Genomic DNA, 115343 nt, shown 5'->3' on the forward strand with positions numbered 1-115343 from the left:
GCAGCTCCTGCATCGGCACCCACGCCACCTCGGCGACTTCGAGGTCCTCATCGGACAGCTCGCCACCGGAGAAGCGCATCAAATAGTGGTGCACGGTCTTGTGCACCCGACGGCCGTCGGTGACGAACCAGTAGTCGATGCGCCCCAGCGCGGCCAGCACGCTGCCGCGAATGCCGGTCTCCTCGGCGACCTCGCGAATGGCGGTCTGCTCGGCGGTCTCGCCGAGTTCGATGTGGCCCTTGGGCAGCGACCACAGCATGCGGCCGCGCCGGTCGATGCGACCGATCAAGGCCGCGACCTGGGCGTCGAGCGGGCCGTCGATGCCGTCGATGACCAGGCCGCCCGCGGAAGTTTCGTGCACGGTCCGCAATCGGTCCGGCACCCGGCGGGGTGCGCGCGGCCGGCGCCGGTTGCCCGCGGTCGAGTCGGCGGTCACTTTGGCTTCGGCGTCGTTTTCGGACGCGCCGCCACCGCCACGACCGCGACGGCGCCCCCGACGTCGACGTGGTTTGGCTTGTTCGCCATCCGACACCCAAGCGATAGTAGCTGGCACGACCTGTTCTTTCGGACACACTCGCCGCTGGTGCGGGCGCGACGACGGCCCGACGCGATTTGAAGGCCGCGCTTCTCAGCGGGCCGTCCCGGCCCGCATCGTCACGCGACTAGGCTGATCGAACGTGTCCGAAGCCGCGAATGATGTGGAGCTGCTGGCGTCAGCTCTCGTCTCTCTCAGAGAGCACCACGAGGTGCTGAGCGGACTGGGCTCCTTGTTCGAGACCGCTGGGCACGACTTGTATCTGGTCGGCGGATCGGTGCGCGACGCGCTGTTGGGCCGGTTGAGTCCCGATCTCGACTTCACCACCGACGCCCGGCCCGAACAGGTGCAGCAGATGGTGCGGGGGTGGGCCGACGCGGTCTGGGAGACCGGGATCGAATTCGGCACCGTGGGCGTCGGCAAGGACGAGCACCGCCTCGAGATCACCACGTTCCGCGCCGACAGCTACGACCAGGTGTCGCGTAATCCCGAGGTGAAGTTCGGCGAGCGCCTCGAAGACGACTTGGTGCGCCGGGATTTCACCGCGAACGCGATGGCGGTGCGCATCACGTCGGCCGGGCCCGGCGAATTCCTTGATCCCCTAGGCGGTTTGGCGGCGTTGCGGGCCCGCGTGCTGGACACCCCGGCGGCGCCGTCGGTGTCCTTCGGCGACGACCCGCTGCGGATGTTGCGCGCCGCGCGGTTCGTCTCGCAGCTCGGGTTCACCGTCGCCCCGCGGGTGCGGACGGCGATCGAGGAGATGGCCCCGCAGCTGGCCCGGATCAGCGCCGAACGGGTGGCGGCCGAGCTGGACAAGTTGCTGCTCGGCGCGGACCCGGTCGCCGGGATCGACTTGCTGGTGCAGACCGGAATGGGTGAGGTCGTGCTGCCCGAAGTCGGCGGCATGCAGATGGCCATCGACGAACACCACCAGCACAAGGACGTGTATCAGCACTCGCTGACGGTGCTGCGCCAAGCCGTCGCGCTGGAAGATGACGGGCCCGATCTGGTGCTGCGCTGGGCGGCGCTGCTGCACGACATCGGCAAGCCCGCCACCAGGCGCCACGAGGACAACGGCGGCGTGAGTTTTCACCACCATGAGGTTGTGGGCGCCAAGATGACACGCAAGCGACTGCGGGCGCTGAAGTACTCCAAGCAGATGGTCGACGACATTTCGCAGTTGGTGTATCTGCACCTGCGGTTCCACGGCTACGGCGACGGGAAGTGGACCGACTCCGCGGTGCGCCGCTACGTCACCGACGCCGGGCCGCTGCTGCCGCGGCTGCACAAGCTGGTGCGCGCCGACTGCACCACCCGCAACAAACGCCGGGCCGCCCGGCTGCAGGCCAACTACGACCGCCTCGAGACGCGTATTGCCGAGTTGGCGGCCCAGGAGGATCTGGCGCGGGTGCGTCCCGATCTGGACGGCAACCGGATCATGGAGCTGCTCGATATCCCGGCCGGCCCGCAGGTCGGTGAGGCGTGGCGGTTCTTGAAAGAGCTACGGCTGGACCGCGGTCCGATGTCCGACGAGGAGGCCACCGCGGAGCTGCTGGCGTGGTGGAAGACGCGTGGGAACGCTTAACCGTTTGCGATATCCGGGCGCCGAGGGGTTCTAGGATTTGCCCATGCCGTTGGGCGAGGGGGCGCAGTTCGCTGGCTATACCGTGGTGCGGCTCGTGTCGTGAAGAGCCACGTCGACCTGACCAAGGATCCACCGGTGTGGGTTCGCAAGCCCGGGAGCTGACCCCGGCACGAGGAACCACTGAGGGTCGACCCGCGTCGGAAAGGCTATGGATTACTGCCTTTCTGGGGACGGTGGCACAGCGGCGATGTTCCACGGTCAGCCCGACCTCGATCTCGACCACGATGGCCGGTTCGAATCGATCGGGCTGGACTTCGACCACGACGGCATGCACGACGACGCGCTCGGGGATTTCGACGGCGATGGGCTCGCCGATCATGCCGTGCTCGACCTCGACAACGACGGCACGCCCGAGGCGTACTTCACCGACGACGGGTCGGGAACCTGGGCGGTAGCGGCGGACCGGGGCGGGGGATTGCACTGGTACGGACTCGACGGCGTCGAGCACACCGGCGGTCCGCTGGTCGATTTCGACGGTCACGGCCGCCCGGACGATCGGCTCGTCGACATCGACGGCAATGGCGTGGCCGACCGGGTGCTGTGCGCGGATCAGAACGGCGTGACCGGCTATGTGGACACCGACGGCGACGGCCGCTGGGACGTCCGGTTATCCGATACCGACGGTGACGGCTCGGCCGATGGCGCTACCAGCCTTTGACGTGGTGTTTTGCGCCTACCACGAGTGGGTAAATCAACGCCTGTGCAGCAGGCAAAAGAACTGAAGTGACAGACCCCGATGCCTGTCTACACTCTTATCAATATCCAGGTCGGGGAGGCCTAGGGAAATCGAAGGGGAGAAACACATGCCAAGCTCAACCGTTGTCACACCGGAACTGCTGCGCGCTTCGAAGCAAAAGATCGAAGCGCGACTGCAAGAGGCGGCCGCAATCGCCAATCAGTACTTGAGCGGCCACGAGAACATCGTCAGCGCCACCGGGTGGGCCGGGCAGGCCGGATCCACATCGCTGAACACAGCGGGCCAGATTGCGCATGACCTGCAGCAGATCATGACCGGCGGTAACCGATTGGCTCACGGCCTCGGTCAGACGGCCACCCTGATGGAGCACCACGAGGCCGATTCAGCCCACAGCCTCAATGGCGTGTTCGGCGGAGTTCAGTCCACCTAAGCCCGCAATCCCAACAGCTTATTTACCGTAAGGAATAACGAACATGTCAGACCACATTGTTTACAACCACGCAGCGGTCAGCGGCCTCACCGGCGACATCGCGTCGCAGGCGGCGCAGCTGATGGAAATCCACGACGACGTTCTCCACATCACGCAGTCGTTGGCCGATTTCTTTCAGGGTCACGGCGCCACAACCTTTTTCGACGCGCAACAGCAGATGCTGCACGGGCTGCAGGACATGATCCAGACCGTCAGCCTGCACGGGCACACCGTGGGCAATGTGCACGAGGCTGCGATCATTGCGGACCAGAACACATCTCTCTTTTTCGCGTAGACCCGGCTTGGCGGGGCGCACCTAGCGTGCGCCCCGCACTTGGCTCTAAGGGAAGACCGTGCTTACCACCTCTCTAGAAGGCCTCTGGGTCCTTCAGGTACTTACGGGCATCGAGGTCCTGGCTCCCGAGATGGGGCTGCGGCCGCATTTGCCCAGCGTCGAGCCCAAGCACAAGGCGCTGGCCCACCCGGTGACCGCGGAACTGCGGGCCGCGGGGGCCATCGACGAAACCGACTCCGTCGACGGCGCGATCGTCGAATGGCTGACCGTGCTGTCGCGCCGCGACATCGGGCTGCTGGTGCACTTCCGCCTGGCTGACGACGGCGAACCGGCGCGCGCCCTGCTCGCGAGGTTCGCGCACTGGTGGGTCGCCATCGAGCGATCGGGAGAGTTGGTCCGGATCAGCGGCGCGGGCATCGCGGACAACGAGGGCACGGCCAGCGCGGCGCTCAACGCGCAGATCGAACGTCTTTGTGGCGCAAACGATCCCGCACCCTTGCGTCCGGTCACGCTGGACGCCGATGCCATGCGTGCCGCCGCCACCGACCAGGCAGCGCTGCACGAGTTTCTGGGCAATCAAGGGCTCGACGCCGATCAGGTGCACATGCTGAAACTGGCTACCGATCCCGGTCGCTCGGCCCAGGCGTCGATCGTCGCGCTCCAGTCCGGCGTGGAAACCGGGTCGCCCACCCGGACCCATTTCGAACCGGGCGCGGTAACGATCATCGATACGCCGGAAGGTCGTGTAGTCGCCGAGCAGGTTTCGTCCGGCGGCACGAAGTGGATGATCGTCGCGCCGGGGACCAAGAGCAACATCGGTACCGCAATCAACCATATGGTGCGGCGGTTACCGGCAGAGCGGGAATGGCATTCGTACCGAAAAGTCGTGTAGTCGAAAGGCAGTGTCAAAATGATAGCATCGGCATCGTGACGAGCCCGTGGACGGGCTCATCCAATTCTCCGGAACAGGGCGGACCGACTCGCCGAGAAGCGCCCGCCGCGCAGTACCAAAATCAAGACTCAGTATCCGGAACATTACGCATTTCCGATATGGTCGCCCCGCGCAAAATTCCGCCGGGCGGCGGCTGGCGCAAATTCCTTTATCAGGTGTCGGGCCACGTCATCAACTTCGGCGAATCGCCGTCGGAGAGACACTATCGCGAATTGCAGGAGCGCATCCGACGGCATATCCGCAAGCAGTACGTGGTCGGAGTCGTCTCGGGAAAGGGCGGCGTCGGTAAGACCACGATGACCGCCTGCATCGGTGCGGTATTCCGGGAGTGCCGGCCCGAGAACGTCGTCGCGATCGACGCCGCCCCAGGCTTCGGCACGCTGGCCGGCCGGATCGACGAATCCCCGCCGGGTGACTACGCGGCCGTCCTCAATGACACCGATGTGCAGGGCTACGCGGACATCCGAGAACACTTGGGGCAGAACAGCCTTGGACTCGACGTGCTGGCCGGCAACCGCGCGTCGGATCAGCCGCGGCCGCTGGTGGCCTCGATGTTCTCCGGAGTGCTGGCGCGGCTGCGGCGCACCCACACCGTGATCGTGGTGGATACCTCCGACGACCTCGAGCACCCCGTGATGAAGGCGGTGCTCGACGCGTGCGACACCCTGGTGTTCGTTTCCGGTCTCACCGCCGACACCTCGTTGCCGGTGACCCGTGCGATCGACTTGCTGCGCTCAATGGGCTACCACGAGCTGGTGTCTCGCAGCATGGTCATCCTGAACGATAGTCGCGACAAGTACGACGGGGAGTCGCGCACTTATCTCACCGAGCGCTTCGCACAATCGGGCGCAACGGTCGAATTCATGCCGTATGACCCATTCCTCGCAAAAGGCGGGATTATCGATACCCGGCATGAGCTGAAGAATAAAACCCGCCTGCGCATATTCGAAATCACCGCGGCATTGGCCGACAAATACATTCCAGATGCGGACAGGCCGCGTTAATGACCCCGTACGTGGGTAAGGTTTCGTTTCCAGCCCGATGTGCGGTCGCGGTGGTGTGTGGAGAACACCTGGTTTCGCAGGTGTACCCGGCCTCGGTGCCCATCGAGGCGTTCATCGACAACGTCGTCGAGCTGCTCAACGAGGAACTCAAACGCCGGGGCTTCACCGGACTCGAGCCCGGCGTCGGATACGAACTCCAGAAGGCCAACGGCGTCCGGCTCGACGTCACCAAGACGTTCGACGAACTCGGCGTCGAAGACGGCGCCACACTCACCCTGGTTCCCGCGGTGGCGGGCGAATCGTTCGAGCCGCAATACGAGTCGTTGTCCACCGGTCTGGCCCGGGTCGGGAAGGGCCTGTTCGAGCCGGTGACGCTGCAAACCGCGGCGCACACCGCGTTGGTGATCCTGGCGATGGTCTCCCTAACCCTGATGGGACTGGCTGTGCGCCAACGCTTCTCGACTGACTCCCTGACGCCCACCATCGTGACCGGCGTGGCCGGCCTGCTGATCGCCGGTGGTGTGACCACGGTGTGGCGTTGGTGGCCGGGTCGCGTCGACATGGTCGACGGGCTCGGCTGGATTGCGGTACCGCTGCTCACGGTCAGCCTCGCGTCCGGCGCGCCCGGGCATGTCGGGGCCGCGCACGCGTTCATCGCGGCCCTGACCGGTGCGGTATTGACCTGCGGAATCACCTCCGCGACAGGGCGTCACGCCAATGTGGCGGCGACAGTGGTGACCGTGCTGGGACTGGGTGGCGCGGCCGCCGCGGCCCGGATGTGGTGGCCGGTGCCGGCGCAATGGCTGGGAATGTGCACCCTTGTCGCCCTGCTACTGCTGCTGACCATGGCCCCGACGATCGCGTTGTGGGTCGCGCGGATCCGCCCGCCGTACTTCGGGTCGATCACCGGCCGCGATTTGTTCCGGCGCAGCGCGGGTCTGCCGGCCGACGCGGTGTCGCCCGTCGAGGAGGGCGCCGACGAGGAAGCCAATTCCGATACCACTGCGCGCGGTGCCCAGATCGCGCTCGCGGCGGTCCACGCCAACAACGTCCTGACCGGGATCTGTGCGGGCGCTGGCCTGGCCCTTCCCCTCGCGGTGTGGGCCACGCTGATGCCGGGCCAGGACCGCGGCATGCCGGCCGCCGCGCTGGCCGGACTGTTCGTGGTGATCTTCATCAGCCGGGGGCGGGCATTCGCCGACAAGCGGCAGGCGATCGCCCTGGTGTGCGGCGCGGCGGCGGCGTTGTGTGTCGGGGTCCTGAAATACGTTGTGCACGAGCCGACTTCATCGGGCTACGGCGTGCTATGGGGAGCATTGGTACTGGCCGTCTTCGGCGGGGCCGGTCTGCTGGCCGCCCTGCTGGTGCCGATCACCCGGTTCACCCCGCTGGTGCGGATGACCGCCGAATGGGTGGAGATAGCGGCGATCATCGCGGCCCTGCCGCTGGCCGCATGGATCGGCGGATTGTTCACCTGGGTGCGCATGCGATGACGCAGACGGCGTTCACCGCTCGCGCACTGACCCGGCGGGTAGCCGCCTTGGCGCTGACGAGCCTGCTGGTCGTCTTGATAGCGGGTCTTCCCGCAGCACAAGCGATTCCGCCGCCGGTTGTCGATCCCGGCCGGGTACCGGCCGACGGCAAGCCGGCGGCCGACCAGCCGATGCGCCAGGCCTTCGCGTGCGCACGAACGATCACCGTGGCCGATCCGAACGTGGCCCTGCCCGCGCCCGGGTTCACGATGCTCAATGTCAGCAAGGCCTGGCAGTACTCGACCGGGAACGGGGTGCCGGTCGCGGTCATCGACACCGGCATCAATCCCAGTCGGCGGCTGCCGGTGGTCGCGGGCGGCGACTACATCATGGGCGGGGACGGACTGAGCGACTGCGACGCGCACGGAACCGTCGTGGCGTCGTTGATCGCCGCTGCGCCGCAAGGAACTCCGATGCCCGCCCCGATGCCGAGCGCCCCGGCCTTCCCGCCACCGGCGGGCCCACCGCCGACCGATGCGGGTGCGCCGCCGCCCGGCGGACCACCGCCGCCGCCTGCGCCTGCGCCGCCGCCGTCGCCGGTGACGATCACCCAAACGGTGGCCCCGCCGCCGCCACCGCCCCCACCCGACGCTCCCGCGAACGGGCCTGGGGACCCGGCGCCCGGCCAGCCCGACGATCCCGAGGTGCCACCGCCGCCGCCGGGCGCTCCCGACGGCGTCGCCGGCGTCGCCCCGCACGCGACCGTCATCTCCATCCGGCAGTCCTCGCGCGCGTTCGAGCCGGTGAATCCCGGCGGCGGCGACTTCGAGGGACGCAAGAAGGCCGGCACCATCGCGACACTGGCCAGCGCCATCGTGCATGCCGCGAACATGGGCGCCAAGGTGATCAATATCAGTGTGACAGCGTGTGTTTCGGCCGCCGACCCGCTGGATCAGGGCGCCATCGGCGCCGCCGTCTGGTACGCGGCCACGGTCAAGGACGCGGTGATCGTCGCCGCGGCCGGCAATGACAGCGAAGACGGCTGCGCCCAGAACCCGACGTTCGACCCGCTCAACGCTTCCGATCCGCGCGACTGGCATCAGGTCAAGACGGTGTCGTCGCCGTCCTGGTTCTCCGATTACGTGCTGTCGGTGGGTGCGGTCGACAACACCGGCGCACCGATCAACAAGAGCCTGGCCGGGCCTTGGGTGGCCGCGGCGGCACCGGGCGTCGGCGTCATGGGGTTGTCCCCGGAAACCGGCGGACCGGCGAATGCCTACCCGCCGATCCGCCCGGGCGAGAAGAACATGCCGTTCTGGGGAACCAGCTTTTCCGCGGCATACGTCAGCGGGGTGGCCGCCTTGGTGCGGGCCAAGTATCCGGGACTGTCCGCACACCAGATCATCAACAGGATTCTGCAGACCGCACACAATCCACCCCGCGGAGTCGACAACCAGGTTGGTTACGGCGTGGTCGATCCGGTGGCCGCACTGACATTCGATGTGCCTCCGGGAGAACGGCTTTCACCGTCGGCCGCGAGCCGCATCGTCCATCCCGCACCGCCGCCGGCGCCACCCGACCACCGCGCCCGCAACGTGGCATTGGTCTTTGCCGGCGTGGTGGCGGCGGCCATCGCGGTGGTCTCGTTGATCGTTCGAGCGCGGCGGGAGCGATGACGGCCGCCACGAAGCTGACGATCATCGTCGCGATCTTCCTCGCCGCCCTCGTCGGATGGGCAGCGGGTGGATACCCCGGTGCGGCAGCGGGTTTGGTGATCGGAATCGCCGTCGGCGTGATTCGGTGGCGGGGCCAGCCGATCTGGTCCTGGCTGATTCTGTGGTTGCGGCGGCGGCGGCCGATCGCGTGGACCGAGCCGCTCACGGTGGCCAATGACCGGGCCGGCGGTGGTATCCGCTACCAGGACGGCGTCGCGGTAGCGGCGGTCCAGGTGCTCGGAAAGGCCCATACCCCAACGTTGTTCACCGGGTCGACCGCAACCTACACCGACAACTCGTTCGACATCACCGAGCTGATGCCGCTGCTGCACCAGTCCCTCGGCCTCACCCTGGATTCGCTCAGCGTCGTCACCGCGGGAGCCCGCCGGCGCAACACCGGTGACTACCCGCGCGTGTACGACACGTTGATCGGTACGCCGCCGTATGCAGGCCGGCGTGAAACCTGGCTCATCGTGCGCATCTCGGCCCTCGACAATGTCGAGGCGCTGCGCGGGCGCACCTCGGTGGGCACCGCGACGCTGGCCGCCGCCCAGCGGATCAGTGCGGCACTGCGCCAGCACGGCATACGCGCCAAGGTCGCGACGGCCACCGACATCGTCGAGATGGAACGGCGGCTGGGCCGCTCCGCGCTGGACGCCTCGAATCGGCGCTGGCGCTCGGTGCGCGGCGACAGCGGTTGGTTGACCACCTATTGGTACCGGCCCGGGGACATCACGTCGGAGAAACTGGCGGAGGCGTGGTCGGCGCGCGTCGACGGGATCGTGCAGAACGTCACGCTTTTCAGCGACGGCTCCGCGACCGCCACCGTGACCGTGCGCAGCGCCCAACCACCGACGGCGTCGTTGAGCATGCGGCTGCGGACCCTGCGGGGTGAGCAGGCCCAAGCCGTCGCCGCCAGCCTGTGCGGTCCGTTGCCGCGGCTGCGCGGCATCCGTCGCGGCGCACTGCGCGGCCCGCTGGTCGTGCCGATCGGACCGTCGGGTGTGCTGCTCGGCAAGGTCGCCGGGGGCAACCGCATGCTGCTGCCGCTCGACGACGCCGGGGAGTTCAGCCGGGTGCACGTCGCCGCGGAGGACGCGCTGGCCAAGCGGTTCATCATCCGCCTGGCCGGTGCCGGCGAACGGATCACCGTGCACACTCGAAACATGCAGCGGTGGGCCAGTGTTCGGATGCCGGACATCGCCGTGACCGATCAGCCGAAGCCGGTGTCGGGCACCACGGTCAGCATCGTCGACGGCAGCATGTCGCCGGCGCCGCGACCGAACACCCTCATTTCGATCGGAGGGCCGGGCGAGCCCTACCGGGGGACCGCGAATGTGCTGATCACCCAGACGGGTCCCGCGACGGTCGACGTGATCGCGGCGGAGGGTCACCTGCACACGGTCGAAGTCGAGCTGTTCCGCGCCGAGAATCGATACGTATCGTCGGAACCGATGGCATTGCGAACCCCTGATCTCGAAGCGGCGGATACCCCATGACCAGCAGCACGACGCCGGCCGCCGCGCGTAAATATTTCGACGCGGCGATGGCGTTGCTCGACAGCGACGTCACCGCGGCCGCGGCCCGGTTCCGGGAGGCAACCGAAGTCGACCCGTCGATGGCCGACGCCTGGCTCGGCCGGATCGCCGCCGGTGACGAGGCGTTGTCGACCGTCGAACAGCTTTACAACTACGGCAGCCGGCTGCACCGGGAGACCAACCGGATCGGGGCGCGCCTGTCGGCACCGATCAAAGCCGGTCCGTATCTGTCGATTTCGGTGACCGAGGCCTCGCACGCCGGCCTGGCGCTGGCAAGCGCCCTCATCGACGATCGGCAATACGAGAAAGCCGAAGCGCTGCTCGGGGATTCGACGCTGCTGGATACCTGGGAAAACCACCAGTGGAAGCAGTACATCGAGTCCTACCTGATGTTCGCGACGCAACGGTGGCCGGACGTGATCGCGGTGGCCGCGGCCATCTTGCCGCCGCAGGCCATCATCATGTCGGCCGTCACCGCGGCCACTTGCACGCTGGCCGCGCACGCCGCCGCGCATCTCGGCCAGGCGCGGGTCGCGCTGGAATGGACCGACCGCGTCGAGCTGCGCTCCGGGTTCGGTGGGCCGACCGAGACGCGGCGTCAACACCTCGAAACCGTAGTCACCGCAGTCGATCCCACCGACTTCCCGTTGATCGCGGCCGACCTTGCTTACGTGCGGGGAATGGCGCATCGCCAGCTCGGCGAGGAGCCCAAGGCGCAGATCTGGTTGTCCAAAGCCACGATCAACGGAGCATTGATCGAGCCCGCCAAGCAAGCGCTGGCCGATCCCGCGCTGCAACTGGTCGTCACCGATGAGGACGCGATCAGTTCTCGTAGCAACAAATGGGATGTGACCACCGAGCTGTCGGAGCAGCAGCGACAGGAGGAGGAGCACCAAGAGCGGCGCACCGAACTCCTGCAGGAGGGTCGCGCGCTGCTCGACAACCAGGTCGGATTGGCCGACGTCAAACGCGCGGTCGCCGAACTGGAAGATCAGATCGAGGTGCGGGCGCTGCGACTGGCGGCGGGGCTGCCGGTGGCCAACCAGACCAACCACATGCTGTTGGTCGGTCCGCCCGGCACCGGTAAGACCACCACCGCCGAGGCGCTGGGCAAGATCTACGCCGGGCTGGGCATCGTGCGGCATCCGGAGATCGTCGAAGTCAAGCGGGCCGATTTCTGCGGAGAGCACATCGGCGCATCGGGACCGAAGACCAACGAGCTGATCAACCGGTCGCTGGGCCGCATCCTGTTCATGGACGAGTTCTATTCGCTGGTCGAACGCCACCAGGACGGTCGGCCGGACATGATCGGCATGGAGGCGGTCAACCAGCTGCTGGTCGCGCTCGAGGTGCACCGGTTCGACTTCTGCTTCATCGGCGCGGGATACGAGAAGGAAGTCGACGAATTCCTCACCGTGAACCCGGGTCTGGCGGGCCGGTTCAACCGCAAACTGCGATTCGAGTCCTATACGCCCGACGAGTTGGTGGAAATCGCCGTCCGCTACGGCAAACCGCGTGCCACGGTTCTCGATCCCGCGACCGCCGAGGCGCTGAAAGCCGCGTGCGCGACGCTGCGCGGCTATCGTGCGCCCGATGGCCAGCACGGCATCGACGCCATGCATAACGGTCGGTTCGCGCGCAATGTCGTTGAGCGCGCGGAGCGGCTCCGGGACTCGCGGGTGGCCGCACAGCATCGCGTCGACAAAGGGTCGGTGACGGTGGAGGATCTGCAAACGCTACGTACCCAGGACGTCGTTGCGGCGGTGAAGGACGCGTGTGCGGAAAAGCATGTGCCGATAGTGCTTTGATCAGGCACTAACCGCTCGCGAATTTGCTCGGGCCCCCGGTGGCCAGCGTTGCGGGAAACGCGTTGTCCCCGCGGCCGAAAAGCTTAAGATGCACGCAGGCCCGCGACCGGGACAGTGCGGTCACGAAACCAGGCTGACGAATGGAGCGTCCGGCGGTGCACCGTATCTTCCTGATCACGGTGGCATTGACGCTAGCCATGGTCAGTGCACCTCCCGCCGTAGCGGTTGCGCCGCCCTTGATTGACTCGACGGCGGTACCACCCGATGTGACGGGTCCCGATCAGCCGCTCGAACAGAAGCGCGTCTGTAAGGCGCCGTTGTCGCTGCCCGGCACCAATTTCCACGATGCGCCATGGCCGAATACCTACCTCGGTGTCACGCAGGCCCAGAAGTTCGCGACCGGCGCGGGAGTCACGGTCGCCGTGATCGATACCGGGGTGGACGCCTCACCACGGGTCCCCGCGGAGCCGGGTGGCGACTTCGTCGTCAAGGACGGCAACGGGCTCTCCGACTGCGATTCGCACGGGACGCTCACCGCGTCCATCATCGGCGGGCGTCCCTCGCTGACGGACGGCTTCGTCGGTGTCGCGCCCGATGCGCGGTTGGTCTCGGTGCGCCAGACGTCGGAGGCGTTCGAGCCGAAGGATTCCCAGCCCGATACAGGCGACCCGAACGCCACGCCGGCCGCGGGCTCCGTCCGCAGCCTGGCCCGCGCGGTGGTGCACGCCGCGAATCTGGGCGCCGGCGTGATCAATATCAGCGAGGCCGCCTGTTTCAAGGCCAAGAAGCAGGTCGACGAGACGACCTTGGGCGGAGCGCTCAACTACGCGGTCAACGTCAAGGGCGCGGTCGTCGTCGTCGCGGCCGGCAACGTGGGTGGGGATTGCCAGCAGAATCCGCCGCCCGACGCGTCCATTCCCTCCGATCCCCGCGGTTGGCAAGGGGTTCAGACGATCGTCACCCCCGCGTGGTACGCGCCGCTGGTGCTCACCGTCGGGGGCGTCGGGCAAAACGGAGCGCCGAGCGAGTTCTCGATGCACGGACCATGGGTGAGCGTGGCGGCGGCCGCCGACAACGTGATTGCGCTCGGCCCCGGCGGCGACCCGGTGGATGCGTTGTCGGGCAAGGAGGGTCCGGTGCCGATCGCCGGGACCTCGTTCGCCGCGGCGTACGTGTCCGGTCTGGCGGCGCTGGTGCGACAGAAATTTCCCGACCTGACGCCGGCTCAGGTCATGCACCGGATCATCGCGACCGCGCGCCACCCCGGCGGCGGGGTCGACGACTCCGTCGGCGCGGGCATCATCGATGCGGTCGCCGCGCTCACCTGGGACATCCCACCCGGTCCGCCGGCGCCGGTGGATCCGGTCAAAGCGATTCAAGCCCCGGTGCCCGTGCCGGGCCCCGATCACGGGCCGATCGATGCTGTCACGATGGGGGTCATGAGTTTGATCGTCGCGCTGGGATTGGCCGCGTTGGTCGGGCGAGCCCTGAAACGGCGCTGACGAAGCTCATGCGATCACTACGACTCCGGTTCAGCAGCGGTCACGTGATGTGGACGGCTGCCCTCGCGCCGCTGTGCATCCTGCTGTTCATGGGCACCCGATACCACTGGGCCGGCCCGACGCTGGTGGCGATCGGCGCTGTGGTCGCGACCGTCACCTTCCGCGGCCGGCGTCTCACCGGCTGGGTGGTGGCGATGTTCGCCTGGCTGTTGCGACACCGCAGGTCTCCCGAACTCCCCTCGGAGGCCGAGGTCGGTGCCACCGTCCTGCCCGGCGACCACGTGGCCGTGCGCTGGCAAGGCGACGATCTGGTCGCGGTCATCGAGCTCATTCCGCGGCCGTTCACCCCGACGGTCGTAGTCGACGGGAAGGCCAACACCGACGACGTGGTCGACACTCGGCTGCTGGAGCAGTTGCTTGCGGTGCACTGTCCCGATCTGGAGGCCGATGTCGTGTCGGCCGGCTTCCGGGTCGGCAACACGGCATCCGCGGAGGCGCGCAGCCTGTATCAGGAAGTGATCGGCCGTGATCCGGCGCCGGCCTACCGCCGGACCTGGATTGTGATGCGCGCCGATCCACGGCGCGCTCAGGCGTCGGCCCGGCGTCGCGATGAGGGGGCCAAAGGGATCGCCCGCTACCTGGTGGCGTCGACGACACGGATCGCCGACCGGCTGGCCAGCCATGGTGTGGATGCCGAATGTGCGCGCAGTTTCGACGATTTCGACCACGCCACCGAGATCAGCTTCGTGCGGGAGAAGTGGTCGAAGATCAAGGGGCAGGACAACTTCACCGCCGCCTACATCGCACCCGGCGGCCCGGATGTGTGGTGGTCGGCGCCCGCCGATCACACCATCACCCGGGTCCGCATCGCCGCGGGGCAGGCGCCCCGGTCCACGGTGCTGCTGACCACCGCCGACAAGCCGAAACGGCCGCGCGGGTTTTCGCGGGTATCCGGTGGCCAGCGTGCCGCGCTGCAGGGCCAGACCGTCGTCTCCGGCCGTCACTGGCAGCTGCCGATCGGGTCGGCGGGCGTACTGGTGGGCGAAACGGCGAGCAAGTATCCGGTCTACATGCCGTTCGACGATGTCGACGCGAGCATCAACCTGGGTGATGCCCGCGCCTTCATGCAATTCGCCGTCCGTGCGGCGGCCGCGGGCGGAACCGTAACGCTCGCAGCGCATTTCCAGGAATTCGCCGACCTGATCGGTGCGGAGGTCGGGCCGGAGTCGAAGGTGGCGTGGCCGCACGCGACGACCTATCTGGGCCGGCATTCCGGCGTGGACCGGGTAATCCTGCGCAACAACGTCATCAGTACGCCACGACACCGCCAACTGCCGATCCAGCCGGTTACCCAGCCCGACGAAAGCCGCTACCTGGCCGCGCTTCCGGGTCGCCGGGACCGCTCCTGACGGTCCCGGCCCAGCGAGCCTGGATGCCAAGATGAACAGGGATTTAACTGCATTCGTGGTGCGGCGCGCCGCCTTACACTAAGAGTCTGCGTGGCCGAGGCACTCGCCCAGGCAGGCCAGCGATCCCCGACGCAAAGGATGATCTGACGTGCAACCACACGAGCATCCGCAGGCCACTGCGGTGATGGGCGAATTCAAGAAATTCAGCGACGTCCTCGAGGGCGCCTTGAAGCAGAGGGGCACCGGCTCCTTCACCGCCAAGGACGAAACCGAGACGGTCGAGGTGGTCATCAACGGTGACATGTGTGTGACGCAGGTAAACATCGAGGACGGCCTGTTGCGGCGGGGCGCCGAGACGGTGCAGGAGCGCATCAACGAGGCGCTGATGAGGGCGAACGCCGAAGCGTCGGCGAGCATCGAGGCCAGCCAGCTGGCGACCTTCGAAAAGCTGACCGAAATCGTCGACTCGCTGCAGAAGATCACCGGGGAGGACTAGGCGAGACGACGTTCGGCTGCGGGCTAGCGTTCAGGGGATACGGTCAACCGGTGCAGCTGTTCGTCGTGGGGCCGCCGAGGTGCGGGCTGACCACCGGCACCGAGCGCAGGAAATGGCCGACCCGGCCGGCCCGCAGGCGGTCATGAGCGAAATCGCCGGCCCCTGCGCGATCTGGGGCGAGAAGAACCCGAGGTATGCGATGAAGCTGGACATCCCGCGGCGATGCTTACCCGACGCAATCGTGGCATTCGTTCTGCGCGATCCGCGTGAGGTCGTCAACTCCTGCACCATGCGCTTGCGCCCCGGGACCGCATCGACTCCGACGATCCAGCCTGGCCGCAGGTCGACGAGCTCGCACAGCGCTTCGGTTCCAACTGAACGGGTTTGAGAAGCGTGCTCAACGATTTGTTGCAGGCGGAAAACCCCGCGGTCTGTTTCGTCACCAATGTCGGCGACGCCGTAATGGCGCTGCCAACGTTGCGCGCGCTGGGCGAAATGTTCAGCTCCCCAATCACATTGATCTGTCCCAAGGCCGCATTCGACCTGTGCTTCCGGGAGGTAAGCCGTCGGCTGGTGGATGTCACCGGGCTTCCCCTGACGGGTCCGCCCCCACTGCCGGGACGACCGGAGCGGCCTCTCGATTACGAGGCACTGGCCTCAGAGATCGGTCCCGTCGACGTCTTCATCGACACATTGCCGTGGAGTTCGTTGTCGAGCGTGCTTATTCGTCCGCTGCTGCAACGCCTGGCACCCGCGACGAGTATCGGGTTCTCCGCCGGTGTTTACGACGTCGTCGTCCCCAAGGGGGAGTGTCACGCCGCGGACCTGACGTTCAAGCTGGCACAGCTATTCGACCCGTCGCTGCGCATCGAGAACTACGCGCAGCCGCTCCCCATACCCGCGACCGTGCAGGAGCAAGCCCGATCGGCCCGGGCCGCGGCTCCCGCCGGGGCCAAGGTGCTCGTCGTGCACGCGGACAGCAATTGGACGGAGAAGTGCTGGCCGGTAACCAGATTCATCGATCTGCTGGACCGGTTCTTGTCGCGCCACCCCGAGTTCGTGGTCTGGGTGGTCGGGATGGGCTACGAGGAGCTCAACGTGGGACGCCACGGTGATCGCGTCTTCGCGCAGCTCGGGCTGCCGCTCGACCTCACCATGGGCCTGGTCGCAACCGCAGACCTTTTCGTCGGGATAGATTCCAGCATGCTGCACGCCGCCGATCTGGCGCGGGTGCCGGGCGTCGGGCTTTTCGGCCCCACGCGCGCCGCGACATGGGGGTTCAGGTTTGCGCCGCATCGTCACGTCGAAATGAGCACCATGGCCGATATCACCGTGGAGGCGGCCCTGGATGCGATGGAAGAGCTCGTCGATCGGCGTGATGGCGATGTGCTGCGACGCCACGGCCCGGCCGTTTAAGCTCTCGCTGGAGGTTGGTCGGGTTTGAGCGAGATCACTGTTCTACAAGGTGGGCGCAGGTCAAGCGTCGAGCCCGACATGCTTGCCGGCCTGCTGCGGGCACGCACCCCGGCGGTGTATTTCTCCACGCTGATCGGGGACGCGCTGCTGACGCTGCCGACGCTGCGGGCGCTGGCCGAAATGTTCACCGCCCCAATCACGTTGATCTGCCCCAAGATCGCCTTCGACCTTTGCTTCCACGCGGTCAGCCCCCGCCTGATCGACATCACCGGTATCGCCCCCGGCGGACCTCCGATCGGGCGGGAAGCAAGTCAAACCCTCGACTACGACGCCCTGGTGGCCGACATCGGCGCCGTAGACGTCTTCATCAACGCTGTCCCGTGGGACGTCCCGTCGAACCTTTTCATTCAGCCCCTGTGGCGCCGCCTGGCTCCCACCACGAGCATCGGTTTCCCGACCGACGACGACTACGACATCATCATCCCGAGAGATCTGCCGCACGCGGCCGACCTGACCTTCAAATTGGCCCGGCTGTTCGATCCGTCGCTGCGGCTCGAAAGCTACGACCAGCCAGTGCCTCTCGCGCCGTCCGTGCAACACGCGGCACGCTCCATGCGCGCCGCCGTGCCCGCCGGGGTCAAGGTGCTGGTGGTGCATGCCGACGCGGGCTGGACGGAGAAACGATGGCCGGCAACCAGATTCATCGACGTGCTGGACCGCTTTTTGTCGCGCCACCGCGACTTCGTGGCCTGGGTGGTGGGGATGGGCGACGAGGAACTCAATGTCGGGCGTGAGCGCGATCGCGTCTTTCCCCATCTCGGGCTGCCGCTCGACCTCGCGATGGGCTTGGTCGCGCACGCGGATCTGTTCCTGGGTGTCGACTCGGCGATGCTGCACGCCGCCGATCTGGCGAAGGTGCCCGGCGTCGGCCTTTTCGGGCCGACCCGCCCTGAACTGTGGGGTTTCAGATTCGGGCCGCACCGGCACGTCGATAGGAGCTCCATGACGGAGATCACCGTGGAAGACGTGCTCGACGCGATGGAAAGCCTTGTCGCAGAGCATGTCTAACCGAAGCGACGGGCCGCGGCGCCCGTATGACGGCGTCGACCTCGGCGCGCTCGGTGGTTCGACGAATGAAGATCTTGTCGCCGCGGTGCGCCAGTTCTACGACATCGCCATGTTGTGGCACCGGGAGGAGCCGCCAGATTCCCCGGATCGCGGGGACATTGCGGCGAAGGCACTGCACCTGCATGCGCTGAACTTTGCGCTGTGGCATCACGAAGACGCCGTCCGCCGACCGGGCGCCGACGACCATGAGGTGGCTCTCCAGAAGCGGCGCATCGACAATGTCAACGCGCTGCGAAACGCGGCCATCGAAGACATCGACGCCGGCCTGCTTGATGGCGTGGAGCTGAATCCAACCGCACCGCTGCACACCGAAACTCCCGGCACCATCGTCGACCGGCTATCCGTTCTTGCGCTGCGGATTGTGCACACGAATCGTGCGGACCGGCCCGGTGCCCGCCTGGCGGTGCTCGACGAGCAGTACGCCGATCTGTTCGGCGGGCTTGAGCAGTTTCTCGCGCGCCTGCTGGCCGGAGAGGTCCGCTTCAAGGTGTACCGGCAATTCAAGTCGCCGGCCCAACGTAACTACTGCGATTTGTTCGAGGAGCGCGATCAATAGGCCGCGGCCGCCCACCATCGCGTCCAGTCGAGGTACGGGTCCTTGTGTCCTTCGTACTGAAGATGAAGTGCCAGTGACGGTATCGGGGTGAAGAGGGCAACCTGCTCGCGCCAGATCGTATTGATGGTCGATGCCTCGAAGATGTGGTGCTCTTGGCCGTAGGGCGTGCTCGAGTGTCGGGCAAGCAACTCGAAGAGCTCCCAATTTCGTCCCAGCGTCTCGAGCTCTATCCAGCATGTGTTGGTGGTGTGCGTGTTCGTCCGCCAGTGCCGCTCGGTGCCGTATACGACTCGGCAGTCCTCCCGGCTGAATATCGGGTGCCGATAGTTATCCGGGTCGTCATAGGGGTGCAGTGCTACTTCCCGGCCGCCCAGTTTGTCCCGGAGAAGCTTGTGTACGTCGAACATCTCCTGGATCGCCGACGGGGTGTGCAAGTAGTCGTCCTCGACGAGATAGACGAGCTCGCGCGCATCGTCGCGCGCCCTGGAGAATGAGGCTAGGCAGGACGCGTTGTATCCCCGGTCATCGAGCGCGATGAATTCGACCGGGTGGTCGCAGGTTTCGAGTATCCGGTGCAGGGTCGGCAGCACCTCGGGGGACGAGTGATCGTCGAAGACCCGCAAGATGATGTCGCCCTCCGCGCGATTGATCGACGTGACGAGCGATTGCGTACAGCGAAGCATGACTTCGCTCTTCGGTGCATCGACATAGCGCTGCCCACCGTGCACGTTGATCTCGGAGTGGGTCTGAAGGTGAATGTCGAGTTTCATATCGTCACCTGTCGCAGGACCGGAGCAGCATCGTGCGAAAGACCGCGGACCAATCCGAGTCCGAGCCGCGGATACCCGAGGTTATCTCCATGAGCAGCAACCGTTCTAGGTTCGTGGACGTGGTGAGTCACCCTGAGCTGCAGCAGCGCTGCGCGCAGCCGATCCACCACGCTCGGGTCGAGATCGCCGCCGAGGCGCACGCCATCGATGCGCGCGCCAATGTGGGTGCCCAATTGGGTGACGGTGAGGGCGATTTCCGCCGGCCTTACCATCGCGGTGGTCCCTCCTGAATACGGGCGTCTCCGGTGGCGCGTGATGCGGGTGCTGCATTGACGCACATGCGCGTGGCGATGCGAAATATACCCATCCGTACCTCTTCGGGCGGCATATCGCGATTCGCCAGACAACCGTGGCCATTGCGGATGGCGTTCGTGCTGACCACATAGTTCGCTAGCCGACCCAATGTTAGTGTTACGCAATGGGTTTGTATTGGATCGCGAACCGCGCCGAAAAGGAGGTGGAGAACTACCGTTCCGAGTCGGAGTGGCGGCGCAAATTCGTGAGCGAACTCAAATCCCGCCGAGTCGATGTCGTGCTCGATGTCGGCGCTAATTCAGGGCAATACGCCGGCCGCCTTCGCGAGGCGGATTTCGACGCCCGCATCGTCTCGTTCGAACCCCTCTCCGAGCCATTCGCCCGGCTGCGGCGCAGCGCCACGAAGCTCCCGCCCTGGGATTGCCGGCAGTGTGCCCTCGGCGATTTCGACGGGGCGGTCTCGATGAATGTCGCGGGCAACGCCGGCGAGAGCAGCTCCATCCTGCCGATGCTGCAACGACATCGGGACGCGTTCCCCAGGGCAAATTACATCGGCACCGAAGACGTGACCGTGTCCCGGCTCGACTCGATTGCCGCCGAGGTCCTGGTGCCGAGCGAGGTGGCGTTCCTCAAAATCGATGTGCAGGGGTTCGAGAAGCAGGTGATCGACGGTGGCCTAGCGACGATCGGCGAGCGTTGCGTCGGCGTGGAATTGGAGCTGTCCTTCGAACCCTTGTATGACGGCGGAATGCTGATTCAGGAGGCGCTCGACCGCATGGATTCTTTGAGTTTCATGTTAAAGGGATTGGTGCCCGGCTTCGTGGATATGCGCACCGGCCAAGTGCTGCAGGCCGATGGCGTGTTTTTCCGCGGCGACGATTGACGTCGGGTCGAACCGCACCGACATCGGGACAACTCACCCCCGCCGAAATCGCGGTCTTACCGAATGGACCGCGGGTGAATGACCGGGGATCGGAGTTTAACCGCCGATGTCGGCGAGCTGAATCGGATACCGCTCGGCTCAGAGTGTCTCGTCATCTCGGAAAATTGCTCTGTGAAACCGCAAGAGCCGCAACGATCGGGTGCAAAAATCGGTGCACGGCGGCCCTGTTTGGTGGATTACGATTGCACTCGATCGTGGTCGGAGCGCCCATCGCACCGTCCGCATGTCCTCGCAAGACGAAAGAGGTGGTCAGTGATGACACCGCATCTTGCTGCCAGGCGGGACGGTCACCCGGTCCGGTCGCCTGGGATCGCGACGTCCGGCGATGTACCCGCCGGGCGAGCAAGCGATCTTGCGGCACAACACAATCGGCATTCCGCGAGTTCGTCGGTTGCCGATCGGGCCGGCGCCGGCAGGAAATGAACTCCCGAATACAGGGCCTTGGGCACAAGGAGAATGAGCCGAAATGACGCAGACGGTAAACGTCGAATACCAAGAACTCATGGCGCGAGCCGACGAAATCGAGGCGGCGCTCCCGAAGATGCCCGTGGGCAACCCGCAGGCGCCGTGCGCTCTCTCATTTGTCCGCGATGCCGCCGTACAAATCGCGATCAACGCCGACTCGTTGCGGCTGTACGTCCAAGCGTGCCAGCGGGAGTGGAGTTCGCTGGCGAAGTCCCTGCGGAACGCGGCCAAGGCGTATGAGGAAGCCGACGAGGGTGCGGCCGAGGACATCAACGCCATCAACATGGACGGGACGTCCGGCTCCTCGGCGAAGGTGTCCGCCAACGACAAGGTCTCGCTGATGTGCGACCCGGACTACATCCCGGCTCCGCCACCGCCGCCGCCGCCACCACCGCCGTTTCAATACCCCTACTACGAGGTGAGACAGGCGGCGACAGACATCGAATCTCCCGACCAGGGGACGGCGTTTCGGGCGTTTGCCGCGGAGTGGAACAGCTACCAGCTGAAATTCCAGCAGCTGGCCTATCGGTTCCGGCCGTTCGTGAACTGGGAGGGTGACGCGAGGGCACAGGTCGAGTCGAATTTCACGTCACAGAAGCAGTGGATATTCGGCATGGTCACGCAGTTCACGACGCTGGCCAGACAGGCCCAATTGGTCGCTGACGCGCACAAAAAGGTCAAGGCCACCACCCCCGTCTACGACTCGGAGACCTACTCGCAAGACGGCGAGCATCCGACGTCTTACGAAGTACGGCAGTGTGACTATTGGTACAAGTACTACGTCGAACACAAGAGTCCGTATACGTACATGGCTCTGGACTGGTACAAGACTTTGCAGACAAAGTCGGAGACCGCGTTGGCGACCTATATGTCGGCCGCTCAAATTCCCCTGGCGCCGGCAAATCCGACCGCACCATACGGCGCGTATGTCATACCCGATCCGGCCGATGTTCCGGACGTTCCGGACCTTCCTGACGGATCCCTGCCCACCGATCCGTCGGCCAACATGCCGATGATGCCCACCATGCCGACGCTGCCGTCCGGGATGGGCGGTACACCGCAAACACCGCCGACCCCGGATGCCCAGGCGCTGGTGGACAAGGCGATGCAGAAGCAAGGCCTGGGCAAGGGCGGCGCCGGCGGAATGAAGCCGGCCTCGGTCGGCGGAATGGGCGGAATGCCCAAGATGCCACTGCAAGGCGCCACCGGAGACGGCGAAGCGTCGTCACGCCCGGCCGCGGCAGCGGGCCCGGGGCCGGCGACAGCGGGCCTGGGCAAAGGGCTTCCCGGCGTCGGCGGAGCGGGCGGCGGTATGGGCGGCATGCCGATGGGCGGGCAGGGCGACAAAGGCGGCGGGAAGGGCAAGCGCATACCGGGAGCCGACGAGGACGCGCTCTACACCGAGGAGCGGGCGTGGACCGAGGGCGTCATCGGTAATCGTCCGCGCAAGGGCCCGGCCGAAAAACAATGACTCAAAGCGACCGGTCGTCCGCAGTCGATGCGTACGTTTTGGTCGCCTACGTTCGCGAATTTTGCCGCAGTTAGCCTGTCCCGACCTCGATTACGCTTATTAACCATGATGTCTGGCATGCAGCACGTCCCGCGTTGCGAGAGGAGTAGCTGATGGGCCTCGCAAAGCCGACGGGGGGATATGCCGCGCAGATGATCGATCCGGGCGGTTGGCCGGATGTCGATGAGCAGGCCTTTTACGACCGGGCCCAGCAGTACACGCAGGTGCTGCGACAGGTCACCGACGTTTTGGAGGCCTGCCAGTCTCAGCGGTCGGAAATCTTCGACGCGGGTATCTGGTCGGGCAGCGCCGCGGGTGCCGCCAACACGCAGCTCGGGACGCTGATCGACGGTTTGGTGACGCTGCAGAACGGGCTGGCCACCGTGATTACCTGGCACAAGTATGTGGCCCGGACGATCGTGCAGGCCAAGTCGGACGTCACCGACAACGTTGTCGAGGCTCATCGGACGATCGCGACGCTGGAGAAGGACACCAGCATGGACGACGCCGAACGCATCCAGCAGATCAACACCGTGGTGACCACGACGCACGGGGCCAATGTCAGCATCGTCGACGGCACCGCCGCCCAGATCTTGGTGAGCAAGGCCTGGAAGCCGCCGGCCAACGCGCTGCAGGAGCTGCTCGACCAGAAGGCGCCACCGCCGGTCACCATCCCGGACGGTCCCGTCGCGCCGCCATCCCCGGGTCCGAGGCCCACGCCGCCGGGCGGTGGAGGATTCAAACCACCCGTCACCCCGGGCGGTGGGGGAGTCACACCTCCGACCCCAGGTGGTGGTGGGCTCACACCGGTGACGCCTCCGCTCGATGGCGGCGGTCTGCAGCCGCCGTCCCCGCTTGGGCCGCGGCCGACGCCTGCGCCGCCCAGCCCGGCGGTGCCGGGCGGCGGATCGCCGGCGCCCCTGGGCCCGGCGGCTCCGGCAGTGCCGTTGACTCCGGCGGCCGGGCTGCCACAGGCCGGTGCCGGTCCGTCCGGCGGCCCCAAGGGAGTGACACCCGCGGCCGCGTCGGGGCCCGGGGTGATGCCGGCATCTGTGGCGCCGAGCGAGGAATCGGCAGCCGCGCATGCCGGCGGGGCCGGCGTGCCGACCGGGCCGATGGGGGCCGGCGGATCGAGTGGTGGCAGCGGCGGACCGGGCGGAAGGTCGGCCGCACCAGTCGGGGAGAAGTCCGGCGACAAATCGGCCAGTGCGCGACCGGCATCCAGCAGCCGTCGCACGAACCAGAGCAAGCCCCGTGCGCAATCGATGCATCCAGGCGCGGAGGTCGCGGAAGCCATTGTGTCGACGGCAGCGGTGATCCCGGTTTCGGCCGCACGGCTCGAACGCGACGCGCGCGCCGATGCCGCGAAGGCTGACGCGGCGCGCCGCGCCGGGCCCGATGCGCTGCAATTGGCGCGCCGCATCGGTGCCGCGCTGAACGCACCAGACGTTGCCGGCGGAACCGACCTCGGCTTCTTCTGGGTGACCGGGGTGACCGCCGAGGGCGCGATCGTGGTGGCCAACAGCTATGGGCTGGCCTACATTCCGGACGGGGTGGAGTTACCGGAGAAGGTCTATCTGGCCAGCGCCGACGAAACGATCCCCGCCGGCGAGCGGGCACGCTGGGCCACGTACCCGGTGCTGGCGGTGCAGGGCTGGGCGGCCCACCACGAAATGGAACTGCGGGCCGTGATCGGCACCGAGGCGCAGTTGGCCAATTCCGACGCCGGGGTGGCGACGATTGTTCTGCAGCCGGACGACATTCCGGAAACGGGCGACATGATCGGCCGGCCCCGGCTGGCGGTTGTGGATTCCGAGGCGGCGGAAAGGTTGGCGGCGACGCCCGACACACGCCTGGCCGACCTGCTGCCGCCTCCCCCGGAGGGCGCCGGGCCGGCACCGGAGCCGCAGCTCGCGCCCGAGCCCGAGCGTGCGCCCGAGCCCGCCGAAGTGGTGGATCCCCAGGCGGCGGCCGTGCTTCTACCGCCGGGCGTGGGGTCGAAGCAAATGGCGGAGTTGCTCGCCCAGATGCCGGTTCCGGGAGCCGATGCCGGTGCACCGGCTGCCGCTGGACCGTCCGACGATCGGTTCATGCTGTGGTTCGAGTTGATGAAGCCGATGGCCAGCGACGCGAGCGGCCGCCAGGCCGCGCACCTGCAGGCCTTCCGGGCCTACGCCGCGCACGCCGAAGAGGTCCTGCTACGGGAAGCGCACACCACGGTCGACCCGGCGGATCAGCGCAGCGCGGTCGCCGACTGGATGTACTGGAAGTACGTCGCCGAGCTGCTCAACGCGGCGCTGGCGCAAGCGCCCGTCTTGGCCCCGGCGTAGTAGCGCGGTACGGGTCAGCGGTACGAGCCGACGCCGGGCGAAAGCCCGACGCTCAAGGGCGCCCAGGCGGTTACAGGCCGATCTCTGACTGAGTCGTTCCCGGGCGCGCGCCGGCCGCTGGCTCGACGGGAGCGCTGCCGGAGCCCGGTGTGCCCGACGCGGCGCCCTCCTTCGTCGTGGCGTCGACCAATCGCGACTCGGCGGCCGGTGCGTCGTCCGGGTTCGTGGTGTCGTCCTTTTTGGTGTCGTCGGCAAGCTTCGCCGGCGCCGCGCCCGCGTTTCCCATGCCGCTGCCGGCCTGCTGGGCGGTCGACATGACGGTCTGCAGGCCCTGGGTGAGAGGTTGCACCGCCTGTGACATGGCAGAGAGCTGATTGAGATTGCTCGGTACCGCCGGCTGCGGCTTTTTGTCGGGCTTCTTGCCGTCGTCGGGCTTCTTGTCAGCGGTCTCGGCACCCAGCAGGTTGGGCGCCGCGCCGGCCGGCTGGTCCGTCGCACCGGGTTCGGAAGCCGCCAGGAACTGGACCTTGCCGACGTTCTCGCCAAGCCGTTGGTCGGTCTGGGCGTACATGTCGGCGGCGGTGACCATTTTCGATCCCGTATTGGTAAGGGCGGCTTGCGCTTCCGGCAACCCCTTAACCACGGGCGACTCGATTATCGGCAACGTCTCGTTGATCGCCGCCGACACGGAATCCGCTCCGGTCGCCGACATCGGCGGCGGAGCGGCAGGCAACTGCTGGTCGCGAACGGCCACTCCCGCAGCTTTGAGACGAGCAGGATCAACCACCAGTGATTCAGTCATCGTTGCAGTCCCTTTGCGTGCGCGGCCATCAGACAGATTTTACCGAAGGCGCCGCATGCCCAAGTGCAGCAATATTTCTCGGCATCCGGCATGCACTGTCCATCTTTCTCAGAATTGGATATTGCGAACTGTGTCGTAAACACCGGTTATCCAGAGCAGCAAGGGAACGATCGCCGCGACCACCGCGCCGTCGAACAATTCCAATGACCGCTTCATCACCGGCGTAATACGTCGAACCCCGGCGGCCGCCGCGACCACCGCTAGTGCAACCAGGGCCGCGACCAACAGAACGACCACGAACCAGCGAGCGCTCTGCGGATACCAGATGCTCAACCGGATGGTCACCCCGATCGGGATGGCGACCGTGGCCGCCAGCAACGACCACGCACACCAGGGCTCGGCGTACAGACGCGACCTGAACGCGCACATCATCGTCACCAGTCCCGCCACCACCAGGCTGTGCACGAAGAAGTGTCCCCGTACCAAGATCCCGATGACACCGGCAACCAGAACCAGGGTGCCCGCCGTGATGAAACCGATCAGCAGCTGTTTGGCCACCTGGCTGCGCTCGGTGAGCCGCGCGGCCGAATCGGGCACCGACGCGATGATGGCCTGCCAGGTCCGCGTTTCTTTGTCTTCGGGCGCCTCTTCGCCGGCAATGGGATCGAGTAATTCCTCGTGTTCGACGGTCTCGCCGGGAGCCGGAATGGGCGGCAGGGCGATCCGCGCGAAGACGACGGTCAACTTGGCGGCGTTCGTCACGGTGAACAAGCCGAACACGATCGCCAGGGCCGGAACCCATTGCTGCCAACCGTATCCGTACGCGAAGGCCGCCGCGGTGAGCGTGAGAGACGTGACCGCGGCAAACGACGCAAGCTCGGTACGGTGGCGAGGGCCGCCGCGCGTGATCAGCGTCAGGAACAAAACGGCCGCAGCGCCGGCGGCGAGCTGTGGCGGCCCAAACGAACTCGTCATTCCGCGTGGCCGCGGGATGGCCATCGCCACGGCCACCACGATCAACGGGAACGCGGTCGCCAGCAGGCTCTCCGACAAGTTCGGATTCCGGTAGAACTTGTTGGCGGCCCAGCTGCCCATCAGGACAAGCAATCCCGCAGCGCCCAACCCGATCGGCCACCACATGTGGTGGCCGTTGGCCACCCACGCCACGGCCCCGATTCCGGTCATTGCCATCGTCACGACCGGAATTGCCACCCCGACAAAACGATTCAGTGCCGCCCGGTCGAACTCCGGCGATTCGTCAAGCACCGCGATCGCGTCGATGACGTCCTCGACGAGCGGGCGGTACCGTTCGGTGCGGCTCACCGACACCAGGGTGAGCAGCGACCCGTCGACGACGACCGCGTCATCGAGGGATTGGTCGGCTTGCAGCGGCGGGGCGCCCGGGCGGGCAAACGTCCACGCGCCTTGCGCGGCGAAGTCGAAACCGGCGAGAACGTCCGCGGGTGTTTCGCCCAGGATTTCCGCCACCACCGCGACCGTGTCGTCGATATAGGTTTCGATCGGTGCCGTCGACGGCAGCACGACATCGGTCATCCGTCGGCCGGTGAGGATCGTTACCCGCGTGGTCGAGGGCTTGGCGGGGGCAGCGCCCGGGGCGGCCGGAGCGGCCGCGGCTCCGGCACCGGCAGCAGAATCAGTGGCGGTGGGCGCGCTCAACGACGTTCACTCCTGTCGAAATCGTCGGACAGTGCGGCGGCTAGTTCCAGGATCTTACGCTTGTAGATGGGGTCGAGCAGGCCTAACTGGATCTCCGTACCGGCCGCGATGTGCTTGTCCCAGGGCAACACGATGACCCGTCCGGCTCGAACGTACTGCTCGAATTGCTGGGATAGTTCGGCGACAGCGATGTCGGTATCTCCCGGCGACACATGGTTGATCACCACGCACGCGCGGCTCAGTAGCGCCTGGTGGCCGTGATTGCGCAACCAGTCGATCGCGACCGCGGCTTGCCGGGCGGCGTCGATCGACGCGCTGGTCACGATCACCGCGGCGGACGCCGTCGAGAGCACCCCACGCGTCACCGGGTCGAACAGGCCTGCCCCGCAGTCGGCCAGGACGAGGTTGTAGAACTTCGACACCGCATCGGACGCGTAGTGCCAATCAGCTTCGCTGAATGCACGCCGTGCCGTGCTGTAGTCCTCTGCCGGAAGTACTTCCAGATTGACCGCATTCGCACTGGTATGCGCACGGACATCGTTGTAATGCGTTAAGTCCTTGTCGGCCAACAGGTCTGCGATGGTTGCATCAGACTGGCGCCCGGCCCGGTCGGCGAGGTTTCCGCAACTCGCATCGGCATCGAAAGCCAGAATCCGATCGCGCCGGACCTGGGCGTAGACCGAGCCCAGGGAGACCGTCACGGTCGTCTTCCCGACTCCGCCCTTCAGACCCAACACCGCGATCTGATACGAACCGCGGGGGCTACGGCGGATTCGATCCCGTAGGTCCAGGTCGTATTTCTCGTCGCGAGACAGGCCCACGTTGATGCGCGTCAGCTTGTGGACCCAGCGCCGCCAACCCCGGCGCGAAACCATCCGGGTCGCAGACTTCTTCGCGGGCTTGACCGCGATGCGGGAAGTCGCATCCGCGACGGGCTGCTCACCGGGCGGGTGGGCGGGGCCGAATCCGGTTGCACCGCAACGCGTTGAGTGGGCGGTAATTGCGGTGCGCGGCCGGTTGGCCCCGGGGGAGTCGGACGCGGGCGTGGCGGCGGAGCGGGTTTCCCTCGGCGCTTGTCCGGGTTGGGCCCATGGCCGTGCGCAGGGTTGCCGGTGGGGGCGCGTCGGGTCTCGGCGACATCGCGCGGGCGCGCGCGGCGCGCGGGTGGGGGAGGGGCCGCCGGCGGGACGGGTTCGATCGGCGGTGGTTTGGGCCGGGTCGGTGGTGGCTGGTTGTTCCAGTCGACCGGCATGGGCGGCCGTGGGGGTTCGGGCCGGGCCGGTGATGGTTCGGCCCGGGCCGGTGGTGGTTGGTCCTCCCAGTCGACGGGCATGGGTGGCCGCGCGTGGCCATTGGGCACCGGTGGGCTCACCGGCATCGGTGCGGCACTCGTGTCGAAGCCGGAATCCAGATCGAAGTCCGGTCCCGCCTCCGGAATTTCGGTTCCGTCAGGGTGCGCGAAGAGCTCGTCGTAGCTGACCGGCATCGGGGGTCGCGGTGGGCCGGGCGGCGCCGGTGGTGGTTGGGTCGCGTCGACCGGCATTGGGGGGCGGTGGGTTTCGGGCCCGGCCGACGGCGGGTCACCCGGGTGCACCGGCATGGGTGGCCGCTGGGGTTCAGGCCGGGCCGGCGCAGGCGGTTCGGTCCAGTCGACGGGCATCGGAGGGGGCGCCTCGGCGTTGGGCTTGGGCATTCCCACCGGCATAGGCGGTGCAGCAGCGGGCGCATCGACGTCGAACCCGGCATCGATATCGAAACCCGAATCCGCCGTCGCATCCGGTATTTCGCCCCCCGCGGGCGGCTGAAAGAGCCGGTCGTAGTCGGCCCCCATGAGAACCTCTCAGAAAATCAATTCAGATGCCGAAACACGAGAAGAGGCGAGTTCTCCCGTCAGGTTGAACTCGCCCGATCCCGTGTTTCGGCGTTGTTTGCGTTCTAACCGCCGAACATGCCGCTGACACCGTGCTCGGTGCTGGCCATCGCCGCACTGGCCTCGGTGATGGTGTGCGACAGGGACTGCAACGAGTTGTTGAGTTCGTCCGACTTAGTCTGCCAGTCGTTCTGCACGGCCTGGTAGGCCTCCGAACCGCTGCCGCCCCACGCCTCGGCGAGCTTGGCGAGCGACTGCTTTCCTTCGTCGAGAAGACCTTGAACGGTCTGCACCGATGCCGCGATGGAGCTCGCACCGGCCTCGATGCCGCTGAAATTCCATGACTGAGCTTCCGACATGATTTTTCTCCGTTTCTTTCTAAAGCTGAGGGGATGGGTGGGCTCAGAAGCCCATGTTGCCGGCGGTCGACTGCAGGTTGGAAGCCTGCTCTTCGTTCGCGCGCTGGTACTGGACGCCGGCCTGGCTGATCTTCTCGTGAATGTCGGTGAGCGCCTTGATCTGCGCGTTGCCCGCCTCTTGGAAGCGTTGCAGCGCAGACTGCGCCGCCGAGCCGGCCTGACCGGTCCAGTGGCTCGCCAATTCGCTGCCGGTGTGCTCTACGCCCTTGATGACACCCTGAAGCTCGCCACCGATCCGGTCGAAGTTCCCGGCCTCGGCGCTGAGGGTACTGGCATCAGTTTTCATCTCTGCCATGTTGAACTACTTTCTGTGTGCTCTGTCCTCGCCAAGTGATGGCAAGTCTTCCGGCCCGGGCGGCCGGGAAGTCTGTTGTGGTGGACGGTCACCAGTCGTCTCCGTCGTCGATGCCGTGTAGCTCGTCGTAGTGAAGGTTGGTGCCTTCTTCCTCTTCGCGCGCAAGCGCCACCGGAGCTGCCAGACCCGGCTTGGCGACGGCGCCGGAGTGCGCACCGGCGCCGGCGCCGAGCGGCGCGGAGCCAGCTCCCGCCGACGAGCCTGCCCCGGCGCCAGCTGGCGCGAGGGCCGCCCCGGGCTTGTCGAGCAACTCGCTGATCATCGAAGTGCGGGGCCCGCTCAGACCGGAACCCGGAAGTGTCTCCGCGTGCATCAGTCCCATGCCGACGCTCGGGCCCGAGCCACCCAGCAGCGGATGCGACGACAAGGGCGGTGCCCCGATCAGGCCGAGCTGTGCTCCGTCCTTACCGAGTCCGCTGCCGAGACTGCCGCCGCCCACCGTGAGGCCGTCGCCCAAGGTGGAACCGCCCATACCGCCGGACTGACCGGCCATGGATGTCAGTTGCTCCAGTGGCTGCATGAGCTGCTGCATGGGTCCGCTCAGCTGCCCGAGCCCGCCCATGAACTGCGAAACCTGTTCCAGCCCAGAGGGTGTGGGAGTGAGGTCGCCCGCGTCGTCGGCGGCGTCCTTGGCCGCCGCGAGCAGTGTCGTCGGCGCACTCGTGAGCCCGGCGTCGGACTCGGAGGCCACCTGGGACAGCATGCTCACTGCCCCGGCCGTCTCCGCCTCAGCAGCCGCGTCCATTCCGGGGGCGAGGATCGGCGTCATCTCGGGAAGCGGCTCGAAGACGGTGTTGGCGGCGGTTTCGGCGGCGTAGATGTCCATGGCGCCACCGGCCTGGTTCCACATTCGGACGAAATAGTCCGTTTCGTGGAATCCGATCGGCATCGTGTTGATACCAAAGAAATTGGTGGCCATCAGGACGGTAGTGGTGATCCTGTTCGTCGCGATCTCCGGCAGCGACGGCGTCATTCCCAACGCCTTCATGTACGCGGCGGCCTGGGCCCCGGCCTGCATGCCGCGCTTGCGCGCGGCCAGTGCGGCAGTCTGCAGCCACGACACCATCCGCGCGGATGCGGCCGTAGCACGCTCGCTGCCGGTCCCGGTCCACGCTCCCGAGAGAGCGGTCATGCTCGCGGCCAACTCGGCGGCCTCGGTCTCGAGACTGGTGGCCAGCGCCTCCCACCCCGCGGCGGCCTGGAGCATCGGCGCAGGACCCGCGCCGGCCATCAGCCGTGCGGTGTTCAGCTCCGGTGGCATAGCGTGCCACAGCATGCTCTGTCTCCCTTGGTCGCGAGGTATGTAGTGGGTTAGCTCTTGCGGTCTGCTGTTACGAAAAAGTTTCGCTCGCGAAGACAATGTCGGGTGGGTTGCATTTTGCGTGACCCTTCTCGAATCGCACGTGAACGAGTATCAAATCCTGAGTGAACGCAAACCATTTCTGTCGCAGTAAAAATCCTAATCGCACAGAGCAGTCCCCGGCGCGGTTTATCGCGTTTCGCTTCCGGCTCCTGTAATGAGCGTTGGGATAATCCTAACCGCCCGCCCCAGGTGGTCAGTGCACCTCTTCTGGAGGGTCGATGTAGGCGGCCTGGATGACGTCCTTGCCGTCCGGCGAGACGAGAATACCCTGGCCAGGGGGCCTACGCTTGACCTGAAATTCCCTCGAGGGGAAGTCGGCCTTGTCGCCGGAGAGGAGCAGGGTGGGAGATCCCGCACCGTAGGCGGCGCCGACGAACTTGTCCATGGTCGACTTATACGCGTGGCTCATTTGGCAGGTCACGATGATGTGCAATCCGATATCCGAAGCGGCCGGTAACAATGGAGCCAACGGCATCATTGGCGGCATCCCTCCGGAAGCACCGACGATCATGTGCCAATCGTCGACCAAAAGCACCAGATCGAATCCCGTCCACCATGACCGCGACCGTAACTGAGAGGCGGTCAGATCGGCCGGCGGTAACCGCTTTTGTAGGTTAATCGCGAGCGCTTTGATCGAATCGTCCAGCGACTGGGCATTGCGGTTGATCGCGCCCGCGGCGAGCAGGTGCGTCTCCGGCACCGCGTCCAGTAGTCCGGACCGATAGTCGGCCAGCATGAAGCGCACTTGGTCGGGGCTGTTGCGGGCGCAGATCGCGCGGGCGATTGCGTGGGCAATGGTTGTCTTGCCCGACTTGGCCGCACCGAAAATCAGGATGTGGTTCGCCGCGTACAAGTGGGCGTAGGCCGGCGTGAGGTCGGTCTCGCGGATGCCGACCGGAATCGTCCAGCGCGTGCGGTAGTCGGATTCCGGCCCGGGCGGGTTCGGGTCGAGTTCGTACAGATGGATGCGCTCCGGCAGCACCCTGACCCGGGGTGCTTCCTCGGTGGTGTGCGACGCAATGTGGTTGACCGCGACCGTGATTGCCTCGACCAGGCCCTCGGTGCTGTGCACGCCGTCGAGGCGGGGCGCACCCATCATCAGGTGGTGCTTCTCGATCGACATTCCCCGGCCCGGTCGGTTCGCCGGGATATCCCGGGTGGCGCGGTCCAGTTGGGTGTCGTTGACGTCACCGAGCCGGAACTCGATCTTGGTACCGAGGTAGTCGCGGACTCGCGACTTCAGTTCCGTCCATCGCGGCGTGGTGATGATGGTGTGGATGCCGAACGACAGGCCCTGCGCCGCCAGCGTTTGGACGTTTGCTTCGAGGTCGGGAAACTCACCGACGAAGGCCGGCCATCCATCGATGACCAGAAAGACATCGCCGAACGGGTCGGCGGCCACGGGCTGGTTCGGATCCGCGCGCAACTGTCGGTACATCGCGATCGAGCCCACCCGATGCTCCTTGAAGGTGGCCTCTCGTTGCCGCAGAACGGCTTGCACCTCCGCGATCACGCGCATGACCCGGTCGGGCTCCGATCGGGTTGCCACCCCGCCGACGTGCGGCAGACCGTCGAGATACATCAACCCGCCGCCGCCGAGGTCGATGCAGTAGAACTGGACCTGCCGCGGTGTGTGGGTGACAGCGGCCGACAGCATCAGGGTCTGCAGCAGCGTCGACTTTCCGGTCTGCGGCGCACCGCCAATGCCGATGTTGCCGCCGCCGCCGGAAACGTCTACGCCCCAAGGCTCTTGGAGATGCCGGCGTGGCTCGTCCATGATCCCCAGCGGGAAGTACAACGGTTGCAGGTTGGCGCGCTGGACGAGTTCGTCGACCGGAGTCGGATTGGTCAACGGCGGCAGCCACATTTTGTACGCACGCGACTCCGTGGTGCTGAGTTGGTCCAGCACCACCTCGCTGAGCGGTTTGCCCTTCGACTCCACACTCATGCCGGTATCTCGTCCTCAAGATCGTCGAGGATCGGCGCCGCGGTGAACGGCCGGATTTGCACACCCCGGGGACCAGGGCGCGCGCCGTCCACGCTTTCGGCCTCGCCGTTGGTTTCGGCGTGTACCGGGGGGACGTAGGTGGCGCCGGTGTACAGCGTGCTGAACTTGATCGGGTCCTCCATGCCGACCCGCAAGAACCCGACACCACTTTCCTTGTTGGTGATGTACTGCGCCTCCGGCGTTCCGATCACCGACTTAGATTCATGAGAGCTGGTGGTGCGCAGCGCGATCCGGTAGGTGAGGTTGGGCTCCAATTTGTCGATGCGCGCCCCACCGGTCTGCAGCGACTGTGTGGCGAGCAACAGATGCACCCGCAGCGAACGCCCCACTCGGCAGATCCGGTCGAAAAGCCCGACGAAGTCCGGATGGCTCTGCAGCAACTCGGCGAACTCGTCGACGACAACGAAAAGCGTTGGCAGCGGCTTGAGATCGGCGCCGCGCTCGCGGTATTTCTCGTACTCGGCCACACCGGAGAGCGCCCCCGTTGCACCGACTTGCAAACCGGCCTGGCGCAACAGATTCTGCCGACGGTCGAGCTCGCCCGTCAGCACCTCACCCATGCGGCCGACCAGTTCGGCTTCCTCGGCCATGTTCGTGATGACCGCGGCGGTATGCGGGAGGTTCTCCATGCCCAGGAACGTCGAACCACCCTTGAAGTCGGTCAGCAGGAGGTTCACCTGATCCGGATGGTGCAGTGAAACCAGCGACAAGATGAGGGTGCGCAAGAACTCGGACTTCCCCGACCCGGTGGTCCCGATGAGCATGCCGTGGGGCCCGGCGCCGAACTCGGCACCCTCTTTGATGTCCAGAGTCATGATCTCGCCGGTCTTGAGTTGGTGACCAAACGGGATCTTGAGCCGATCAAGGTCTTTGTCGGCGAACATCTTCCAGCGTGCCGGTGTGATGTCCTCGACGCTCTTGGCGCCGACCAGCTGATAAAACTCGGTCGCCACTTTCTTCTTGGGGCCGCCGGTGCTGGCCTTCTTGTCGAGGATGGTTCCGGTGATCGACCACCCCGCCAGCTTTCTCGCGACGCGCGCGGCCTGCCGGGCTGTCATGTGGTCGGTGCTCGCCGTCACCTGCCGGAATTGCTGGCCGGGCAGTCGGTCGTCGGCCGTCCCGTCCGCGGCCACCCGGATCCGGTAGTTCGATCCGCGGTGGTTGCCCAGCGTGAATACCGTGACTCCGGCCCTGCCGTCGGGCGGGACCCCCGCCTTGCCGCCGGTCAGATCCACGACGACGACGTAGGGTCCGCCCGGCGTCGAATCGGGTGAGTGCGGACCGCGCGCGGCGAGATCGGACAGGCTTTCCGGGTGGGCGGAAATCATCCGAACCGGCCCGGCCGCGTCGGTGTCGGTCGGATGCTGTACGTGCGGTAGCCATTTCAGCCAGGACCACTCCGGATCGTCCGGGGTTTCGGTGAGCACCCGGATCGCCAGCAGGTCCGGCGGATGGAACACCGCCAGGTGACAGATCATCGCCGTCAACAATCCGGCGGCCCCCGCCGGATCGCCACCAATGGCGATTGTCGGAAATGTCCTCAGCTGCAGCAGTTTCGGGCAATCGTGGATAAGGCCATGGGTGCGCAAGAACTTGACCGCCCACATGTTGGCGACCGGCTCCAGATAGGGCTGAGGTGCGGCGGTCGGACCCGCCAGCTCACCGCCGACCGACGGCTTCATCAGCCGGTCGACCGCCGGCTGGTCGCCGATCCCGATGCGGGTGGCGGCGTAGAAGTCGGCATTGGCCGGGCGTGACCACTGCCGGGGGGTGCCGATGATCGACAGCAGATCGTCGGGATGGGGTGCGTGATAGCTGAAGAAAGCCACCTGCGCTGTGGCGGACGACGTCACCCGCGGGCGAAGTCCGGCCAGATACCGCAGGTACTCCTTGCGGTCCGCGTTGATCTCGGGCACCTTCTTGCCGCCGCCGCCACCACTGGCGCCCACCATGCTCAACGACATCATGATCATCATCAGCGGCGTCATCATCATGTACGGGGACAGCGCCTTGGTGCCGGTGAACACCATGATGCCGATCATGCCGAGCATGCACACACCCATGACGTAGGGCATGACCCGCTGGATGAAGCTGGGTGGGACGTCGACACCGAGGTCCTCGGGTGGTACGACGGCGATCTCGCCCGGGGTCAAGCGAGGGCCGCGGGTGACCGATGGGGTGAACTTTCTCGTAGACATCAACCTGCTCCGGGCGCTGCGGGCATTTTTCGCGGGCTCGGGTCGGCGGGCAGGGTGTCGTGTTCCAGCAGGGCGGCCTCTTTCGACAGCACCGGTCCATCGACCAGTAATCGAATGATCTCCCACGGAGCGGGTTTTGGCGACTGCAGGCCCAGCGAGGCGGCGGCCTTCGGGTCGGATATCCCGTATCGCACCCCTTGCGGGTCGACGTAGTACAACGATTCGCCATACCGGGGATCCGGGGACTGCAACTGCACGTACTTTCCACCGTCGATGTAAACCGTTGCCGGGCCCTGGATCTGCTTGATGCCCTGGCTCATCATCGTGGTCGGGATCGGTAGGTGCCGACCGGTCACCACCGCGGTCCTGGGTGTCTGCTCACCGGGCTTGCGTTCCCACGTCCAGCACAACACCGGTTCGTTCGGCCGGTTGACGATCTTGATCGATTGGTCGGGCAGGGGCGAGTTGTACACCCGTTCGGGGATTCTGACGACCAGGCTCGATACCACCGACGGCGGCTCGACCAGCCCGTGCGACTGAATCGCGCGCAGCGCCACCGCGGTGTTGGCGTTGATCGGTGCGACGCCGTCGGGCAGCACCACAAAGTACTGCGGCCCGGATTGCGCATGGATCTGGAATACCGACCCGATCACCAGAAAGTCAGGCAGCCCAAGGGTATTGGGGGCGCCGTCGTCCGGGATCGGGCTCAGCTGCCAGGATCCGCCGTCGGGCAGTGCGTTGAACACGGCGGTCGACAGCGGGCTCGGCTTGGCGTTCACGGGTATGCCCACCGCCGAGGTGAGAGTTCGGTCGGACAGATCGGTGGCGTGCCGCCCGGTCGACGTGATGATCCAGTCTTTGCCTTGGTAGTAGGCCAGCAGCGCCTCGTTGGGTTGCAGCGCATCGACCGAGGAGTCCAGCGACAGCGGCATCGCGATCACCGAAGTCTGCACGGTGGGATTGATGGTCTCGGCCTTGGTGACGGTGTCGCACAGCGCCCAGACCGACGACGAATCCGACGAGACCGGGGTGGCGTACGGGGCGCCCGGGATGCCGACCGTCTGGCCCCGGGGGAACTTGGCCAGCTCGGCGGATTTCACGACGGTCGGCTCGGCCGGATTGCCGAGCATCAGCCGCGCCGAAGTCAGGTTGTAGACCGGGTGCAATTGGCCGGACACCATCAGATACAGCTGGTTGGTGGAGCGGTCGACGAACAAGTTGCCGCCGGCGAGTTTGCCCTGTGGCTTGAAGTACGCCATCGCCAAGGCGCCCACCAATATCACCACCGAGATCACAATGCCCAGCGCGGCCGACCGCCCGTAGAAGGACAACGGATCGTCGAACATCCGGGTGTCGCGGCGAACGATGGCATGCTCCAACCGCCGGAGCAGAAAGCGCCAGCCACTCACCTGGACTTTGGTGGTAAGCCGGATGCCCGCCATGCGTTACTCGGTAATGGCGAGCCGTGCGTGCACCGAGGCCACCGCTTCCGCCATGTCCTCGCCGTTGATCTCGCGCAGGAAGTCGGCGTCGAGCTCTTCGAAGTCGACCGCCTGGGTCAGCCGCATATCGCGGTATTGTTCTGCGGCCTCGACCATTTGCCGTGCGTAGCGTCCGTTGCCCGCGATGTCGATGCCGGCCTTGCCGCGCACCGTCCGCTGGCTCAGCAGCTTCGCCGCCTCCAGCAGGTTCTCGGCCGCTTCCACGCTCAGCACCGAGTCGTTGTTCTTTGCGATGACTTTTGCGATTTCGAGAATCTCCTCGGGGGAGTAGGAGTCGAATTCGATACGGGTGGCGAACCGGGACCGCAGTCCTTCGTTGGTCTCCAGCAGTCTATCGATGTCGTTGCTGTAGCCGGCGATGATCACCACAAGACGGTCACGGTCGTTTTCCATCCGGGCCAGCAGCGTGTCAAGCGCCTCTTGCCCGAACGGGTCGGACCGACCTTCTCGTTCCTGAACGAGCGTGTAGGCCTCGTCGATGAACAGCACACCGCCCAGGGCGCGGTCGATCGTCTTGGCGGACTTGACCGCGGACTGCCCTTCGTATTCGGCGACGAAATCCTTACGTGCCGTCTCGATGAGTTTCGGTTCCTGGATGACGCCCAAACCCGCCAGGATGTTGGCGACCACGCGCGCGATCGTCGTCTTACCGGTACCCGGCGGCCCGGTGAAGATCATGTGCTTGCTCGCCTGCGCGACTTTCATGCCGCGCGCGGCACGAACCCGCGCCATCTGGGTCGCGGCGCGGTATCGCTCGACTTGGTCCTTGACCCGGGTGAGCCCGATCTGCCGGCGCAGCTCGGTTTCCGCTTCGGCGAGCAGCTTTTCGCGACCCGAGGTGTCGGCCACGACGCTGCCCGCATCCCAGGGGTCGGTTCGGGCTGCGATCTGCTCGGAGCTGGTCGTTGCCAGGCGGTAGGACGGATCCTTCAGTGCCGCAGTCACTTTGGGGCTGGGGTGGGTGGTCTGCAGCCACTCCAGCAGGGCTAACGCAGCTTCCTCGTTCCCCTGGCTGCGGCGGGTCATCGCCAAAAACCAGGCGATGGCCTGTGCACACGCTTCACCGGCGGGTGAGGAGTTCGCCTCGGTCAGGCGGCGCTCGGCTTCCGTGAACAAACCGAGGTTGGCCGCGGCGACCCCATGCGCGACGCCGGCCGCAGCGGCCAGAAAGGCGTCCGGCCACTTGCCGGCGGCCCGGACTTCGTCGATGACCTCGGTCCAGCGCTGCCCTTCCCCGTAGATCACGGCCTTGGTCCACGACAACAGGTGTTCGGCACCGGCGCTCGGACTGGCCTCGACGGCTTCCATGGCATCCGCGTAGTTGCCCTGTGCCGCTTCGTTCACCGCGAAGCCGATGGTGATCGCCAACGGCGAGTTGACCGGATACGTGATGTCGCCGTAGAGGCCGCCGATCGGAACCCGGGCGCCCAGGGCGTTCATCGAGATCTGGGCAGATCCCGACAGCTGCCCGAAGTGCTTGCGCGAGTACCAGGCCCGGAACAGGGTCACCCGGTCGTTGTCACCGCACCGGATGCGGCCGACCCATGCGTCGCAAACGGTCTCGTCGCAATTCGTGATCTCGGTGAACAGGTCCAGCGCCCGCGACTCCGAGACCGGCAGCATGCCGACCGCACTTTCGAACAGGCCGGCCAGATGATCGCTCATTTATCGGCGCTGTAACGCGCGGCAAAGACCTCGGCCTGTGCCGTCTCGGCCTGTTCCTCCGTCGGTAACCGCATCCCGGTCTCCACGAAGTCACGCAGCAACTGCGCGCTGTCCAATCCCATGTCACCGAGTTGCTGCAGCCCGGCGTTATCGGCCGCGCTGTCCATGACGTAGGTGCGCTGTCCGGCCAGCCCTTTTTGCCGGGCGAGCTCGGCCAGGACGATGATCTCGTCCGCGAGCTCGGCTTCGGTCAGGTTGGTCGCGGTCGGCGACAGCGTGACCCGGTGAGTCCGGCCGTCGATGAGCGCCGACACCGAGACCGTCTCGGGAGGGTTGGTCACGGTGAACTGCTGGACGCCGTCCTCTTCGTCCCCTTCGTCGTCGGAGGGCTCGGTCGTGGCGGCGATGGCCTCGAGCTCGGTGTCGGCCTGTTCGGGCTCGGTCGGTGTGAACGCGTCCAATGCCTCGACGTGCGACTCCTCGTCGACATCGGCGGCGGAGAAGTCGAGGGCGTCCGCGTGTTCGCGCCCGTCGTCGTCGGATCCGGACTGGTGGGAGGAGAAGTCCAAGGCGGAGAGATCGTCGTGCTCATCATGCTGGGACATGGGATCCATCTTTCTGAATTGGGTTACGGCAGAAATCAGCCTCGGTGCGAGGCATTGGTGTGGTCGGCGTGCTCGGACTCGTCATCAGAAGTCTGATCCAGCCAGGCGCGCGACGGGAGGAATTCCAGCAAACCGTCCAGTGTCCGCTGCAGGTTTTCTTGGCTGCCGGATAGAAAACTTCCGTATAGCTCGCCGTGGACGCGGCGGGGCAGCGACACCAACCTGCCCAGCGGCGAGTCGAGGACGCCCGCCGCGACCTGGGTCTGGGTGTAAGTGCCGCCGGGGTGGCGCTCACCGGCGATGATCTCCACCCAGCTATCCGGGTTGCCGACGATCTCGGCGTAGACGCGGGCCGTGGCCGGCGCGACGCCGAGACCGGCCAGCTGCGCCGCCGTGGTGCATTCGGCCAGTTCGCTTGCGACAGCGGTCAGCGGTTCGACGTTGGCCGGCGTCGCCGGGCCCAGCACGGCGGTCACCATGCCCGCCAGACCGACTTGCGCCGCCACCAGTTGCAGCGCGATCAGCTCGCCGTGCCGCGCGGCTATGACATGACGATCGCCCTTGCGGCACACCGCAAAACGCACCATCACGCCGCCGGCCACGTCGTTTCGCCACCACCGGCCTTCCAGGGTCCGGTCCGGCCTGCTGAGTGTGTCGACGATTGCCGCCACCGTCGGGTGGACCTGGCCCAATTCGTTCAGCACGCTTTGCGCGGTGAGGTCGCGCTCCACCTGCTCCCAGACGAGTTTGCGTAAGTCGTCCTGCGGGATGTTCTGCCGGATCCCCAGTGCCGCGGGGAATTCGATCAGGTGCAGCCGGTCGGCGATCACCAGCATGCCGTCGATAGTCACCTCGACGCCGACGACGTCATCGACAAGACCGGCGCGGCCGGCACCGAGGGGACCGGACATCATTATTTGTCGAGCAGTTGCTTGTTGAGGTTGCCAGCCAGTTCGCTGTCGACGCCCTCGTACGCCGCCTTGGCGCTACGCAGCTTCGCGGCCATCAGGAGGCTGGCGTCTCCCAGGGCCTTGCCCGCGGTCTTGCGGATGCCCTCGATGGTGTCGAAGGCCCCATTGGAGCACCCGCTGATGACGCCGTGGTTAAGCCAGCAGTTGCTTCCGGTGCCGTTCAATGCGTCGGCGGCAGCCTGGGCATCCTTCTGCGCCGCTTCCTGTTTGGTCGCCAGCGTCTCGAGGATCGCCGGTGAGACGAGTAGGTTATTTGCCATTGGTCGGTTCTCCTTAACGTTTGATTTGTGCGTTATGGCGTTGGCCCGCTGCGTATTTCACGGACGGGTGATATCAGACGACGCGCTCGCGGCCAGCTCCGGCCGGGGCCGCGGCGGGGGCCGCGGCGTCGACGGGTGCACGCTCGGTGCCGCCGTCTTTACCGGCTGCGGCGCCGGCCGCGGCTCCTGTTTCACCGTCCTTTTTCGCGTCGTCTTCCTTATTCTTGTCCTCGTCGTCCTTGACGTCGCTGACGTCGTGCGCCGCGACCGGGGCAGCGGCGGGAGCCGAGCCCTTTGCGGATTGGGCGAGCGACTGAATCTGTTGCATTCCCTGGCCGAGGGTCTGGCCGACCTGGTTCAGGCCCTGGGACGCCTGCCCGATCTGAGCCAGGCTGGGCGGCGTGAACGCCGCCGGGGCGGGCGTCTTGTCGCCCGTCTTGGTCGTGGTGTCCTTCTTGGTGTCGGTGGTCTTCGCGGCGGCGGCTTTGTCGCTCGAAGATTCCAGCAGCGCCTTCTGCTCCGGCGCAACCTTGTCGCCCGCCGCGGCGGCCAACTTGTTGACACTCGGCGTAGCGGACGCGAAGGAGTAGTCCGTCAGACCGTCGGAGACGGCGCGGAAGCCGGACAGCTTGGACGAGGTGTCCGAGGCAACCTTGCCCTGGATCCTGCCGAAACTCCCCGCCAGTTGCGCCGTGACATCCTTGCCCAGCTGGACGTATTGCTGGCCCAGGGTCGCGCACTGGTTGGAGATGCCCATCGAACTCGACAGCGTGAGCATCTCGACGACGAAGACCGCCGCGCAGCACGCGAAGGCAGCAATGATCTGCCACGCCTGCGAGATGCCCGGGCCCGCGATCGGGATCAGGTACATCGCCAGGGCAATACCCGCGGCGGCGGTCAGCACGGCCACGTTGACCGTGCAGCACAGGTGCGCCTGCTTGACCTCGCCGGCCTGCTTGCTGAGGTAGCCCTTCAGGGTCTGGTCGTACGTCTTGAACTTGTCGACGAAACCCTTGAGCGTGTTGACCTGGCCGATGTAGGCCGTCGCCGCGTCGCCGCTCCAGTCCCGCGGATCCGGAATGCTCGCGGGGTCCAAATCTTTGAGGAACAGGTTGAGTTTGTCCGCGGCGGTGGAAACGGCCGAACCCGAGTTGGGCGTTCCGAATCCGTTAAGCAGGTCCACGATCGTGACGGCCAGCGCGGCAGCGTCGACAATGGCCGTCGGCGTCGGCAGCGCCTTTGTTCCGCTATCCTTCAACGCCTTTGCTAGAACGGCGTTCTGCTTACCCGCGTAGATCATCCCTTTACCGAGGATCGTGGCGGCGCTCGCACCAAGGTTGGCCCAGTCGCCAGCCGAGGCGGCCGTAACACCAGATCCAAAACTCTTCACACACGTCGCTAAATCTGTTGCACCGTTTAGCCAAGCCACGTCGGTGTTTCCCTTCAAGCTCGCAGATCCTGTGCACCGATCCTGTGCACGGTAGAACGAGCCTAACAGCGCTCAGAACAGGTCCAGTGCACGAGTTTTTCGGTTAGGCAACAGCTTCCACCACCCAGCGCTGGGGCGCCACGGTAAACATTGCGGCAAAGTTGCCGAAAAGCAAACAATGGAATTGACGGTGGCCCGGGACTCGCCGAAATCAGTCGATGTGGCCTATCAGCGTTTCGATCGCGGCCGTTACGTACGCGGGCAAAGGCTCCTCATCCTCCGCGCGCACGATCATTTCTTCGTCGACGCCGGCAGCTTGCGCAATTTCCAGCGGGGAAAGGTTAGCCCGGCGCCGGGCGGCGTACAACCGCTGCGCCAGCGGTGCATCCGGTGCGTTCGCTCCGAGCGTCATCAATTCGTCGCGGTGCCGGCGAACGGCGCTGAGTGCGTTGATTAACTCCGGGGTAATTTGACTGATCCTGGTCGCCCGGACGGCAATCGCTTCGAGTTGGCGCAAATCGGCGAGGATGGGCGCCGCGCGCTCGGTGAACTCGGGGTCCCCGGCCGGCGGCAATGCGGAGATGGCCAGGCTGCACCCGTCCACGGCGGCGACGACCGCCTGCGCGATCAGCGACGCCGCGCCGTCAGCCGCCGGATTGTCGGCCGCCGCGGGACCGTCGACCGCCGCGGCCTGCGGGTTGGGGTCATCGGCGACCGCTTCCCCGTGACGGATCCGATCGATGGTTCCGGCGGGCCACTGCAGGACTTCCTCGAGCTTGGCGCGGGTCCGTTCGCGCGGCCAACTGCGGCCCTTTTCGAAGGCGATCAGCGCGCCGGCGTTGATGATCCCGTCCGCGGCGAGGCTGCGCTGGCTGATGTCGAGCTCTCGGCGGCGGGCGGCGGCTGCGGCTCCGGCGCGAACCACGCCCGGATCCAGATCGTTTGGTGCGATGTTGTCCCCCTGCTCATCGGAATCGTCAACCTGTTGTCGGTCAACGGATTTCGGCGGCCTGACGACTTCAAACGTCAGGACTTTCCCCGCGGTGGGGTCCCCGAATCGGACGATTGTCTTGTCGGTGACCGTCACGGAGGTCGTTCGCAGTCCGTCGACGAACATGCCAGTCGGGCTGCTGTCGACGATGCGCCACTGCCCATCGGTGGCTTCGGCGCGCAAGTGCTCCTGCGAGATCTGCGGATCATCGATCCGCACACCGGCCTGAGGTTCTCGGCCGATGCTCACCACGCCGCGCCCGGGCTCGATCGCGTGCGATGTGTCGCCGCTGTGCACGACCAGCAGAGCCGGAGGGGCAGTTGACGCGGCGCTGGACATCGTCGGTGATTCCTCGCTCGATTTTCATGTGGCGGCGGGCTATCCGCCATCAGGATTCTAACTGCTGCACACGTCAAAATCTATCGCGCCGCTACAGTTCTACATCAAGTTGTTACGGAACCAACCCGGCCACGGCCCCTCGAGGCAACCGGGCCGCAACCGCATCACCGCTACAGTTTGTCGTCGACCGTCGCGCAGGCGGACGGGACTCGCCGCGGGTGCGCGCATATGGCCAGTTCAGCCCCAACATTGAGGCATCGTTCCGCCGCTGTTCTCCACCAGTTAAACCCGGTGAAGCCTCCGGCGCGTGGAATAGCCACCGAAGCGCCTGCGTACGGCCGCGATCGATAAGTAGAGCATCAAACTGTTGCATTGCGACAGTTATTGCGATACCCTTTCGAGTCATAGGACGCAGAACTGCAACGCTTTCTGGAGGAACGTAGCGATGACCGCAACTCTGTACAACATCCCGTTGGGCGCGTGCACCCAGGACCCCGACCGCTGGACGACGGCCCCCGACGCCGAGGCCAAAGCCCTGTGCCGGGCTTGCCCTCGCCGGTGGCTGTGCGCCCGCGATGCCGTCGAGTCAGCCGGTGCGGAAGGACTGTGGGCCGGCGTCGTCATCCCCGAGTCGGGCCGCCCGCGCGCGTTCGCGCTGAACCAGTTGCGCTCGCTGGCCGAGCGCAACGGATACCCGGTGCGCGAGACGGCCAAATCGGCCTAGCCCCGATCTTCCTGAGGCGTCCGCAGTAGAGCAACGTCCGGGATCCGGTGTGGAAGCAGTTGCGCAGCTCCGTCTTTGGAGCGCTTCAATCGGATAGTCCGGACCGGCGACAGACAGCGCGAGAACCATCCAAGGTTCTCGCGCTGTCTTGCGTTGCGGGGTGCTACGGCGAAACGGCCGGGTCGAATCGGAAAACGGCGAGCCGGCCCGCCAGCGCCTCGAATTCGTCGGAAGTTCCGTCGCGCACCATTCCCGAGCGCTTCGCGAACGACACCCCAACCGGGACCTTTTTGGGGAACTCCCGCAACACCGGGCGCGCCTGCTCGGCGGTCAGCTCGATGATGCTGACCTCCCTGGATCGTCGGCCCCGGGCCAGCGTGCCGGTACCCGCGGCGCGGGCATTCGCCGCCCAGTCCGCGCCCGGGTAGCCCGCGACGACGTAGAGGCCGCCCTGAAATTCAAACGGTGTCATCGGGGTGCTGCGTGGTTGACCCGACTTCCGGCCGGGCACCGTGAGCACCATGGCGGGGCCGGTCGGTATCCCCAGTCTCTGCACCGCCATCATCATTTTGTTCATGGGCTTGAGGTAGCGCGGCGGCTGTGGTTCGGACATTTCGGACTCTCCTATCTCCGGATCTAGTTCGCGTACAGGTCGCGGTGCTCAGACACCCATTGCGCGAAGGACTGTGGCGCTCGGCCGAGGATCTTCTCGGCGTCGTGCGTGACAAGCGCGGGGTGGTCCAGCGTCTCGGCGAGCATCGCGGTGTAGGCGTCGCCGAACTCAGCGCCGAAACCCAGGTCGATGAAGCGCTGCCGCACCGCGTCGGCGGGTATCTCCCGGTACTGCAGCGGGCGGCCCAGCACGGCGCCGATGACGTCCACGAGTTCGGAGTTGGTGAGCGCCTGGGGCCCGGTCAACGGAACCCGCTGACCGACAAGCTCATCGGTGAGCAGGGCGCGCGCCGCGACCGCGGCGATGTCGCTCTCGACGATCGGTGCGGTCGATGCCGCCGCGTACGGCCCGGCCACCACATCGCCGGCCCGGATCTGGGCGGCCCACATCCCGGCGAAGTTCGTCGCGAACACCGTGGGCCGCAGGCTCACCCACGCCAGACCCGAGTCGACGGCGAGCCGCTCGACCTCCCGGTTACGGTCGCCGCGAAAGCGCGACGGCTGTCGCGAGAAGTCGTCGTCTGCGTTGATCGCCGACAGCGCAACCAGTTTGGTGACTCCGGCGCCGCAGGATTCGGCGACGACCCGCGCGAGGCTGTCACCGAGCGCGCGGGAGTTCAGGAATACCGCAGCTGCTCCCGGCAGCGCTTCGGCAACGGTGCCGAGCACCTCGACGCCGGAGGGAAACCGGGCGCTGCTCGGGGTGCGGGTGATGGCGCGGACCCGGGCGCCCGCGGCGACAAGTTCGGCAACAAGGGGGCGCCCGACATTGCCGGTCGCTCCGGTTACGACGATGGTCATGATGTTTCCTCCTGGAAGTCGAAGATCTTCATCAACGACGGGTGCGGAGCAGGGAAAGTTACAGTCGGAGTCAGGTAACTTTTTCCGGCCCCAGATCGTCGGTATTTCATGAACCAGTCGCAGCCCCCAACCGACCAGCTCGCCGATGCCTGGCGCCGGCACCGGCCCTATCTGGTCAATCTCGGATATCAAATCCTCGGCGACGTGGGCGACGCCGAAGATGTTGCGCAAGAGGCATTCCTGCGGTTGTCCCGCACGGGCCCCGACGAGGTCGACGACATCCGCGGCTGGCTCACCGTCGTCACCAGCCGGCTCTGCCTCGATCAGGTGCGCTCGGCACGAACGCGCTACGAGCGACTGAGCGATCCCCACCATGGCGACCCGGGCGCCGACGTCGCCGAATCGCGCAGCCTAGACCCGGCGGATCGGGTCACTCTTGACGACGAGGTCCGCACCGCGCTGATGGAAGTGTTGCGGCGGCTCAGCCCCGGCGAACGGGTCGCGTTCGTGCTGCACGACGTGTTCGGCGTCCCGTTCGACACGATCGCCGAAACGGTGGGGCGCCCGGTCGGTACCTGCCGTCAGCTGGCGCGGCGAGCGCGCTCGAAATTCACTGCGGCACAGCCGAAGCACAGTGATGTAGCCCCCGCCGAGCACCAGCTGGTCACCGAGAAATTCATCACCGCCTGTGCCAACGGCGACATCGCCGCGCTGACCGCCGTCCTGGATCCGACGGTCTGGGGTGTGGGCACCGTCCTTGCCGACCCGCCGCCCCCGCCGCAGATCAACCATGGTCCGCATGCGGTGGCCACCAACCTGATGCGCTATCTGGGGCCGGGAGTCACGCTGGTCAGCGGTCCCGCCGGGCAGGCGGTGGTGCTCGCGTTCGCCGAGCGCCGGCTGTTTGCCGCCATTGTGCTGACCATCCGCGGCCCGCTGGTCAGCAAGATCGAGGCGATCGCCGACCCGTCGGCCCGGATTGCGGCCAGCTGAGGCGCGAAGCGTCAGCCCTCGTGGCCGCTCGGCCGGGAGCCGGGCGCACGGTCGGGGCTCGCGCCGAAAAACCCGGCGATCATCGCGGTGGCCTCCAGTAACTTGCGCCGCGTGGGGCCGGCCATCTCGTGCGTCACGTCGATGACGCCGCCGGGGCGCAGATGGGGGTCATACGGCACCTCGACCACCGGCTGTCCGTGGTCGACGAACTCGCGGGCGAGCTGCGCCCGGGTGCGCTTGTCGGCGTGCCCGTCGGAGTCGTTTAGCACCACGATCGTGTGGTTCAACAACTCGGTCATGCCCTGATCCGAGAGCCATTCCATGGTCCGGGCGGCCGCGGATGCCCCATCGGCCCACGGCGAGGACACCACGATCAGGGCATCCAGGTCGCGCAGCACTTCCTGGGTGACCGGTGAGTCCATCGTCGAGCCGCAGTCGATGACCGAGATCGTGAAATGGCGGTCCAGCCGCGACGCCGCTTCGCGGTAAATCGCGGGATCGAGCACCCGGCGCGGACCGGACGCCGGTTCGCCGGCCAGCACGTGCAGGCCGACCGAATTGCGGCCCACCCGCTCGGCCACATCGGTGAAGGTCTCGAGGTTCTTGTCGGCGGTCAGTTCCCAGAACGAACTCGTCGAGCGCGGATCGATCCGGCTGCTCAACCGGCCGAAGGCGGTATCGGCGTCGATCGCCACCACGTGGTCTTGCCCGCGGCGGAGCTCGGCGAACAGCGATCCGACACTGGCGGCGACGGAGGTTTTTCCGACCCCGCCCTTTCCCACCACGCCGACCTTGTGGTTGCCGCGGAAACCGGTCCGGATGGCGCTTTCGAATTGGGCGTCTTGGCGTTGTGCGGGCGACGGACCCAGCTTGACGAGGCCGAAGGTGAGCAGCCGCAGGATGCGTCGCCAACCGGTGTCGGGGAGGTCGGCCGCCGTGATCGACACGAGGGCGGCGTCGGGCGCCGGTGGCGCGGTAACGGGCGCGGGGGGCGCAGCCGGCCGCGGCGGGGGAGGCGGAAACGACGGCGTCGGGACGGGTCGCGGCGGGGGAGGGGAAGCGGCGTGTTGCCGCGGCGGGGGAGGCGGAAACGACGGCGTCGGGACGGGTCGCGGCGGGGGAAATGCCGCGGGCGACCCGCTTCGGTGACCCGCGGAGCGGGGCTGGGGCGGGGCGGCGGGGGTGCTGGGCCGGTCGGGCTGCAGACGGTCCCGCAGGAATTCGTCGCGCTCGTTCATGGGCTCCTCGGTGCCGGGCGATCGATCGTCGCGCGTTGGGCCGGCCGCAGGGGTGATACCCGACCAGTATCTCCGCACGCTCCCCTAATTAGTACCGCGCAAACTCGGTGCGCACTAATGCGGTGCCGGTGCGGCGGCGTAGGCCCCCACCGGGCGCGCCGGCTGGGGTTACGGGCGGTATTGCTGCCACGCCTTATCGTGATCCGCGGCGCGGATGCGCGGGGTGCATTGTGATTCCGGCCATCTTGGCGTTCCGTGAGACCGGGGCCACAGCAAACCCAAGGAGACGGTCGACCCAGCGAGCGGCCGGTCCGGTCTGCGCTGCCGCGGGCGGAGTGTCGGGTGTTTAGGCGCGTTTCCCCGCGTTATCGGGCGCGACCTGCAGCGAATTTACGTTGCCGCTATCTGCCGGGTTAGACTTGGTCAAGTTGGCATGTCAGGCGGTTTTTGTCATATCGTTTTACGACTTGTCGAGACCGGGTACACGCCACCGTTCAGCGCCGCACGGACGATTCCCCAATCGGATCATTTTCCGCCTGGGAGACAGCCTATCGACAAGACCGAAGGGGTCAGCCCGCAACCTCTGGGTGCGGCCCCGTCGGAGCCACAAAAACGGCCGTGTAGCAGGTTCTGGTGAAGAGGCAGGTGCATATGACGCCCAGGCGCGTTGGGTTGTACAACCCCGCGTACGAGCACGATTCGTGCGGGGTAGCCATGGTCGTCGACATGCACGGGCGACGCAGCCGCGACATCGTCGACAAGGCAATCACCGCACTGGTCAACCTCGAACATCGTGGCGCCCAGGGCGCCGAGCCGCGCAGCGGTGACGGCGCCGGCATCCTGATTCAGGTCCCGGACGCCTTCCTGCGCGAAGTCGTGGACTTCGAGCTCCCCGCGCCGGGCAGCTACGCCACCGGTATCGCGTTTCTGCCGCAGTCGTCCAAAGATGCCGCGGCCGCCTGCGCCGCGGTGGAGAAGATCGCCGAATCCGAGGGCCTGACGGTCCTTGGCTGGCGCAATGTGCCCACCGACGATTCGTCGCTGGGCGCGCTGTCCCGCGACGCGATGCCCACCTTCCGCCAGGTCTTCTTGGCGGGCGCCTCCGACATGACCCTGGAGCGCCGCTGCTACGTCGTACGCAAGCGCGCCGAACACGAACTCGGTACCAAAGGTCCGGGCCAAGACGGTCCCGGCCGCGAAACCGTGTATTTCCCAAGCTTGTCCGGCCGGACGATGGTCTACAAGGGCATGCTCACCACGCCGCAGCTCAAGGCGTTTTACCTTGACCTGCAAGACGATCGGATGACCAGCGCGCTGGGCATCGTGCACTCCCGGTTCTCGACCAACACCTTCCCGTCCTGGCCGCTGGCGCATCCGTTCCGGCGTATCGCCCACAACGGTGAGATCAACACCGTCACCGGCAACGAGAACTGGATGCGTGCGCGCGAGGCGCTGATAAAGACCGACGTCTTCGGCTCGGTCGACGACCTGGAGAAGTTGTTCCCGATTTGTACTCCGGGCGCCTCGGACACCGCGCGTTTCGACGAGGCGCTGGAACTGCTGCACCTAGGCGGGCGCAGCCTGCCGCACGCGGTGCTGATGATGATTCCCGAGGCCTGGGAACGCAACGAGTCGATGGACCCGGCACGGCGCGCCTTCTACGAGTACCACGCATCGCTGATGGAACCGTGGGACGGCCCGGCGTCGATGACGTTTACCGACGGCACCGTCGTGGGCGCCGTGCTCGACCGCAATGGCCTTCGCCCGTCCCGCATTTGGGTCACCGAGGACGGCCTGGTGGTGATGGCCTCGGAGGCGGGTGTCTTGGACCTGGACCCGTCGACGGTGGTCCAGCGGATGCGCCTGCAACCGGGCCGGATGTTCTTGGTGGACACCACCCAGGGCCGCATCGTCGCCGACGAGGAGATCAAGGCCGAGCTAGCTGCCGAGCACCCGTACCAGGAGTGGCTCGACAAGAACCTCGTTCCCCTCGAATCGTTGCCACAGGGCGAGTACGTGCGGATGGCGCACGATCGACTTGTCATGCGGCAGTTGGCTTTTGGTTACACCTACGAGGAGCTCAACCTGCTGGTGGCGCCGATGGTGCGCACCGGCGCCGAGCCGATCGGGTCGATGGGCACCGATACCCCGGTCGCGGTGCTGTCGCAGCGTCCCCGGATGCTCTACGACTACTTCCACCAGCTGTTCGCTCAGGTGACCAACCCGCCGCTGGACGCCATCCGCGAAGAGGTGGTGACCAGCCTGCAGGGCACCACCGGCGGGGAGCGCGACCTGCTCAGCCCGGACGAATACTCGTGCCACCAGATCATGCTGCGACAGCCGATTCTGCGTAACCACGAGCTCGCCAAGCTGATCAACCTGAATCCGGACGACAAGGTCAACGGTCGTCCACACGGCATGCGCTCCAAGGTGATTCGCTGTCTGTACCCGGTCGCCGAGGGTGGCGCCGGGCTGACGGCCGCGCTGGAGGAGGTGCGCGCGCAGGCATCGGCCGCGATCGCCGATGGTGCCCGGGTCATCATCCTTTCCGACCGCGATTCCAACGAGCAGATGGCGCCGATACCGTCGCTGCTCGCCGTCGCCGGGGTGCACCACCACCTGGTGCGGGATCGGACCCGCACGCATGTGGGTCTCGTCGTCGAATCCGGCGACGCCCGCGAGGTGCACCACATGGCGATGCTGATCGGCTGCGGCGCGGCCGCGGTCAACCCGTACCTGGCGTTCGAGTCGATCGAGGACATGCTCGACCGCGGCGTCATCGACGGGATCGATCGCGACAAGGCGCTGAACAATTACGTGAAGGCCGCCGGCAAGGGCGTGCTGAAAGTCATGTCCAAGATGGGTATTTCGACGCTGGCCTCCTACACCGGCGCCCAGCTGTTCCAGGCCATCGGGATCTCCGAGGACGTGCTCGACGAGTACTTCACCGGGCTGGTCTGCCCGACCGGCGGCATCACGCTGGACGACGTCGCCGCCGATGTCGAGGCGCGCCACACGCTGGCCTATCTGGACCGGCCGGGCGAGCGCGCGCACCGCGAACTCGAGGTGGGTGGGGACTACCAGTGGCGCCGCGAGGGCGAGTACCACCTGTTCAACCCGGAGACCGTGTTCAAGCTGCAGCACGCCACCCGCACCGGCCAGTTCAAGATCTTCAAGGAGTACACCCGCCTGGTCGACGACCAGAGCGAGCGGATGGCGTCGCTGCGCGGACTGCTGAAGTTCCGCGGCGATGTGCGCCCCCCGGTTCCGCTGGACGAGGTCGAACCGGCCAGCGAGATCGTCAAACGGTTCTCGACCGGAGCGATGAGCTACGGCTCGATCTCCGCCGAGGCGCACGAGACGCTCGCGATCGCGATGAACCGGCTGGGCGGCCGGTCCAACAGCGGTGAGGGCGGCGAGGACGTCAAGCGATTCGAGCCCGACTCCAACGGGGATTGGCGCCGCAGCGCGATCAAGCAGGTCGCGTCCGCGCGGTTCGGCGTCACCTCGCACTATCTGACCAACTGCACCGACATCCAGATCAAGATGGCCCAGGGCGCGAAGCCCGGTGAGGGCGGCCAACTTCCGGGGCACAAGGTGTACCCGTGGGTGGCAGAGGTCCGGCACTCGACGCCCGGTGTCGGTCTGATTTCGCCGCCGCCGCACCACGACATCTACTCGATCGAGGATCTGGCGCAGCTGATCCACGACCTGAAGAACGCCAACCCGTCCGCGCGGGTGCACGTCAAGCTGGTCTCCGAGAACGGTGTGGGCACCGTCGCGGCGGGTGTGTCCAAGGCGCACGCCGACGTGGTGCTGATCTCGGGCCACGACGGCGGCACCGGTGCCACGCCGCTCACCTCGCAGAAGCACGCGGGTGCGCCCTGGGAGCTGGGGCTGGCCGAGACGCAGCAGACCTTGCTGCTCAACGGATTACGCGACCGGATCGTCGTCCAGGTGGACGGACAGCTCAAGACCGGACGCGACGTGATGATCGGTGCGCTGCTGGGCGCCGAGGAATTCGGTTTCGCCACCGCCCCGCTGGTCGTCGCGGGCTGCATCATGATGCGGGTATGCCACCTCGACACCTGCCCGGTCGGTGTGGCCACGCAGAACCCGGTGCTGCGGGAGCGCTTCGCCGGCAAGCCGGAGTTCGTGGAGAACTTCTTCATGTTCATCGCCGAAGAGGTTCGGGAGTACATGGCGCAGTTGGGCTTCCGCACCTTTAACGAGGCGGTCGGCCAAGTGGGCGCGCTGGACACCACACTGGCGCGCGCGCACTGGAAGGCGCACAAGCTGGATCTGGCCCCGGTGCTGCACGAGCCGGAGTCCGCGTTCATGAACCAGGACCTGTACTGCAGCTCGCGTCAGGACCACGGTCTGGACAAGGCGCTGGATCAGCAGTTGATCGTGATGAGCCGCGAGGCGCTGGACTCCGGCAAGCCGGTCCGGTTCTCCACCACCATCAGCAACGTCAACCGCACGGTGGGCACCATGCTCGGCCACGAGCTGACGAAAGCCTATGGCGGCCAAGGCTTGCCGGATGGAACGATCGACATCACCTTCGACGGGTCCGCCGGCAACAGCTTCGGCGCCTTTGTGCCCAAGGGCATCACGTTGCGGGTGTACGGCGACGCCAACGACTACGTCGGCAAGGGTCTGTCCGGCGGCCGGATCGTGGTGCGCCCGTCCGACAATGCGCCGCTGAACTACGTTGCCGAGGAAAACATCATCGGCGGCAACGTGATCCTGTTCGGCGCCACCAGTGGGGAGGCCTTCTTGCGCGGCGTGGTCGGTGAACGGTTCGCGGTCCGAAACTCCGGCGCCCATGCCGTGGTTGAGGGCGTCGGCGATCACGGTTGCGAGTACATGACCGGTGGCCGGGTGGTGATCCTCGGACCGACCGGCCGCAACTTCGCGGCCGGTATGTCCGGCGGTGTGGCGTACGTCTACGACCCCGACGAGCAATTGGCGCTGAACCTGAACACCGAAATGGTGGACCTCGAGGCCCTCGATTCCGATGACGTGGAGTTTCTGCACGGCATCATCCAGGCACATGTCGATGCGACGGATTCCGCTGTCGGCCAGCGGATCCTGGCCGACTGGCATTCCCAGCAGTGGCATTTCGCCAAGGTGATGCCCCGGGACTACAAGAAGGTGCTGGAGGCGATCGCACAAGCGGAACGTGACGGCGTCGATGTCGACAAGGCGATTATGGCGGCGGCGCATGGCTGATCCGAGTGGCTTCCTCAAGTACCCGCACCGGGAGCTGCCGCAACGCCGGCCCGTCCCGCTACGGCTGAAGGACTGGAACGAGGTCTACCAGGAGTTCAACGACGACACCCTGCGCGAGCAGGCGACCCGTTGCATGGACTGCGGTATTCCTTTCTGTCACAATGGCTGTCCGCTGGGCAACTTGATTCCGGAATGGAATGACCTGGTGCGCAGGGGACGTTGGCGCGATGCTATCGAGCGACTGCACGCCACCAACAACTTCCCCGACTTCACCGGCCGGCTATGTCCGGCGCCGTGCGAGCCGGCGTGCGTGCTGGGCATCAACCAGGATCCGGTCACGATCAAGCAGATCGAGCTGGAGATCATCGATCACGCCTTCGACGAGGGCTTCGTCGAGCCGAAGCCGCCGACGAAGCTCACCGGCAAGACGGTGGCCGTAATCGGTTCGGGCCCAGCCGGATTGGCCGCCGCCCAGCAGCTCACCCGCGCGGGACACAGCGTCACCGTTTTTGAGCGGGCCGATCGCATCGGCGGACTGCTGCGCTACGGCATTCCGGAATTCAAGATGGAGAAGCGCGTCCTCGACCGGCGACTCGACCAAATGCGGGCTGAGGGAACCGAATTCCGGGCCGGTGTCAACGTCGGAGTCGACATCACCGCCGAACAGTTGCGCGCCGATTTCGACGCAGTGGTGCTGGCCGGCGGCGCGACCGACTGGCGTGATCTGCCGATCCCGGGCCGGGACTTGGACGGTATCCACCAGGCGATGGAATACCTGCCGTGGGGTAACCGCGCGCAGGAGGGCGACGACGTGCTGGGCCCCGACGGGCAGCCGCCGATCACCGCCAAGGGCAAGAAGGTCGTCATCATCGGCGGCGGCGACACCGGAGCCGACTGCCTGGGCACCGCCCACCGGCAGGGTGCCGCCAGCATCCACCAGTTCGAGATCATGCCGCGGCCGCCGGAGACCCGCGCCGAGTCCACGCCGTGGCCGACCTACCCGCTGATGTACCGGGTCTCGTCCGCGCACGAAGAGGGCGGCGAGCGCGTGTTCTCGGTCAACACCGAGGAGTTCGTCGGCAAGGACGGGCACGTGACCGCGCTCAAGGTTCACGAAGTGACGATGCAGGACGGCAAGTTCATCAAGGTCGAGGGCTCCGACTTCGAGCTCGAGGCGGATGTGGTGTTTCTGGCGATGGGCTTCGTCGGACCGGAGAAGGCGGGTCTGCTCACCGACCTCGAGGTGAAGCTCACCGACCGCGGTAACGTCGCGCGCGGCGCCGATTACGAGACCTCGGTCCCCGGCGTTTACGTTGCCGGAGACATGGGCCGGGGCCAGTCGCTGATCGTCTGGGCGATAGCCGAGGGTAGGGCCGCCGCGGCGGGTGTGGACCGGTATTTGATGGGGTCAACCGCGCTTCCGGCTCCCATCAAGCCGACGGCCGCACCGCTTCAGTAGTCACACTAGTCACACCAGAAACACGCCGGTATTCGCTCGGCGAGTCGCCAGCAGTTTGCCAGGATGCGGGTGTCTAATAACGACTTGTGTGCTTCGTCACAACGGAGTCACGGTTGAGCAGAACGATCGCAGGAGTGGTCACTGTGCATGTGAACCCAGTACCTCGTTCGCGGGTGGGGCGAATGGCCTGGTCATTGTTTCGGCACCCCGTGAAGAGTCGCGAGTTTCCCGCAAAGCAAGAGCGCCTGGTCACCGCCCAGGAGCTGTTGCTTTTCGGGGCCTAACAACCCAATTTTCCAACCTACGATTCCGCGCCGGGTGGGCGGTGTGTTTGCTCTGCGGCAAGCACCGGGCATGCCGCCGCGCCAGACACGTAATCCACAGCCGACGTAGCTGCCGGAACCGGAATATTCCCGCCGCATAACCTGTCGATGTGGTCGTGGGGCGTCGTTGGCTGGTTCTGGCGATCCTGGCGGCGGGGGCGTTCATGGCCCAACTCGACCTGTTCATCGTCAACATCGCGCTGCCCTCGATAGCCCGCAGTTTCTCGGGCGCATCGCTGTCGTCAATGTCCTGGATCGTCACCGGTTACGCGATTGTCTTCGCCACGCTGCTGGTACCGGCGGGGCGGCTGGCCGACCACTACGGACGCCGTCGGGTCTTCCTCGCCGGCATCGCCGTCTTCACCGCAGCATCTGCGACGTGCGCCTGCGCGCCGGTGCTGGGGGTCGCTATAGCCGGTCGGGTGCTGCAGGGCGTCGGCGCCGCGATGATGGTGCCGGCGTCGCTGGGTCTGCTGTGGCCGCTGTTCGCCAAGCATGAGCACAACCGGATCGTCGGCATCTGGGCAGGCGTGGCCGCGGTGGCGGCATCATTGGGACCGACCCTGGGTGGACTCCTCGTCGGTATCGACTGGCGATGGATTTTCCTGATCAACCTGCCCATCGGGGCCGCGACCTTTGTCGCGGGCCTGGTCTACGTGCCCGAGGTGCGCCTACCGAGCAGCTCCGGGGGAGTCGATCCGACCTCCGTTCTCGCGCTGCTGTTGGCGGTGTCCGCGCTGACATTGGTCACCGTCGAGGGCGGGCGCTGGGGCTGGTCCAGCACCAACACGTTGGTTGGTCTCACGGTCGGCGTGGCGGCGACGGTGGCGACCGTTTGGCGGGCACTCGTTGCGCCCCGCGCGATCATCGAGGCCACGTTGTTCGGCGTCCGCCCGTTCGCCGTGTCGTCGGCGGCACTGTTCATCTTCTTTCTCGCCCACGCGTCGTGGATGCTGATCAATGTGCTGTTCCTGCAGGGCATTTGGCATTACAGTCCGGTTCGCTGCGGCCTGGCCGTATCGGTGGGCCCCATCACCGCTGCAATCTTCGCGCCCACCAGCGGCCGAATCGCGGACCGGATAGGCCGACGGCTCACGGCCACCATCGGATGCCTCGCTTTCGCGGCGGGGGGCGCCTACTGCAGCGTGATGGTCCCCGCCGGCCATACCTACCTGGCCAGCTTTGTTCCGGGCATGGTCTTGGCCGGCATCGGGTCGGGTTTGACTCAGGCGCCGTTGTACGCGGCGGCCAGCGCGCTGCCCGACCACCGGGCGACCACCGGAAGCGCCATGCTGAACATGTCGCGCCAGATCGGCAGCGCCTTCGGGGTGGCCGTGCTGGTATCGCTACTGAGTGCAGTTCCGGTGGGACTCGGGGGATTTCGACACGGCTGGGAGTTCGTCGGGATCTGCTGTGCGGTGGCGGCTGCCGTCATCTTCTTCGGCAACGCGCCCGAACGCTATGTCAGCAACCCCGAATCCCGGATCGCCTCGGCCAGAGGCTCCAGCACGGCCGGGTCGTGCGGCGGGGGCAGATAGACGATTCCCAGGTCCAGCCCCTCGGCCCCCAGCCCGGCCGCGGTCTCGATGACCTCCGCGAAGTTGTGGTCCGGCCCCAGGCGAAGGTGGGCCGACAGGGTGATTTCCTTCGGGTCGCGTCCGATGTCCGCGCAGCGCGCCGCCAGCACGTCGCGCTTGCGGGCGAACTCCTCGGGTGTCCCGCCGGCGAAGTTCCAGTGCTGGGCGTAGCGCGCGGTGAGCGGCAGTGTGCGCTTCTCTCCACTGCCGCCGATGCAGATGGGCGGGTGTGGGCGCTGCGGTCCCTTGGGTTCGTTGCGGGCGTCCTTGAGCTGGTAGTACTTGCCGTCGAAGTTGGTGGTCTCCTGGCTGAGCAGGCTGATCAGCACCTGACAGGCTTCCTCGAACCGGTCGAACCGCTCCCTGATGCTGCCGAGTTCGATGCCGTAGGCGCCGGACTCCTCCTCGTTCCAGCCGGCTCCGATCCCGAGTTCGAGCCTGCCGTCGGAGATGATGTCGACAGTGGCGGCCATGTTCGCCAGCACCGCGGGGTGGCGATAGTGGATGCCGGTGACCAGGGTGCCCAGCCGCAGCCGCTTGGTGGCCTGCGCCAACGCGGTCAGGGTGGTCCAGCCCTCCAGGCACGGGCCGGTGCTGTCGGAGAAGATCGGGTAGAAGTGGTCGAACGTCCACCCGGACTCGAAGACGTCGATGTCGTCGGCGGCCTGCCAGACCGCGAGCATGCCGGCCCAGGTGGTGTTTTGTGGTGAGGTTTTGAACGCGAATCGCATGACACCGACGCTAGTCGAAATTTATGAAGCGCAACTAAACTCGTGCGGACGATGATTGTTGCTCTCGGGATCGACACCAAGATCACCCTGCTATCCGCCGGCCTGATCTTTTTGCTCGCACTGGTTCTCGGGGTCTGGAAGTACCGGCAGATCATGACGTCGGAGGACCACCGGGCGCATCCTTACGTCGACATCGCCCATCGGGCCGCGTTGCTGTATTCGTTCGCGACCCTGTTGCTCGCGGCGTTCGTCGAACTCAGCGCCTGGCCTGCCTGGGTCAACCTGGCGGCGGCGATGGTCGTCGTGTTCTTCTTCGTCGCGGCGATCGCGGCCTACATCGAACACGGCGCGCGGCGCGACACCGTCAACCAATTCGAGCGGCCGGTGCGGGGGACCCGGGTGCTGATGGCCATGCTGATCGTCGGCGAGATCGGTGGTTTCGGGGTGGTTTTCGCCGGGTTCATCGCCGGGCAGTTGTGGTGAACGTGGGGGTTTGGCGGTGACCTGCGGCGCCCGGCTTCGCCGCGCTTGCAGTCACCGCGCAGGCACACTAGAGCCATGGACCCGGTAGCCGCGCTTCGGCAGATCGCCTACTACAAGGACCGGAGCCGCCAGGACCCCAAACGCGTCATGGCGTATCGCAACGCCGCCGACGTCGTCGAGGGCCTCGACGACGCCGAGCGCGAGCGCCACGGGCAGGCCAACAGCTGGCAGACGTTGCCGGGCATCGGGCCCAAGACCGCGAAAGTCATCGCGCAGGCGTGGGCCGGCCGCGAGCCCGATGCGCTGATTGAATTACGAGCTGAGGCAACCGATCTGGGCGGCGGCGAGATTCGCACCGCGTTACGCGGCGATCTGCATCTGCACTCGAATTGGTCGGACGGGTCGGCGCCGATCGACGAGATGATGGCCACCGCGGCTGCCCTGGGCCACGAATACTGCGCGTTGACCGATCACTCGCCGCGGCTGACGATCGCCAACGGCCTGTCGCCGGAGCGGTTGCGCAAGCAGCTCGACGTGATCGACGGGTTGCGGGACAAGTTCGCGCCGATGCGCATCCTCACCGGCATCGAGGTCGACATTCTCGACGACGGCAGCCTGGATCAGGAGCCCGAGTTGCTGGAGCGCCTCGACGTCGTCGTGGCCAGCGTGCACTCCAAACTGTCGATGGATTCGGCGGCGATGACGCGTCGGATGGTGCGCGCCGTCTCCGATGGGCACGCTGATGTGCTGGGTCATTGCACCGGCCGGCTGGTTGCCGGCAACCGCGGGATCCGACCCGAATCGAAGTTCGACGCCGAGAAGGTCTTCACCGCTTGTCGCGACCACGGCACGGCGGTGGAGATCAACTCCCGCCCCGAACGCCGCGACCCGCCGACCCGGCTGCTGAATCTGGCTTTGGAAATCGGCTGCGTGTTCAGCATCGACACCGACGCGCACGCGCCCGGCCAGTTGGATTTCCTGGGTTACGGTGCCCAGCGCGCGCTGGACGCCGGTGTCCCGGTCGACCGGATCGTCAACACCTGGCCGGCCGACAAGCTACTGGCGTGGACGGGATCCAACTGAGCGCGACGGCCGAGGCCCGCACCGCTTCGGGCGCCTCGGAGAACCAGCAGCAGCGTCGTCACCAGGATCGCGGCTTTGTCCGGCAGCGCGAAGCAGCAGAAAATGCTCAGTCTGGAAGTCGCGGCATTTCCATACCCACGTCACGGCCGATCAACACCCCGCGAGTCAGGGCAGCTTTGCCGAAGCGCGCACGGACCTGGTCGACCGCGGCGTCTACCGCGAGAGTCTCGCCGTGCAGCGGCAGCATCAGCTGCTGGGCGCCGCTGCGATCGATGCCCGACACCGCGAAACCGACCAGTGTTAATCCGCGTTGAGCGATCGCGGGTGCGGCCGACGCGACCAGCTGCCGGGCAGCGGCCAGGATGGGCTCCGTCGACGACGTCGCCCACGGCAAGGTGTGTGACCGGGTGGCGCGGGTGAAGTCGTCGAACCGTAAGCGCAGCACCACGGTGCGACCCGTGCGGCCGGCGGCCCGCATCCGGGCCGTGATGCGGTCGATCAGGTTGACCACGACCGCATCGATCTCGTTGGGCGACATACGATTTCCGGCGCGGCCCAACGCCCGTTGGGCCCCCACCGACCGGCGGCGAACTCCGGTGTTGACCCGGCGCCGATCGACGTTGCGTGACAGCGCATACAGCTGGCGGCCCATGGCGACGCCCAGCAGCGAGGCCAGCGTCGACTCGCTGAGCTCGGCGACATCGGCCACCGTCGTGATGCCGTAGCCGTGCAGCTTGCCGGCGGTCACCGCCCCCACACCCCACAACCGCCGCACCGGCAACGGCCGCAGGAATGCCAGCTCCCGATCGGGCGCCACCAGCAGCAGACCGTCCGGCTTGGCCTCCTGGCTGGCGACCTTGGCCAGGAATTTGGTGCGCGCGATGCCGACGGTGATCGGTAGGCCGACCCGATCCCGCACGTCGGTTCGCAGTCGTTCCGCGATCTGGACCGGCGTGCCGGAGACCCGGCGCAAGCCGCCGACGTCGAGGAACGCCTCGTCGACCGACAGCGGCTCCACGATCGGTGTGGCGTCCCGGAACACCTCGAAGACCGCCTCGCTGGCGTGCGAATAGGCCGACATGCGCGGCGGCACCACGACGGCATCGGGGCACAGGCGCACGGCCTGCCGGCCGCCCATCGCGGTGCGCACGCCGTATGCCTTTGCCTCGTAGCTGGCGGCTAGCACGACACCACCGCCCACGATGACGGGGCGACCGCGCAGTGTCGGATCGTCGCGCTGTTCTACGGACGCGTAGAACGAGTCCAGGTCCGCGTGCAGGATGGACGCATCACACCGCACGAACATATGTTCGCACGCGGGTATGACACCTAGCCGGATTGGCCGTAGATGCTGCTGAGCCAGATGTGAGTGAGGGTGTCGACGACTCGCTCGGTCTCGACCGCCGGGGTTTCGGCCGACAGCGCGGCCATCATCGTGCGTTCGTTCATCTGGTTCAGCGACGTTGCGAGGTCCGAGGCCGGGATGTTGTCCGGCGCGGCGCCGCGCTCCCGCTCGGCGGTGATCATGGCGGCCGTTTGGTCGATCCATTTCTGCATGAATCCCGACCACAGCGATCGCAGCTCGGAGCTGGTGGCCAGTGCCTCGGTGGCGGTGCGGGCCACCGCGCGGTGCGTCGCGAATTCGGTGAAGAACGCCTTGATGCCGTTGCGCCACACCCGGCGTGGGTCCGCCGGAAGCCGCATCACCGCACCGTCGAACTCGGAATCGGCTCGCGCGATCACCGGCTCGAGCAGCGACAGCAGCACGGCTTCCTTGGACTTGAAATAGAAGTAGAAGGTCGGACGCGAGATGCCGGCGCCTTTGGCCAGGTCGTCGACCGAAATGTCGGCCAGCGAACGCTCTTCGAGCAGCCGCTCGGCGGTCGCGAGGATCGCCTGCTCACGGTCATCGCCTGATGGGCGCATGGAGCGGCGGCCGCGCAGGGCGCGAGTCTGGCCGGTGGTTGTCACGCCCGTTACTTTACACATGGTCGATGATTTCAACAGTGTGTTGACTAGCTCAACACTGCGTTGATAGCGTGACTCTCATGACTGAGCACCTGGACGTCGTCATAGTGGGCGCCGGCATCTCCGGCGTGAGCGCGGCCTGGCACCTGCAGGACCGCTGCCCGACCAAGAGCTACGCGATCCTGGAGCGCCGCGACGATCTCGGCGGCACCTGGGACCTGTTCAAATACCCGGGCATCCGGTCCGACTCGGACATGTTCACACTCGGGTTCCGCTTCAAGCCGTGGCGCTCGGCCAAGTCGATCGCCGAGGGCGCCGACATCAAGGCCTACATCAAGGAAGCCGCGGTCGAGAACGGCATCGATCGGCACATCCGCTACCGCCACCGTGTCGTGGCCGGCGATTGGTCCGACGCCGACAACCAGTGGACCCTGACCGTCGAGAGCGACGGCCAACAGAGCGAGATCACCTGCTCCTTCTTGTTGGCCTGCACCGGTTACTACAACTACGACGAGGGATACTCGCCGACGTTCCCCGGCGCCGAGGACTTCGGCGGCACCATCGTCCATCCGCAGCACTGGCCGGAGGGCCTCGACTATGCGGGCAAGAAGATCGTCGTGATCGGGTCCGGCGCGACCGCGATCACCCTGATCCCGGCGCTGGTGAATTCCGGGTCAGGCCATGTGACGATGCTGCAGCGTTCGCCGACCTACATCGGCTCCTTGCCCGGTGTCGACCCGTTCGCGGTGCGGGCCAACCGGCTGCTGCCGGAACGCTTGGCGCACATCGCAAATCGGTGGAAAGCTATCATCTTCAGCACCTTCCAGTACCAGCTGGCCCGTAAACGCCCCGCCTACATGCGCAACCTGCTGATGACGATGGCGCAGCGACGCCTGCCGAAGGGCTACGACGTGGAGAAGCACTTCGGGCCGAGTTACAACGTGTGGGACCAGCGGCTGTGCCTGGCTCCCGACGGCGACTTCTTCCGGGCCATCCGGCACGGCAAGGCCGACGTCGTCACCGACACCATCGAGCGGTTCACCAAAGACGGAATCAAGCTGTCGTCGGGTGAGGAACTGCAAGCCGACATCATTGTCACCGCAACGGGTTTGAACATGCAATTGCTCGGTGGGGTGCAACCCACCCGCAACGGCGAGGCCTTCGACATGACGTCGTTGATGACCTACAAGGGCCTGATGTTCTCCGGCGTGCCGAACTTCGCCATCACCTTCGGATACACGAACGCATCCTGGACTCTCAAGGCCGACCTGGTCTCCGAATTCGTGTGCCGCTTGCTGAATTACATGGATGCCAACGGCTTTGACAACGTGGAGCCGCAGCATCCCGGCAAGGATGTCGACGAACTGCCGTTCATGGACTTCAGCCCGGGCTACCTGCTGCGGTCGGTGCACTTGCTGCCCAAGTCGGGATCGCGTGAGCCGTGGCGGCTCAAGCAGAACTATCTGCTCGACATGCGCACGATCCGCCGGGGCAAGGTCGCCGGCGAGGGCCTGCGCTTCGCGAAAAAGCGTGCGCGAGTATCGGTTTAGGAGCTGACGACGACGATACCGTCGTCGTCGCTATAGGCGATCTCTCCGGGCGTGAACGTCACGCCACCGAGGCTGACCTCGACGTCGCGCTCGCCGACGCCGCTCTTGCCGCTCTTGCGGGGATTGGTGCCCAGCGCCTTGATGCCGATGTCGATGCCGCGCAATGCGGCGGCGTCACGCACCGCGCCGTTGATCACCAGCCCGGCCCAGCCGTTGGAGCGGCCGAGTTCGGCGATGAGATCCCCGACCAGCGCGCTGTGCAGCGAGCCGGCGCCGTCAATCACCAGTACCCCGCCCGCACCCGGTTGTGACAGCACGGATTTCAGCAGAGCGTTGTCTTCGAAGCAGCGCACGGTGCTGATCGGTCCGGCGAACTCGGTACGGCCGCCGAACTGGCGGAACTGAAGATCACAGCTGCGTACGTCGGGCCCGATCCGGTCGACGAGATCGGCCGTCGCCTCGAACGACACACTCATCAGCGGCGCCGCAGTTGCCGGATCAGCAGGATCGCGAGCAGGCTCAGCGCGATGGCGACCACCAGCGGCAACGACGACTGGCCGGATACCGACTGGGGAATGTTCGCGGAGACCGGGTTGTTGGCGCCGTCCACGGTGGACTTCGCCTGTGCTGCGGCATCTCTGGCGGCAGCAGATATTTCACCATTGGGCTCGATGCGGGGCTGTGGATCCTGCTGCGCCTGTGGCGGTTTGGGCGGTGGCGGCGCGGGGCTCTTAGCGGGAGCCTTCTTCGCGGGCGCCTTCTTGGCCGGAGTCTTCTTTGCGACGGCCTTTTTCGCGGGAGCTTTTTTGGCCGGTGCTTTCTTCGCGGGAGCCTTTTTTGCGGCCTTGGCGGGAGGCGTCTGCTCCGGCGGCGTCGCCGCGCCGTTGGATTCGCTGTTGGGTTGATCCTGAGGGTCTGCCATGCGGCCGCTCCTTTGCGCGCTTCTCTCGGCCCTTGCTAGCGCCACCAAAAGTTACTCGGACCCCATCATGCCAGCACCGCTGATCGCGCCTTCCCGACCAGGCCGGTCAGGGCTTGCGGCGCAGACTCCACAACAGGCCGGCGCCGACGATCGCGACGGCCACCGCGGCGAACGGCCAGACCGGGATGCCGTGGCCGGCGTCGCTGGTAGCGGCCGCGGGCCCCGGGGTGCCGGTACCGGCCACCGTCAGGCGAAACGACCAGGACCCGGACACCACATGGCCATCGGCGGACGTCACCCGGTAGTTCACCGTGTAGGAGCCCGTCGGTCCCAGTGGGCGCAGCGCGATGCCGACGACCGCGCCCTGCACCGTGGTGTCACCGGTGGACCAGACGTTGCCGTCCGGTCCGATGACCGTCATGGCCGCGAAGGTGGTCTGCAATCGCTCGTTGAAGGTCGCGCTGACCCGGCCCGGACCGGTCGCGAGAACCGCACTGTCGGCGGGGTCGGACGACACCCGGGTGGCATGCGCCGAGGCGACTTGTGCGGTCAGCGTCGCGGTCGACAGTAGGGCGGCGAGCAGCAGGCCCGCCCACGCGGCGACGGCCGGCCGCCTCATGTCCTGGGGCGGCGGACCAGCACCAGGGCGATCCCGAGCGCGGCCACGACCAGGGCGGCTCCGCCCAACACCCGCGCGATGTTGTCCCCCGACGTCGGTGCGCCGCCGTGGTCGGTGGGCATGCCCGCATGGTGGTGCTCGTGCGGGGCGGCCGACCCGGCGCCGAGTGTCAGCATGGGCGCCGGATGCTCGGGCTCGTCGCCGCCGGGCAGCGGCTGCTGGTCCCATTTGACGACCGACCCGTCGGCATAGGTCTGGGTGGCCGGGAAACTGACGGTGTCGGTGTCGGGCAGCTTCACCGAGATCCGGAACAGCGCGAACTGGTCGGCGCCAATCCCGCCGCCCGGCGCCGCCGTCCAGGTCACCGAGTGGACGACGCCGGATGCCGCATCCCGGTCGAGCTTCGCCGTCCACCCGGGCATGGCCTCGGTGCGCGCGGACGCGACATCGGGAAGCGTGACGGTCAGCGCCGTGGTTGCGGCGCCCTTGTCGGATTCGTTGGGCACCTGAAAGGTCACGATCGCCATGGCACCGCGGGACGCGTTGTCGGCGCTGGCATGGACGTGCGCCCACGCCGGTGCGGTCACGCTCGCCGCGCCGACGTAAAGCGCTGCTGCAGCGGAGACGACGATCAGGGCGCGCGGAATCCACCGGTCGCGAAATGGCATGTCAGAACCTACTTTCAGGTCAATCCGAGCCGAGCCATCAGATCTGCTTCAATGCCGTCGAGTTGCGACGAGATCGCCGAGTGCGCCGCGCGCCGGCGTGCGGCCGGCATGTTCTCCGCGGCGGCGACGGCTGCCGACAGATCGGCGAGACGCTCGGAGATGGCGGCGACGAACTGCTTGGTCTCGGCGTCCTTCGGCTTCTTGTCTTGCACCATTCGCAGGGACTTTTCCGAGCCCGCGATCCGCGCCGACAGCTGGGCGCCGTGCCCGGAGAACTGGCCGATCTGCGCCAGCGGAATCCCGAGTTGGTCCGCGCGGCGCTGGTCGATCACCGCGCGAGCGGCCATCGCCGCCCGGTAGATCACCGGCGTCAGGATCGGCGCCAGCAGTCGCGACACCGTCAGCACCCGCCGGATCCGGGTGGGCGACAACATCTTGCCCTCGCGCGCCGCCTTGAGTTCGGTCTCGGCGACCTTCAACGCGGCGCGGTCGCTGTCGCGCTGCGATTTGAGCTGGGCCTTGAGGGCCTTGTCGGCCGCTCGGCGATCGTCCCTGAACCGGCGCGCCTGGTTCTTGGCGGTGAGCTTGGCTTCCAGCTTGGCGCGGGCCTTGATCGCACGGGCTTCGGCACGACGCGTGGCGCGAGTCTTTCGCTTGCGAAACAGGCCCATTCCCGGCCGCCTCCCGGTGTCTCGTGGACTATCGCTGTCGCGTGTACGCGATCCGTGGAGCCAACCCTAATCGGAACGGGCCGACGGCAGCCCAACAGGTCGGGCTGCGCCCGAGCGAGCGGCTAGGCGTCGAGGTGTTCAGCGCGGCGCAGTTCGTCGACGCGCGCGACGATGTCCTGCTGGGCCTCCGTCGACAACCCCGCGGCACGCAGTGCGATGCGGCGCACACCGTCATCGCGCATCGTGGACATCCAGACCAGCTCTTTGTCGAGCTTCTCGTAGTACTCGTCGTCGGTGAAGTAGGCCGACTTGATACGGAAGAAGTTGGCCAGGGCGGCCATGGTCGCCGACGACGGGTTCGTGCGATTGCCGGAGCGTAGCTGCGACAGGTAGGGAGCCGACATCGTGATGCCCTCCGCCTTGAGTGCCGCGATTACCTCCGCAGAGGTGTGCGGCCCGCGCCCGGGTGGATACACCGTGTCGAACAAGCGGTTCAGGCGGGCGGAAAACGTCGTGCTCATCGATATGACCTCCACTGGGCTGTAGAAGTGAAACTATTACCTAAGTGTATTTGCTGACCATGGTACCGAGTGTTTGAGTCCGCAACCAGGTGCAAACGGGGGTGGGTTCGCTGGTGGCGGCCCTGGGGTTCGCTGAATCCACACCTGACGAGCGTCCAACTAAATGACGACAGTGTCCATAATCCGAACAAAACTCACAGGTTATCCGCAGAAAGCAAGTCTGGTGTTCGGGTGCTTCCGCGATGCGGGGATGGGTGACGCCGCGGCTCGCCGGATGGTGTCGGGCGGATATCTCGCAACGGACTAGTAGAACAATCCTATCGAAAGCCTACTTTGCTGCCCGGTCTGATTTTGGTCGCGATAAGAGGGGAAGGGTGCAGCAAACAGCCCTCAGAGATACCTCTGGGGGCGACTGCCGGGCTCGGCCGGCTTGCGCGGACGAATGCCGCTGCACCTTAGACGGTTTCCGGCGACCTCCCTGCCAACGAAGCTTCGGTGCGGCGCCGTCGCAGAGTTTGCGCTGCCGCCGCGGATACGGCGGCCAGCGCCACCGCCACAACGACCGCGATGGCCGCCGATCGCCATCCCAGCGCGTTGTCGAACAGCATCCACAGGCCGAAAATTCCGAACAGCACGCCGGCCACCATGTGCAGCAGCCGCTGGGGCAGGCGGCGGTGGAGCAGCATTCCGGCGCCAATCGCCAGCGCGTCGGCAATGACCATGCCCAAGGTGCTACCGATCCAGACACCGACCCAGTCGTGATCGCTGGCCAACGTGACCGTCGCCAAGGTCGTCTTGTCACTCAGCTCGGCGAGGGCGAATGACGCCACCACGGTCAGCAACGCGAAGCGGGGCTCGGGCGCGTTGGCGACCTCTTCTTCGTCGGCGGTGCCCTCTCGCCACGCCCACCCGGCGAAGATCAGGAACGCGATCGCGGACGCGAAGGCTAGCGGGCGTGCCGGCAGGGCGGCGCCGAGGAAGTGGCCGATCGTCACCGACACCCCGTGCGCCCCGAACGCGGCAATCGTCACCCCGGGCAGCACCACCCACCATCGGAAGCGCAACGCATAAGTCATCGTGATGAGCTGGGATCTGTCGCCGAGCTCGGCAAGGAAGACAACGCCAAGACTCAAGAGTGTGGCGGAAAGCATTTGGGTGACCTTTCGACGGGTCGTCGGCAACCGCTGTGGTCGTCGAACACCGGTCGAAGGTCTCGCCCACCGATCCTTCGGGACCGGTTCGCCGGCCGGGCTGTTCGCCAGTATGTCGACGCGACGATTCGGGGCTACTCCCCTTCGCTAACGGTCTCAGGGTAGCGGGCAAATCCGGGGCACACCAGACGGCAGAGAAGTTCGGACGCCCGTATCCCTGGATTCGGGGGTCGAACTAAACCGTTCGAATTCCCTTATGCCGCAAGCAGCATGGCCAGAATCGCGGTGTCGGGATGGCTGATGGGATCGACACCGACGCGGCTCACCATCGACGTGATGGTGCCGTCGGCTTCCGCCTCGACCCACGCCGCCCGGTGCTCTAATCCCAGATACGGCAATCCCGGCAGCAGGACGCATCCCGACGCCGCTCCACTGCATTCCGGAAGCGACGGCGTGGTCTCTGACGGGGGATGCAGCATGAGCAGTGCCGGAGGTTGGTGATCCGCGAAATAACCTGGCTGGATTGCTGATTCGCCGAATACCGTACCCTCGGCCAGCACCAGGCCGACGGTGTCCGGTTGGGGCTCGTCGGGCAATTCTTCGCGGGCGCCGAATACTGTTGTGGTGGAAAGTAATCCGGGCAATGATGCGACCCGTACGGCAACCATCAGCAGCTGCGCCCATTCCTTGGTCGAGTCGGGCCAACGGCCGGAGATGACAAACCCTTTGAGGGCACCACGAGCATGGAAGGGAGCAACCCCTATCGGCTGGCCTGACCCAGTTTCCATCTCGACCTCCGCGCGACGTCGTCGTCCGAATTAACCACGCTGGTAGCTCGAATAGTTAAGAATGCCTGCGGTTTAGGTGCGTTGCAACTCGACACGACCAACTCGCGCTGACCTTTCCTGAAGCGAGCCGACCGGAGCGGGCTAAAGGTAGGGGCGCCACGCGATCCGCGTGACGCCCCGGCCCTACGAGATGGAATCAGCCGAAAATAAGCCCTTGGGTCTTCGAAGTTGCAGCCGCGTAACGCGATTGCACGTCTGCCCAATTGACGACGTTCCAGAACGCCTTGACGTAGTCGGCCTTGACGTTCTTGTACTGCAGGTAGAAGGCGTGCTCCCACATGTCGACCTGCAGCAGCGGGATGATGCCCAGCGGGACGTTGGCCTGCTGGTCGTAGAGCTGGAAGGTCAGCAGCCGGTCGCCGAGGGTGTCGTAGCCGAGCACCGCCCAGCCCGAGCCCTGCAAGCCGTTGGCGGCCGCGCTGAACTGAGCCCGGAACTTGTCGAACGATCCGAACTGCTCATCGATCGCGGCGGCGAGGTCGCCGGTCGGCTTGTCGCCACCGTTCGGCGACAGGTTCTTCCACCAGATCGAGTGGTTGACGTGGCCACCCAAGTGGAACGCCAGGTTCTTCTCGTTCAAGAAGATCGCGGCGTGGTCGTCCTTGCCGCGGGCCTCTTCGAGTTTGGCAATGGCGTCGTTCAAGCCTTTGACGTAAGTCGCATGGTGCTTGCTGTGGTGGATTTCGTTGATCTGACCGGAGATGTGTGGTTCCAGCGCTGCGTAGTCCCAGTCCAAGTCGGGCAGGGTGTATTCAGCCACGGCATTCCTTTCCTCGATGATCGTCTTAGCGTGCATTCGCACGGAGTCCGCCACGCGACAGGCTCAGCGTAATCAACCCTGCTCCATGACAGCACGCGCCGCAAGGACGGCCTTTAGCGGCCGGTAAGTCGGGTACCCGCTGGGCGTGGTTTCAGGAGGAAATAATCAAGACAAAACGATGAGGGCGAGAACCGCGAGCAATGCCAACGCGATCAGGCCGGCACGCAAGGCGGCGATGCTGTAACTGTGGTTCCAGGCAGGCGATCCGGAATACGAGTTCGACGCGGCCGGGGTACCCGGACCGAACGAATGCATCGCCATCAATCGCCTTTCACCGGTCGGCCACCTCGGTCGAGTGAGGTGAGTCACAACATTTTTCGTGATGGCGATCATAACCCCTTGTGATGGGGTTGAAAAATGTCTGCCGCGACAACGCGTTGAGCTGCGGATTCGTTTTGGCGATTGCCGGTGAGGATCGGGTCGGGATTCAGCAGTGACCGTGTTCCGATGGGGCGGGTCCGATCGCTGTGCATGGGGGCGGTCCATTCGCTCGACTGCTCGTCCGGCCTGTCGATGGCGTGGCAAAAATGCCCAGCGTTATCCACAGTTGGTGCCAGGGTTAACCGCTAGTTGCTGATTGATTGCGTCTGTACCCCTACCGCCCATGTGGATAAACCTGTGGAAACTGTGGATAGTCATGAAGTAGCTGTGACCCGCGTAACAGGTGCCGATCCGCGATGCCGAACGCGGATAGCTACCCGCAGCGGCGCGGTTTCGCGAGCCCGCAAACCCGCGGGGCATCGTCGCTTTTCAGGGGGCCGCGTCGGGTGGTGCGGTGGTTGCGTTGCCGTGGCCCGCATCGTCGCCGGGGCTACGCTGGTCCGGTGATCCAGACGTGCTCCCAGTGCGGCACTCGGTGGAACGTGCGCGAACGCCGGCGCGAGTGGTGCCCCCGCTGTCGTGGCGCGCTGCTGGCACCGTTGGCGGATGCGCCGGCGGCCGATCCCCGCTGGAGTACGCACGCCAGCGCGCCGGCGCCCGCTCGTCCGGTCGCGCCGCAACGCACTGTGCCGCGGTTGCCACCGGGCTTCCGCTGGATCGCGGTGCGCCCGGGCGCCGCACCCCCCGCGCGGCGCGGCAGGCGCGAGCTGGGCCCCACACCCCGCTACGCGGTGATCCCGCGTTGGGGATTGACCGACCGCGTCGAGCAGGCCTCCGCCGGCGCCGAAGGGTCGTCGGTACCGGTTCCGCCGTCGGCCGCTGTGGTGCGCCTGGTGCTGTTCATCAGCGTGCTCGCGCTGGGCGGAGCGGCACTGGTGTACGTCGCCCGGTATGTGCTGTTGGTGTACAACCGCAAGACCTTGCTCAACTCGCTGGTGGCGGCCGCGGCGGACTGGTTGGGGGACTTGGCCAGTGTGGTGGCACTGGCGGCGCTGATCGCCTCTGGCGTGTTTCTGATCCGGTGGCTGATCGCCCGGCGGGCCGCCGTGTTTTCGCATTACGGGCTGGCCGATCACCGTTCCACCGCCGCGTTGTGGGCCGGCTGCGTCGTGCCGCTGGCCAATCTGTTCTGGGCTCCGGTCTACGTCATCGAGCTGGCCATCCTGGAAGATCACTACAGCCGGGTGCGCCGAACCATTCTGGAGTGGTGGATCGCGTGGATCTTCAGCTACGCGGTGTCGATCTGGGCCATCGTCACCAGCTTCGCCACCGACCCGCAGGGCATCGCGAACAACACCGTCCTGATGGTGTTCGGCTACCTGTTCGCCGCGGCGACGCTGGCCGCCGTGGCCCGGGTTTTCGAGGGATTCGAACGCAAGCCCGTCGCACGGCCCGCGCATCGCTGGGTCGTGGTGACCCCAGATCTCCCGGATCGGCCCGGCGAGTCCGTCGCTGCTCCGGTTGAGTTGAAGGGGGAGGAACCGGCAGCATAGGGGAATGACGTGGGCCGACGAGGTGGTCGCCGGGCATCCCTTTGTCGTTGCCCATCGTGGCGCCTCGGCGGCACGCCCCGAACACACCCTGGCCGCGTACGACCTCGCGCTCAAAGAGGGCGCCGACGGGGTGGAATGCGATGTGCGGCTGACCCGCGACGGCCATTTGGTGTGTGTGCACGACCGCCGGCTGGACCGAACCTCGACCGGCGCCGGTCTGGTCAGCACCATGACGCTGGCCCAGCTGCGCGGGCTCGAATTCGGCGCCTGGCACGACAGCTGGCGGCCCGACGGCACCCACGGTGACACCAGCCTGCTGACGCTGGATGCCCTGGTATCGCTGGTGCTCGACTGGAACCGTCCGGTGAAGATCTTCATCGAGACCAAGCATCCGGTCCGGTACGGCTCGCTGGTCGAAAGCAAACTGCTGGCGCTGCTGCACCGCTACGGCATCGCCTCGCCGGCGTCCGCCGCACGGTCACGCGCGGTGGTGATGTCCTTCTCGGCCGCGGCGGTCTGGCGAATCCGGCGAGCGGCACCGCTGCTGCCAACGGTGCTGCTCGGCCGGAATGCTCGGTACCTGACCAGCAGCGCGGCCACCGCCGTCGGGGCCACCGCCGTCGGGCCTTCGATCATTGCCCTGAAGGACTATCCGCAGCTGGTGGATCGCGCAGCCGCTCAGGGCCGGGCCGTGTACTGCTGGACCGTCGACGGGTACGACGACATCGACTTCTGCCGGGACGTCGGGGTGGCCTGGATCGCTACCAACCACCCCGGCCGCACGAAGACCTGGCTGGAAAACTCGCGGACCCTCGACGGCAGGGGTTAGACCGGCGAGACGAGGTGGCCGCCCGCGGCCGGTGGCGCACTCGCGCTGATGGCCTGGGTGCCGACCTCGCGGGCGACGAAATTCTCCAGATCGAACAGGTTGGCTCCGGCGCGATCGGACACCGTCACGAGGGTCTTCATCACCGCTACCTCTTCGACCTGCTCCTGCAGGAACCACTGCATGAACTGTTCGCCGAGGTAGTCGCCCTCGTCGCGGGCCACCCGGGCCAGCTGGGTGATCTGGTCGGTGACCAACCGTTCCTGCTCGAGAGCCAGGACCAGCGCGTCGCGTGGCTGGTCGAATCGATTGCGCACCGCGTCGATGCCCGCGATCTCGACCGGCACGTCACGGTCGAGCAGATGCTGCACCAGCATCATCGCGTGGTTGCGTTCCTCGAGCGCGCGCCCGTAAAAATGCTTCGCCAATTGTGGCAGCTCGGCGGCGCTAAAATAAACGGCAATCGCGACGTATTGCTGGGAGCTGGTGAATTCGTGAGAAATCTGTTCCTGGAGTAATGAGTGGAACTTAGACTTCGGGGCATCGGTTTCGGTCATGTCGGCAGCTTAGCGCAGGTAGAAGGGCACCGCCAAGAGCGTGTGACGAGGTTCAAGAAAAGCTCTTAGAACTGTGTCGACGCCATTTGTTCAGACCAGGTTACCAAAGTATAGAAAGCCTATATCTCGTCGCGTGTATTTCGGGAATTGCGTTGCACATTAGCGCCTGGAAATCAATATCAGTTCCCGTCGAGCGCGGCTGCGGGCACCGCGGAGTCGGCGGCCAGCGCCTCGAAAAGCTTGCCCGCCACCTCGTGATTCCAGACCACCACCGACCCGGCGCTGTTGCTGGTGAAGTCGCCGATCGGAACGGTCAGCGTGGTGGTGGCGCCGTGCAGCGCCGAGCCCAACCGGGCCAGGTCCCACACGTGATCGCCGTCGTCGACCGTCAGCGCGTCGGCCGCGGCGTGCGGCACCGCGTACCAGCGCCACGGATTGAGCCACACCGACGGGCTGGCGGCGCGGTCCAGCAGCGCCGAGATGAACTGCCGCTGGTTGACCATCCGGTCCAGATCCGCCCGGGGAGTGTCGCGGGTGCGGACGTACCCGAGCGCGCCGCGCCCGTTCAGCTTCTGACAGCCGGCGGGCAGGTCGATGCCGGCCAGCGGGTCGTCGATCGGCGCGGTCGGGCAGACGGTGATGCCGCCCAGGGCGTCCACCAGGACCGCGAACCCGGCGAATCCGATTTCGGCGTAGTGGTCCAGACGCAGTCCGGTGGTCTGCTCGACCGTTTGGGTCAACAGCGGCGCCCCGCCGATCGCGAACGCGGAGTTGATTTTGTCCTTGCCGTGTCCGGGGATCGGCACGAACGAATCGCGCGGTATCGACACCATCGTCGTCGGCGTGCTCGACCCGAACGCGGGAATGTGGATCAGCAGGATGGTGTCGGTGCGACTGCTACCGACATCGCCTCCGGTGGCCAGACTGTCCTGTTGCTCGGCCGACAGGCCTTGCCGGCTGTCCGAGCCGACGAGCAGCCAGTTGGTGCCGCGGCCGGGCCCGGGCCGATCGGCGTAATTGGTCAATACCGGTTTGCGATGCAGCGTCGTGTCCAGCCATAAGCCGCCGCCCAGGACACCGGCGACGGCCAGCAGCAAACCGATCAGCAGCGTCGATGCGATGACGCGGCCCCAGCGGCGCTTCTTGCGCTTGCGGTGCACGCCCGGCAGGTCCGATGGCGGCGTTGACCGGTCGCGTGGACGCGCCCGTGGTCGCGGCTTTTCCCGCGGCGCCACGTGGCTGGGGACGGCCTTACCGGCGGGGACCGGCGGCGCGACCCGGGGCAGCGGCACGGTCTCGTCGGTGGGCGACGGCACCGGCTCGCCGTAGCGGTGCAGCACGGGCGGCGGCTCGCGACGCGAATCCCATGGCGGGACCGGTCGTCCGCGGTGTGGTGATCGGTCGCCGCTCACCCGGCTAACTTACGTGCCCCACTCGGCACCGCGCGGCGCGCCCGGCTACGGGCGGGCGCGCAGGCCGTTGATGAACGGGCAGCCCATCAGCACGCGAATGGCCTGGCTCAACCCGGTCATGTCGTCTACCGGCTTGTGGAAGGGCAGCCGGATGTCGTGGTCGTCGCCGTCGCTGCCCTCAACCCGGAACCGCACGCCGTAGCGGTCCAGCCCCAGCGGGCGGACGTGTCCGCGCCGCAGCGGCGCCGGTAGCCGGGACACCAGGCGGGCGACCACGTCGCCGTGCGCGTTGTCCAGGTGCCACAGCAGGCTCGACTCGATGTCGCAGAACGGATCGGGCCGGGCCGCGAGCAGGTCCTCGATGCTGACGGGCTCGGCGCCGGTGGCGTCGGTAACCACGACCGACGCGATCTCGAGACGCATCAGTGTGTACCGATCCTCGCCGGGGGTCGGCGCCATGCATTTCGGGGTATCGACCTGCAGTAGCGCCGGATGCGGGCACTCGCTGGCGATCACGTCGAGGGTGGGGTTGATCTCGGCGGGTGGGATCCGGCGCAGGTGGCCGCGGACCCACACCAGCGAACGGACCGGTTCCCGCAGCGGGAGCGGCGCGTAGTCGGTCAGTTCGAGCAGTGCCTGGGATCCGCAGACCCGGCCGTCGGTCGCGCGGTCGCTGGGAAGCGCGACGGCGAAGGATCCGTCGTGCAGCAGGTGGTGCACCGGCGTGGGCACCGGGTCCTCGCGCTCGACCGCAAGCAGGGCACCGCCGGCCCGGGCACAGGCGCTGCGGATGCGTTCGGCAGTCGTCGGCGCGGCGCTGGTCAGCGGTAACATCGTTCTCCTCGATCCTTAGGTAAGCCTAAGTTAACTTAGATCGAAGGTCGAAGCAAGGCCCCTTTTTGATCGAGGCCACTAGGGTTGTCATCGTGGTCGGCATCACTTACCTCGGTCCGGAAGGCACCTTCACCGAGGCGGCGCTGTTGCAGATGATGTCCGCCGACTTGATCCCCAACCAGCATCTGGGCCCGGTCCGGCGGACACCGATCGAGAGCACGCCCGCGGCGCTGGAGGCGGTCCGCAACGGGGACACCGACTACGCGTGCGTGCCGATCGAGAACTCGATCGACGGCACCGTGGTGCCGACCTTGGACAGCCTGGCCAACGGATCGCCGCTGCAGATTTTCGCCGAGACGACGCTGGACGTGGCGTTCAGCATCGTCGTGAAACCCGGCGGCAACGCCGACCAGGTCCGGACGGTGGCGGCCTTTCCGGTGGCCGCGGCCCAGGTGCGCCGCTGGCTGGCCGCCAATCTGCCCCGCGTCGAACTGAGGCCGGCGTACTCCAACGCCGACGCCGCCCGGCAGGTCGCGAAGGGAGAGGCCGACGCGGCGGTGACCTCGCCGCTGGCCGCCACCCACTGGAAGCTCGAGGCCCTGGCCGAAGGCGTGGTCGACGAGGCGAACGCGCGCACCCGCTTCGTGTTGGTGGGCCTGCCCGGACCGCCGCCGGTGCGCACCGGCGCCGACCGCACCTCGGTGGTGTTGCGGATCGAGAATGCGCCGGGCGCGCTGCTCGCCGCGCTGGGCGAATTCGGTATCCGCGACATCGACCTCACCCGAATCGAATCGCGGCCGACCCGAACCGAACTCGGCACCTACCAGTTCTTCGCCGACTGCGCGGGCCACATCGACGACGACGCCGTGGCCGAGGCACTCAAGGCGCTGCATCGTCGTTGTGTGGATGTGCGGTATTTAGGTTCCTGGCCCACGGGCCCGGCCGCGGGCATCGGGCCGCCACCACCCGACGAGGCGTCGCGCTGGCTGGCGCGGCTGCGAGAGGGTAAGCCTGAGCAGGCCGATGCATCCGGCGGGGGGATTTGAACGATGAGTGGTCGGTTGGTGCTGCTTCGGCACGGCCAGTCCTTCGGCAACGTCGAGCGCCGGCTGGATACCCGGCCGCCCGGGACGGACTTGACGCCGGCCGGGCGCGATCAGGCCCGGGCGTTCGCACTCGACGCCACCCGGCCGGCCCTGCTCACGCACTCGGTGGCCAGCCGGGCGTCGCAGACGGCCGCGGTGATCGGTGCCGCGGTCGACGTCGCTCCGTTCGAGGTCGCCGGGATACACGAGGTTCAGGTCGGCGCGTTGGAAAACCGCAACGACGACGAGGCGGTCGCGGAGTTCAACGCCATCTACGAGCGCTGGCAGCACGGCGAACTCGACCTGCCGCTGCCCGGCGGCGAGACCGCCAACGAGGTGTTGGACCGCTACGTGCCGGTGGTCACCGACTTGCGGATGCGCTATCTGGACGACCGCGACTTCAGCGGTGACATCGTCGTCGTCAGCCACGGCGCCGCGATTCGGCTGGTGTCCGCGGTGCTGGCCGGAGTGGACGCCAACTTCGCGCTGGACCACCACCTGGGCAATGCCGAGTCGGTGGTGTTGGCCCCGATCACCGACGGGAGGTGGAGCTGCGTGCGGTGGGGAACCTTGACGCCGCCGTTCTACCCCGAAGCCGAAGCGACGTCGGTCGCCGACGCGGTGCGCTCGGGCACCGACCCGATGGGCTGATCAGACAGCCAGCGCGACCAATTCCGTGCAGGTGCAGCCGACGGCCTCGCAGTCGATGACGAACGTGTGCGCCAGCAGCTCAAAGCTGACGCAGTCCGGCTCGGTGCATTCCGAACGGCGCAGCGAGTGGCGAATGATGGTGCCGTGGCAGTGTTCTAGGCCTGCCCGGCAGTCGCGGCATTCTGCGCTCATAGGCCGTTCCTAGCACCAGGCGGCGACAAATCCGCGCTGCCGCGCCCGAACATCGGCGGTTTTCAGCCCCAGCCCAATTCGTGCAGCCGGTCGTCGTCGATACCGAAATGGTGCGCGATTTCGTGGATCACGGTGATCGCCACCTCCTCGACGACGTCGTCGTCGGATTCGCAGATGCCCAGCAGCGCCTCGCGATAAATCGTGATGGCGTCCGGCAGCGATCCGCCGTAGTCGGAGTCGCGCTCGGTCAACGCCACGCCTTCGTAGAGCCCCAGCAGATCGGGCTCGTCGGGGTGGCGATCCTCGACGAGGATGACGACGTTGTCCATGGCGGCCGCCAGCTGGGCGGGGATCAGGTCGAGTGCGTCGGAGACCAGTTCGTCGAACCGCTGCGGATCCATCCGCACGGCCACGCGGCTAACCCGCCGGTGCCGGCTCGGCTGGCGCGGGCGGTGCGCCCGGTGGGGGTGCGTCCGGCATCGGCGGCGGTGCCTGGTTGGCCGGCGGCTGCGGTGCGCCACCGTCGGCCGGCGGGGCCGGAACATCTTGCGGCGCTTGGTTGGCCGGGGCCTGCGTGGTCGCGCGCGGCGGCGTCACAACCGGCTGCTGTTGCGGCAGGTGCTGATTGCCCGGCGGCATCTCCGGCGGAGTGTTGGGCTGCTGGGGCGGACTGGCCGGGTTCGCCGGACTCGCCGGGCTGGCCGGCAGCTGGATCGACGGCATCGTGAGTCGCTCTTCGGGAATGTCGGGTGGCGGCACCGGGGCCATGCCGTTGATCAGCAGTTGACCCTTGGCGCTATTGACCAGGGTGGCCCAGCCGCCGTTGCCCAGCGTGGCGCCGATGCTGCAGGCGACCTCACGGCTACCGGCGGACCAGCTCGGCAGCGCAACGGTGGGGTAGATCAGCGTCAATGTGGTGGTGCGCAACTTGATCGGCGCGAGGTAGGCGTCGGTCATCTTGGTGCAGGCGTCCTTGATGTAGCCGTCCTGCTCGGGCTCGGCCGGCAGCGCGCCCGGGAACTTCTCGGCCAGGTTGACCGTGCCGGTGACCTCCATGGCGTGCGGGGTCTTGCAGTCGACGGGGACGTCGATCGGCTGGTTGGCCGTCGAGTCAATGCCGAGGCAGGTGCCGGCGGGCCAGACCTTGGACTGGTCGACGTCGGCGACCTTGCCCTTGAAGGCGGCCTGTTCGTTGTTCGAACCGGGCATCTGCAGGCCACACAACATGCGGCGCTCGCCGGACTGTCGCCACGCTCGGTCGCCCGCCCACAGCAGGCTGACGCTGAATTTGCTGTTGGGGTCGTACTTGGGGCCGAGGTACCGGCGCACCGCTGCCTCGCATTGCTCCTGGCTGATCTGCTGGATGCGCGCCGGCGACGGCGGGGCGGCGGTGGGACCGTATTCCGAGCCGGGGAAGGTCCGCATATCGATGGACTCGGCGACCTCGAACTTGTGGTCGTCGGCGCACTTGACGATGCTCGCGGACTCCGGCGTGACGTCCGGCCACATCAGACAATCGCCGCTCTTGGCGCGGTTGAAGGCGGCGTCGGTCTTAGCTCCGGTGCTGGGCACGGGATTGCTACCGAGGTAGCCGGCAAGCCGGCCCTGTCCCGGTCCGTTGACCGGCAGGGCGGTTACCAGCCCGGCGATCAGCAGCCCGCCGAGCGCGAAGAGGAGCAACGCCCGCCGGGTCGCGGTCGCCTGCAAAGTGCGCGGCAGCCCGAAGCCGTCCAGCGGCTGCTCCGCCTCGGCGGCGGGCGGGCTGGGTGCGGCGACTTCCGTCTCGAGCGTGTCTGACATCGACTCCATTCTGACAGGGCGCCCGAGCGAACGTGACAAACGTTACAGATGTGAGTCCTGGGACTAGCTCCGGCGGATGCTCCGCGCGGCCGGTGCCGATCCGAAAGTAATCTTGCGGCCGTGATCGACCTCAAGCTGCTCCGGGAAGACCCCGACACCGTCCGCCGCTCCCAACTCAGCCGGGGCGAGGACCCGGCACTGGTCGACGCACTGCTGGCGGCCGACGCCGCCCGCCGGGCCGCGATCTCGACCGCCGACACGCTGCGCGCCGACCAGAAGGCCGCCAGCAAGGGTGTGGGTAAGGCGTCGCCCGAGGAGCGGCCGGCGTTGTTGGAGCGCGCCAAAGAACTCGCCGAGCAGGTGAAGGCCGCCGAAACCGCCCAGGCCGACGCGGAGACGGCGTTCACCGCCGCACACATGGCGATCTCCAACGTCGTCATCGACGGGGTTCCCGCCGGCGGGGAGACCGACTTCGCCGTCCTCGACGTCGTCGGTGAGCCGCCGGCGATCGACAACCCAAAGGATCATCTGGAACTGGGTGAGTCGCTGGGTCTGATCGACATGGCTCGCGGCGCCAAGGTGTCCGGCGCGCGGTTCTACTTCCTGACCGGGCAGGGCGCGCTGTTACAGCTCGGTCTGCTGCAGCTGGCGCTGCGCTTGGCCGTCGAGAACGGATTCGTCCCGATGATCCCGCCGGTGCTGGTGCGTCCGGAGGTGATGGGCGGCACCGGGTTCCTGGGCGCCCACGCCGACGAGATCTACCGGATCGAGGCCGACGACCTCTATCTGGTGGGCACCTCGGAGGTGCCGTTGGCCGGCTATCACTCGAACGAGATCCTGGACCTGTCCGGCGGGCCGCTGCGCTACGCGGGCTGGTCGTCGTGTTTCCGCCGCGAGGCCGGCAGCTACGGCAAGGACACCCGCGGCATCATCCGGGTGCATCAGTTCGACAAGGTCGAAGGCTTCGTCTATTGCACGCCCGCCCAGGCCGAGGCCGAACACCAGCGGCTGCTGGGCTGGCAGCGCGAGATGCTGGCCCGCATCGAGGTGCCGTATCGGGTGATCGACGTCGCCGCGGGCGATCTCGGCTCGTCGGCGGCCCGCAAGTTCGACTGTGAGGCGTGGGTTCCCACTCAGCAGACCTACCGCGAGCTGACGTCGACGTCGAACTGCACCACCTTCCAGGCCCGCCGGCTGGCCACCCGCTACCGCGATGACAACGGCAAGCCGCAGATCGCGGCCACGCTCAACGGCACGCTGGGCACCACCCGCTGGCTGGTGTCGATCCTGGAGAACCACCAGCAGCCCGACGGCAGCGTGCGCGTCCCGGCGGCACTGGTGCCGTTCGTCGGGACCGAGGTGCTGGAACCTGGGCGCTGACCGTCGCGCTCTAACGATCGAGCCTGCGCCCAGTGCGACCTGATCGGTTAAAACCCCGCCGTCAGCGCAGAATTGAGGCCGTGGGCGCAGGCTCGCCGGCAGGGTGCTGCACGGAATGATTAGGCGCTGACGGTCGCGCGCTCTTGTTCGTGGCGACGCTGCCGTTCCATCGTCGCGAAGTAGAACGCGAAGGCGAACGCGAAGCTGGTGAACAGGCTGGACACGAAGTACAGCCACGGGCGACGATACCCGCGGCGATAACCGTCCACGATCGTAAAGATCGGCAGCAGAACAACATTCGCAATCGTGTAGTCTTGGCTGGCCGAGCTGGCGGCGGGGTTGGTGAACATCAGCTTGATGTATTCGGCCCAGCTGCCGTGCTCGCCCCACAGCGGGTTGGTGGATCCGTGCGAGTACTCCGCCACGTAGGTGATGTTGAAGTACCAGCCGAGCGCGACCGACGCGATCCCGACGACGTAGTAGACGATTTCCATCGGCGAGAACAGGGGGCCGCCGGCGGGCCGGGCGAAGACCGTCGAGTTGGACCTGACGATCCAGATGATGACCGCCAGTCCGAGTACCGCGTGGGTGATGAGGGAGACCATGGGCGCAGTCTCACCCCCGTCGCAAAGTTTTGTCAATATTGTCAAAAGAATTCTTGGTATCTTGCCTGAATGGTCAGGCCCGCTCAGACTGCACGCAGCGAACGCACGCGCGAAGCGCTGCGCCAGGCCGCGGTGGTTCGATTCCTGGCCCAGGGCGTGGAAGACACGTCGGCAGAACAGATTGCGGCCGATGCCGGGGTGTCGCTGCGAACGTTCTATCGCCACTTCGCCTCCAAGCACGACCTGCTGTTCGCGGACTACACCGGGCTGCACTGGTTTCGTGCCGCCCTGGATGCGCGGCCGGCCGACGAAGCGATCATTGATTCGGTGCAAGCGGCGATCTTCTCGTTCCCGTATGACGTGGACGCGGTGACCAAGATCGCCGCCCTGCGCCAAGACGAACTCGACCCCGGTCGCATCGTCCGCCACATTCGGGAAGTCCAGGCCGACTTCGCCGATGCCATTGGGGCGCAGTTGCAACGGCGCAGCCGGGGCAGCGCTGCCACGGTGGACCAGCAGGCGCGCACCGCGGTGACCGCGCGGTGCATTGCCGCCGCGGTGTTCGGCGCGATGGAGGTCTGGATGGAGAGCGACGACCGCTCGCTGGGCGAACTCGCGCGGCTGTGCCACGCGGCGCTCGAGTCGCTGCGCGCCGGGATCACCGACTCCTGGATCACCGCGACGGCCGAGCAAGTTTCGTCATAATTGACAAAACTTTGCGACCGTGCGAGCCTCCTTTCCGGAGGGCAGGCATATGACTGGTTATGACGCGATAGTGATCGGTGCAGGGCATAACGGGCTGACCGCGGCCGTAATGCTGCAGAAGGCGGGACTGCGCACGTTGTGCCTGGACCCCAAGCTCTATGCCGGCGGGATGGCGTCCACCGTGGAGCTGTTCGACGGGTACCAGTTCGAGATCGCCGGTTCGGTGCTGTTCCCGACGTCGCTGCAGGTGGTCAAGGAGCTGGGCCTGGACACCATGCCGACGATCGACCTGGACGTGATGTCGGTGGCCGTGCGCGGCGTCGGTGACGATCCGCTGATCCAGTACAGCGATCCGATCAAGCTGTTCACCCACCTCAACGAGGTGCACGGGGCCGAGGCCGTCAACGGGATGGCGGGGCTGATGGGATGGGCCCAGGCGCCGACCCGCGCGCTGGGCCGGTTCGAGGCCGGCATGCCGCCCAAGAGCATCGACGAGATGTATGCCTGTGCCACAAACGAATTCGAGCGCTCGGCGATCGACGACATGTTGTTCGGATCGGTCACCGACGTGTTGGACCGTTATCTGCCCGACCGTGAGAAGTTCGGCGCGATCCGCGGCTCGATGACCGTGCTGGCCGTCAACACGCTCTACCGCGGCCCGTCCACGCCGGGTAGTGCCGCGGCGCTCGCGTTCGGCCTCGGCGTTCCCGACGGGGACACCATGCAGATGAAGAAACTGCGCGGGGGCATCGGCGCGCTCACCGAGCATCTGCGCGAGGTGCTGGAGAGCCACGGCGGTGAAGTTCGGTTGCGTACCAAGGTGACCGAGATTCTGGTGGCCGACGGGCAGGTGACCGGAGTGCGCACCGAGGCGGGCGAGACGTTCAACGCCCCGATCGTCGTCTCAGGCATCGCGCCGGACGTCACGCTCAACGAGATGATCGACCCTGCCGCGCTGCCCGCCGACATCCGGGAACGCTATGCGCGCATCGACCACCGCGGCAGCTACTTGCAGATGCACTTCGCCCTGGACGAGGCACCCGAATTCGCCGCGCCCTACGAGGTACTCAACCAGCCGGCGATGCAGGCCTCGATCGGCCTGTTCTGCACGCCCGAGGAAGTCCAGCAGCAGTGGGAGGACGCCCGGCGCGGCATTGTGCCGGCCGATCCGACGGTCGTGTTGCAGATCCCGTCGCAGAACGACCCGGACCTGGCGCCCGAGGGCAAGCATGCCGCGTCGGCGTTCGCGCTGTTCTTCCCGATAGAGGGCGACGTGGATTACGGGCAGGCGAAGGTCGAGATGGGTCAGCGGGTGATCGACAAGATCACCCGGCTCGCACCGAATTTCGAGCGCAGCATCATTCGGCACACCACCTTCACGCCCCGGCACATGGGCGTGATGTTCGGCGCCCCCGGCGGCGACTACTGCCATGGCCTGTTGAATGCGAACCAGATCGGCCCCAACCGGCCCGGGCCGAAAGGCTTTCTCGGTCAACCGATCCCGATCAAGGGGCTGTACCTGGGCAGTGCGGGCTGCCACGGCGGACCGGGGATCACGTTCACCCCGGGCTACAACGCCGCGCGTGCCGCGCTCGAGGATCGCTAGCGAGCCAGCAAGGTATCCAGCAGGGCGATGAATTCGTCCGGGCGCGCCGGGGTGAACGCGGGGCTCGGCCGGGTTCCCGGAACATCGAGGGTGATCAGCGTCGACTTCAGCGGCCGCCGTATGTCCAGCGGCAGCCAATGGCGCGGGTCCGGTCCGCCCCAGAGGGTGAACCGGGCCGCCAGCCAGCCCAACGATTGTGCCTTGTAGCCGCGGATCGCGTCCAGTGCGATGATCTTCGACGTACCGTCGGGAAAGTGGTAGCGCCGCAACGTGATCGCGGCCCGGTCCAGCTGCACCAAGCCGTCGTCGTAGGTGTCGCTCATGCTCGGCGGCTCCGCAGTTCGTGACCGCGGGTGGTCAGGCAGCGACCGGTTTCCAGCCGCCACTGCCAGCCATGCAGATTGCAGGTCAGCGTGTCGCCTTCGACCACACCGAATTTCGACAGGTCGGCCTTGAGGTGCGGGCAGCGGCGCTGAATCTCCCAGCCGTCCACGGTGATCGACGCGGAGTCATCGTGGGTTTCGGCGAACCAGCCGTCGGCGTAAGCGATGCGTTCGTCGGTCAGGCATTTGAAGAAGGTGTACAGGTACTCGTTGTAGCCGCCGACCCGCCACGCCCGAAAACGTGTGGACAAGAAGACGGTGTTGACCCAGTCCGGTTCGTTGTCGCGCAACACCGTGCGCACCAGCTCGGGCTCGATCGCGAATCCGTAGCGAACCTTCTCGTGAGGAATGCGTTCGCGCACAATCCGTTTCGGGAAATCGAGCACCACGGTCTCGGGGCCGATCACCAGCTCGACGGGGTAGCCGATGCCGTCACAGATTTCGTCGCTTTGCACCATGATCGGTTCGAACAGCGCGCGCAGCGGTTCCAGCAACGGCTCGCCGGCCGCGGGCGCCCAGCCGGCCCGCTCGGCGGCCAGTACCGGGGCCATCCGGTCGGCGTAGTCGGCGATGTAGTCCGCCTTGCCCGTGGTGAAGATGGCCTCCACATCGTCGTCGGGCAGCGGATGCCGCAGCGAATTCAAGGACGTACCAGTGAAATCCGCGACCGAGCCGGGAATCATCAGGAGGCCGCGGTCGTGCCCGTGGCGGCGCATCTGGTCCAGGAACACCAGCTGGTCGGGGAAGATGTTGGCCGGATCGCCGTGGTCGTCGTTGAGGTGGCGTAATTCGGGGTCCAAAAAACACGGCGGTCCCGCGGACGGCACCACCCAGGTCGCGTCCACCTGGGCGATGTACTGGCGCGCGCGATCCATTTGGCGCTGCCGCTTCTGGATGCCGAACGACTCCTTGGCCCGGGCCGGCATGTCGTAGACCATCGGGTACCAGATCGCTCCGGAGTACTGCAGCAGGTGGACATCGATGTGCCCGAATTCGGTTGCCAGCATGTCCAAATCGACCGGCCGGGCGTCGTTCATGTTGAAAACCGTTGTCGTGCCGTCGGAGACGACGAGGGCCGAATCGCCGATCGGGCCGTCGGCGGGTGCCCGCAGCGCGATCACCATCACATCGAGGTCGCCCTTGGGCCCGCTGACCTGGTGCTTGACCGAGTCGCTGGTCTCGACGAACCGGTGAAACCCTAACTTCTGCAGTTCATTTCGCAGATCCGGGACGGGGAAGTCGGGCAGCAGCACCACCGCGTCCTTGTTGACGTGATCGCGCAGATGGTTCGCGTCGAAGTGGTCCTTGTGCAGGTGGGATACATACAGGTAGTCGCAGTCGCCCAGCGCGTCCCAGTCCAGGGCGGTGTTGTCCGGAAAAGGGAACCACGACGCGAAGTAGGCCGGATTAACCCAGGGGTCGCACAGAATGCTGCCCGCTTGGGTGTGGATCAGAAATCCGGCGTGCCCGACGCTCGTGACCTGCACAAATGCCTTTCCAATGGTTCGTGGAATCGTGTCGAGTTTAGCGTGAGGTCGCAGCCCAGGTGGGATCCGAGGCCTGCCACAGCCGCCGGTAGTAGTCGATGCGCACCGGGTCCGGTTCGACGCCGTAGGCGGTGAAGAACACGGTCTCCCAATTCCGGCCGGGAAAGTTCCAGCCCAACGAGAGCGTCGCCACCGCCAGATCGGCCCAGCGGTCGGCCACCCCGAGTTCGCCGAAGTCGACATGCCCGCAACAACGGCCGTCGTCATCGACCAGCGTGTTGGGCGCGCACGCGTCGCCGTGACAGACCACCAGCCGATCGACCGGCGGCGGCTCGCCGACCCGCGACCGGATGGTCGGCGACAGCGCGGCCAGCCGGCCCGCCGCCGACCACTCGAAAGGGCAGGTGGCCGTCGGCAATCCGTCATGCAGTCCGCGCAGCCCCGCACCGATCGCGCGCACCGCCGCCTCCGGGGCCGCCAGCCACCGGGGGTGCACCGCGGACAGGCCCGGCAGTCCGTGGGTGTGCAGCCAGGCACGGTCACCGTCGACCCCGAATCCGAGCACGCGTGGCACCGCCACGTACCGGGCCGCCCAGCGCAGCCGCCGGGCTTCGGCGCCGAAGTCGGTGCCGGGCGCGCCGGCTACCTTGACGAACTCCCGACCGGAGTGGCCCGAACCCAGCCGAAAGGTCACCCCGCCCTCCTCGTTGACCCACACCGCCCGCACGGGCCGGCCGCCGGCGAAGCGGTCGACGATCGCGGGCACCGGCGGCGGCGACGGCGGGAATGTCATGGTCACCTCTTTTCACCACTTCAGGCGGCTCACGGCCGCGACCACTAGGCTGGGAAGCTGTGGAACCGGTATACGGCACTGCGATCCTGCTTGCTCGCACGATCTGGCGCATGCAGGGCCTGAAAATCACCGTCTCCGGTGTCGAGCATCTGCCGACCAGCGGCGGTGCGGTCATCGCGATCAATCACACCGGCTACCTCGACTTCACCTTCGCCGGTTTGCCCGCCTACAAGCAGGGGCTTGGCCGCAAAGTGCGGTTCATGGCCAAGCAAGAGGTGTTCGACGACAAGCTCACCGGCCCGATCATGCGCAGCCTGCGCCACATCCCGGTGGATCGGCAAGACGGGGCCGCGTCCTACGAAGCCGCGGTGCGCAATCTCAAGGACGGCGAGCTGGTCGGCGTCTACCCCGAAGCGACGATCAGCCGCAGTTTCGAGATCAAGGAATGCAAGAGCGGCGCCGCGCGGATGGCCGTGGAGGCCGGGGTGCCGATCGTTCCGCACATCGTCTGGGGCGCGCAGCGGATCTGGACCAAGGGACATCCGAAAAAACTTCTTCGCCCGAAGGTGCCGATCACGGTGCTGGTGGGCGAGCCGATCGAACCGACACTGGGTGTGCAGGAATTGCGGGGGCTGCTGCACTCGCGGATGCAGCATTTGCTGGAACGGGCGCAAGAACAGTACGGACCGCACCCGGCCGGTGAGTTCTGGGTGCCGCACCGATTGGGTGGCGGCGCCCCATCGCTGGCCGACGCCGCGCGCCTCGACGCCGAAGAGGCGGCCGCGCGGGCAGCACGGCGGGCCCAAGCCGCGGGGGCGCCGGAGTAGCTGCCCATGGCGGAGCCGACCTATCGCACGTTGGAGATCCTGTCCCAGTTGGGAGTCTTCGCCACGGGCACCCGGATCAGCTACGGCGGGGTCGAGAACATCCCATCGCGGGGCGGTGCGGTGGTCGCCATCAATCACACCAGCTATGTCGACTGGCTCCCGGCCGGACTGGCCATGCGCCGTCGCGGCCGTCGGCTGCGGTTCATGATCAAGGCCGAGATGCAGGACGTGAAGGTGGTCAACTTCCTGATCAAGCGCACGCACACCATTCCGGTCGACCGAAACGCCGGGTCGGGTGCCTATGCGGTGGCCGTGCAGCGGCTTCGCGAGGGAGAGCTGGTCGGGGTGTATCCGGAGGCCACCATCAGCCGCAGTTTCGAGCTCAAGGAGTTCAAGACGGGCGCGGCCCGGATGGCCCGCGAAGCGGACGTCCCGATCGTCCCGGTCATCGTCTGGGGTGCGCAGCGGATCTGGACCAAGGACCATCCGCGAAGCATCGGCCGCCACAACGTGCCGATCACCGTGCTGGTCGGCCCGCCGTTATACGCCGACGACGACATCGCACAGACCGACGACGCGCTGCGCGAGGCGATGACCAAGTTGCTCTACGAGGCGCAGCAGCAGTATCCGCAACCGGTCGGGGAGTACTGGGTGCCGAGCCGGCTGGGCGGCGGGGCGCCCACGGTGGCGGAGGCGGCGCGGATCGAGGCTGATGAGGCCGCGGCGCGGGCAGCCAATCGCACCCCGCGCCAGTAGCCTTAGGGCGAAGGAGAAAGACATGCCAGAGGGGTTCTACCGGTTCGGGGAATTGATCGTTCCCCCGCTCGTCGCGATGAACGGGACCAAGTTCACGTTCCACGGGCTCGAGAACATTCCGCAGCGGGGTCCCGCGCTGATCGCGCAGAACCACACCAGCTACCTGGACTGGCTCCCGTCGCTGTTCGCCGCGCGGGAACGGGGCCGGCGCATGTACTTCATGATCAAGGCCGAGATGGCCGACGTGAAGGCCGTCGACTACGTGATCAAGCACGCCAGGCTCATCCCGGTGGACCGCCGCAACGGGCACGACGCGTTCGCGTTGGCCGTGCAGCGACTGCGCGCGGGCGAACTGATCGGCATGCACCCCGAGGCCACGATCAGCCGGAGTTTCGAGCTCAGGGAATTCAAGTCCGGGGCCGCCCGGATGGCATTGGACGCGCAGGTGCCGCTCGTCCCGCTGGTTGTCTGGGGCGCTCACCGGATTTGGCCCAAGGATCATCCAAAGAAGTTGTTCCGCAACAAGATTCCGGTCACGGTGTCGGCCGGACGGCCGATTGCGCCGCACGGCTCCGTCGAGCAACTCAACGCGGCGCTGCGCCAGGCGATGAACGAGTTGCTCTACCGGGTGCAGGAGGAGTATCCGCATCCGGAGGGCGAGTTCTGGGTGCCACAGCGCCTCGGCGGCGGCGCGCCGAACCGCGATGATTCCCAGCAGATCCGGCTGGTGGAATTGCAACAGCGGGCCCAGAAGTACGGGACCGACGGGGTGACCCGGCCGGGCGAAACGCAAAGCGGACGGCATTGACCAGCACGACCGGCTGGACGGGCGGATCGCCTGAGTGACAGCTCAATGACGGCGCCGACTTCGCGGCCGGCGCTCATCGCGTGCGATGTCGACGGCACATTGTTCGACGACAACGAAACCATCACCCCGCGTACTCGTGAGGCGGTGCGCGCCGCCGTCGCCGCGGGCGCCAAATTCGTTGTGGCAACCGGACGCCCGCCGCGGTGGATACGTCCGATCGTGGAGGAGCTGGGTTTCGCGCCGATGGCGGTGTGCGCCAATGGCGCCGTCATCTACGACCCCGCCACCGACCGGGTGCTGTCGACGCGCACGCTGCCCGTGGACACCCTGGCCGAATTGGCCGAGCTCGCGACGCGCGTGATTCCGGGCGCCGGCCTGGCGGTGGAGCGGATCGGTCGAAGCGCCCACGACACGGCGACCCCGCAGTTCGTCAGCTCGCCGGGCTACGAGCACGCCTGGCTGAACCCGGACAACACCGAGGTGTCGATCGAAGACCTGCTCAGCGCGCCGGCGATCAAACTGTTGATCCGCAAGTCCGGTGCCCGCAGCGCGGATATGGCCGCCGAACTCGTCAAGCACGTCGGCGTCGAGGGCGACATCACCTACTCCACCAACAACGGGCTGGTGGAGATCGTGCCACTGGGTGTCAGCAAGGCCACCGGCATCGCCGAGATCGCCAGGCCGCTGGAGATCGTCAGCGGCGAAGTGGTGGCGTTCGGGGACATGCCCAACGATCTGCCGATGCTGCAGTGGGCCGGCCATGGCGTGGCCATGGGCAACGCGCATCCCGAGGTGCTCGCGGTCGCCAACGAGGTCACCGCGCGCAACAGCGACGACGGGGTGGGACGCGTGCTCGAGCGGTGGTGGGGCTAGCCGGCCGCGCCGGTGCCGATCTCTGCCGAAGCCGTAGCAAATGTGGCAGACTGCCCGCGTGCCCGCGTTCCGGCCCGTTGCCCGTCGTCAGGTGTTCGCCTGCCCGACGGCGCAGGCCGCCCCCGGCGGCGATGTGTCCGGGTCGAAGGACCGGTAGTGGCGTCGGACGAACAACCGCCGCAGGACGGCGAGCCCACGGACGACAAGGCGGACGAGAAGCCCGAGAAGCTCAGCGGGAGTGGGGACGACGCGCAACCCGCGGACGACGACGAGTCCGGGCAATTCACGTCCGGCGGCAGCATGGAATTCCAGGACGCGGCGACGACCAAGCCGCGCCCGCCCACCCCCGCCGAATTGCGGGCCCGGGCCAAGTACGAAAAGAAGCAGAAGGAGCTTGAGGAGGCGCGCCAGGCAGCCGGGGCCAAGCGGCGCCACCAGCGCCGGGTGTTGATGGGCGCCGCGGCCGCCGTCGGTGTGGTGGGTGTGGTGGCCGGCCTTGGATATTGGGCGTTGTCGACGCCGAACGTCACCGCCCAGTGCGTTCAGGAGGATCCGAGCGGTCAGCCGGTGATCGTGCCGGACAGTTACTGCACCGGGCACACCGAGGGACTCAACGGCTTCTTCTTCTACGGCGGCCACCAGTATCACTACTACTACGGCAGTTCGGGTGAGGTGGGTTCGCGGCCGATCGGCGGGACGACCAGCGCGCCCAAGGGCGCCAACATCACCACCAAGTCGGGAAGCAGCATTTCGCGCGGCGGCCTGGGCGGCTCATCCCCCGGAAAGAGCAGCGGCTCGTGAAGCGCTCCAGGCACAAGCCGCGGCCGAACTGGCAGACGACCGTGGAATCGCAAGGCCTGGTGTATGGGACGCCCGCGCGTGACGCCAGGGGTCGCGACCGGCCGTACTGGGACGAATCCGTCCACTACGAGTTCGAGATGGACGAGATCCTGGCGCTGGAAGCCGATGTCGAACTGCTGCATTCGATGTGCCTGAACGCCGTCGAGCAGGTCGTGCTGATGGAGCGCTACGCGGAATTCGGCCTGCCGGAATGGAGTTGGCAGCCGATCGCCGAATCGTGGCGCCGCGCCGACCCACATGTGTACGGCCGCTTCGACTTACGCTACGACGGGCGCCGGCCCGCGGTGCTGCTCGAGTACAACGCCGATACGCCGACCACGCTACTGGAAGCGGCTATCCTGCAATGGTATTGGCTCAAGGACTGCTTCCCCGAAGACGACCAGTGGAACTCATTGCATGAACAATTGGTCGACCGCTGGAAGCAGCTGCGGGACCTGCTGCCCAGCGATGAGCTGCACTTGAGTTGGTCGGGTGTGGAAGCCACCGGCGAGGACCAGATCACCACCACCTATATGCAGGAAACCGCCGCGGAGGCGGGTTTTCAGACCATCGGACTGACGATCGAGGACCTCGGCTGGGACTCCGCGCTGGAGCGTTTCGTCGATCTCGAAGAGTCGCAGATTCATGCGGTCTTCAAGCTCTACCCGTGGGAATGGGTGCTCGACGACGAGTTCGGCAAGCACGTGATCTCCAGCCTGCCGCAGACGGCATGGATCGAACCGCTGTGGAAAACCTTGTTGTCCAACAAGGCAATTCTGGGCATCTTGTGGGAGATGTATCCGGGCCACCCGAACCTGTTGCCCGCCTACATCGACGACCCGCACGAGCTGACCGAATACGTCCGCAAACCCAAGCTCGGGCGCGAGGGCGCGAACATCAGCGTCGTCGGCGCCGGCATGCAGACCGCCACCGGCGGCGTCTACGGCGAAGAGGGATACGTCTATCAACTGCTGGACCCGCTGCCGGAATTCGACGAAATGCGTCCGGCCCTGGGCGCATGGATCGTCGGCGACACGGCGGCCGGCCTCGGCATCCGCGAGACGGCGGGACTGATCACCGACGACGGCGCGGCCTTTGTCCCACACCGGATCCCCCAGAAGTGAACTTCAGAGCAAGTGAACGGAGTTGATCATCGATGACGACAAACATCGTGGCGCTGAATTCGGGCTATTGGGACCACGGATATTGGGCGGTGCTCGGCCGTGGCGCGGGCGCCATCATCTTGTACGCGATCGTCGGTCTGGTGCTGATGTTGGTCGGGTTCTACGCCATCGATCTGACCACGCCGGGGCCGCTGCGCAAGATGGTCAACGTCGGAAAGCCGAACGCCATCATCGTGTCCGCGGCGGGCATGGTGAGCATGGCGTTGATTGTGGTGCTGGCGATCTACTCGTCGTCCGGAAAGCTGGCCGAAGGGCTGGTGGGATCGGCGGTCTTCGGATTGGTGGGCATCATCGCCCAGGTGGTGATGATGCGGATCGCCACCATGGTGATCGGCATCGACATGGACAACTTGTTCAACGCCGACGAGTTCAACTACGAGGCGTTGATGGTGGCCGCGTCGCAGGTGGCGCTGGGCGTCGTGGTCGCGGTCGCGATTCTCTGACGCCGATCTAGCTGGCGCGCAGGCTTTTTGGCGGCACGGTGGCGGATGCCAGCGTGTCCGCGTCGATGGTGCGGGGGCGGTATGGTAGCGCCGGCAAGCGCGCCGACATCCTCGCGACGGGGTCGTCGCAGGTCTCGGACAGCCCGGAAAGAAACGCCCACTCGTGTTCGTCGCTGCCGAAATATATTACGCTTGAGAAAGTTTCGCGAAATCGTCGCCATGCCGAGTGCAGCGACTCGTTGCGCCACAGCGTGGGGCAGCCGGCCTGACCGACAACCACGCGGCCGATATCCCGGCAGCGTCGCAGGAAGTCGATGTCGTAAAGCCGATTGTGCTGGACGGGCTCGACGCGCTCGTCGGGAAGATCGATCACCACGATGTCGTACGGCGTACAGGCGCCGCCCACGAATTCCCAGCCGTCGCAGTAGTGCATGGCAACCGGCCCGGAACCTGTTTCCGCCCTGCGTAGTTCGTCCTCCGTGTAGCCGTAGGGCAGGTGCCGCGCGCACAGCCGGACGGCCTCGCGATCGATGTCGACGTGGTCGACTTGGGTGGCCCCCGCCGCCACCGCCTGCTGGCTGACCACGCCCTCGCCCGAACCGATCACCAGCACCCGGTTGACCTCGCCGGCCAGTAGCAGCGCCGGCACCAGCAGCGCTTCGTGATACACGAGCTGGCTGAACTCGGTGCTCTGCCGTTCGCCGTCGCTGAACAACGAGATGCCTTGGTGGGTGCGGCCGATCACCAGGTTCTGGAACTCGGTGTCGACGTCGCAGACGACCTCGGACAGTTCCCAGATCCGGGTCAGTCCCGGCGCCAGCGGTTCGGCGATCTCCCATCGGTTGTCGGTAGGCTCATCGAAATATGTTGGCAGTGAGAAGAATCCGTTGAAATTCACCGATGCGTAGCTCGCGGTGTAGGCGCCGGCATCGGCGATCTCGACCCGATCGCCTGGACTCAGGGTGAGCGGAAGCGGATAGCTTTGGTAGAGCACGTCGTCGCCGTCGCACGTCGGGCCCGCGACGACCGCGTCGCCGACGGGATCGCCATCGCGGTCGGTCGCAAGCCGATACCGGATGTACTCGTTCTCGGTCTCGGCGAGACCGCCGTAACGCCCGATGTCCAGGTACACCCAACGCCGCGCATCGGTTCCGGCACGTACCGCGACCACTTCGCAGCTGATCGTGCCCGCCGTGGCCGCGATCGCCCGCCCGGGTTCTACGGCGAGCCGCGGTGGGCTCGCGCCGAAATGGCGGGCCAGTGCGGAGTGGATTGCCTCGGCGACCACGCCGAGGTCCGGTGCGCCGACCGCATACGCCAGCGGGTACCCGCCGCCGACATTGATCGTGTGCAGATCGCCGACCTCGTCGAAAATCGATGCGGCACAACGAATTCCCAGCTCCCATGCCGCCGGGTCGAGCTGTTGTGAGCCGACATGAAAGCACACGCCCTCGGTGTATAGTCCCAGCTGCCGGGCGCGCCTCAGCAATCCCGCGGCGGCATCGGGCGCGCAGCCGAACTTGTGCCCGAACGGCGTCACCGACGATGGAAAGTCCGGTGCGATACGGCATTCCACCGCCGCGCCCGGCGCGTGCTCGGCGATGTCGTCGGCTCCCTGCTCGGTGTCGAACGCGAACCGTCGCACCCCGCGCTTATACGCCCGGGCGATGTCGGCGGGCTTCTTGACGGTATTCCCGAACGTCAGCAGGCCGCCGTCGATCCCGGCGGATCCGCAGGTGTCGATCTCGCCGACGGACGCGACGTCGAATGCGGAGCCCTCCGTCGTCAGCAGGCGCAGGATCGGTTCGGCGGGGTTCGCTTTGACCGCGTAGCGGATCTGCGCCTGGGGAAATGCGGTGCGCAGCGCCCGGAAGTTCTCGCGCACCTGACCGAGATCGATGCTCAGATACGGTGTCTCGGGCACAGGTCGCAGAGTAGTACGCGCGACGGTGTGCGCGGGGCGCGGACTAGGCGTCCGGGTGCGTCGGCAGCGAGAAGTGTTCCGGCGGGACGGCCGGGGCGGCGGGCGCCTGTCCGGTGAGCTGGGTAGTGATGCCGTCCAGGATCTCGTTGACGTCACCGGTGAGGCGGTTGTAGTTCAGCGTTCCGTGCTGGAAGTTCTGCGTGACCTGCAGCGGCTCTTGGATTTCGGCGCTGGTCGGCAAGCCGAGCGGGCCGCGTTCGTAGCTCTGCGAGGCCCAGGCGTCATAGATCGCTCCGGTGACCGGTTGTGCTCCGGTCACTGGCGACCAATACATGGCGCCCTTGGCGAAGGTGGAGTAGCGGGCATCGCCCTCGGCGTTGTCCTCCGGCGAGGTGGGCGCGCCCAGCACGCTGTTCATGCCACCCAGCTCCTGCCAGTGCTGGTAGATCGCGCCGCCCTGCAGCGCCTTGATCAACTCCTCCGGCGGATCGTTGAAATGGGATGCGATGTCCCGGATTTCGTCCATCAGCGCGTAGGCGGCATTGCCCGGGCAGTCGGTGTTGCCGACGTCGCGGTGGGTGAAAATGGTCGGCAGCGTCGCGACGGCGCCGGCCGGATACGTGGTGTAGTGGCTGCCCGCGGACTCCAATGTCACCGTGCCCTTGGGGTCGACGCCGTCCAGGCTCAGCCGCCAGCCCAGCAGCCGCCCGACCGCGCGAAGCTGAAGCGGTGTGGGCGGTACGTCGTCGAAGTTGCCGATCATCGCGACACCCCAGGTGTTGCGGTTGAATCCGCCGGTGTGGAAGCCCTCGACGGCCTTGGTGAGACCGCCGGCGCCGCCCTCGAACACCTGGCCGTACTTGTCGACCAGGGCGTTGTAGGCGATGTCGCACCAGCCCAGCGTCTTGCTGTGGTACGTGTAGATCGCCTTGACGATGCCCGCCGATTCGAGTGGGGAGTAGTCGTTGCTGCCCGCGGTGTGATGGATGACGGCCGCACGAATCCCGTTGTCGTACTGCGGACTACCGCATCGCAGTGACTCGTCGGCACCCCACTCCTCCCGGCTGATGATGGGGGGAGCCTGGCCGGGCATCACGACTCCGGCCGGTGGTGTCCACTGTGTCTTGGCCGGCGTCTGCGGCGGGGAGATGAGGATCGCGGAGATGTTCTGACCGAACGGCTGTTCCCGGGAGGCGGGCCGGTAGCCCAGATCGTTGACCGGCGCCGCGGGCGGTACGCCCACGGTCACCTCGGCGTCGAGCGGGCGGGTCACCGCGATCTGCACGGTGGTCGTGGTGCCGACGAACACCGGATCGGTGCTGCGGGGTCCCTCGGTCGGTCCGGCCGGCGGGGCCGACTCACCGGCCGGCGGACCGTTGTCCGGCGCCGCGGTCTCGTATTCGGTCTGATACCAGGGTCCCCACGAACCGTCGGGGCGTTTGGCCCGCACCCGGGTCGAGGTGCCGGCCAGGTCACCGGTGAGGGCGACCAGAGAAAACGGCGTCTCTTGGCTGACTTCGCGAACCGTGACGCCGGCGCCGAGTCCGACCAGCGGCCGCTCGGTGAGCTTGGTCTCGCGAGCCGGCGGCGCGGCGCCGCGGGCGCCGTGGTCGCGGGTCAGGTCCGCGACCGCCGAAACGAGGACCACCGTGGCCGCGATGGCGGTAAGCAACATCGTTGGCGCACGGTGACGAGACGACACCAGCTGATGTTACGTGTGTTTCTGGTGTTATTAATGAGGCGACACGAATTTCCGGGTGCCCAAAACCGGGCCCGAACTGTTCGACGGCACCGCAGAGCAGTGACTCTGCGGTGCCGTCGGGTGACAGGACCCCCGAAGTTCTAGACGGGAGGCAGTGCCGGGGGAAGCGCTGCCGCCGCACCCGGCAGGGCACCAGCGGCACCCGGCAGGGCCGCCGCGGCATGCGGCAGGGCCGCAGCCGCACCGGGCAGTGCACCGGCCGCGCCCGGCAGGGCACCGGCGGCACCCGGAAGGGCACCGGCGGCACCCGGAAGGGCACCGGCCGCACCCGGTAGAGCACCAGCGCCGCCCTGAGCCTGCATGATGGCCGGCATCACGAGGCCCTTGAGCAGGTCGATGGCCTGACCAGCACCGAGTTGGTTGGCGGCCTGCATCACGTCGTTGACGAGCCCGCCACCGCCGCCGCTGCCGGTGCCACCGCCGATCGGCGAACCGCCGCCCAGCGTCGACGGGTCACCCAGGATCGGGTAGGTGCCGTCGACACCCGGGTCCATCGGTGCACTGATCGGCACCTCGCCGGGGGTGCCCAGGCCACCGGGAGTCAGGCCGGCCGGGCTGGTCAGCCCGGGGTTGGCCAGCGCCGGGTTCAGCCCCGCGCCGGGCATTGTCGGCATACCGGGAGTGGTCGGCGTGCCGGGCACACCGGGCGTCAGCGCACCGGGCGCGGCACCGGGCGTCAGACCCGGACTGGTGAGACCGGGGGTCAGACCCGGGCTGGTCAGGCCCGGACTCGGCAGACCCGTGGTGCCCAGGCCCGGAGTGCCCAGACCCGGGCTGGTCAGGCCCGTGGTGCCCAAGCCGGGAGTGCCCAGACCCGGGCTGGTCAGCCCGGTGGTCCCGAGGCCCGTCGTGCCGGTGCCGGTACCGCCCAGGGCGGGAATCGGCGGCAGGTTGACCCCGAACTGGGACAGACCCTGAGTCAGCGCACCCACGAGCTCGCCGGGCAGGTCGGTCATGACCGCTGCCTGCTTGAAATCGTGGTGCTCCACCGGCTTGCTGGTGGCGGTCGATTCATAAACAAGGAAGTAAGCGCAAGGACTCGCCACTGCCAGGGCGGCGACCGCGCTCATGGCTGTCGAGAGCTTGCGACGGCGTCGGTTCGGCACGGAAGTCTCCTCAATTCATCGGTTGTGTCGGCGGATCCCACCAGTCCGTACCCGGTGGGAACCACGCAAAGTCGATGGTACGAGTGAGAAAGCTGTTACTAGAGTGGCGATATTGAATCGTGAGGTTTTTGCGACCCTGCGCGTTACGTGCGATTCGGGTGCCTGCAAACCAGTCTTCACGTGCTCGAATCCCGACTCGTCAGCCTCGCCAAATGGGGTTACGCCCGCGGGGTCAGATACCCTAAGCAACCGATGACCGCTCGTTTTGACCTCCTCGTCGTCGGATCCGGATTCTTCGGCCTCACCATCGCCGAACGTGTGGCCAGCCAACTCGGAAAGCGCGTGCTCGTCGTCGAGAGACGCCCGCACATCGGTGGCAACGCCTATTCCGAAGCGGAGCCGCAGACGGGCATCGAGGTCCACAAGTACGGCGCCCACCTTTTCCACACCTCGAACAAGAGGGTGTGGGATTACGTGCGCCAGTTCACCGAATTCACCAACTACCAGCACCGGGTGTTCGCGATGCACAACGGGCAGGCCTACCAGTTCCCGATGGGACTGGGCCTGGTCTCGCAGTTCTTCGGCAAGTACTTCACCCCCGAGCAGGCCCGGCAGCTGATCGCCGAGCAGGCCGCCGAGATCGACACCGCCGACGCGCAGAACCTCGAGGAAAAGGCCATCTCGCTGATCGGCCGGCCGCTCTACGAGGCGTTCGTCAAGGGCTACACCGCCAAGCAGTGGCAGACCGACCCGCGCGAACTGCCCGCGGCCAACATCACCCGGCTGCCGGTGCGCTACACCTTCGACAACCGCTACTTCAACGACACCTACGAGGGCCTACCGGTCAACGGGTACACGGCGTGGCTGGAGAACATGGCCGCCGACGACCGCATCGAGGTCCGGCTGGATACCGACTGGTTCGACGTCCGCGAGCAACTGCGCGCCGAGAGCCCCGACGCCCCGGTCGTCTACACCGGCCCGCTGGATCGCTACTTCGACTACGCCGAGGGGCGGCTCGGCTGGCGCACCCTGGACTTCGAGCTCGAGGTCCTGCCCATCGGCGACTTCCAGGGCACGCCGGTGATGAACTACAACGATCCCGACGTCCCGTACACCCGCATCCACGAATTCCGGCACTTCCACGTCGAGCGCGACTACCCGACCGACAAGACGGTGATCATGCGGGAGTACTCCCGGTTCGCCGCGGACGACGACGAGCCCTACTATCCGATTAATACCGAGGCCGACCGCGCCCTGTTGGCCGCCTACCGGGGGAGGGCGAAGTCCGAGACCGCTGCTTCGAAGGTACTTTTCGGCGGGCGGCTGGGCACCTATCAGTATCTGGATATGCATATGGCGATTGCCAGCGCACTGAATATGTACGACAACACCCTCGCGCCACACCTGCGTGACGGCAAAGCCCTAATCGAAGAAGAGGAAGGCGCGCGCGGATGAGTGCCGTGAGCTTGCTGTCCCGAATCATCTTGCCGCGCCCGGGTGAACCGCTCGACGTGCGCAAGCTGTACCTCGAGGAGTCGACCACCAACGCCCGGCGGGCGCACGCGACCACCCGCACCTCGCTGGAGATCGGCAAAGAATCCGAGGTCTCGTTCGCCACGTATTTCAACGCCTTCCCGGCCAGCTATTGGCGCCGCTGGTCGATCTGCACGTCGGTGGTGCTGCGCGCCGAGCTGACCGGAACCGGGCGCATCGACCTGTACCGCACCAAGGCCACCGGGGTGCGGATCTCGGTGGAGGGACGCCAATTCGTCGGCACCGACGAACAGCCGGCCGTCGTCGAGATCGAGGTGCCGCTCAAGTCGTTCGAGGACGGCGGCTGGATCTGGTTCGACATCACCACCGACACCGCGGTCAACTTGGTCAGCGGGGGCTGGTACGCGACCGAACAGGCTCCGGGCACGGCCAACATCGCCGTCGGTATCCCGACTTTCAACCGCCCCGCCGACTGCGTCAATGCGCTGGCCGATCTCACCGCAGACCCGTTGGTGGACAAGGTGATCGGCGCGGTGATCGTCCCGGATCAGGGCACCCGCAAGGTGCGCGATCACCCGGACTTCGCGGCGGCGTCCGCGGGCCTGGGCAATCGTCTGTCCATCCACAACCAGCCCAACCTCGGCGGTTCCGGCGGCTACAGCCGGGTGATGTACGAGGCGCTGAAAAACACTGACTGCCAACAGATCCTGTTCATGGACGACGACATCCGCATCGAGCCGGACACGATCCTGCGGGTGCTGGCCATGAGCCGCTTCGCCAAGACGCCGATGCTGGTCGGCGGTCAGATGCTCAACCTGCAGGAGCCGTCGCACCTGCACATCATGGGTGAGGTCGTCAATCAGTCGAACTTCATGTGGACCGCCGCGCCGCACGCCGAGTACGACCACGACTTCGCCGAATTCCCGTTGGGGGACAAGAACGATCGCAGCGCGCTGCTGCACCGTCGCATCGACGTCGACTTCAACGGCTGGTGGACGTGCATGATCCCGCGGCAGGTCGCCGAGGAGCTGGGTCAGCCGCTGCCGCTGTTCATCAAGTGGGATGACGCCGAATACGGGCTGCGCGCCGGCGAACACGGCTACCCGACGGTCACGCTGCCCGGTGCCGCGATCTGGCACATGGCGTGGAGCGACAAGGACGACGCGATCGACTGGCAGGCCTACTTCCACCTGCGCAACCGGCTGGTGGTCGCGGCACTGCACTGGGACGGCGACATCGCCGGCCTGGTCCGTAGCCACCTCAAGGCCACCCTGAAACACCTTGCCTGCCTTGAGTACTCAACGGTCGCGATCCAGAACAGGGCGATCGACGACTTCCTGGCCGGCCCGGAGCACATCTTCTCGATCCTGGAATCGGGACTGCCGGAAGTGCATCGGCTGCGCAAGGAGTACCCGGACGCCGTGGTGCTGCCCGCGGCGAGTGAACTGCCGCCACCGCAGCACAAGACCAAGGCGATGAAGCCGCCGGTGAACCCGGTGTCCATCAGCTACCGGCTGGCCCGCGGCATCATGCACAACGCGACGGCGGCCGACCCGGAAAGCCACCGCCGCCCGGAGTTCAACGTGCCGGCCCAGGATGCGCGCTGGTTCCGGCTGTGCACCGTCGACGGTGTCACGGTCACCACCGCCGACGGGTGCGGCGTGGTGTACCGGCAGCGCGATCGGCGCAAGATGTTCCGCCTGCTGCTGTCCTCCCTGCGCCGTCAGCGCCAGTTGCTGAGCCGGTTCGACGAGATGCGCAAGGTGTACCGGGACGCGTTGCCGGTGCTGTCCAGCAAGCAGAAGTGGGAGACGGTGCTGCTGCCGGAAGCAAGCCAACATGGCTGAACCGGCCGTGCCGAGCGGCGAAGTAGCCGTGATGGTGGCCGTTCAGTCGGCACTGGCTAACCGCCCCGGGGTGTTGGCCACCGCGCGCGGAATGTCGCACTTCGGCGAGCACAGCGTCGGGTGGCTGATCGTCGAACTGCTGGGCGCCCTGTTGCGGGAGCGCCGCCGCCGGGAATGGTTGGTGGCCGCGGCCGGCACGTTCGGCGCGCACGCGGCCGCCGTAGTGCTCAAGCGAGTGGTGCGACGCAAACGCCCGCACGATTCGGCGGTCTCGGTCAATGTCGGCACCCCCAGCCAGCTGAGCTTCCCGTCCGCGCATGCCACCTCGACGACCGCCGCGGCCATCCTGATGGGCCGGGCCACCGGACTGCCGCTGCCCGCCGTGCTTGTTCCGCCGATGGCGCTGTCCCGGATACTGCTGGGCGTGCACTATCCCAGCGACGTTGCTTTCGGCGTGGCGCTCGGCGCCGCGGTCGCGCGCCTTGCACTCTGGCTCGATAGAAAGTCGAGATAGGTGTGGCCGAAATGAGCGAAGACGTGGTGACCGGAAAACCTCCGGCGAACCTGATCACCGGCGTGATCAAGGCCATGCGCCCGCGCCAATGGGTGAAGAACGTGCTCGTGCTGGCCGCGCCGGTCGCCGCGGCGGGGCACGGGGTCCGGTACGACTACGCCGATGTGCTGACCAAGGCCTCCGTGGCCTTCGTGGTGTTCAGCCTGGCGGCGTCGGCGATCTACCTGATCAATGACGTCCGCGACGTCGAAGCCGACCGGGAACACCCCACCAAGAGGTTCCGTCCGATCGCGGCCGGCGTGGTGCCCGAATGGCTGGCCTACGCGCTGGCCGTGGTGCTGGGTGCGGCCTCGCTGGGGATTTCCTTCTGGCTGACGCCGAACCTCGCGGTGGTGATGGGCGTCTACCTCGCGATGCAGCTGGCCTACTGCTTCGGCCTGAAACACCAAGCGGTGCTGGACATCTGCATCGTGTCGTCGGCGTATCTGCTCCGGGCGATCGCCGGGGGTGCGGCCACCGACATCCCGCTGTCGCAGTGGTTCCTGCTGATCATGGCGTTCGGGTCGCTGTTCATGGCGGCGGGCAAGCGCTACGCCGAGCTGCAGCTGGCCGAGCGCACCGGCGCGGCGATCCGCAAGTCGCTGGAAAGCTACACCAGCACCTACCTGCGATTCGTCTGGACGATGTCGGCGACGGCCTTCGTGATGTGTTACGGGTTATGGGCGTTCGAGCGGGACCGCGGTTCGGGCTCCTGGTACGCGGTGTCGATGGTTCCGCTGACCATTGCGGTGCTGCGCTACGCCGTTGACGTCGACGGCGGACTGGCCGGCGAGCCCGAAGAAATTGCGCTGCGTGACCGGGTGTTGCAGCTGCTGTTCCTGGCGTGGATCGCGACAGTTGGTGCCGCCGTTGCCTTCGGCTAGCCCGGGCCTGGAGGCCATCAAGCGCGAGGTGATGCGCCGCCGGCCGAGGGTCGGGCGGGCCAACCCGCCGCCGTTCCCGTACGACATCGTGGTTCGGGTCAGCCTGTGGGTGAGCGTGGCGGTGGTCGCCGTGCTCTTCGGCTGGGGAGCCTGGCAGCGGCGCTGGATCGCCGACGACGGACTGATCGTGCTGCGCACGGTGCGTAACCTGTTGGCCGGCAATGGGCCGGTGTTCAACCAGGGCGAGCGGGTCGAGGCGAACACCTCGACGGCCTGGACCTACCTGATGTACATCGGCAGCTGGGTCGGCGGGCCGGTGCGGATGGAGTACGTGGCGCTGACGCTGGCGCTGGTGCTGTCCGTGTCGGGCGTGGCGCTGCTGATGCTGGGCGCCGGCCGGCTCTATGCCCCCAGCCTGCGGGGACGCCGGGCGATCATGCTGCCCGCCGGGGCGCTGGTGTACATCGCACTGCCGCCGGCGCGTGACTTCGCCACCTCCGGGCTCGAGAGCGGCCTGACGCTGGCCTATCTGGGATTGCTGTGGTGGATGATGGTCCGCTGGTCGCAGCCGGTGCGCAACCGGCCCGAGAGCGACGTGTTCCTGGGGGTGCTGGCCTTCGTCGCGGGGTTCAGTGTGCTGGTGCGCCCCGAGCTGGCGCTGATGGGCGGCCTGGCCCTGATCATGATGCTGATCGCGGCCCGCACCTGGCGCCGCCGGATGCTGATCGTGGTGGCCGGAGGGTTGCTTCCGGTGGCCTACCAGATCTTCCGGATGGGCTATTACGGACTGCTGGTGCCCGGGACGGCGCTGGCCAAGGACGCCGCTGGTGACAAGTGGTCCCAGGGCATGATCTATCTGTCGAACTTCGTCTCGCCCTACGCCGTGTGGCTGCCGGTGCTGCTGCTGGTGCCGCTGGGGCTGCTGCTGATGGCGGCGCGGCGGCGGCCGTCGTTCTTGCGCCCGATGCTGGCGCCCAACTACGGCCGGGTGGCGCGTGCGGTGCAAAGCCCGCCGGCGGCGGTGGCCTTCGTCCTCGTGAGCGGGCTTCTGCAGGCCCTGTACTGGACCCGGCAGGGCGGCGACTTCATGCACGCGCGCGTGCTGCTGACCCCGCTTTTTTGTTTGCTGGCACCGGTCGCCGTGATCCCGGTTCTGATCCCCGACGGGCAGGATTTCTCCCGCGAAACGGGTTACTGGCTGGCCGGTGCGGCCAGCCTGCTGTGGCTCGGTATCGCGGGCTGGTCATTGTGGGCAGCAAACTCACCGGGGATGGGTTACGACGCCACCCACGTCACCTACAGCGGCATCGTCGACGAGCGTCGCTTCTATGCCCAGGCGACCGGCCACGCGCACCCGCTGACCGCCGCCGATTACCTCGATTATCCGAGGATGGCGGCGGTGCTGGCGGCGCTGGACAACACCCCGGACGGGGCGTTGTTGCTGCCGTCCGGCAACTACATCCAGTGGGACATCGTGCCCCAGCTGCAGCAGCCGCCGACGGCCCCCGGCAGCCCCCCCGACAGCAAACCGCCGCAAAAGCCGCAACACGCAGTGTTTTTCACGAACCTCGGCATGCTGGGCATGAACGTGGGGCTCGACGTCCGGGTGATCGACCAGATCGGGTTGGCGAACCCGCTGGCCCAGCACACGCGGCGCCTGACGCACGGCCGTATCGGGCATGACAAGAATCTGTTCCCGGACTGGGTGATCGCGGACGGGCCATGGGTGAAGGTATATCCGGGCATTCCGGGCTACCTGGACGCGAATTGGGTCGCCCAGGCGGTGGCGGCGCTGCAATGTCCCGAGACCAAGGCGGTGCTGGCGTCGGTGCGCGCCCCGATGTCGCCGCACCGGTTCGTCTCAAACTTCTTGCACTCCTTCGAATTCACCGCGTACCGGATCGATCGGGTGCCGCTCTACGAGCTCGCCCGGTGCGGCCTGCCGGTGCCGGAGCCGTCTCCACCGCCGCCCCGCGAGTGAATATCGCGTGGAGAAATCTCACACATATCGAACCAATCACAATTTTTCCGGCGCCGGATACTTACAGCAAATTCACATCTGCACCTCCACCAGTAAGCGCTCACTGCCCGGCACATGCGGAAATGCCGTTTTCGGGCGCCGAATGCGGCCCGAAAACCCCACCAAACCGCCGCGCGACGAGGATTTGCGGGGCGTCCTCGATGAGAGCCCGCGCGGGTTCGTGTGGTTCACTACATGAGCACTGCTGCGCCGAGATCGCATGCAGTACGACCCCAATCAACGACGCGCCCTGCTGAAGGACGCGCCGAAAGGATGAGGAAGTAAGAATGACGCTTGTTGACAGGTTTCGCGGCGCCGTGGCACGCATGCCACGTCGGCTCGTGGTGGGTGCCGCAGGTGCGGCTCTGCTGTCGGGTCTGATCGGCGTTGTGGGGGGCCCGGCGACCGCAGGGGCGTTCTCCCGCCCGGGTCTGCCGGTGGAGTACCTGCAGGTTCCGTCGGCCGCAATGGGCCGCGACATCAAGATCCAGTTCCAGAGCGGCGGCGCCAACGCGCCCGCGCTGTACCTGCTTGACGGCATGCGCGCTCAGGACGACTTCAACGGCTGGGACATCAACACCCCCGCGTTCGAGTGGTACAACCAGTCGGGCATCGCGGTCGTGATGCCGGTCGGTGGCCAGTCCAGCTTCTACTCCGACTGGTACGCGCCCGCCTGCGGTAAGGCCGGCTGCACCACTTACAAGTGGGAGACCTTCCTGACCAGCGAGCTGCCGCAGTACCTCTCGGCCAACAAGCAGGTCAAGCCGACCGGCAGCGCGGCCGTCGGTCTGTCGATGGCCGGCTCGTCGGCGCTGATCCTCGCCGCCTACCACCCGGAGCAGTTCCCGTACGCCGGCTCGCTGTCGGCGCTGCTGGACCCGTCCCAGGGCATGGGGCCGACCCTGATCGGCCTGGCCATGGGTGACGCCGGTGGCTACAAGACCAAGGACATGTGGGGGCCGTCCAGCGACCCGGCATGGCAGCGCAACGACCCGTCGCTGCAGGTTGGCAAGCTGGTCGCGAACAACACCCGGATCTGGGTGTACTGCGGTAACGGCAAGCCGTCCGACCTCGGTGGCGACAACCTGCCCGCCAAGTTCCTGGAAGGCTTCGTGCGGACCAGCAACCTGAAGTTCCAGGACGCGTACAACGCGGCCGGTGGCCACAACGCGGTGTGGAACTTCGACGCCAACGGCACCCACGACTGGCCCTACTGGGGCGCGCAGCTGCATGCGATGCTGCCCGACCTGCAGTCGTCGCTGGGCGCTACCCCGGGCGCCGGCCCGGCCACCGCGGCGCCTGCCCCGGCCCAGGGCACGTAACACCTTCAGAGCAACACGATTGACGGCGGGAACCCTTCGGGGTCCCGCCGTTGGTCGTTTGCGGTGTGAGCTGATTCACTACCCTGCGGGTGGGGGTGACCTCGCCCCTGGTTACTGTGCAAACACAGCGACTACACGATGGAGGGTGGACATGGGTAGCTTGCGGGGTCTGTCAACGCTTCTGCGGGTGCTCTGCGTTGCCGCGCTGACACTCGGGTTCGGCGGTGTGGCGGCAGGAATCACCGGCAAGGCCAGAGCGGCGGGCTACGAGACACTGATGGTGCCGTCCGGCGCCATGGGTCGCGATATCCCGGTCGCCTTCCTGGCGGGTGGCCCGCACGCCGTGTATCTGCTGGATGCCTTCAACGCCGCCCCCGACGTCAGCAACTGGGTGACCGCGGGCAACGCGATGAACACGCTGGGTGGCAAGGGGATCTCCGTGGTCGCACCCGCCGGTGGCGCCTGGAGCATGTACACCAACTGGGAGCAGGACGGCAGCAAGCAGTGGGACACCTTCCTGTCCGCCGAGCTACCCGACTGGCTGGCCGCCAACAAGGGCCTGGCACCCGGCGGCCACGCCGCCGTCGGCGCTTCCCAGGGTGGCTACGCCGCGATGGCGCTGGCCGCCTTCCACCCCGACCGCTTCGGCTTCGCCGGCTCGCTGTCCGGATTCCTGTACCCGTCGAACACCACCACCAACGGCGCAATCCTGGCCGGGCTGCAGCAGTTCGGCGGCGTGGACGGCAACGGGATGTGGGGCGCTCCGCAGCTGGGCCGGTGGAAGTGGCACGACCCGTACGTGCACGCGTCGTTGCTGGCGCAGAACAACACCCGGGTGTGGGTCTGGAGCCCGACCAACATGGGCGGCGATGCGGCCGCGATGATCGGGCAGGCCGGTGAGGCGATGGGCAACAGCCGCATGTTCTACCAGCAGTACCGCAGCGACGGCGGTCACAACGGCCACTTCGACTTCCCGGGTGGCGGCGACAACGGCTGGGGCTCGTGGTCCGGACAGCTGGGCGCCATGTCGGGTGAGATCGTGGGAGCCATCCGCTAGCCACGCGGACCCGCTGGCAGGACGGACGGCGCGCGCCGAGCCGGTACCGTGTATTGAGCAGCAGAGGGCGGCATGGCCGCTTGCCTGGTGACAAGCTGCGACCTACCGACTCTGCTAGCGGGAGAACATGACCACGAACGCCCAGCGCAAGCGCCGCCGGATCCTCGCCTGGGTGGCCGCGCTTTCCATGGCGGGGGTCGTGTTGTTGGTCATCGTGGCCGTCGTGACGATGCTGCGCAGCACCGAAGCGCCGCCCAGCGCGGTACCGCCCGGCATTCTGCCGCCGTCCTCGACGACGACGCATCCGCACAAGCCCCGGCCGGCCTCGCAGGACGCTTCCTGCCCCGACGTCCAGATGATGGTCATTCCCGGCACCTGGGAGTCGTCACCGACCGACGATCCGCTCAACCCGATGCAATTTCCGAATGCGTTGCTGCACCCGGACACTGTGGCCATCAGCCAGCAGTTCCCGTCCTCGCGGGTGCAGACGTACACCGTCCCCTACACGGCTCAATTCAACAATCCGCTGGGCGGCGTCAAGCAGATGTCCTACAACGACAGCCGGGCCGAAGGTACCCGCGCGGCGGTCCAGGCGCTGACCGACATGAACAACAGGTGCCCGCTGACCAGCTACGTGCTGGTGGGCTTCTCGCAGGGCGCGGTGATCGCGGGGGACATCGCCAGCGATATCGGCAACGGCCGCGGGCCAGTCGATGACGACTTGGTCCTGGGTGTGACGCTGATCGCCGACGGCCGCCGCCAGCAGGGTGTGGGCAACGACATCGGCCCCAACCCGCCGGGCGAGGGCGCCGAGGTGACGTTGCACGAGGTGCCGATGCTGTCCGGGCTCGGTTTGACGATGACCGGCGCACGGCCCGGCGGCTTCGGCGATCTCAACAGCAAGACCAACGAGATCTGCGCGGCCGGCGATCTGATCTGTGCCGCCCCGAACGAGGCGTTCAGCGTCGCAAACCTGCCGAATACACTCAACACGCTGGCCGGAGGTGCGGGCCAGCCGGTGCACGCCATGTACGCCACCCCCCAGTTCTGGAATCTGGATGGCGCGACGTCCACGGATTGGACCCTGAACTGGGCGCGTAATCTCATCGAGAACGCGCCACACCCCAAGCACGGGTGACTGCGCGGGCAGCCGCGGACAATGCCGGTGGGCGCGCGCTGAGCTGGGCAACGGGACACAGTGCTCAGGTAGGCGGCACCGGGGGCAATCGGCGGTACCTTGAGATTTGGTCTGCCGCGCGTCGCCGCCTAACATTAAGAGAAAACTAAGAGCGATAAGAGTTTGGCGGTTTCCGGCCGGGTAGCAGCTCGGACGGAGCGGCGCGAGTTTGCGCCGTGTACGAGGCTGGCCCGCGCAGAGGACATCGTCGGCAACGCCGACACCAGGACCGCCGGATTAGCTGACCGGCGAGTGTGTAACAGGAGAGGGCGGCATGGCCTACCACAACCCGTTCATCGTGAACGGCCGAATCAAGTTCCCGGACAACACGAACTTGGTCAAGCACGTTGAGAAGTGGGCGAAGGTGCGCGGCGACAGGCTGGCCTACCGCTTCGTCGACTACTCCACCGAACGCGACGGCGTCTATCGCGACATCGTGTGGCGCGACTTCAGCGCCCGTAACCGCGCCGTCGGCGCCCGGCTACAGCAGGTCACCGAGCCCGGCGACCGGATCGCGATCCTGTGCCCGCAGAACCTGAACTACCTCATCGCCTTCTTCGGCGCGCTGTATGCGGGCCGGATCGCGGTGCCGCTGTTCGACCCCAGCGAGCCGGGTCATGTCGGCCGCCTGCACGCCGTGCTCGATGATTGCACGCCCTCGACGATCCTGACCACGACCGAGGCCGCCGAGGGTGTTCGCAAGTTCATCCGCGCCCGGGCGGCCAAGGAACGGCCGCGCGTCATCGCCGTCGACGCCGTGCCCGACGAGGTCGCCGCCACCTGGGTCGAGCCGGACGCCGACGAGAACACGATCGCCTACCTGCAGTACACCTCCGGGTCCACCCGCACTCCGACCGGCGTGCAGATCACCCACCTGAACCTGCCCACCAACGTGCTGCAGGTGCTCAACGGCCTGGAAGGCAAGGACGGCGACCGCGGTCTGTCCTGGCTGCCGTTCTTCCACGACATGGGCCTGATCACCGCGCTGTTGTCCCCGGTGCTCGGCCACCACTTCACCTTCATGACGCCGGCCGCGTTCGTCCGACGCCCGGGGCGCTGGATCCGGGAGATGGCGCGCAAGCCCGATGACGGCCCGGACTGCGAGGTCTTCACCGTCGCGCCGAACTTCGCGTTCGAGCACGCCGCGGTGCGCGGTGTCCCCAAAGACGGTGAACCACCGCTGGACCTCAGCAACGTCAAGGGCATCCTCAACGGCAGCGAGCCGGTGTCCCCGGCGTCGATGCGCAAGTTCTACGAGGCGTTCGAGCCCTACGGTCTGCGCAAGACCGCGATCAAACCGTCCTACGGTCTGGCCGAGGCGACGCTGTTCGTCTCCACCACGCCGATGGACGAGGCGCCCACCGTCATCCACGTCGACCGCGAAGAGCTGAACAACCAGCGCTTCGTCGAGGTGGCCGCGGACTCGCCCAACGCCGTCGCGCAGGTGTCCGCCGGCGTGATCGGCGTCGACGAGTGGGCGGCCATCGTCGACCCCGACACCGCCAGCGAGCTGCCGGACGGCCAGATCGGCGAGATCTGGTTGCACGGTAAGAACCTGGGCACCGGCTACTGGGGCAAGGAAGCCGAGACCACCGAGATCTTCCGCAACATCCTCAAGTCTCGGATCAGCGAGTCACACGCCGAGGGTGCCGACGACGACGGGCTCTGGGTGCGCACCGGCGACTACGGCACCTACTTCAACGGCCACCTCTATATAGCGGGCCGGATCAAGGACCTGGTCATCATCGACGGCCGCAATCACTACCCGCAGGACCTCGAGTATTCGGCGCAGGAGGCCAGCAAGGCGCTGCGCACCGGATACGTCGCCGCCTTCTCGGTCCCGGCCAACCAGCTGCCGCAAGCGGTGTTCGACAACCCGCACACCGGGCTCACGTTCGACCCCGAGGACACCTCCGAGCAGCTGGTGATCGTTGCCGAGCGCGCCGCCGGCACGCACAAGCTCGACTACCAACCCATCGCCGACGACATCCGCGCGGCCATCGCCGTGCGCCACGGGGTCACCGTCCGTGACTTGCTGCTGGTCCAGTCGGGGACGATTCCCCGTACTTCCAGCGGCAAGATCGGGCACCGGGCCTGCCGCGCCGCCTACCTCGACGGCAGTCTGCGCAGCGGCATCGGATCCCCAGACGCTTTTGCCCGTGAAACAGACTGAATTCAGGAACCATGGCTGACACCGAATCTGACCTGCCCGAAAACTCTGAAATCGCGGCCGCTGACGGGCCGGGCGCGGACGCGCCCGCCAAGCGGACCGAGATGACGGTCCCCGAGATGCGGGAATGGCTGCGCAACTGGGTGGGCCGAGCCGTCGGCCAATCGCCGGACTCGATCGACGAGTCGATCCCGATGGTCGAGCTGGGCCTGTCCTCGCGCGACGCGGTGGCCATGGCCGCCGACATCGAAGACATGACCGGTGTCACGCTGTCGGTCGCGGTGGCCTTCCAGCACCCGACCATCGAATCGCTGGCCACCCGCATCATCGAGGGCGAACCCGAACGCCCCGACGAGGGCCTCGACGGCGCCGACTGGACCCGCCCCGGCCCGGCCGAGCGCGTCGACATCGCGATCGTCGGGTTGGCCACCCGGCTGCCCGGCGACATGAACAGCCCGGACGAAACCTGGCAGGCGCTGATGGAGGGTCGCGACGCCATCACCGACCTGCCCGAAGGGCGTTGGTCGGAGTTCCTCGAAGAGCCCCGGCTGGCCGAGCGCATCGCCAACGCGCGCACCCGCGGCGGTTATCTCAAGGACATCAAGGGCTTCGACTCGGAGTTCTTCGCGGTCGCCAAGACCGAAGCGGACAACATCGACCCGCAGCAGCGGATGGCGCTGGAGATGACCTGGGAGGCGCTCGAGCACGCGCGCATCCCGGCGTCCAGCCTGCGCGGCGAGGCCGTCGGCGTCTACGTCGGCTTCACCAACGCCGACTACGGCTTCCTGGCCATCTCGGACCCGACCCTCGCGCATCCCTACGCGATCACCGGTAACTCCCACGCGATCATCGCCAACCGGGTGTCGTACTTCTATGACTTCCGGGGCCCCTCGGTCGCCGTCGACACCGCCTGCTCGAGTTCGTTGGTGGCGACGCATCAAGCGGTGCAGGCGCTGCGCAACCGTGAGTGCGATGTGGCGGTGGCCGGTGGTGTCAACGCGCTGATCACTCCCGCGGTCACACTCGGTTTCGACGAGATCGGCGCGGTGCTGGCACCCGACGGCCGGATCAAGTCCTTCTCCGCCGACGCGGACGGCTACACCCGCTCCGAGGGCGCCGGCATGGTGGTGCTCAAGCGGGTCGACGACGCCCGCCGCGACGGCGACCAGATCCTGGCCGTCATCGCCGGTAGCGCCATCAACCACGACGGCCGGTCCAACGGCCTGATCGCGCCCAACCAGGACGCGCAGGCCGAGGTGTTGCGCCGGGCGTACAAGGACGCCGGTATCGACCCGCGCAACGTCGACTACATCGAGGCGCACGGCACCGGCACCATCCTCGGTGACCCGATCGAGGCCGAGGCGCTGGGCCGGGTGGTCGGCCGGGGCCGCCCCGCCGACCGGCCGGTGCTGCTGGGCGCGATCAAGACCAACATCGGTCACCTCGAGTCGGCGGCCGGCATCGCCAGCATGGCCAAGGTGGTGCTGGCGCTGCAGTACAACAAGCTGCCGCCGTCGATCAACTTCGCCGGGCCCAGCCCGTACATCGATTTCGACGGTATGCACCTGAAATTCGTTGATACCGCGACGGATTGGCCGCGCTACGGCGGCTACGCGGTGGCCGGGGTGTCGAGCTTCGGCTTCGGCGGGGCCAACGCGCACCTGGTGCTGCGCGAGGTCTTGCCGCGCGACTACTACGAGCGCCCAACCGAGCCCGAGGTCACCCCGGCCGCGCAAGCCGACGAGGCCGAGGCGCCCACGGGTGAAGTCAGCTCGCTGCAGTTCGACGATTTCGGCAACATCATCACCGACGAGTTCGTGTTCGACGACGCCGAGCCCGATCTACCGGAGCTGACCGAGGAGGCGCTGGCTCTCAAAGAGGCCGCGCTGGAAGAGCTTGCGGCACAACAGGCTTCGGAGCCAACGACGCCGCTGATCCCGCTCGCGGTGTCGGCGTTCTTGACCTCGCGCAAGAAGGCCGCGGCGGCCGAGCTGGCGGACTGGATGGAAAGCCCGGAGGGCCAGGCGTCGTCGCTGGAGTCGATCGGGCGTGCGCTGTCGCGGCGCAACCACGGCCGTTCGCGTGCGGTGGTGCTGGCCCACGACCACGAGGAGGCCATCAAGGGCCTGCGCGCGATCGCCGAGGGCAAGCAGCGGCCGAACGTGTTCAGTGTCGACGGGCCGGTGACCAACGGCCCGGTGTGGGTGCTCGCCGGATTCGGTGCGCAGCACCGCAAGATGGGCAAGAGCCTGTACCTGCGTGACCCGGTCTTCGCCAAGTGGATCGAGAAGGTCGACGCCCTGGTGCAGGACGAGCTCGGCTATTCGGTGCTCGAACTCATCCTCGACGATTCGCAGGACTACGGCATCGAGACCACCCAGGTCACCATCTTCGCGATCCAGATCGCGCTGGGCGAGCTGCTCAAGCATCACGGCGCCAAACCCGCTGCGGTGGTGGGCCAGTCGCTGGGTGAGGCCGCGTCGGCCTACTTCGCCGGCGGCCTGTCGCTGCGCGACGCCACCCGGGCGATCTGCTCGCGATCGCACCTGATGGGCGAGGGCGAGTCGATGCTGTTCGGTGAGTTCATCCGGCTGATGGCGCTGGTGGAGTACTCCGCCGACGAGATCAAGACGGTGTTCTCCGACTACCCCGACCTGGAGGTGTGCGTCTACGCCGCGCCCACCCAGACCGTCATCGGCGGCCCGCCCGAGCAGGTGGACGCGATCATCGCCCGCGCGGAATCCGAGGGCAAGTTCGCCCGCAAGTTCCAGACCAAGGGCGCCAGCCACACCTCGCAGATGGACCCGCTGCTGGGCGAGCTCGCCGCGGAACTGCAGGGCATCAAGCCGATGAGCCCGACGTGCGGGATCTACTCGACCGTGCACGAGGGCAGTTACATCAAGCCCGGCGCCGACCCGATCCACGACGTCGACTACTGGAAGAAGGGGCTGCGCCACAGCGTCTACTTCACCCACGGCATCCGCAACGCCGTCGACAGCGGGCACACCACGTTCGTGGAGCTGGCGCCCAACCCGGTGGCGCTGATGCAGGTGGGTCTGACCACGGCGTCGGCCGGGCTGCACGACGCCCAGCTGATCCCGACGCTGGCCCGCAAGCAGGACGAGGTCGAGTCGATGGTCTCGACGATGGCGCAGCTCTACGTCTACGGCCACGACTTGGACATCCGGACCATGTTCAGCCCCGCCCACGGCCCGCAGGACTACGCCAAGATTCCGCCCACGCGGTTCAAGCGCAAGGAACACTGGCTCGACGCGCACTTCAGTGGCGATGGTTCGGTGCTGATGCCGGGCGCCCACGTCGCGCTGCCGGACGGCCGCCATGTGTGGGAGTACGCGCCCCGGGAGAGGACCGATCTCGCGGCGCTGGTGCGATCCGCCGCGGCCCAGGTGCTTCCGGACGCCCAGCTGACGGCCGCGGAGCAGCGGGCGGTGCCGGGCCTGGGTGCCCGGTTGGTGACGACGATGACGCGTCACCCCGGCGGCGCCGCGGTTCAGGTGCACGCCCGTATCGACGATTCGTTCACGCTGGTCTACGACGCGCTGATCGCCCGGGGTGGTTCGGAATCGGTGTTGCCGGCCGCGGTTGGTGCCGGCACGGCGATCGCGGCGGGGACTTCCGTCGCCGGCGCGGTCGCAGCGCCCGTCGCCGACGAGGCGGTCGCGGAGGACGGTGCCGAAACGCTGGGCGACAGTCTGACCACTCGCTACATGCCGGCCGGTTTCACCAAGTGGTCGCCGGAGTCCGGCGAGACCATCGCCGATCGGCTGGGCGCGATCGTCGCGGCGGCCATGGGCTACGACGTCGAGGATCTGCCGTGGGAGGTGCCGCTGATCGAGCTGGGCCTGGACTCGCTGATGGCGGTGCGGATCAAGAACCGCGTCGAGTACGACTTCGACCTGCCGCCAATCCAATTGGCGGCGGTACGTGACGCCAACCTCTACAACGTCGAGAAGCTGATCGAGTACGCGATCGAGCACCGCGACGAGGTCGAGCAGCTGCACGAGGTCCAGAAGACCCAGACGGCCGAGGAGATCGCCCGGGCGCAGGCCGAAATACTCAGCGGCGCAACCCCGCCCGCTTCGGACACGCCTGTGCCGGCCCCGCCGCCGTCGGATGCCCCGATTCCGCCACCGCCGACGGATCCGTCCGGTCCGGCGGGCAATGGTTCGGCCAATGGCGTCAAGCCGGATCTGGCCGGCGCGGCGGAGGCGCTCAACTCCGAGGCGGTCGCCAAGGCGCTCAACTCCGACGTGCCGCCGCGCGACGCCGCCGAGCGGGTCACCTTCGCCACCTGGGCGATCGTCACGGGCAAGTCCCCGGGCGGCATCTTCAACGCGTTGCCCAAGCTGGACGACGCCAGTGCCGCCAAGATGGCGGAGCGGCTTTCCGAGCGCGCCGAGGGGCCGATCACCGCCGAGGACGTGCTGACCTCGGAGAACATCGAAGCGCTGGCCGAGAAGGTCCGCCAGTACCTCGAGGCCGGCGTGGTGGACGGGTTCGTCCGCACGCTGCGGGCGCGTCCCGAGGGTTCGGACAAGGTGCCGGTGTTCGTGTTCCACCCGGCCGGTGGCTCGACCGTGGTGTACGAACCGCTGCTCAACCGCCTGCCCGCGGACACTCCGATGTACGGCTTGGAGCGGGTCGAGGGCTCGATCGAAGAGCGTGCGGCGCAATACGTTCCGAAGCTGATCGAGATGCAGGGCGACGGGCCCTACATCCTGGCCGGCTGGTCGCTGGGCGGGGTGCTGGCCTACGCCTGCGCGATCGGACTCAAGAAGATGGGCAAGGACGTCGCTTGGGTGGGTCTGATCGACGCGGTGCGCGCCGGCGAAGAGGTCCCGCAGACCAAGGAGGAGGTCCGCAAGCGCTGGGACCGCTACGCCCGCTTCGCCGAGAAGACCTTCCAGGTCACCATTCCGGCGATCCCGTACGAGCAGCTCGAAGAGCTCGACGACGAGGGCCAGATCCGGTTCGTGCTGGAGGCCGTCAGCCAGAGCGGGGTGCAGATCCCGGCCGGGATCATCGAGCACCAGCGGACGTCGTACCTGGACAACCGGGCGATCGACACCGCCGAGATCCAGCCTTACGACGGGCATGTGACCCTCTATATGGCCGATCGCTACCATGACGACGCGATCATGTTCGAGCCGCGATACGCCGTTCGTAAGCCGGACGGCGGCTGGGGCGAATATGTGGCCGACCTCGAGGTCGTGCCGATCGGTGGTGAGCACATCCAGGCCATCGACGAGCCGATCATCGCCAAGGTCGGTGCGCATATGAGCGAGGCGTTGGGCACGGTCGAGGCAGAGCACCGCCGGACGAGTGAGGTAGGCAAGTAGTGACGGGTGAAGTACCTTCGCGCGCACACACGACCGCTGAGAAGCTCACCGAGCTGAAGGCTCGTCTGGAACTCGCCAAGGAACCCGGCGGCGAGAAGGCGGCCGCCAAGCGTGACGCGAAGGGCATCCCGAGCGCCCGGTCCCGCATCCATTCACTGGTCGACCCGGGCACCTTCCTGGAGGTCGGGGCGCTGGCCAAGACCCCCAACGACCCCAACGCGCTGTACGGCGACGGCTGCATCACCGGTCACGCCATGATCGACGGCCGGCCGGTCGGGGTGTTCTCCCACGACCAGACCGTGTTCCAGGGCACCGTCGGTGAGATGTTCGGCCGCAAGGTGGCCCGGCTGATGGAATGGTGCGCGATGGTCGGCTGCCCGATCATCGGAATCCAGGACTCCGGTGGCGCCCGCATCCAGGACGCGGTCACCTCGCTGGCTTGGTATGCCGAGCTGGGCCGCCGTCACGAAGCGCTGTCCGGGATAGTGCCGCAGATCTCCCTCATTTTCGGCAAATGCGCTGGGGGAGCGGTCTATTCGCCGATCCAGGACGATCTTCTGGTCGCGGTGCGCGACCAGGGCTACTTCTTCGTCACCGGGCCCGACGTGATCAAGGAAGTCACCGGCGAAGAGATCACGCTCGACGAGCTGGGTGGCGCCGACATCCAGGCCCGCTACGGCAACATTCATCACGTTGTCGACACCGAGGCCGAGGCGTTCCAGTACGTCCGCGACTTCCTGTCGTTCCTACCGTCCAACGTCTTCGACAAACCGCCGGTCGTCAATCCCGGGCTCGAACCGGACATCACCCCGACCGACCTCGAACTCGACACGATCATCCCGGACAACGACAACGCGGCCTATGACATGCACGAGATCCTGCTGCGAATCTTCGACGACGGCGATTTTCTCGAAGTCGCCGCGCAGCAGGGGCCGGCGATCATCACCGGGTTCGCCCGGGTCGACGGCCGTCCGGTCGGCGTGATCGCGAACCAGCCGATGCACCTGGCCGGGTCGATCGACAACGAGGCCTCCGACAAGGCCACCCGGTTCATCCGGTTCTGCGACATCTTCGAGCTCCCGCTGATCTTCGTCGTCGACACCCCCGGCTTCCTGCCGGGGGCCGAGCAGGAGAAGAACGGCATCATCAAGCGCGGCGGCCGGTTCCTCTCGGCGGTCGTGGAAGCCGACGTGCCGAAGGTGACGATCACGATCCGCAAGTCCTACGGCGGCGCCTACGCCGTGATGGGATCGCGGCAGCTGACCGCGGACTTCAATTTCGCCTGGCCCACCGCGCGCATCGCGGTGATCGGCGCCGAGGGCGCCGCCCAGCTGCTGATGAAGCGGTTTCCCGACCCGACGACGCCCGAGGCGCAGCAGATCAAGAAGGACTTCATCGAGGGCTACAACCTCAACATGGCGATCCCGTGGACGGCCGCCGAGCGCGGGTTCATCGATGCGGTCATCGATCCGCACCAGACCCGGCTGCTGATCCGCAAGTCGCTACATCTGTTGCGCGACAAGCAGATCTGGTTCCGCGTCGGACGCAAGCACAGCCTGCTTCCGCTGTAGCCTTCAAGTCACACCCGTGCCACGGGCACCGGGAAACCCTGGGGCACATCGCTTCTGAAAACTGTGCTGGTCCAACCTTTTTGGTGCCGATGTGACCGATGCCGGCTAAGCGGGTTCGACCAGCGTGAGCCTCGGTCCCACCACGTCGTAGGCGAACCGAACCGGGGTGCCGTTGGACAGGCTGCGTTGCAGGATCGCCAGCCACGATGCGAAATTCGGGTCGTCGCGCGCCAATTGGTAGATCGCGGCGTGCCGGCCGAACGCCACACCCACCGGAACGCCGGGGTTGGTCGTGCTGAGGCTGGCAACGACGTCCTCCTCCACGACCGGCGCGGCCGTTGCGATGCGTCCAGACGTGAATACGAAGAGCGCCAACACAATTGCGACGACAATACGGAGCCTGCTCATAGTGCCAGCGCCCCGTCCGCCAACTCCTGGAAGCGCTCGAGCGCCGGGTCGGCATCGGCGTCGATACCGCGTAGCGGTCCGCGATCGGCGAGGTAGCGCTGTGTGTAAAGCTGGGCCACCAGTGCCTTGCGCTCGCTGCCCCGGCTCTCCCGCTCCCAGGCCGCCTGCTCGATCAGCAGCGCCCCCGCGTACACGTCGCCCATGAATTGGGCCAGCGGGAACAGCCGTGCCTCGGCGACTTCGCTGTCGAGTTTGGTCCAGGCCGTGATCGCGGCGCCGAGATCCT

At 66.8% G+C, this 115343-nt stretch carries 100 protein-coding genes and 2 pseudogenes (2 of these 102 running past the window's edge); 53 read left to right on the forward strand and 49 right to left on the reverse strand.

Annotated elements, in window-relative coordinates; all coding sequences use genetic code 11:
- A protein-coding gene (locus G6N55_RS17580) for an NUDIX hydrolase (protein ID WP_085219535.1) crosses the window boundary here: on the reverse strand, window positions 1-532 show its 5' portion. The gene continues 200 nt to the left of window position 1, outside the view; 532 of the gene's 732 nt are visible here — the first part of the coding sequence; it begins with the start codon at window positions 530-532; the stop codon falls past the left edge of the window.
- A 145-nt stretch (window positions 533-677) separates the two neighbouring features.
- On the opposite strand from G6N55_RS17580, the gene G6N55_RS17585 reads away from it, so the two are divergent.
- The 17 genes from G6N55_RS17585 (at window position 678) to G6N55_RS17665 (ending at window position 18637) form a co-directional block, all read left to right on the forward strand.
- Entirely contained in the window at window positions 678-2120 is a 1443-nt protein-coding gene (locus tag G6N55_RS17585; RefSeq protein WP_085219537.1) for a CCA tRNA nucleotidyltransferase, read from the forward strand.
- Between the two features lie 208 nt (window positions 2121-2328).
- Window positions 2329-2838, forward strand: coding sequence for a pullulanase (locus G6N55_RS17590; protein ID WP_085219538.1), 510 nt, complete (start codon window positions 2329-2331; stop codon window positions 2836-2838).
- A gap of 145 nt (window positions 2839-2983) precedes the next feature.
- Window positions 2984-3307 carry a WXG100 family type VII secretion target gene (locus G6N55_RS17595; protein ID WP_085219540.1) on the forward strand — a complete coding sequence of 108 codons (324 nt, stop codon included), beginning with the start codon at window positions 2984-2986 and terminating at the stop codon, window positions 3305-3307.
- Window positions 3308-3350: 43 nt separating this feature from the next.
- Complete coding sequence (locus G6N55_RS17600) at window positions 3351-3641, forward strand: WXG100 family type VII secretion target (RefSeq protein WP_085219542.1); 291 nt, start codon at window positions 3351-3353, stop codon at window positions 3639-3641.
- A gap of 58 nt (window positions 3642-3699) precedes the next feature.
- Window positions 3700-4533: an ESX secretion-associated protein EspG gene (locus G6N55_RS17605; RefSeq protein WP_085219544.1), complete on the forward strand. Its 834-nt coding sequence runs from the start codon at window positions 3700-3702 to the stop codon at window positions 4531-4533.
- Between the two features lie 35 nt (window positions 4534-4568).
- Window positions 4569-5597, forward strand: coding sequence for a MinD/ParA family ATP-binding protein (locus tag G6N55_RS17610; protein WP_232078773.1), 1029 nt, complete (start codon window positions 4569-4571; stop codon window positions 5595-5597).
- Window positions 5597-7090: a type VII secretion integral membrane protein EccD gene (eccD, locus tag G6N55_RS17615; RefSeq protein ID WP_085219548.1), complete on the forward strand. Its 1494-nt coding sequence runs from the start codon at window positions 5597-5599 to the stop codon at window positions 7088-7090. The genes G6N55_RS17610 and eccD (G6N55_RS17615) overlap by 1 nt, the downstream gene beginning before the upstream one ends.
- Window positions 7087-8745: a type VII secretion-associated serine protease mycosin gene (gene mycP, locus G6N55_RS17620; RefSeq protein ID WP_085219550.1), complete on the forward strand. Its 1659-nt coding sequence runs from the start codon at window positions 7087-7089 to the stop codon at window positions 8743-8745. Before eccD (G6N55_RS17615) ends, mycP (G6N55_RS17620) begins: the two co-directional genes overlap by 4 nt.
- Window positions 8742-10283: a type VII secretion protein EccE gene (eccE, locus tag G6N55_RS17625; protein ID WP_085219552.1), complete on the forward strand. Its 1542-nt coding sequence runs from the start codon at window positions 8742-8744 to the stop codon at window positions 10281-10283. Before mycP (G6N55_RS17620) ends, eccE (G6N55_RS17625) begins: the two co-directional genes overlap by 4 nt.
- Window positions 10280-12130, forward strand: a complete 1851-nt coding sequence (eccA, locus tag G6N55_RS17630; RefSeq protein WP_085219554.1) for a type VII secretion AAA-ATPase EccA — start codon at window positions 10280-10282, stop codon at window positions 12128-12130. The genes eccE (G6N55_RS17625) and eccA (G6N55_RS17630) overlap by 4 nt, the downstream gene beginning before the upstream one ends.
- Window positions 12131-12285: 155 nt before the next feature.
- A complete protein-coding gene (gene mycP / locus G6N55_RS17635; RefSeq protein WP_085219591.1) occupies window positions 12286-13632 on the forward strand; it encodes a type VII secretion-associated serine protease mycosin in 1347 nt (448 codons plus the stop codon).
- Between the two features lie 8 nt (window positions 13633-13640).
- Window positions 13641-15041: a type VII secretion protein EccE gene (gene eccE / locus G6N55_RS17640; RefSeq protein ID WP_085219556.1), complete on the forward strand. Its 1401-nt coding sequence runs from the start codon at window positions 13641-13643 to the stop codon at window positions 15039-15041.
- A 148-nt stretch (window positions 15042-15189) separates the two neighbouring features.
- Window positions 15190-15537 carry a YbaB/EbfC family nucleoid-associated protein gene (locus G6N55_RS17645; RefSeq protein WP_232078774.1) on the forward strand — a complete coding sequence of 116 codons (348 nt, stop codon included), beginning with the start codon at window positions 15190-15192 and terminating at the stop codon, window positions 15535-15537.
- A 16-nt stretch (window positions 15538-15553) separates the two neighbouring features.
- The gene (locus G6N55_RS30370) at window positions 15554-15925 is read left to right on the forward strand and encodes a sulfotransferase (protein ID WP_085219558.1); all 372 of its coding nucleotides are present in this window, start codon (window positions 15554-15556) and stop codon (window positions 15923-15925) included.
- 5 nt (window positions 15926-15930) lie between these two features.
- Window positions 15931-16953, forward strand: a complete 1023-nt coding sequence (locus G6N55_RS17655; RefSeq protein WP_085219560.1) for a glycosyltransferase family 9 protein — start codon at window positions 15931-15933, stop codon at window positions 16951-16953.
- Between the two features lie 24 nt (window positions 16954-16977).
- Window positions 16978-18021, forward strand: coding sequence for a glycosyltransferase family 9 protein (locus G6N55_RS17660; RefSeq protein WP_139826634.1), 1044 nt, complete (start codon window positions 16978-16980; stop codon window positions 18019-18021).
- Window positions 18014-18637, forward strand: coding sequence for a DUF4254 domain-containing protein (locus G6N55_RS17665; RefSeq protein ID WP_085219563.1), 624 nt, complete (start codon window positions 18014-18016; stop codon window positions 18635-18637). The genes G6N55_RS17660 and G6N55_RS17665 overlap by 8 nt, the downstream gene beginning before the upstream one ends.
- On the opposite strand, the gene G6N55_RS17670 is transcribed toward G6N55_RS17665, so the two are convergent.
- Both G6N55_RS17670 and G6N55_RS29865 read right to left on the reverse strand, forming a co-directional pair.
- A complete protein-coding gene (locus G6N55_RS17670; protein WP_085219565.1) occupies window positions 18631-19407 on the reverse strand; it encodes a hypothetical protein in 777 nt (258 codons plus the stop codon). The two genes, G6N55_RS17665 and G6N55_RS17670, sit on opposite strands and share 7 nt — an antisense overlap.
- A gap of 128 nt (window positions 19408-19535) precedes the next feature.
- A pseudogene (locus G6N55_RS29865) lies at window positions 19536-19679 on the reverse strand (taurine catabolism dioxygenase); the annotation flags it as partial.
- A gap of 212 nt (window positions 19680-19891) precedes the next feature.
- On the opposite strand from G6N55_RS29865, the gene G6N55_RS17680 reads away from it, so the two are divergent.
- From G6N55_RS17680 to G6N55_RS17690, 3 genes are all read left to right on the forward strand, one after another.
- A complete protein-coding gene (locus G6N55_RS17680; RefSeq protein ID WP_232078775.1) occupies window positions 19892-20605 on the forward strand; it encodes an FkbM family methyltransferase in 714 nt (237 codons plus the stop codon).
- A gap of 526 nt (window positions 20606-21131) precedes the next feature.
- Window positions 21132-22601, forward strand: coding sequence for an EspB family ESX-1 secretion system-associated protein (espB, locus tag G6N55_RS30160; RefSeq protein ID WP_085219570.1), 1470 nt, complete (start codon window positions 21132-21134; stop codon window positions 22599-22601).
- A 152-nt stretch (window positions 22602-22753) separates the two neighbouring features.
- A complete protein-coding gene (locus tag G6N55_RS17690) occupies window positions 22754-24970 on the forward strand; it encodes a hypothetical protein (protein WP_085219571.1) in 2217 nt (738 codons plus the stop codon).
- A gap of 70 nt (window positions 24971-25040) precedes the next feature.
- On the opposite strand, the gene G6N55_RS17695 is transcribed toward G6N55_RS17690, so the two are convergent.
- From G6N55_RS17695 to espM, 15 genes and pseudogenes are all read right to left on the reverse strand, one after another.
- Window positions 25041-25772, reverse strand: coding sequence for a hypothetical protein (locus G6N55_RS17695; protein WP_139826635.1), 732 nt, complete (start codon window positions 25770-25772; stop codon window positions 25041-25043).
- A 108-nt stretch (window positions 25773-25880) separates the two neighbouring features.
- Window positions 25881-27449: a type VII secretion integral membrane protein EccD gene (eccD, locus tag G6N55_RS17700; RefSeq protein WP_085219575.1), complete on the reverse strand. Its 1569-nt coding sequence runs from the start codon at window positions 27447-27449 to the stop codon at window positions 25881-25883.
- Window positions 27446-29280: pseudogene (locus G6N55_RS30470) on the reverse strand (ESX-1 associated ATP-binding protein EpsI N-terminal domain-containing protein). The gene eccD (G6N55_RS17700) and the pseudogene G6N55_RS30470 overlap by 4 nt, the downstream one beginning before the upstream one ends.
- Window positions 29281-29384: 104 nt before the next feature.
- Window positions 29385-29678, reverse strand: coding sequence for a WXG100 family type VII secretion target (locus G6N55_RS17710; RefSeq protein ID WP_085224640.1), 294 nt, complete (start codon window positions 29676-29678; stop codon window positions 29385-29387).
- Window positions 29679-29721: 43 nt separating this feature from the next.
- A complete protein-coding gene (locus G6N55_RS17715; protein WP_085224642.1) occupies window positions 29722-30033 on the reverse strand; it encodes a WXG100 family type VII secretion target in 312 nt (103 codons plus the stop codon).
- An 88-nt stretch (window positions 30034-30121) separates the two neighbouring features.
- On the reverse strand, window positions 30122-31369 hold the full coding sequence (locus G6N55_RS17720) for a PPE family protein (RefSeq protein WP_085224644.1): 1248 nt from the start codon (window positions 31367-31369) through the stop codon (window positions 30122-30124).
- Window positions 31370-31649: 280 nt separating this feature from the next.
- Entirely contained in the window at window positions 31650-33404 is a 1755-nt protein-coding gene (gene eccCb / locus G6N55_RS17725; RefSeq protein WP_085224646.1) for a type VII secretion protein EccCb, read from the reverse strand.
- A complete protein-coding gene (gene eccCa, locus G6N55_RS17730; protein WP_085224648.1) occupies window positions 33401-35662 on the reverse strand; it encodes a type VII secretion protein EccCa in 2262 nt (753 codons plus the stop codon). The genes eccCb and eccCa overlap by 4 nt, the downstream gene beginning before the upstream one ends.
- Window positions 35662-37104 carry a type VII secretion protein EccB gene (gene eccB, locus G6N55_RS17735; RefSeq protein WP_085224650.1) on the reverse strand — a complete coding sequence of 481 codons (1443 nt, stop codon included), beginning with the start codon at window positions 37102-37104 and terminating at the stop codon, window positions 35662-35664. The genes eccCa and eccB overlap by 1 nt, the downstream gene beginning before the upstream one ends.
- 3 nt (window positions 37105-37107) lie before the next feature.
- On the reverse strand, window positions 37108-38829 hold the full coding sequence (eccA, locus tag G6N55_RS17740) for a type VII secretion AAA-ATPase EccA (protein WP_085224652.1): 1722 nt from the start codon (window positions 38827-38829) through the stop codon (window positions 37108-37110).
- Window positions 38826-39434, reverse strand: a complete 609-nt coding sequence (locus tag G6N55_RS17745; RefSeq protein WP_139826998.1) for a hypothetical protein — start codon at window positions 39432-39434, stop codon at window positions 38826-38828. The genes eccA (G6N55_RS17740) and G6N55_RS17745 overlap by 4 nt, the downstream gene beginning before the upstream one ends.
- A gap of 35 nt (window positions 39435-39469) precedes the next feature.
- Window positions 39470-40345, reverse strand: a complete 876-nt coding sequence (locus G6N55_RS17750; RefSeq protein WP_085224796.1) for an ESX secretion-associated protein EspG — start codon at window positions 40343-40345, stop codon at window positions 39470-39472.
- A gap of 2 nt (window positions 40346-40347) precedes the next feature.
- On the reverse strand, window positions 40348-40665 hold the full coding sequence (locus tag G6N55_RS17755) for a type VII secretion target (protein ID WP_085224656.1): 318 nt from the start codon (window positions 40663-40665) through the stop codon (window positions 40348-40350).
- A gap of 73 nt (window positions 40666-40738) precedes the next feature.
- Window positions 40739-41923 carry an EspA/EspE family type VII secretion system effector gene (locus G6N55_RS17760; RefSeq protein ID WP_139826999.1) on the reverse strand — a complete coding sequence of 395 codons (1185 nt, stop codon included), beginning with the start codon at window positions 41921-41923 and terminating at the stop codon, window positions 40739-40741.
- 382 nt (window positions 41924-42305) lie between these two features.
- Window positions 42306-43424 (reverse strand): ESX-1 type VII secretion system transcriptional regulator EspM, encoded by a 1119-nt coding sequence (gene espM, locus G6N55_RS17765; RefSeq protein ID WP_085224660.1) that lies wholly within the window; start codon window positions 43422-43424, stop codon window positions 42306-42308.
- 445 nt (window positions 43425-43869) lie between these two features.
- Here espM and G6N55_RS17770 point away from each other — a divergent pair, with 445 nt between their 5' ends.
- Window positions 43870-44148 (forward strand): WhiB family transcriptional regulator, encoded by a 279-nt coding sequence (locus tag G6N55_RS17770; protein WP_085224662.1) that lies wholly within the window; start codon window positions 43870-43872, stop codon window positions 44146-44148.
- Between the two features lie 163 nt (window positions 44149-44311).
- Here the strand turns inward: G6N55_RS17770 and G6N55_RS17775 are convergent, their stop codons facing one another.
- Both G6N55_RS17775 and G6N55_RS17780 read right to left on the reverse strand, forming a co-directional pair.
- Entirely contained in the window at window positions 44312-44761 is a 450-nt protein-coding gene (locus tag G6N55_RS17775) for a nitroreductase family deazaflavin-dependent oxidoreductase (RefSeq protein WP_085224663.1), read from the reverse strand.
- Between the two features lie 23 nt (window positions 44762-44784).
- Window positions 44785-45621, reverse strand: coding sequence for an NmrA family NAD(P)-binding protein (locus tag G6N55_RS17780; RefSeq protein ID WP_085224665.1), 837 nt, complete (start codon window positions 45619-45621; stop codon window positions 44785-44787).
- A gap of 108 nt (window positions 45622-45729) precedes the next feature.
- Here G6N55_RS17780 and sigI point away from each other — a divergent pair, with 108 nt between their 5' ends.
- Window positions 45730-46614: an RNA polymerase sigma factor SigI gene (sigI, locus tag G6N55_RS17785; RefSeq protein WP_085224666.1), complete on the forward strand. Its 885-nt coding sequence runs from the start codon at window positions 45730-45732 to the stop codon at window positions 46612-46614.
- 11 nt (window positions 46615-46625) lie between these two features.
- On the opposite strand, the gene G6N55_RS17790 is transcribed toward sigI, so the two are convergent.
- Window positions 46626-47852 (reverse strand): MinD/ParA family ATP-binding protein, encoded by a 1227-nt coding sequence (locus tag G6N55_RS17790; RefSeq protein WP_179968080.1) that lies wholly within the window; start codon window positions 47850-47852, stop codon window positions 46626-46628.
- 651 nt (window positions 47853-48503) lie between these two features.
- Here G6N55_RS17790 and gltB point away from each other — a divergent pair.
- From gltB to G6N55_RS17805, 3 genes are all read left to right on the forward strand, one after another.
- Complete coding sequence (gene gltB, locus G6N55_RS17795) at window positions 48504-53087, forward strand: glutamate synthase large subunit (protein ID WP_085224670.1); 4584 nt, start codon at window positions 48504-48506, stop codon at window positions 53085-53087.
- Window positions 53080-54546, forward strand: a complete 1467-nt coding sequence (locus tag G6N55_RS17800; protein WP_085224672.1) for a glutamate synthase subunit beta — start codon at window positions 53080-53082, stop codon at window positions 54544-54546. The genes gltB and G6N55_RS17800 overlap by 8 nt, the downstream gene beginning before the upstream one ends.
- Before the next feature lie 433 nt (window positions 54547-54979).
- Window positions 54980-56407, forward strand: a complete 1428-nt coding sequence (locus G6N55_RS17805) for an MFS transporter (RefSeq protein WP_085224675.1) — start codon at window positions 54980-54982, stop codon at window positions 56405-56407.
- Here the strand turns inward: G6N55_RS17805 and G6N55_RS17810 are convergent.
- Window positions 56329-57177, reverse strand: coding sequence for an LLM class F420-dependent oxidoreductase (locus G6N55_RS17810; RefSeq protein ID WP_085224677.1), 849 nt, complete (start codon window positions 57175-57177; stop codon window positions 56329-56331). The two genes, G6N55_RS17805 and G6N55_RS17810, sit on opposite strands and share 79 nt — an antisense overlap.
- 51 nt (window positions 57178-57228) lie before the next feature.
- Here G6N55_RS17810 and G6N55_RS17815 point away from each other — a divergent pair, with 51 nt between their 5' ends.
- Window positions 57229-57660 carry a hypothetical protein gene (locus tag G6N55_RS17815; protein ID WP_085224679.1) on the forward strand — a complete coding sequence of 144 codons (432 nt, stop codon included), beginning with the start codon at window positions 57229-57231 and terminating at the stop codon, window positions 57658-57660.
- Window positions 57661-57735: 75 nt separating this feature from the next.
- The gene (locus G6N55_RS17820) at window positions 57736-58743 is read left to right on the forward strand and encodes a PHP domain-containing protein (protein WP_085224681.1); all 1008 of its coding nucleotides are present in this window, start codon (window positions 57736-57738) and stop codon (window positions 58741-58743) included.
- A 106-nt stretch (window positions 58744-58849) separates the two neighbouring features.
- Here the strand turns inward: G6N55_RS17820 and dinB are convergent, their stop codons facing one another.
- Together dinB and G6N55_RS17830 are read right to left on the reverse strand one after the other, a co-directional pair.
- The gene (gene dinB, locus G6N55_RS17825) at window positions 58850-60049 is read right to left on the reverse strand and encodes a DNA polymerase IV (protein WP_085224683.1); all 1200 of its coding nucleotides are present in this window, start codon (window positions 60047-60049) and stop codon (window positions 58850-58852) included.
- Window positions 60050-60072: 23 nt separating this feature from the next.
- Complete coding sequence (locus tag G6N55_RS17830) at window positions 60073-60714, reverse strand: TetR/AcrR family transcriptional regulator (protein ID WP_085224685.1); 642 nt, start codon at window positions 60712-60714, stop codon at window positions 60073-60075.
- A gap of 77 nt (window positions 60715-60791) precedes the next feature.
- On the opposite strand from G6N55_RS17830, the gene G6N55_RS17835 reads away from it, so the two are divergent.
- A complete protein-coding gene (locus tag G6N55_RS17835; RefSeq protein ID WP_085224687.1) occupies window positions 60792-62261 on the forward strand; it encodes a flavin-containing monooxygenase in 1470 nt (489 codons plus the stop codon).
- Here the strand turns inward: G6N55_RS17835 and rraA are convergent.
- The 10 genes from rraA to G6N55_RS17885 form a co-directional block, all read right to left on the reverse strand.
- On the reverse strand, window positions 62258-62737 hold the full coding sequence (gene rraA / locus G6N55_RS17840; RefSeq protein WP_085224689.1) for a ribonuclease E activity regulator RraA: 480 nt from the start codon (window positions 62735-62737) through the stop codon (window positions 62258-62260). The genes G6N55_RS17835 and rraA overlap by 4 nt on opposite strands.
- A complete protein-coding gene (locus tag G6N55_RS30175) occupies window positions 62737-63183 on the reverse strand; it encodes an Rv3852 family protein (RefSeq protein WP_085224691.1) in 447 nt (148 codons plus the stop codon). Before G6N55_RS30175 ends, rraA begins: the two co-directional genes overlap by 1 nt.
- A gap of 106 nt (window positions 63184-63289) precedes the next feature.
- Window positions 63290-63802 (reverse strand): copper resistance CopC family protein, encoded by a 513-nt coding sequence (locus tag G6N55_RS17850; RefSeq protein ID WP_085224693.1) that lies wholly within the window; start codon window positions 63800-63802, stop codon window positions 63290-63292.
- Complete coding sequence (locus G6N55_RS17855; protein ID WP_085224695.1) at window positions 63799-64470, reverse strand: YcnI family protein; 672 nt, start codon at window positions 64468-64470, stop codon at window positions 63799-63801. Before G6N55_RS17855 ends, G6N55_RS17850 begins: the two co-directional genes overlap by 4 nt.
- 14 nt (window positions 64471-64484) lie before the next feature.
- Entirely contained in the window at window positions 64485-65141 is a 657-nt protein-coding gene (locus tag G6N55_RS17860) for a DUF6474 family protein (protein ID WP_085224697.1), read from the reverse strand.
- Between the two features lie 122 nt (window positions 65142-65263).
- Window positions 65264-65662 carry a transcriptional regulator gene (locus G6N55_RS17865; protein ID WP_085224699.1) on the reverse strand — a complete coding sequence of 133 codons (399 nt, stop codon included), beginning with the start codon at window positions 65660-65662 and terminating at the stop codon, window positions 65264-65266.
- A gap of 455 nt (window positions 65663-66117) precedes the next feature.
- Window positions 66118-66813: a TMEM165/GDT1 family protein gene (locus G6N55_RS17870; protein ID WP_085224701.1), complete on the reverse strand. Its 696-nt coding sequence runs from the start codon at window positions 66811-66813 to the stop codon at window positions 66118-66120.
- Window positions 66814-67067: 254 nt separating this feature from the next.
- Entirely contained in the window at window positions 67068-67601 is a 534-nt protein-coding gene (locus tag G6N55_RS17875) for a peptidase (RefSeq protein ID WP_085224703.1), read from the reverse strand.
- Between the two features lie 196 nt (window positions 67602-67797).
- Window positions 67798-68421: a superoxide dismutase gene (locus G6N55_RS17880; protein WP_085224798.1), complete on the reverse strand. Its 624-nt coding sequence runs from the start codon at window positions 68419-68421 to the stop codon at window positions 67798-67800.
- A 165-nt stretch (window positions 68422-68586) separates the two neighbouring features.
- The gene (locus G6N55_RS17885) at window positions 68587-68814 is read right to left on the reverse strand and encodes a hypothetical protein (RefSeq protein ID WP_139827000.1); all 228 of its coding nucleotides are present in this window, start codon (window positions 68812-68814) and stop codon (window positions 68587-68589) included.
- A 491-nt stretch (window positions 68815-69305) separates the two neighbouring features.
- On the opposite strand from G6N55_RS17885, the gene G6N55_RS17890 reads away from it, so the two are divergent.
- A complete protein-coding gene (locus tag G6N55_RS17890; protein ID WP_085224704.1) occupies window positions 69306-70355 on the forward strand; it encodes a DUF4328 domain-containing protein in 1050 nt (349 codons plus the stop codon).
- A 4-nt stretch (window positions 70356-70359) separates the two neighbouring features.
- Complete coding sequence (locus G6N55_RS17895; RefSeq protein ID WP_085224706.1) at window positions 70360-71184, forward strand: glycerophosphodiester phosphodiesterase; 825 nt, start codon at window positions 70360-70362, stop codon at window positions 71182-71184.
- On the opposite strand, the gene G6N55_RS17900 is transcribed toward G6N55_RS17895, so the two are convergent.
- From G6N55_RS17900 to G6N55_RS17910, 3 genes are all read right to left on the reverse strand, one after another.
- Window positions 71181-71738 (reverse strand): ferritin, encoded by a 558-nt coding sequence (locus G6N55_RS17900; protein WP_085224708.1) that lies wholly within the window; start codon window positions 71736-71738, stop codon window positions 71181-71183. The two genes, G6N55_RS17895 and G6N55_RS17900, sit on opposite strands and share 4 nt — an antisense overlap.
- Before the next feature lie 179 nt (window positions 71739-71917).
- Entirely contained in the window at window positions 71918-73150 is a 1233-nt protein-coding gene (locus G6N55_RS17905) for an LCP family protein (RefSeq protein WP_085224710.1), read from the reverse strand.
- 45 nt (window positions 73151-73195) lie between these two features.
- A complete protein-coding gene (locus G6N55_RS17910; RefSeq protein WP_085224712.1) occupies window positions 73196-73984 on the reverse strand; it encodes a DUF2470 domain-containing protein in 789 nt (262 codons plus the stop codon).
- A gap of 92 nt (window positions 73985-74076) precedes the next feature.
- Here G6N55_RS17910 and pheA point away from each other — a divergent pair, with 92 nt between their 5' ends.
- Entirely contained in the window at window positions 74077-75030 is a 954-nt protein-coding gene (gene pheA / locus G6N55_RS17915) for a prephenate dehydratase (RefSeq protein WP_085224714.1), read from the forward strand.
- A gap of 3 nt (window positions 75031-75033) precedes the next feature.
- The gene (locus G6N55_RS17920) at window positions 75034-75720 is read left to right on the forward strand and encodes a histidine phosphatase family protein (RefSeq protein WP_085224716.1); all 687 of its coding nucleotides are present in this window, start codon (window positions 75034-75036) and stop codon (window positions 75718-75720) included.
- Here G6N55_RS17920 and G6N55_RS17925 read toward each other — a convergent pair whose 3' ends face one another.
- From G6N55_RS17925 to G6N55_RS17935, 3 genes are all read right to left on the reverse strand, one after another.
- Window positions 75721-75912 (reverse strand): hypothetical protein, encoded by a 192-nt coding sequence (locus G6N55_RS17925; protein WP_085224717.1) that lies wholly within the window; start codon window positions 75910-75912, stop codon window positions 75721-75723.
- A 62-nt stretch (window positions 75913-75974) separates the two neighbouring features.
- Window positions 75975-76325 carry a metallopeptidase family protein gene (locus tag G6N55_RS17930; protein ID WP_085224719.1) on the reverse strand — a complete coding sequence of 117 codons (351 nt, stop codon included), beginning with the start codon at window positions 76323-76325 and terminating at the stop codon, window positions 75975-75977.
- Window positions 76326-76329: 4 nt separating this feature from the next.
- The gene (locus G6N55_RS17935) at window positions 76330-77721 is read right to left on the reverse strand and encodes a septum formation family protein (protein ID WP_085224721.1); all 1392 of its coding nucleotides are present in this window, start codon (window positions 77719-77721) and stop codon (window positions 76330-76332) included.
- 111 nt (window positions 77722-77832) lie between these two features.
- Between G6N55_RS17935 and serS the strand changes: the two genes are divergently transcribed.
- Entirely contained in the window at window positions 77833-79092 is a 1260-nt protein-coding gene (serS, locus tag G6N55_RS17940; protein ID WP_085224722.1) for a serine--tRNA ligase, read from the forward strand.
- A gap of 119 nt (window positions 79093-79211) precedes the next feature.
- On the opposite strand, the gene G6N55_RS17945 is transcribed toward serS, so the two are convergent.
- Window positions 79212-79697, reverse strand: a complete 486-nt coding sequence (locus G6N55_RS17945; RefSeq protein ID WP_085224724.1) for a DUF2834 domain-containing protein — start codon at window positions 79695-79697, stop codon at window positions 79212-79214.
- Between the two features lie 69 nt (window positions 79698-79766).
- Here G6N55_RS17945 and G6N55_RS17950 point away from each other — a divergent pair, with 69 nt between their 5' ends.
- Window positions 79767-80402, forward strand: a complete 636-nt coding sequence (locus G6N55_RS17950; RefSeq protein ID WP_085224726.1) for a TetR/AcrR family transcriptional regulator — start codon at window positions 79767-79769, stop codon at window positions 80400-80402.
- Between the two features lie 49 nt (window positions 80403-80451).
- Entirely contained in the window at window positions 80452-82008 is a 1557-nt protein-coding gene (locus G6N55_RS17955; RefSeq protein WP_085224728.1) for a phytoene desaturase family protein, read from the forward strand.
- Here G6N55_RS17955 and G6N55_RS17960 read toward each other — a convergent pair.
- The 3 genes from G6N55_RS17960 to G6N55_RS17970 are packed head-to-tail and all read right to left on the reverse strand — an operon-like array spanning window position 82005 to window position 84671.
- On the reverse strand, window positions 82005-82331 hold the full coding sequence (locus G6N55_RS17960; protein ID WP_085224730.1) for a hypothetical protein: 327 nt from the start codon (window positions 82329-82331) through the stop codon (window positions 82005-82007). The two genes, G6N55_RS17955 and G6N55_RS17960, sit on opposite strands and share 4 nt — an antisense overlap.
- On the reverse strand, window positions 82328-83878 hold the full coding sequence (locus G6N55_RS17965) for an MBL fold metallo-hydrolase (protein WP_085224732.1): 1551 nt from the start codon (window positions 83876-83878) through the stop codon (window positions 82328-82330). Before G6N55_RS17965 ends, G6N55_RS17960 begins: the two co-directional genes overlap by 4 nt.
- 37 nt (window positions 83879-83915) lie before the next feature.
- The gene (locus tag G6N55_RS17970; RefSeq protein ID WP_085224800.1) at window positions 83916-84671 is read right to left on the reverse strand and encodes a phosphotransferase; all 756 of its coding nucleotides are present in this window, start codon (window positions 84669-84671) and stop codon (window positions 83916-83918) included.
- Between the two features lie 59 nt (window positions 84672-84730).
- On the opposite strand from G6N55_RS17970, the gene G6N55_RS17975 reads away from it, so the two are divergent.
- The 7 genes from G6N55_RS17975 (at window position 84731) to G6N55_RS18005 (ending at window position 90402) form a co-directional block, all read left to right on the forward strand.
- Entirely contained in the window at window positions 84731-85498 is a 768-nt protein-coding gene (locus G6N55_RS17975; protein WP_085224734.1) for a lysophospholipid acyltransferase family protein, read from the forward strand.
- Between the two features lie 6 nt (window positions 85499-85504).
- On the forward strand, window positions 85505-86254 hold the full coding sequence (locus tag G6N55_RS17980) for a lysophospholipid acyltransferase family protein (RefSeq protein ID WP_085224736.1): 750 nt from the start codon (window positions 85505-85507) through the stop codon (window positions 86252-86254).
- A gap of 22 nt (window positions 86255-86276) precedes the next feature.
- Window positions 86277-87062 (forward strand): lysophospholipid acyltransferase family protein, encoded by a 786-nt coding sequence (locus G6N55_RS17985; RefSeq protein ID WP_085224738.1) that lies wholly within the window; start codon window positions 86277-86279, stop codon window positions 87060-87062.
- 45 nt (window positions 87063-87107) lie between these two features.
- Entirely contained in the window at window positions 87108-87935 is an 828-nt protein-coding gene (locus G6N55_RS17990) for a Cof-type HAD-IIB family hydrolase (RefSeq protein WP_085224740.1), read from the forward strand.
- A gap of 156 nt (window positions 87936-88091) precedes the next feature.
- Window positions 88092-88736, forward strand: coding sequence for a hypothetical protein (locus G6N55_RS17995; protein WP_232078776.1), 645 nt, complete (start codon window positions 88092-88094; stop codon window positions 88734-88736).
- The gene (locus G6N55_RS18000; protein WP_085224742.1) at window positions 88733-89899 is read left to right on the forward strand and encodes a glutathionylspermidine synthase family protein; all 1167 of its coding nucleotides are present in this window, start codon (window positions 88733-88735) and stop codon (window positions 89897-89899) included. The genes G6N55_RS17995 and G6N55_RS18000 overlap by 4 nt, the downstream gene beginning before the upstream one ends.
- A gap of 32 nt (window positions 89900-89931) precedes the next feature.
- On the forward strand, window positions 89932-90402 hold the full coding sequence (locus G6N55_RS18005; RefSeq protein WP_085224743.1) for a DUF350 domain-containing protein: 471 nt from the start codon (window positions 89932-89934) through the stop codon (window positions 90400-90402).
- 7 nt (window positions 90403-90409) lie between these two features.
- Here the strand turns inward: G6N55_RS18005 and G6N55_RS29885 are convergent, their stop codons facing one another.
- The 3 genes from G6N55_RS29885 to G6N55_RS18025 all read right to left on the reverse strand — a co-directional run bounded on the left by G6N55_RS29885 (window position 90410) and on the right by G6N55_RS18025 (window position 95194).
- Window positions 90410-92326 (reverse strand): spermine/spermidine synthase domain-containing protein, encoded by a 1917-nt coding sequence (locus G6N55_RS29885; protein WP_232078777.1) that lies wholly within the window; start codon window positions 92324-92326, stop codon window positions 90410-90412.
- Window positions 92327-92369: 43 nt separating this feature from the next.
- Entirely contained in the window at window positions 92370-94028 is a 1659-nt protein-coding gene (locus tag G6N55_RS18020) for an LGFP repeat-containing protein (RefSeq protein ID WP_179968081.1), read from the reverse strand.
- A 140-nt stretch (window positions 94029-94168) separates the two neighbouring features.
- Entirely contained in the window at window positions 94169-95194 is a 1026-nt protein-coding gene (locus G6N55_RS18025) for a PirG (RefSeq protein WP_179968082.1), read from the reverse strand.
- A 252-nt stretch (window positions 95195-95446) separates the two neighbouring features.
- Between G6N55_RS18025 and glf the strand changes: the two genes are divergently transcribed.
- The 11 genes from glf (at window position 95447) to G6N55_RS18080 (ending at window position 114649) form a co-directional block, all read left to right on the forward strand.
- On the forward strand, window positions 95447-96649 hold the full coding sequence (glf, locus tag G6N55_RS18030; protein ID WP_085224749.1) for a UDP-galactopyranose mutase: 1203 nt from the start codon (window positions 95447-95449) through the stop codon (window positions 96647-96649).
- A complete protein-coding gene (locus tag G6N55_RS18035; RefSeq protein WP_085224751.1) occupies window positions 96646-98535 on the forward strand; it encodes a glycosyltransferase in 1890 nt (629 codons plus the stop codon). Before glf ends, G6N55_RS18035 begins: the two co-directional genes overlap by 4 nt.
- Complete coding sequence (locus tag G6N55_RS18040) at window positions 98528-99049, forward strand: phosphatase PAP2 family protein (protein WP_085224753.1); 522 nt, start codon at window positions 98528-98530, stop codon at window positions 99047-99049. Before G6N55_RS18035 ends, G6N55_RS18040 begins: the two co-directional genes overlap by 8 nt.
- Before the next feature lie 11 nt (window positions 99050-99060).
- On the forward strand, window positions 99061-99972 hold the full coding sequence (locus G6N55_RS18045; protein WP_085224807.1) for a decaprenyl-phosphate phosphoribosyltransferase: 912 nt from the start codon (window positions 99061-99063) through the stop codon (window positions 99970-99972).
- Window positions 99959-101953: a terminal beta-(1->2)-arabinofuranosyltransferase gene (aftB, locus tag G6N55_RS18050; RefSeq protein ID WP_269473965.1), complete on the forward strand. Its 1995-nt coding sequence runs from the start codon at window positions 99959-99961 to the stop codon at window positions 101951-101953. Before G6N55_RS18045 ends, aftB begins: the two co-directional genes overlap by 14 nt.
- A gap of 326 nt (window positions 101954-102279) precedes the next feature.
- The gene (ag85A, locus tag G6N55_RS18055) at window positions 102280-103314 is read left to right on the forward strand and encodes a diacylglycerol acyltransferase/mycolyltransferase Ag85A (RefSeq protein ID WP_085224757.1); all 1035 of its coding nucleotides are present in this window, start codon (window positions 102280-102282) and stop codon (window positions 103312-103314) included.
- A 160-nt stretch (window positions 103315-103474) separates the two neighbouring features.
- The gene (locus tag G6N55_RS18060; protein ID WP_085224809.1) at window positions 103475-104371 is read left to right on the forward strand and encodes an esterase family protein; all 897 of its coding nucleotides are present in this window, start codon (window positions 103475-103477) and stop codon (window positions 104369-104371) included.
- 127 nt (window positions 104372-104498) lie between these two features.
- Window positions 104499-105509 (forward strand): carboxylesterase Culp6, encoded by a 1011-nt coding sequence (gene culp6, locus G6N55_RS18065; RefSeq protein WP_085224759.1) that lies wholly within the window; start codon window positions 104499-104501, stop codon window positions 105507-105509.
- Between the two features lie 313 nt (window positions 105510-105822).
- Window positions 105823-107721 carry a long-chain-fatty-acid--AMP ligase FadD32 gene (fadD32, locus tag G6N55_RS18070; protein WP_085224761.1) on the forward strand — a complete coding sequence of 633 codons (1899 nt, stop codon included), beginning with the start codon at window positions 105823-105825 and terminating at the stop codon, window positions 107719-107721.
- A 101-nt stretch (window positions 107722-107822) separates the two neighbouring features.
- Entirely contained in the window at window positions 107823-113078 is a 5256-nt protein-coding gene (gene pks13, locus G6N55_RS18075) for a polyketide synthase Pks13 (RefSeq protein ID WP_232079073.1), read from the forward strand.
- Complete coding sequence (locus tag G6N55_RS18080; protein ID WP_085224765.1) at window positions 113078-114649, forward strand: acyl-CoA carboxylase subunit beta; 1572 nt, start codon at window positions 113078-113080, stop codon at window positions 114647-114649. Before pks13 ends, G6N55_RS18080 begins: the two co-directional genes overlap by 1 nt.
- 105 nt (window positions 114650-114754) lie before the next feature.
- Here G6N55_RS18080 and G6N55_RS18085 read toward each other — a convergent pair whose 3' ends face one another.
- Both G6N55_RS18085 and G6N55_RS18090 read right to left on the reverse strand, forming a co-directional pair.
- Window positions 114755-115057: a hypothetical protein gene (locus G6N55_RS18085; protein WP_139827001.1), complete on the reverse strand. Its 303-nt coding sequence runs from the start codon at window positions 115055-115057 to the stop codon at window positions 114755-114757.
- Window positions 115054-115343, reverse strand: partial view of an acyl-CoA dehydrogenase family protein gene (locus G6N55_RS18090; RefSeq protein WP_085224768.1) — the 3' portion only. It continues 1483 nt past the right edge of the window; 290 of the gene's 1773 nt are visible here — the last part of the coding sequence; its start codon lies beyond the right edge, outside the window — the gene reads right to left on this strand; it ends in the stop codon at window positions 115054-115056. Before G6N55_RS18090 ends, G6N55_RS18085 begins: the two co-directional genes overlap by 4 nt.

Source organism: Mycobacterium florentinum (genome assembly GCF_010730355.1).
Taxonomy (GTDB): Bacteria; Actinomycetota; Actinomycetes; order Mycobacteriales; family Mycobacteriaceae; genus Mycobacterium; species Mycobacterium florentinum.

Coding starts and splice junctions, on each gene's coding strand:
- G6N55_RS17960 (WP_085224730.1), bottom strand. CDS start 82,331: ATGAGCGACACCTACGACGACGGCTTGGTGCAGCTGGACCGGGCCGCG.
- G6N55_RS17800 (WP_085224672.1), top strand. CDS start 53,080: ATGGCTGATCCGAGTGGCTTCCTCAAGTACCCGCACCGGGAGCTGCCG.
- eccD (WP_085219548.1), top strand. CDS start 5,597: ATGACCCCGTACGTGGGTAAGGTTTCGTTTCCAGCCCGATGTGCGGTC.
- G6N55_RS17985 (WP_085224738.1), top strand. CDS start 86,277: ATGCCAGAGGGGTTCTACCGGTTCGGGGAATTGATCGTTCCCCCGCTC.
- G6N55_RS17695 (WP_139826635.1), bottom strand. CDS start 25,772: ATGACTGAATCACTGGTGGTTGATCCTGCTCGTCTCAAAGCTGCGGGA.
- G6N55_RS17710 (WP_085224640.1), bottom strand. CDS start 29,678: ATGTCGGAAGCTCAGTCATGGAATTTCAGCGGCATCGAGGCCGGTGCG.
- G6N55_RS17600 (WP_085219542.1), top strand. CDS start 3,351: ATGTCAGACCACATTGTTTACAACCACGCAGCGGTCAGCGGCCTCACC.
- culp6 (WP_085224759.1), top strand. CDS start 104,499: ATGACCACGAACGCCCAGCGCAAGCGCCGCCGGATCCTCGCCTGGGTG.
- G6N55_RS17945 (WP_085224724.1), bottom strand. CDS start 79,697: ATGGTCTCCCTCATCACCCACGCGGTACTCGGACTGGCGGTCATCATC.
- G6N55_RS17815 (WP_085224679.1), top strand. CDS start 57,229: ATGATTGTTGCTCTCGGGATCGACACCAAGATCACCCTGCTATCCGCC.
- mycP (WP_085219550.1), top strand. CDS start 7,087: ATGACGCAGACGGCGTTCACCGCTCGCGCACTGACCCGGCGGGTAGCC.
- G6N55_RS17595 (WP_085219540.1), top strand. CDS start 2,984: ATGCCAAGCTCAACCGTTGTCACACCGGAACTGCTGCGCGCTTCGAAG.
- eccA (WP_085219554.1), top strand. CDS start 10,280: ATGACCAGCAGCACGACGCCGGCCGCCGCGCGTAAATATTTCGACGCG.
- G6N55_RS17970 (WP_085224800.1), bottom strand. CDS start 84,671: ATGACATTCCCGCCGTCGCCGCCGCCGGTGCCCGCGATCGTCGACCGC.
- eccB (WP_085224650.1), bottom strand. CDS start 37,104: ATGGCGGGCATCCGGCTTACCACCAAAGTCCAGGTGAGTGGCTGGCGC.
- rraA (WP_085224689.1), bottom strand. CDS start 62,737: ATGAGTGTGTCGTTCGAGGCGACGGCCGATCTCGTCGACCGGATCGGG.
- G6N55_RS17745 (WP_139826998.1), bottom strand. CDS start 39,434: ATGTCCCAGCATGATGAGCACGACGATCTCTCCGCCTTGGACTTCTCC.
- G6N55_RS17910 (WP_085224712.1), bottom strand. CDS start 73,984: ATGTTACCGCTGACCAGCGCCGCGCCGACGACTGCCGAACGCATCCGC.
- G6N55_RS18045 (WP_085224807.1), top strand. CDS start 99,061: ATGAGCGAAGACGTGGTGACCGGAAAACCTCCGGCGAACCTGATCACC.
- G6N55_RS17900 (WP_085224708.1), bottom strand. CDS start 71,738: ATGACCGAAACCGATGCCCCGAAGTCTAAGTTCCACTCATTACTCCAG.
- G6N55_RS17855 (WP_085224695.1), bottom strand. CDS start 64,470: ATGCCATTTCGCGACCGGTGGATTCCGCGCGCCCTGATCGTCGTCTCC.
- G6N55_RS17750 (WP_085224796.1), bottom strand. CDS start 40,345: ATGTCCGGTCCCCTCGGTGCCGGCCGCGCCGGTCTTGTCGATGACGTC.
- G6N55_RS17820 (WP_085224681.1), top strand. CDS start 57,736: ATGGACCCGGTAGCCGCGCTTCGGCAGATCGCCTACTACAAGGACCGG.
- ag85A (WP_085224757.1), top strand. CDS start 102,280: ATGACGCTTGTTGACAGGTTTCGCGGCGCCGTGGCACGCATGCCACGT.
- G6N55_RS17990 (WP_085224740.1), top strand. CDS start 87,108: ATGACGGCGCCGACTTCGCGGCCGGCGCTCATCGCGTGCGATGTCGAC.
- G6N55_RS17835 (WP_085224687.1), top strand. CDS start 60,792: ATGACTGAGCACCTGGACGTCGTCATAGTGGGCGCCGGCATCTCCGGC.
- G6N55_RS17780 (WP_085224665.1), bottom strand. CDS start 45,621: ATGACCATCGTCGTAACCGGAGCGACCGGCAATGTCGGGCGCCCCCTT.
- gltB (WP_085224670.1), top strand. CDS start 48,504: ATGACGCCCAGGCGCGTTGGGTTGTACAACCCCGCGTACGAGCACGAT.
- espB (WP_085219570.1), top strand. CDS start 21,132: ATGACGCAGACGGTAAACGTCGAATACCAAGAACTCATGGCGCGAGCC.
- eccCb (WP_085224646.1), bottom strand. CDS start 33,404: ATGAGTGTGGAGTCGAAGGGCAAACCGCTCAGCGAGGTGGTGCTGGAC.
- G6N55_RS18035 (WP_085224751.1), top strand. CDS start 96,646: ATGAGTGCCGTGAGCTTGCTGTCCCGAATCATCTTGCCGCGCCCGGGT.
- G6N55_RS17925 (WP_085224717.1), bottom strand. CDS start 75,912: ATGAGCGCAGAATGCCGCGACTGCCGGGCAGGCCTAGAACACTGCCAC.
- G6N55_RS18005 (WP_085224743.1), top strand. CDS start 89,932: ATGACGACAAACATCGTGGCGCTGAATTCGGGCTATTGGGACCACGGA.
- G6N55_RS30175 (WP_085224691.1), bottom strand. CDS start 63,183: ATGGCAGACCCTCAGGATCAACCCAACAGCGAATCCAACGGCGCGGCG.
- G6N55_RS17955 (WP_085224728.1), top strand. CDS start 80,452: ATGACTGGTTATGACGCGATAGTGATCGGTGCAGGGCATAACGGGCTG.
- G6N55_RS18040 (WP_085224753.1), top strand. CDS start 98,528: ATGGCTGAACCGGCCGTGCCGAGCGGCGAAGTAGCCGTGATGGTGGCC.
- G6N55_RS17980 (WP_085224736.1), top strand. CDS start 85,505: ATGGCGGAGCCGACCTATCGCACGTTGGAGATCCTGTCCCAGTTGGGA.
- G6N55_RS17865 (WP_085224699.1), bottom strand. CDS start 65,662: ATGAGCACGACGTTTTCCGCCCGCCTGAACCGCTTGTTCGACACGGTG.
- G6N55_RS17715 (WP_085224642.1), bottom strand. CDS start 30,033: ATGGCAGAGATGAAAACTGATGCCAGTACCCTCAGCGCCGAGGCCGGG.
- eccA (WP_085224652.1), bottom strand. CDS start 38,829: ATGAGCGATCATCTGGCCGGCCTGTTCGAAAGTGCGGTCGGCATGCTG.
- fadD32 (WP_085224761.1), top strand. CDS start 105,823: ATGGCCTACCACAACCCGTTCATCGTGAACGGCCGAATCAAGTTCCCG.
- G6N55_RS17720 (WP_085224644.1), bottom strand. CDS start 31,369: ATGCTGTGGCACGCTATGCCACCGGAGCTGAACACCGCACGGCTGATG.
- G6N55_RS17665 (WP_085219563.1), top strand. CDS start 18,014: ATGTCTAACCGAAGCGACGGGCCGCGGCGCCCGTATGACGGCGTCGAC.
- G6N55_RS17950 (WP_085224726.1), top strand. CDS start 79,767: ATGGTCAGGCCCGCTCAGACTGCACGCAGCGAACGCACGCGCGAAGCG.
- G6N55_RS17755 (WP_085224656.1), bottom strand. CDS start 40,665: ATGGCAAATAACCTACTCGTCTCACCGGCGATCCTCGAGACGCTGGCG.
- G6N55_RS17850 (WP_085224693.1), bottom strand. CDS start 63,802: ATGAGGCGGCCGGCCGTCGCCGCGTGGGCGGGCCTGCTGCTCGCCGCC.
- espM (WP_085224660.1), bottom strand. CDS start 43,424: ATGTCCAGCGCCGCGTCAACTGCCCCTCCGGCTCTGCTGGTCGTGCAC.
- G6N55_RS17935 (WP_085224721.1), bottom strand. CDS start 77,721: ATGGAGTCGATGTCAGACACGCTCGAGACGGAAGTCGCCGCACCCAGC.
- G6N55_RS17775 (WP_085224663.1), bottom strand. CDS start 44,761: ATGTCCGAACCACAGCCGCCGCGCTACCTCAAGCCCATGAACAAAATG.
- G6N55_RS17870 (WP_085224701.1), bottom strand. CDS start 66,813: ATGCTTTCCGCCACACTCTTGAGTCTTGGCGTTGTCTTCCTTGCCGAG.
- eccE (WP_085219556.1), top strand. CDS start 13,641: ATGCGATCACTACGACTCCGGTTCAGCAGCGGTCACGTGATGTGGACG.
- glf (WP_085224749.1), top strand. CDS start 95,447: ATGACCGCTCGTTTTGACCTCCTCGTCGTCGGATCCGGATTCTTCGGC.
- G6N55_RS17920 (WP_085224716.1), top strand. CDS start 75,034: ATGAGTGGTCGGTTGGTGCTGCTTCGGCACGGCCAGTCCTTCGGCAAC.
- G6N55_RS17895 (WP_085224706.1), top strand. CDS start 70,360: ATGACGTGGGCCGACGAGGTGGTCGCCGGGCATCCCTTTGTCGTTGCC.
- G6N55_RS17810 (WP_085224677.1), bottom strand. CDS start 57,177: ATGCGATTCGCGTTCAAAACCTCACCACAAAACACCACCTGGGCCGGC.
- pks13 (WP_232079073.1), top strand. CDS start 107,823: ATGACGGTCCCCGAGATGCGGGAATGGCTGCGCAACTGGGTGGGCCGA.
- G6N55_RS17790 (WP_179968080.1), bottom strand. CDS start 47,852: ATGAACGAGCGCGACGAATTCCTGCGGGACCGTCTGCAGCCCGACCGG.
- G6N55_RS18085 (WP_139827001.1), bottom strand. CDS start 115,057: ATGAGCAGGCTCCGTATTGTCGTCGCAATTGTGTTGGCGCTCTTCGTA.
- eccCa (WP_085224648.1), bottom strand. CDS start 35,662: ATGTCTACGAGAAAGTTCACCCCATCGGTCACCCGCGGCCCTCGCTTG.
- eccE (WP_085219552.1), top strand. CDS start 8,742: ATGACGGCCGCCACGAAGCTGACGATCATCGTCGCGATCTTCCTCGCC.
- G6N55_RS17690 (WP_085219571.1), top strand. CDS start 22,754: ATGGGCCTCGCAAAGCCGACGGGGGGATATGCCGCGCAGATGATCGAT.
- G6N55_RS17885 (WP_139827000.1), bottom strand. CDS start 68,814: ATGATCGCCATCACGAAAAATGTTGTGACTCACCTCACTCGACCGAGG.
- G6N55_RS17590 (WP_085219538.1), top strand. CDS start 2,329: ATGGATTACTGCCTTTCTGGGGACGGTGGCACAGCGGCGATGTTCCAC.
- G6N55_RS17670 (WP_085219565.1), bottom strand. CDS start 19,407: ATGAAACTCGACATTCACCTTCAGACCCACTCCGAGATCAACGTGCAC.
- dinB (WP_085224683.1), bottom strand. CDS start 60,049: ATGTTCGTGCGGTGTGATGCGTCCATCCTGCACGCGGACCTGGACTCG.
- G6N55_RS17875 (WP_085224703.1), bottom strand. CDS start 67,601: ATGGAAACTGGGTCAGGCCAGCCGATAGGGGTTGCTCCCTTCCATGCT.
- G6N55_RS17770 (WP_085224662.1), top strand. CDS start 43,870: ATGACCGCAACTCTGTACAACATCCCGTTGGGCGCGTGCACCCAGGAC.
- sigI (WP_085224666.1), top strand. CDS start 45,730: ATGAACCAGTCGCAGCCCCCAACCGACCAGCTCGCCGATGCCTGGCGC.
- G6N55_RS17860 (WP_085224697.1), bottom strand. CDS start 65,141: ATGGGCCTGTTTCGCAAGCGAAAGACTCGCGCCACGCGTCGTGCCGAA.